General features: G+C 60.7%; 112 protein-coding genes and 19 pseudogenes (2 of these 131 cut by a window edge). 54 read left to right on the plus strand and 77 right to left on the minus strand.

Annotated features, from left to right (window positions below; translation table 11 throughout):
* On the minus strand, positions 1-51 hold the 5' end (the start) of the coding sequence (locus P0D84_RS38815) for a sensor histidine kinase (protein WP_408346998.1). Its footprint begins 1,305 nt before the window's first position; 51 of the gene's 1,356 nt are visible here — the first part of the coding sequence; it begins with the start codon at positions 49-51; the stop codon falls past the left edge of the window.
* Positions 38-721, minus strand: coding sequence for a response regulator transcription factor (locus tag P0D84_RS38820; protein ID WP_408347001.1), 684 nt, complete (start codon positions 719-721; stop codon positions 38-40). Before P0D84_RS38820 ends, P0D84_RS38815 begins: the two co-directional genes overlap by 14 nt.
* 161 nt (positions 722-882) lie before the next feature.
* Between P0D84_RS38820 and P0D84_RS38825 the strand changes: the two genes are divergently transcribed.
* From P0D84_RS38825 to P0D84_RS38840, 4 genes are all read left to right on the plus strand, one after another.
* Positions 883-1,560 carry a response regulator transcription factor gene (locus P0D84_RS38825; protein WP_408347004.1) on the plus strand — a complete coding sequence of 226 codons (678 nt, stop codon included), beginning with the start codon at positions 883-885 and terminating at the stop codon, positions 1,558-1,560.
* 146 nt (positions 1,561-1,706) lie between these two features.
* Complete coding sequence (locus P0D84_RS38830) at positions 1,707-3,188, plus strand: efflux transporter outer membrane subunit (RefSeq protein ID WP_408347007.1); 1,482 nt, start codon at positions 1,707-1,709, stop codon at positions 3,186-3,188.
* On the plus strand, positions 3,185-4,396 hold the full coding sequence (locus tag P0D84_RS38835) for an efflux RND transporter periplasmic adaptor subunit (RefSeq protein WP_408347010.1): 1,212 nt from the start codon (positions 3,185-3,187) through the stop codon (positions 4,394-4,396). Before P0D84_RS38830 ends, P0D84_RS38835 begins: the two co-directional genes overlap by 4 nt.
* On the plus strand, positions 4,393-7,506 hold the full coding sequence (locus tag P0D84_RS38840; protein ID WP_408347013.1) for an efflux RND transporter permease subunit: 3,114 nt from the start codon (positions 4,393-4,395) through the stop codon (positions 7,504-7,506). The genes P0D84_RS38835 and P0D84_RS38840 overlap by 4 nt, the downstream gene beginning before the upstream one ends.
* 197 nt (positions 7,507-7,703) lie before the next feature.
* On the opposite strand, the gene P0D84_RS38845 is transcribed toward P0D84_RS38840, so the two are convergent.
* The 5 genes and pseudogenes from P0D84_RS38845 to P0D84_RS49105 form a co-directional block, all read right to left on the minus strand.
* Positions 7,704-9,274 (minus strand): IS3 family transposase gene (locus P0D84_RS38845; RefSeq protein WP_408349681.1). Its coding sequence is split into 2 segments (ribosomal slippage): positions 7,704-8,794 and positions 8,794-9,274, totalling 1,572 coding nucleotides; the frame shifts between segments, so codons are not numbered across the junction.
* A 130-nt stretch (positions 9,275-9,404) separates the two neighbouring features.
* Positions 9,405-9,605 (minus strand): annotated as a pseudogene (locus P0D84_RS38850) (DDE-type integrase/transposase/recombinase); the annotation flags it as partial.
* 108 nt (positions 9,606-9,713) lie between these two features.
* Positions 9,714-9,836, minus strand: coding sequence for a hypothetical protein (locus P0D84_RS38855; RefSeq protein ID WP_408347016.1), 123 nt, complete (start codon positions 9,834-9,836; stop codon positions 9,714-9,716).
* Positions 9,833-10,339 (minus strand): group II intron maturase-specific domain-containing protein, encoded by a 507-nt coding sequence (locus P0D84_RS38860; protein WP_459252236.1) that lies wholly within the window; start codon positions 10,337-10,339, stop codon positions 9,833-9,835. The genes P0D84_RS38855 and P0D84_RS38860 overlap by 4 nt, the downstream gene beginning before the upstream one ends.
* 39 nt (positions 10,340-10,378) lie before the next feature.
* Positions 10,379-10,642 (minus strand): annotated as a pseudogene (locus P0D84_RS49105) (reverse transcriptase domain-containing protein); the annotation flags it as partial.
* Positions 10,643-10,964: 322 nt separating this feature from the next.
* Between P0D84_RS49105 and P0D84_RS38865 the strand changes: the two are divergent.
* From P0D84_RS38865 to P0D84_RS38885, 5 genes and pseudogenes are all read left to right on the plus strand, one after another.
* Positions 10,965-12,806: a recombinase family protein gene (locus tag P0D84_RS38865; protein WP_408347022.1), complete on the plus strand. Its 1,842-nt coding sequence runs from the start codon at positions 10,965-10,967 to the stop codon at positions 12,804-12,806.
* Positions 12,694-13,599: a group II intron reverse transcriptase gene (locus tag P0D84_RS38870; RefSeq protein WP_408349684.1), complete on the plus strand. Its 906-nt coding sequence runs from the start codon at positions 12,694-12,696 to the stop codon at positions 13,597-13,599. The genes P0D84_RS38865 and P0D84_RS38870 overlap by 113 nt, the downstream gene beginning before the upstream one ends.
* A gap of 114 nt (positions 13,600-13,713) precedes the next feature.
* Positions 13,714-13,893: pseudogene (locus tag P0D84_RS38875) on the plus strand (DDE-type integrase/transposase/recombinase); the annotation flags it as partial.
* A gap of 186 nt (positions 13,894-14,079) precedes the next feature.
* Positions 14,080-14,385, plus strand: a complete 306-nt coding sequence (locus P0D84_RS38880) for an adenine nucleotide alpha hydrolase family protein (RefSeq protein WP_408347024.1) — start codon at positions 14,080-14,082, stop codon at positions 14,383-14,385.
* A gap of 81 nt (positions 14,386-14,466) precedes the next feature.
* The gene (locus P0D84_RS38885) at positions 14,467-15,288 is read left to right on the plus strand and encodes a LysR family transcriptional regulator (RefSeq protein WP_408349687.1); all 822 of its coding nucleotides are present in this window, start codon (positions 14,467-14,469) and stop codon (positions 15,286-15,288) included.
* Positions 15,289-15,311: 23 nt separating this feature from the next.
* On the opposite strand, the gene P0D84_RS38890 is transcribed toward P0D84_RS38885, so the two are convergent.
* The 12 genes and pseudogenes from P0D84_RS38890 to P0D84_RS38950 all read right to left on the minus strand — a co-directional run bounded on the left by P0D84_RS38890 (position 15,312) and on the right by P0D84_RS38950 (position 29,814).
* On the minus strand, positions 15,312-17,072 hold the full coding sequence (locus P0D84_RS38890; protein ID WP_408347027.1) for a ShlB/FhaC/HecB family hemolysin secretion/activation protein: 1,761 nt from the start codon (positions 17,070-17,072) through the stop codon (positions 15,312-15,314).
* 13 nt (positions 17,073-17,085) lie between these two features.
* Positions 17,086-19,506, minus strand: a complete 2,421-nt coding sequence (locus P0D84_RS38895) for a two-partner secretion domain-containing protein (protein WP_408347031.1) — start codon at positions 19,504-19,506, stop codon at positions 17,086-17,088.
* Positions 19,507-20,035: 529 nt separating this feature from the next.
* Entirely contained in the window at positions 20,036-20,788 is a 753-nt protein-coding gene (locus P0D84_RS38900) for an IS6 family transposase (RefSeq protein ID WP_408347034.1), read from the minus strand.
* Positions 20,789-21,074: 286 nt separating this feature from the next.
* The gene (locus P0D84_RS38910) at positions 21,075-21,242 is read right to left on the minus strand and encodes a WbqC family protein (RefSeq protein WP_408347037.1); all 168 of its coding nucleotides are present in this window, start codon (positions 21,240-21,242) and stop codon (positions 21,075-21,077) included.
* Between the two features lie 5 nt (positions 21,243-21,247).
* Entirely contained in the window at positions 21,248-22,393 is a 1,146-nt protein-coding gene (gene vioA / locus P0D84_RS38915) for a dTDP-4-amino-4,6-dideoxy-D-glucose aminotransferase VioA (protein ID WP_408347040.1), read from the minus strand.
* Positions 22,394-22,468: 75 nt separating this feature from the next.
* The gene (locus P0D84_RS38920) at positions 22,469-24,835 is read right to left on the minus strand and encodes a polysaccharide biosynthesis tyrosine autokinase (protein WP_408347043.1); all 2,367 of its coding nucleotides are present in this window, start codon (positions 24,833-24,835) and stop codon (positions 22,469-22,471) included.
* 359 nt (positions 24,836-25,194) lie between these two features.
* On the minus strand, positions 25,195-25,437 hold the full coding sequence (locus tag P0D84_RS38925) for a DUF6429 family protein (protein WP_408347046.1): 243 nt from the start codon (positions 25,435-25,437) through the stop codon (positions 25,195-25,197).
* A 229-nt stretch (positions 25,438-25,666) separates the two neighbouring features.
* A pseudogene (locus tag P0D84_RS38930) lies at positions 25,667-25,780 on the minus strand (DDE-type integrase/transposase/recombinase); the annotation flags it as partial.
* An 8-nt stretch (positions 25,781-25,788) separates the two neighbouring features.
* Positions 25,789-26,271, minus strand: coding sequence for a hypothetical protein (locus P0D84_RS38935; RefSeq protein WP_408347049.1), 483 nt, complete (start codon positions 26,269-26,271; stop codon positions 25,789-25,791).
* Positions 26,272-26,462: 191 nt separating this feature from the next.
* Positions 26,463-27,407: an aldo/keto reductase gene (locus P0D84_RS38940; RefSeq protein WP_408347052.1), complete on the minus strand. Its 945-nt coding sequence runs from the start codon at positions 27,405-27,407 to the stop codon at positions 26,463-26,465.
* 22 nt (positions 27,408-27,429) lie between these two features.
* A complete protein-coding gene (locus P0D84_RS38945; protein ID WP_408347055.1) occupies positions 27,430-28,716 on the minus strand; it encodes an acyltransferase family protein in 1,287 nt (428 codons plus the stop codon).
* Positions 28,717-28,854: 138 nt separating this feature from the next.
* Complete coding sequence (locus P0D84_RS38950) at positions 28,855-29,814, minus strand: hypothetical protein (protein ID WP_408347058.1); 960 nt, start codon at positions 29,812-29,814, stop codon at positions 28,855-28,857.
* A 177-nt stretch (positions 29,815-29,991) separates the two neighbouring features.
* On the opposite strand from P0D84_RS38950, the gene P0D84_RS38955 reads away from it, so the two are divergent.
* Complete coding sequence (locus P0D84_RS38955; RefSeq protein WP_408349651.1) at positions 29,992-30,696, plus strand: IS6 family transposase; 705 nt, start codon at positions 29,992-29,994, stop codon at positions 30,694-30,696.
* Here the strand turns inward: P0D84_RS38955 and P0D84_RS38960 are convergent.
* From P0D84_RS38960 to P0D84_RS38970, 3 genes are read right to left on the minus strand one after another with little or no spacing between them, the layout of a single operon-like run.
* Positions 30,689-30,994: a site-specific integrase gene (locus tag P0D84_RS38960; protein WP_408347061.1), complete on the minus strand. Its 306-nt coding sequence runs from the start codon at positions 30,992-30,994 to the stop codon at positions 30,689-30,691. The genes P0D84_RS38955 and P0D84_RS38960 overlap by 8 nt on opposite strands.
* Positions 30,991-31,935: a tyrosine-type recombinase/integrase gene (locus tag P0D84_RS38965; RefSeq protein ID WP_408347064.1), complete on the minus strand. Its 945-nt coding sequence runs from the start codon at positions 31,933-31,935 to the stop codon at positions 30,991-30,993. The genes P0D84_RS38960 and P0D84_RS38965 overlap by 4 nt, the downstream gene beginning before the upstream one ends.
* On the minus strand, positions 31,932-33,170 hold the full coding sequence (locus P0D84_RS38970; protein ID WP_408347067.1) for a site-specific integrase: 1,239 nt from the start codon (positions 33,168-33,170) through the stop codon (positions 31,932-31,934). The genes P0D84_RS38965 and P0D84_RS38970 overlap by 4 nt, the downstream gene beginning before the upstream one ends.
* A gap of 155 nt (positions 33,171-33,325) precedes the next feature.
* On the opposite strand from P0D84_RS38970, the pseudogene P0D84_RS38975 reads away from it, so the two are divergent.
* The 14 genes and pseudogenes from P0D84_RS38975 to P0D84_RS39040 form a co-directional block, all read left to right on the plus strand.
* A pseudogene (locus P0D84_RS38975) lies at positions 33,326-33,490 on the plus strand (tyrosine-type recombinase/integrase); the annotation flags it as partial.
* 21 nt (positions 33,491-33,511) lie between these two features.
* Positions 33,512-34,682, plus strand: a pseudogene (locus P0D84_RS38980) (IS91 family transposase).
* 417 nt (positions 34,683-35,099) lie between these two features.
* A complete protein-coding gene (locus P0D84_RS38985) occupies positions 35,100-35,558 on the plus strand; it encodes a hypothetical protein (RefSeq protein ID WP_408347070.1) in 459 nt (152 codons plus the stop codon).
* 256 nt (positions 35,559-35,814) lie between these two features.
* Positions 35,815-36,099 (plus strand): type II toxin-antitoxin system Phd/YefM family antitoxin, encoded by a 285-nt coding sequence (locus P0D84_RS38990; protein ID WP_408347073.1) that lies wholly within the window; start codon positions 35,815-35,817, stop codon positions 36,097-36,099.
* Positions 36,099-36,440 (plus strand): type II toxin-antitoxin system RelE/ParE family toxin, encoded by a 342-nt coding sequence (locus P0D84_RS38995; protein ID WP_408347076.1) that lies wholly within the window; start codon positions 36,099-36,101, stop codon positions 36,438-36,440. The genes P0D84_RS38990 and P0D84_RS38995 overlap by 1 nt, the downstream gene beginning before the upstream one ends.
* Before the next feature lie 427 nt (positions 36,441-36,867).
* Positions 36,868-37,892 (plus strand): annotated as a pseudogene (locus P0D84_RS39000) (IS630 family transposase).
* Positions 37,837-38,136 carry a hypothetical protein gene (locus tag P0D84_RS39005; RefSeq protein ID WP_169491107.1) on the plus strand — a complete coding sequence of 100 codons (300 nt, stop codon included), beginning with the start codon at positions 37,837-37,839 and terminating at the stop codon, positions 38,134-38,136. The pseudogene P0D84_RS39000 and the gene P0D84_RS39005 overlap by 56 nt, the downstream one beginning before the upstream one ends.
* 328 nt (positions 38,137-38,464) lie before the next feature.
* Entirely contained in the window at positions 38,465-38,734 is a 270-nt protein-coding gene (locus tag P0D84_RS39010) for a DUF1488 family protein (RefSeq protein ID WP_408347079.1), read from the plus strand.
* A gap of 211 nt (positions 38,735-38,945) precedes the next feature.
* Complete coding sequence (locus P0D84_RS39015; protein WP_408347082.1) at positions 38,946-39,869, plus strand: tyrosine-type recombinase/integrase; 924 nt, start codon at positions 38,946-38,948, stop codon at positions 39,867-39,869.
* An 8-nt stretch (positions 39,870-39,877) separates the two neighbouring features.
* Positions 39,878-41,082, plus strand: a pseudogene (locus tag P0D84_RS39020) (IS91 family transposase).
* Between the two features lie 645 nt (positions 41,083-41,727).
* The gene (locus P0D84_RS39025; RefSeq protein WP_408347085.1) at positions 41,728-41,988 is read left to right on the plus strand and encodes a YlcI/YnfO family protein; all 261 of its coding nucleotides are present in this window, start codon (positions 41,728-41,730) and stop codon (positions 41,986-41,988) included.
* On the plus strand, positions 41,988-42,275 hold the full coding sequence (locus P0D84_RS39030) for a hypothetical protein (protein WP_408347088.1): 288 nt from the start codon (positions 41,988-41,990) through the stop codon (positions 42,273-42,275). The genes P0D84_RS39025 and P0D84_RS39030 overlap by 1 nt, the downstream gene beginning before the upstream one ends.
* 85 nt (positions 42,276-42,360) lie before the next feature.
* Positions 42,361-42,639, plus strand: a complete 279-nt coding sequence (locus tag P0D84_RS39035) for an HU family DNA-binding protein (RefSeq protein WP_408347091.1) — start codon at positions 42,361-42,363, stop codon at positions 42,637-42,639.
* Between the two features lie 498 nt (positions 42,640-43,137).
* Positions 43,138-43,578 (plus strand): SET domain-containing protein, encoded by a 441-nt coding sequence (locus P0D84_RS39040; RefSeq protein WP_408349690.1) that lies wholly within the window; start codon positions 43,138-43,140, stop codon positions 43,576-43,578.
* 61 nt (positions 43,579-43,639) lie between these two features.
* Here P0D84_RS39040 and P0D84_RS39045 read toward each other — a convergent pair whose 3' ends face one another.
* The gene (locus P0D84_RS39045) at positions 43,640-44,329 is read right to left on the minus strand and encodes an IS6 family transposase (RefSeq protein ID WP_408347094.1); all 690 of its coding nucleotides are present in this window, start codon (positions 44,327-44,329) and stop codon (positions 43,640-43,642) included.
* Positions 44,330-45,174: 845 nt separating this feature from the next.
* A pseudogene (locus P0D84_RS39050) lies at positions 45,175-45,252 on the minus strand (IS6 family transposase); the annotation flags it as partial.
* Positions 45,253-45,520: 268 nt separating this feature from the next.
* Between P0D84_RS39050 and P0D84_RS39055 the strand changes: the two are divergent.
* Together P0D84_RS39055 and P0D84_RS39060 are read left to right on the plus strand one after the other, a co-directional pair.
* Positions 45,521-46,255: an IS6 family transposase gene (locus P0D84_RS39055; protein ID WP_179741847.1), complete on the plus strand. Its 735-nt coding sequence runs from the start codon at positions 45,521-45,523 to the stop codon at positions 46,253-46,255.
* Positions 46,256-46,312: 57 nt separating this feature from the next.
* Positions 46,313-47,683: an IS30 family transposase gene (locus P0D84_RS39060; protein ID WP_408344547.1), complete on the plus strand. Its 1,371-nt coding sequence runs from the start codon at positions 46,313-46,315 to the stop codon at positions 47,681-47,683.
* Here the strand turns inward: P0D84_RS39060 and P0D84_RS39065 are convergent.
* The 3 genes and pseudogenes from P0D84_RS39065 to P0D84_RS39075 all read right to left on the minus strand — a co-directional run.
* Positions 47,607-48,290: an IS3 family transposase gene (locus tag P0D84_RS39065; RefSeq protein ID WP_408347098.1), complete on the minus strand. Its 684-nt coding sequence runs from the start codon at positions 48,288-48,290 to the stop codon at positions 47,607-47,609. The genes P0D84_RS39060 and P0D84_RS39065 overlap by 77 nt on opposite strands.
* On the minus strand, positions 48,287-48,601 hold the full coding sequence (locus P0D84_RS39070) for a transposase (protein ID WP_200655180.1): 315 nt from the start codon (positions 48,599-48,601) through the stop codon (positions 48,287-48,289). Before P0D84_RS39070 ends, P0D84_RS39065 begins: the two co-directional genes overlap by 4 nt.
* A 52-nt stretch (positions 48,602-48,653) precedes the next feature.
* Positions 48,654-48,803 (minus strand): annotated as a pseudogene (locus P0D84_RS39075) (ISNCY family transposase); the annotation flags it as partial.
* Between the two features lie 361 nt (positions 48,804-49,164).
* On the opposite strand from P0D84_RS39075, the gene P0D84_RS39080 reads away from it, so the two are divergent.
* The gene (locus tag P0D84_RS39080) at positions 49,165-49,569 is read left to right on the plus strand and encodes an ABC transporter permease (protein WP_408347101.1); all 405 of its coding nucleotides are present in this window, start codon (positions 49,165-49,167) and stop codon (positions 49,567-49,569) included.
* Here P0D84_RS39080 and P0D84_RS39085 read toward each other — a convergent pair.
* The 5 genes from P0D84_RS39085 to P0D84_RS39105 form a co-directional block, all read right to left on the minus strand.
* A complete protein-coding gene (locus tag P0D84_RS39085; protein ID WP_408347104.1) occupies positions 49,490-49,795 on the minus strand; it encodes a hypothetical protein in 306 nt (101 codons plus the stop codon). The two genes, P0D84_RS39080 and P0D84_RS39085, sit on opposite strands and share 80 nt — an antisense overlap.
* A gap of 32 nt (positions 49,796-49,827) precedes the next feature.
* Positions 49,828-50,133: a hypothetical protein gene (locus P0D84_RS39090; protein ID WP_408347107.1), complete on the minus strand. Its 306-nt coding sequence runs from the start codon at positions 50,131-50,133 to the stop codon at positions 49,828-49,830.
* A gap of 272 nt (positions 50,134-50,405) precedes the next feature.
* On the minus strand, positions 50,406-51,539 hold the full coding sequence (locus P0D84_RS39095; protein ID WP_408347110.1) for a response regulator receiver protein: 1,134 nt from the start codon (positions 51,537-51,539) through the stop codon (positions 50,406-50,408).
* Between the two features lie 879 nt (positions 51,540-52,418).
* On the minus strand, positions 52,419-52,913 hold the full coding sequence (locus P0D84_RS39100) for a YciE/YciF ferroxidase family protein (RefSeq protein ID WP_408347113.1): 495 nt from the start codon (positions 52,911-52,913) through the stop codon (positions 52,419-52,421).
* A 1,140-nt stretch (positions 52,914-54,053) separates the two neighbouring features.
* Complete coding sequence (locus P0D84_RS39105) at positions 54,054-54,644, minus strand: hemerythrin domain-containing protein (RefSeq protein WP_408347116.1); 591 nt, start codon at positions 54,642-54,644, stop codon at positions 54,054-54,056.
* A gap of 204 nt (positions 54,645-54,848) precedes the next feature.
* Between P0D84_RS39105 and P0D84_RS39110 the strand changes: the two are divergent.
* The 4 genes and pseudogenes from P0D84_RS39110 to P0D84_RS39125 all read left to right on the plus strand — a co-directional run.
* Positions 54,849-55,079: pseudogene (locus P0D84_RS39110) on the plus strand (manganese catalase family protein); the annotation flags it as partial.
* A 901-nt stretch (positions 55,080-55,980) separates the two neighbouring features.
* A pseudogene (locus P0D84_RS39115) lies at positions 55,981-56,100 on the plus strand (phosphate signaling complex protein PhoU); the annotation flags it as partial.
* Between the two features lie 322 nt (positions 56,101-56,422).
* On the plus strand, positions 56,423-56,917 hold the full coding sequence (locus P0D84_RS39120) for an MgtC/SapB family protein (protein ID WP_408347119.1): 495 nt from the start codon (positions 56,423-56,425) through the stop codon (positions 56,915-56,917).
* 23 nt (positions 56,918-56,940) lie between these two features.
* Positions 56,941-57,069, plus strand: coding sequence for a DUF2934 domain-containing protein (locus P0D84_RS39125; RefSeq protein ID WP_408347122.1), 129 nt, complete (start codon positions 56,941-56,943; stop codon positions 57,067-57,069).
* 118 nt (positions 57,070-57,187) lie between these two features.
* Here the strand turns inward: P0D84_RS39125 and P0D84_RS39130 are convergent, their stop codons facing one another.
* Positions 57,188-57,745 carry a transposase gene (locus P0D84_RS39130; RefSeq protein WP_408347125.1) on the minus strand — a complete coding sequence of 186 codons (558 nt, stop codon included), beginning with the start codon at positions 57,743-57,745 and terminating at the stop codon, positions 57,188-57,190.
* Between the two features lie 119 nt (positions 57,746-57,864).
* Entirely contained in the window at positions 57,865-58,134 is a 270-nt protein-coding gene (locus P0D84_RS39135; RefSeq protein ID WP_408347128.1) for a hypothetical protein, read from the minus strand.
* A 79-nt stretch (positions 58,135-58,213) separates the two neighbouring features.
* Between P0D84_RS39135 and P0D84_RS39140 the strand changes: the two genes are divergently transcribed.
* Both P0D84_RS39140 and P0D84_RS39145 read left to right on the plus strand, forming a co-directional pair.
* Positions 58,214-58,444: a hypothetical protein gene (locus P0D84_RS39140; protein ID WP_408347131.1), complete on the plus strand. Its 231-nt coding sequence runs from the start codon at positions 58,214-58,216 to the stop codon at positions 58,442-58,444.
* A gap of 1,190 nt (positions 58,445-59,634) precedes the next feature.
* Entirely contained in the window at positions 59,635-59,880 is a 246-nt protein-coding gene (locus P0D84_RS39145) for a DUF6723 family protein (protein ID WP_408347134.1), read from the plus strand.
* 733 nt (positions 59,881-60,613) lie between these two features.
* Here the strand turns inward: P0D84_RS39145 and P0D84_RS39150 are convergent.
* Positions 60,614-60,778: a hypothetical protein gene (locus P0D84_RS39150; RefSeq protein ID WP_408347137.1), complete on the minus strand. Its 165-nt coding sequence runs from the start codon at positions 60,776-60,778 to the stop codon at positions 60,614-60,616.
* Positions 60,779-61,230: 452 nt separating this feature from the next.
* Here P0D84_RS39150 and P0D84_RS39155 point away from each other — a divergent pair, with 452 nt between their 5' ends.
* Complete coding sequence (locus tag P0D84_RS39155) at positions 61,231-61,425, plus strand: hypothetical protein (RefSeq protein WP_408347140.1); 195 nt, start codon at positions 61,231-61,233, stop codon at positions 61,423-61,425.
* Between the two features lie 376 nt (positions 61,426-61,801).
* Here P0D84_RS39155 and P0D84_RS39160 read toward each other — a convergent pair whose 3' ends face one another.
* The 9 genes from P0D84_RS39160 to P0D84_RS39200 form a co-directional block, all read right to left on the minus strand.
* Complete coding sequence (locus P0D84_RS39160) at positions 61,802-62,593, minus strand: phytanoyl-CoA dioxygenase family protein (protein ID WP_408347143.1); 792 nt, start codon at positions 62,591-62,593, stop codon at positions 61,802-61,804.
* Between the two features lie 947 nt (positions 62,594-63,540).
* Positions 63,541-63,753 (minus strand): hypothetical protein, encoded by a 213-nt coding sequence (locus P0D84_RS39165; protein ID WP_408347146.1) that lies wholly within the window; start codon positions 63,751-63,753, stop codon positions 63,541-63,543.
* 282 nt (positions 63,754-64,035) lie between these two features.
* Positions 64,036-64,455 carry a hypothetical protein gene (locus tag P0D84_RS39170; protein WP_408347149.1) on the minus strand — a complete coding sequence of 140 codons (420 nt, stop codon included), beginning with the start codon at positions 64,453-64,455 and terminating at the stop codon, positions 64,036-64,038.
* Between the two features lie 37 nt (positions 64,456-64,492).
* Positions 64,493-64,954 (minus strand): DUF2382 domain-containing protein, encoded by a 462-nt coding sequence (locus P0D84_RS39175; protein WP_408347152.1) that lies wholly within the window; start codon positions 64,952-64,954, stop codon positions 64,493-64,495.
* Between the two features lie 62 nt (positions 64,955-65,016).
* Positions 65,017-65,697: a hypothetical protein gene (locus P0D84_RS39180; protein ID WP_408347155.1), complete on the minus strand. Its 681-nt coding sequence runs from the start codon at positions 65,695-65,697 to the stop codon at positions 65,017-65,019.
* Between the two features lie 203 nt (positions 65,698-65,900).
* Positions 65,901-66,146, minus strand: coding sequence for a DUF2934 domain-containing protein (locus P0D84_RS39185; protein WP_408347158.1), 246 nt, complete (start codon positions 66,144-66,146; stop codon positions 65,901-65,903).
* Positions 66,147-66,243: 97 nt separating this feature from the next.
* The gene (locus P0D84_RS39190) at positions 66,244-66,438 is read right to left on the minus strand and encodes a GlsB/YeaQ/YmgE family stress response membrane protein (protein ID WP_408349693.1); all 195 of its coding nucleotides are present in this window, start codon (positions 66,436-66,438) and stop codon (positions 66,244-66,246) included.
* Between the two features lie 39 nt (positions 66,439-66,477).
* On the minus strand, positions 66,478-67,011 hold the full coding sequence (locus P0D84_RS39195; RefSeq protein ID WP_408349696.1) for a DUF4142 domain-containing protein: 534 nt from the start codon (positions 67,009-67,011) through the stop codon (positions 66,478-66,480).
* A 501-nt stretch (positions 67,012-67,512) separates the two neighbouring features.
* Complete coding sequence (locus P0D84_RS39200) at positions 67,513-68,220, minus strand: succinate dehydrogenase/fumarate reductase iron-sulfur subunit (protein ID WP_408347161.1); 708 nt, start codon at positions 68,218-68,220, stop codon at positions 67,513-67,515.
* A gap of 225 nt (positions 68,221-68,445) precedes the next feature.
* On the opposite strand from P0D84_RS39200, the pseudogene P0D84_RS39205 reads away from it, so the two are divergent.
* Positions 68,446-68,705: pseudogene (locus tag P0D84_RS39205) on the plus strand (YciE/YciF ferroxidase family protein); the annotation flags it as partial.
* A gap of 385 nt (positions 68,706-69,090) precedes the next feature.
* On the opposite strand, the gene P0D84_RS39210 reads toward P0D84_RS39205, so the two are convergent.
* Genes P0D84_RS39210 through P0D84_RS39225 form a run of 4 tightly spaced genes read right to left on the minus strand, consistent with a single transcriptional unit; the run spans position 69,091 to position 70,713 of the window.
* On the minus strand, positions 69,091-69,363 hold the full coding sequence (locus P0D84_RS39210; RefSeq protein ID WP_408347164.1) for a hypothetical protein: 273 nt from the start codon (positions 69,361-69,363) through the stop codon (positions 69,091-69,093).
* Entirely contained in the window at positions 69,350-69,859 is a 510-nt protein-coding gene (locus P0D84_RS39215) for a ferritin-like domain-containing protein (RefSeq protein ID WP_408347167.1), read from the minus strand. Before P0D84_RS39215 ends, P0D84_RS39210 begins: the two co-directional genes overlap by 14 nt.
* Positions 69,860-69,869: 10 nt before the next feature.
* Entirely contained in the window at positions 69,870-70,175 is a 306-nt protein-coding gene (locus tag P0D84_RS39220; RefSeq protein ID WP_408347170.1) for a hypothetical protein, read from the minus strand.
* 22 nt (positions 70,176-70,197) lie between these two features.
* Positions 70,198-70,713 carry a CinA family protein gene (locus P0D84_RS39225; RefSeq protein WP_408347173.1) on the minus strand — a complete coding sequence of 172 codons (516 nt, stop codon included), beginning with the start codon at positions 70,711-70,713 and terminating at the stop codon, positions 70,198-70,200.
* Positions 70,714-71,077: 364 nt separating this feature from the next.
* Here P0D84_RS39225 and P0D84_RS39230 point away from each other — a divergent pair, with 364 nt between their 5' ends.
* Together P0D84_RS39230 and P0D84_RS39235 are read left to right on the plus strand one after the other, a co-directional pair.
* Positions 71,078-71,323 carry a hypothetical protein gene (locus tag P0D84_RS39230; RefSeq protein WP_408347176.1) on the plus strand — a complete coding sequence of 82 codons (246 nt, stop codon included), beginning with the start codon at positions 71,078-71,080 and terminating at the stop codon, positions 71,321-71,323.
* Positions 71,324-71,434: 111 nt separating this feature from the next.
* Complete coding sequence (locus P0D84_RS39235; RefSeq protein WP_408347179.1) at positions 71,435-71,605, plus strand: IS3 family transposase; 171 nt, start codon at positions 71,435-71,437, stop codon at positions 71,603-71,605.
* Positions 71,606-71,931: 326 nt separating this feature from the next.
* Here P0D84_RS39235 and P0D84_RS39240 read toward each other — a convergent pair whose 3' ends face one another.
* Positions 71,932-72,222: a hypothetical protein gene (locus tag P0D84_RS39240; protein ID WP_408347182.1), complete on the minus strand. Its 291-nt coding sequence runs from the start codon at positions 72,220-72,222 to the stop codon at positions 71,932-71,934.
* 183 nt (positions 72,223-72,405) lie between these two features.
* On the opposite strand from P0D84_RS39240, the pseudogene P0D84_RS39245 reads away from it, so the two are divergent.
* A pseudogene (locus P0D84_RS39245) lies at positions 72,406-72,517 on the plus strand (DUF892 family protein); the annotation flags it as partial.
* Positions 72,518-73,474: 957 nt separating this feature from the next.
* Here the strand turns inward: P0D84_RS39245 and P0D84_RS39250 are convergent.
* Positions 73,475-73,639, minus strand: coding sequence for a hypothetical protein (locus P0D84_RS39250; protein WP_408347185.1), 165 nt, complete (start codon positions 73,637-73,639; stop codon positions 73,475-73,477).
* Between the two features lie 401 nt (positions 73,640-74,040).
* Between P0D84_RS39250 and P0D84_RS39255 the strand changes: the two genes are divergently transcribed.
* The 9 genes and pseudogenes from P0D84_RS39255 (at position 74,041) to P0D84_RS39295 (ending at position 80,592) form a co-directional block, all read left to right on the plus strand.
* The gene (locus tag P0D84_RS39255) at positions 74,041-74,592 is read left to right on the plus strand and encodes a transposase (RefSeq protein WP_408347188.1); all 552 of its coding nucleotides are present in this window, start codon (positions 74,041-74,043) and stop codon (positions 74,590-74,592) included.
* A complete protein-coding gene (gene tnpB / locus P0D84_RS39260; RefSeq protein ID WP_408347191.1) occupies positions 74,568-74,921 on the plus strand; it encodes an IS66 family insertion sequence element accessory protein TnpB in 354 nt (117 codons plus the stop codon). The genes P0D84_RS39255 and tnpB overlap by 25 nt, the downstream gene beginning before the upstream one ends.
* A gap of 30 nt (positions 74,922-74,951) precedes the next feature.
* A pseudogene (gene tnpC, locus P0D84_RS39265) lies at positions 74,952-76,310 on the plus strand (IS66 family transposase); the annotation flags it as partial.
* A 148-nt stretch (positions 76,311-76,458) separates the two neighbouring features.
* Complete coding sequence (locus tag P0D84_RS39270; protein WP_408346591.1) at positions 76,459-77,706, plus strand: tyrosine-type recombinase/integrase; 1,248 nt, start codon at positions 76,459-76,461, stop codon at positions 77,704-77,706.
* Positions 77,706-78,512, plus strand: a complete 807-nt coding sequence (locus P0D84_RS39275) for a tyrosine-type recombinase/integrase (RefSeq protein WP_408346594.1) — start codon at positions 77,706-77,708, stop codon at positions 78,510-78,512. Before P0D84_RS39270 ends, P0D84_RS39275 begins: the two co-directional genes overlap by 1 nt.
* Before the next feature lie 136 nt (positions 78,513-78,648).
* Entirely contained in the window at positions 78,649-79,644 is a 996-nt protein-coding gene (locus P0D84_RS39280; RefSeq protein WP_408346597.1) for a tyrosine-type recombinase/integrase, read from the plus strand.
* 96 nt (positions 79,645-79,740) lie between these two features.
* Positions 79,741-79,974 (plus strand): annotated as a pseudogene (locus P0D84_RS39285) (transposase domain-containing protein); the annotation flags it as partial.
* Positions 79,975-80,029: 55 nt separating this feature from the next.
* Positions 80,030-80,410, plus strand: a complete 381-nt coding sequence (locus tag P0D84_RS39290) for a response regulator (RefSeq protein ID WP_408347196.1) — start codon at positions 80,030-80,032, stop codon at positions 80,408-80,410.
* Positions 80,407-80,592: a response regulator gene (locus tag P0D84_RS39295; RefSeq protein WP_408347199.1), complete on the plus strand. Its 186-nt coding sequence runs from the start codon at positions 80,407-80,409 to the stop codon at positions 80,590-80,592. The genes P0D84_RS39290 and P0D84_RS39295 overlap by 4 nt, the downstream gene beginning before the upstream one ends.
* A 103-nt stretch (positions 80,593-80,695) precedes the next feature.
* Here P0D84_RS39295 and P0D84_RS39300 read toward each other — a convergent pair whose 3' ends face one another.
* From P0D84_RS39300 to P0D84_RS39310, 3 genes are all read right to left on the minus strand, one after another.
* Positions 80,696-80,863 carry a DUF2934 domain-containing protein gene (locus P0D84_RS39300; RefSeq protein ID WP_408347202.1) on the minus strand — a complete coding sequence of 56 codons (168 nt, stop codon included), beginning with the start codon at positions 80,861-80,863 and terminating at the stop codon, positions 80,696-80,698.
* Between the two features lie 66 nt (positions 80,864-80,929).
* Positions 80,930-81,205, minus strand: coding sequence for a GlsB/YeaQ/YmgE family stress response membrane protein (locus tag P0D84_RS39305; protein ID WP_408347205.1), 276 nt, complete (start codon positions 81,203-81,205; stop codon positions 80,930-80,932).
* Positions 81,206-81,375: 170 nt separating this feature from the next.
* Complete coding sequence (locus tag P0D84_RS39310) at positions 81,376-81,870, minus strand: YciE/YciF ferroxidase family protein (RefSeq protein WP_408347208.1); 495 nt, start codon at positions 81,868-81,870, stop codon at positions 81,376-81,378.
* A 650-nt stretch (positions 81,871-82,520) separates the two neighbouring features.
* Here P0D84_RS39310 and P0D84_RS39315 point away from each other — a divergent pair.
* Complete coding sequence (locus tag P0D84_RS39315) at positions 82,521-82,931, plus strand: phasin family protein (RefSeq protein ID WP_408347211.1); 411 nt, start codon at positions 82,521-82,523, stop codon at positions 82,929-82,931.
* Between the two features lie 1,091 nt (positions 82,932-84,022).
* Positions 84,023-84,133, plus strand: a complete 111-nt coding sequence (locus P0D84_RS39320; protein ID WP_408347214.1) for a DUF2442 domain-containing protein — start codon at positions 84,023-84,025, stop codon at positions 84,131-84,133.
* Between the two features lie 137 nt (positions 84,134-84,270).
* On the opposite strand, the gene P0D84_RS39325 is transcribed toward P0D84_RS39320, so the two are convergent.
* The 9 genes from P0D84_RS39325 to P0D84_RS39365 all read right to left on the minus strand — a co-directional run bounded on the left by P0D84_RS39325 (position 84,271) and on the right by P0D84_RS39365 (position 89,847).
* A complete protein-coding gene (locus P0D84_RS39325; RefSeq protein WP_408347217.1) occupies positions 84,271-84,807 on the minus strand; it encodes a sensor histidine kinase in 537 nt (178 codons plus the stop codon).
* Positions 84,808-85,396: 589 nt separating this feature from the next.
* On the minus strand, positions 85,397-85,774 hold the full coding sequence (locus P0D84_RS39330) for a hypothetical protein (protein WP_408347220.1): 378 nt from the start codon (positions 85,772-85,774) through the stop codon (positions 85,397-85,399).
* A gap of 105 nt (positions 85,775-85,879) precedes the next feature.
* On the minus strand, positions 85,880-86,236 hold the full coding sequence (locus P0D84_RS39335) for a response regulator (RefSeq protein WP_408347223.1): 357 nt from the start codon (positions 86,234-86,236) through the stop codon (positions 85,880-85,882).
* Positions 86,237-86,296: 60 nt separating this feature from the next.
* Positions 86,297-86,698, minus strand: coding sequence for a response regulator (locus tag P0D84_RS39340; RefSeq protein ID WP_408347226.1), 402 nt, complete (start codon positions 86,696-86,698; stop codon positions 86,297-86,299).
* A gap of 15 nt (positions 86,699-86,713) precedes the next feature.
* Positions 86,714-87,439, minus strand: a complete 726-nt coding sequence (locus P0D84_RS39345; RefSeq protein ID WP_408347229.1) for an ATPase domain-containing protein — start codon at positions 87,437-87,439, stop codon at positions 86,714-86,716.
* Positions 87,440-87,524: 85 nt separating this feature from the next.
* Entirely contained in the window at positions 87,525-87,845 is a 321-nt protein-coding gene (locus P0D84_RS39350; protein ID WP_408347232.1) for a hypothetical protein, read from the minus strand.
* A 50-nt stretch (positions 87,846-87,895) separates the two neighbouring features.
* Entirely contained in the window at positions 87,896-88,093 is a 198-nt protein-coding gene (locus tag P0D84_RS39355; RefSeq protein WP_408347235.1) for an ATPase domain-containing protein, read from the minus strand.
* A gap of 498 nt (positions 88,094-88,591) precedes the next feature.
* Entirely contained in the window at positions 88,592-88,774 is a 183-nt protein-coding gene (locus tag P0D84_RS39360; protein ID WP_408347238.1) for a hypothetical protein, read from the minus strand.
* Between the two features lie 491 nt (positions 88,775-89,265).
* Positions 89,266-89,847 carry a hypothetical protein gene (locus P0D84_RS39365; RefSeq protein WP_408347241.1) on the minus strand — a complete coding sequence of 194 codons (582 nt, stop codon included), beginning with the start codon at positions 89,845-89,847 and terminating at the stop codon, positions 89,266-89,268.
* 363 nt (positions 89,848-90,210) lie between these two features.
* Between P0D84_RS39365 and P0D84_RS39370 the strand changes: the two are divergent.
* Positions 90,211-90,782, plus strand: a pseudogene (locus P0D84_RS39370) (chemotaxis protein CheB).
* Positions 90,783-92,156: 1,374 nt separating this feature from the next.
* On the opposite strand, the gene treA reads toward P0D84_RS39370, so the two are convergent.
* The 3 genes from treA to P0D84_RS39385 form a co-directional block, all read right to left on the minus strand.
* A complete protein-coding gene (gene treA, locus P0D84_RS39375) occupies positions 92,157-93,833 on the minus strand; it encodes an alpha,alpha-trehalase TreA (protein WP_408347243.1) in 1,677 nt (558 codons plus the stop codon).
* 554 nt (positions 93,834-94,387) lie between these two features.
* Positions 94,388-94,756, minus strand: a complete 369-nt coding sequence (locus P0D84_RS39380; protein ID WP_408347246.1) for a BON domain-containing protein — start codon at positions 94,754-94,756, stop codon at positions 94,388-94,390.
* A gap of 462 nt (positions 94,757-95,218) precedes the next feature.
* On the minus strand, positions 95,219-95,428 hold the full coding sequence (locus tag P0D84_RS39385) for a hypothetical protein (RefSeq protein WP_408347249.1): 210 nt from the start codon (positions 95,426-95,428) through the stop codon (positions 95,219-95,221).
* A gap of 793 nt (positions 95,429-96,221) precedes the next feature.
* On the opposite strand from P0D84_RS39385, the gene P0D84_RS39390 reads away from it, so the two are divergent.
* Positions 96,222-97,661, plus strand: coding sequence for an IS1182 family transposase (locus P0D84_RS39390; RefSeq protein ID WP_408347252.1), 1,440 nt, complete (start codon positions 96,222-96,224; stop codon positions 97,659-97,661).
* A 178-nt stretch (positions 97,662-97,839) separates the two neighbouring features.
* Here the strand turns inward: P0D84_RS39390 and P0D84_RS39395 are convergent, their stop codons facing one another.
* Positions 97,840-98,055, minus strand: coding sequence for a hypothetical protein (locus tag P0D84_RS39395; protein ID WP_408347255.1), 216 nt, complete (start codon positions 98,053-98,055; stop codon positions 97,840-97,842).
* A gap of 420 nt (positions 98,056-98,475) precedes the next feature.
* Between P0D84_RS39395 and P0D84_RS39400 the strand changes: the two genes are divergently transcribed.
* Complete coding sequence (locus P0D84_RS39400; RefSeq protein WP_408347258.1) at positions 98,476-99,696, plus strand: SMP-30/gluconolactonase/LRE family protein; 1,221 nt, start codon at positions 98,476-98,478, stop codon at positions 99,694-99,696.
* A gap of 662 nt (positions 99,697-100,358) precedes the next feature.
* Here P0D84_RS39400 and P0D84_RS39405 read toward each other — a convergent pair.
* From P0D84_RS39405 to P0D84_RS39420, 4 genes and pseudogenes are all read right to left on the minus strand, one after another.
* Positions 100,359-100,782: pseudogene (locus P0D84_RS39405) on the minus strand (YciE/YciF ferroxidase family protein); the annotation flags it as partial.
* Entirely contained in the window at positions 100,763-100,993 is a 231-nt protein-coding gene (locus tag P0D84_RS39410; RefSeq protein WP_408347262.1) for a diguanylate cyclase domain-containing protein, read from the minus strand. The pseudogene P0D84_RS39405 and the gene P0D84_RS39410, both read right to left, overlap by 20 nt.
* An 82-nt stretch (positions 100,994-101,075) precedes the next feature.
* On the minus strand, positions 101,076-101,375 hold the full coding sequence (locus tag P0D84_RS39415) for a hypothetical protein (RefSeq protein WP_169491107.1): 300 nt from the start codon (positions 101,373-101,375) through the stop codon (positions 101,076-101,078).
* A gap of 12 nt (positions 101,376-101,387) precedes the next feature.
* Positions 101,388-102,470 (minus strand): IS630 family transposase, encoded by a 1,083-nt coding sequence (locus P0D84_RS39420; RefSeq protein WP_408347265.1) that lies wholly within the window; start codon positions 102,468-102,470, stop codon positions 101,388-101,390.
* A gap of 395 nt (positions 102,471-102,865) precedes the next feature.
* Between P0D84_RS39420 and P0D84_RS39425 the strand changes: the two genes are divergently transcribed.
* Positions 102,866-103,054, plus strand: a complete 189-nt coding sequence (locus P0D84_RS39425) for a hypothetical protein (RefSeq protein WP_408347268.1) — start codon at positions 102,866-102,868, stop codon at positions 103,052-103,054.
* 350 nt (positions 103,055-103,404) lie between these two features.
* On the opposite strand, the gene P0D84_RS39430 is transcribed toward P0D84_RS39425, so the two are convergent.
* The 3 genes from P0D84_RS39430 to P0D84_RS39440 form a co-directional block, all read right to left on the minus strand.
* A complete protein-coding gene (locus P0D84_RS39430; protein ID WP_408347271.1) occupies positions 103,405-103,713 on the minus strand; it encodes a hypothetical protein in 309 nt (102 codons plus the stop codon).
* A 1,254-nt stretch (positions 103,714-104,967) separates the two neighbouring features.
* The gene (locus P0D84_RS39435) at positions 104,968-106,263 is read right to left on the minus strand and encodes an NRAMP family divalent metal transporter (protein WP_408347274.1); all 1,296 of its coding nucleotides are present in this window, start codon (positions 106,261-106,263) and stop codon (positions 104,968-104,970) included.
* Positions 106,264-106,399: 136 nt separating this feature from the next.
* The gene (locus tag P0D84_RS39440) at positions 106,400-106,708 is read right to left on the minus strand and encodes a hypothetical protein (RefSeq protein ID WP_408347278.1); all 309 of its coding nucleotides are present in this window, start codon (positions 106,706-106,708) and stop codon (positions 106,400-106,402) included.
* Between the two features lie 430 nt (positions 106,709-107,138).
* Here P0D84_RS39440 and P0D84_RS39445 point away from each other — a divergent pair.
* Positions 107,139-108,877: pseudogene (locus tag P0D84_RS39445) on the plus strand (RecQ family ATP-dependent DNA helicase).
* 60 nt (positions 108,878-108,937) lie between these two features.
* On the opposite strand, the gene P0D84_RS39450 reads toward P0D84_RS39445, so the two are convergent.
* From P0D84_RS39450 to P0D84_RS39465, 4 genes are all read right to left on the minus strand, one after another.
* Positions 108,938-109,093 carry a hypothetical protein gene (locus P0D84_RS39450; protein WP_408347281.1) on the minus strand — a complete coding sequence of 52 codons (156 nt, stop codon included), beginning with the start codon at positions 109,091-109,093 and terminating at the stop codon, positions 108,938-108,940.
* Between the two features lie 434 nt (positions 109,094-109,527).
* The gene (locus tag P0D84_RS39455; RefSeq protein WP_408347284.1) at positions 109,528-110,457 is read right to left on the minus strand and encodes a glycosyltransferase family 2 protein; all 930 of its coding nucleotides are present in this window, start codon (positions 110,455-110,457) and stop codon (positions 109,528-109,530) included.
* A gap of 220 nt (positions 110,458-110,677) precedes the next feature.
* On the minus strand, positions 110,678-111,697 hold the full coding sequence (locus tag P0D84_RS39460; protein WP_408347287.1) for a UDP-glucuronic acid decarboxylase family protein: 1,020 nt from the start codon (positions 111,695-111,697) through the stop codon (positions 110,678-110,680).
* 38 nt (positions 111,698-111,735) lie between these two features.
* On the minus strand, positions 111,736-112,123 hold the 3' end of the coding sequence (locus tag P0D84_RS39465; protein WP_408347291.1) for a glycosyltransferase family 4 protein. 569 nt of this gene lie beyond the right edge of the window; the window shows 388 of its 957 coding nt (coding positions 570-957); its start codon lies off the right edge, out of view; its stop codon occupies positions 111,736-111,738.

Here is a 112,123-nt window from a genome sequence, read left to right on the forward strand (position 1 = left end):
TAGCGTGGCGAGGCGAAAACCAGTGGTGCGGTGCAGTTCAGTCAGGCGCATGGAGCATGTACCCCGAACCGCGCACGGTATCGATCATCGGAGCCGTCCCGTCCGGGTCCAGCTTCCTTCTCAGGCGGCTGATGTGCACGTCGATCACATTAGTTCGCTCGTCCAGCCGGTAATCCCATACCGCTTCGAACAGCATCGTGCGGCTCACCACCTGGCCCTCATGCTGCATGAGGTATTCGAGCAACCGGTATTCGCGTGGCAAGAGCGGCACCGAACGGCCGGCGCAGCTCACTTCACGCTTGGGCGGGTCGAGACGCAACGGGCCGACCTGGTATTCCTGCACACCGGGCGCGGCTTCGCGCCGTCGCATCAGCGCGTCGAGCCGCGCGGTCAGTTCGATGAATTCGAACGGCTTCGTCAGATAATCGTCGCCGCCGGCGCGCAAACCGCGTACGCGCTCGTCGACCGCGGACAGGGCGCTCAGAATCAGCACCGGCGTGAGCACGCCGGCGCTGCGCAACGCGGCCAGCATGCCGAGCCCTTCGAGGCCGCCTGGCAACATGCGGTCGAGCACGATGGCGTCGTAACTGTTGGCGACCGCGAGCATCAAACCGTCGCGGCCCGTGCTCGCGGCCTGCACCTTGCAGCCGTGATCGGTGAGCGCTTCAACGATCTCCGCGAGGGTTTGCCCGTCGTCTTCGACGACCAATACGTTCGACATGCGTTTTTCCAGAAATAAGCGGGCGGCGAGCTCAGTGCGAGCCTGCCATATACACTACGCTCGTACCTACGATGCACCAAAGTATGCCGCGCGAAACTGCACAGGCGTTTCGCGCCAACATTAAAAAATTTTAATGTAAGCCTTTATCAACCTTTTAGCGCATGCGAATCCTGCTGGTCGAAGACGATACGCGCGCCAGCCAGTTCCTGGCGCGCGGCTTGAGGGAAAGCGGTCTGATTGTCGACACCGTGGGCGACGGCGCGACCGGGCTTGCCTACGCGCGCGAGGGCATTTACGACGTGATTGTGACCGACCGGCTCCTGCCGGCGCTCGACGGCGTCGCTCTCGTGCAACAATTGCGCGCCGGCCGGGATACCACACCGGTCCTGATGCTGTCCGCGGTCGGCGGCCTGAACGAGCGCGTGGAGGGCATCCGCGCCGGTTGCGACGACTATCTTGTGAAGCCGTATGCCTTCGTCGAAGTGCTGGCGAGAATCGAGGCGCTCGCGCGGCGCGCGGATCGCAGCCGGATGAGCGAGCGGCTCGAATGCGCGGATCTGGTGCTCGATACCCGGTCGCGAACCGCGACGCGCGGCGGCCGCGATCTGCGCCTGCAGCATCGCGAGTTTCTGTTGCTCGAATGCCTGGCGCGCCGCGAAGGCCAGGTCGTGACGCGCAGCATGCTGCTCGAGGCGGCGTGGAACTACGATTTCGAACCGCGCGGCAATATCATCGATATGCACGTGCATCGGCTGCGCGCGAAGGTGGATCGCGATTTTCCCGTAGCGCTGATTCATACGGTGGTGGGTGCGGGTTATGTGCTGAACCCGGCGCCTTAGGCACCTTTGGGCGACGTTGACGCCTCGCGCAGGCCGCTCCGTCCGCATGTTGCTCTGCATTAAATTTTTTTAATTATCGGGCGAAAGCGCCGACAGGCCCCGCTGACTAATCTGGCGACATTCCCATGTTGCCGGAGCGTTCTCCAATGTCAGGGCTGCCCCGTTCGGCGCCGTTCTCGCGCGTCGTCAGTCCTCGTGCGCCTCATTTGATGGTGCGCGCCGCCGTATGCGGCACAGTCTGCGCGCTGGGCGTCGTGGCTCTGGCCGGGTGCTCGCTCGTGCCGGCCTATCAGCGGCCAGGTGCGCCGCTCGCGCAGCACTTTGACGGCGCGGCGAGTGCGCCGCTCGCCGATACCGTTCCGGTCAGAAGCGGCTGGTGGCGCGAATATCACGACCCCGCGCTCGATGCGCTGATCGATCGCAGTCTGAGTAACAACTTCACGCTGGCTTCGGCGATTGCGAGCGTCGAACAGGCGCGCGGCAACGCCGAGAAAGCCGGCGCGCCGCAGTATCCGTCGCTATCGGTCGGCGCTACCTTCGACCGCGCTCACCAGGGGCGCGGCTCGACCACCAAAACCCAGAGCCTGTTTGCCGAAGCTGGTTACGAAGTCGACTTCTGGGGCTTTAACGCCGCCAACGCCGGCGCGGCAGACCTGCTCGCGCGCGCGTCCGGGTTCGATCGCGATACGGTGGCGTTGACGCTGACTGCATCGGTGGCGGACATCTATTTCCAGGTGCAGAGCCTGCGCCGCCGTCTGGCGATCGCGCGGTCCATCTCCGACGATGCCGCGCACATTCTGCAATTGTTGCTCGCGCAACAGGAGGCGGGCGTCGCGACCGAGCTGCAGGTGCAGCAGCAGCGCAATGCGCTCGCCACCTTCCAGGCGGCGGTGCCGGCGTTGCAACAGCAGCTGGACACCAACATCCATGCGCTCGCCGTGCTGGTAGGCACCGCGCCCGAGCAGTTCACGGTCAACGACACCGCGCTCGCCGGCATCGCCATTCCGCAACCGCGTCCGGATCTGCCGGCCAGCCTGCTGGAAACGCGCCCCGATATCCGCTCGAAGGAAGCGCAGTTGCAGTCGGCTAATGAGAGCGTCGGCGCGGCGCGCGCGGCCTTCCTGCCGAACATCGTGCTGACCGCCGACGGCGGCCTCAGCAGCAAGTCCCTTTCGCATTTCCTGTCGAGTCCGTTTGCGAGCCTCGCCACCTCGCTGGCCGCGCCGCTGTTCGACGGCGGCGCACTGCATGGCCAGTTGCACGCAAGCCAGGCCGCCGAAGCAAAGGGCGTTGCCGATTACCGGCAGGCCGTCGTGACTGCGCTGCAGGACGTCGAGGATTCGCTCTCGGCGGCGCAACAGCAGCAACTCGCGGAAGCCGCCGACCAGACCGCCGCCGACGCCGCCCGCAAGGCCGCCACGCTCGCGCAAGCCCAGTACAAGCTCGGCACCGTCGACTTTCTGACCGTACTCGACGCCCAACGCACGCTCTATCAAGCCAAAGACACGCTGGTGCAGGCGCGGCTCGCGCGTCTGCAAGCCTCGGTGAGCCTGTTTCGCGCGTTCGGCGGCGGCTTCGGCGTGACCGATAGCACCACCGCTTCCTCTTCCATGCCTTCCCGCTCATGAAATCTACCGACCTTCGGAACCACGAGGCGCCCCGCGCGCGCGGCCGTGCGCCTTTAGTCCTGGCGCTCGTCGTCTTTGGGGTGATCCTCGTGGCGTGGTTCTGGCCAAGGCATCCGGCCGTCAAGGCGGCGGCTGCCGTGCCGGTCAACGCCGGCCATCCGGTGATCCGCGACTTTCCGATTCGCGTGGCCGCAGTGGGTACGGTACAGGCGCTCAACACCGTGGACGTCAAAGTGCGTGTGGACGGCCAGTTGCAGCGCGTGGCCTTCAGTGAAGGGCAGGACGTGAAAGCCGGACAGTTGCTCGCACAGCTGGATCAGGGACCGCTCACCGCGCAATTGCATCAAGCGGAAGCGGCGAAACGCAAGGACCAGGCATCGCTCGATAACGCGAGGCTCGATCTCACGCGTTACTCGAAGCTGGTCGGCATCGGTGCCGCGACCACCCAGGCCGTGGACACCGCGAAGGCACAAGTCGAAGCACTCGCCGCAACTGTCGCGGCAGACGCAGCGCTGGTGCAGAGCGACCGCCTGCAACTGAGCTTCACCACGCTCTTCGCGCCGTTCACCGGCCGCGTGGGCGCGCGTGAGGCCGACATCGGCGCGATCGTGCATCCCACCGACACGACCGGCATCGTCACCGTCACGCAGATGGAGCCGATCACCGTGCTGTTCGCCGTGCCGCAAGACGTGCTGCCCGACTTGCTGGCGAATCAGGCGGCGGCGCCTTTGGCGGTGAATGTCACCACGCGTTCCGGCAGCACGGCGCTCGCCGACGGCACCCTCGTGTTCATCGACAGTACGGTCGACCCGACCACCGGTCAGATCAAACTCAAGGCCTCGTTCACCAACAAGGACCGCAAGCTGTGGCCGGGCGAACTGGTGAATGCGCGCGTGCTGTTGCGCACCGATACGCAGCGGCTCGCCGTGCCGAGCCGCGCGGTGGTGAACACGCAGAACGGCACGCAGCTATATGTGATCAACGCGAACGGCACGGCGCAGATGCGTCCGGTGCAAACCGGCGTGACGGTCGACGGAATGACGGAGATACGCAGTGGCATCGCGCTCGGGGATCGGGTCGTGTTCGATGGACAAAGCCGCTTGAATCCAGGCGTGCGCGTGGCGGCGACCACGGTGCCGACGGTGGCCCAGGCACCGGCCAACGCAAACCCGGCGGACAGCCAGACTAATCAGGACAATCCGTCATGAGCCTGATGGAACTGTTCATCAAGCGGCGCATTGCGACCAGCTTTCTTGCCATCGCGGTGCTGCTGGCCGGCGCGGTGGCGTATTTTCTGCTGCCGGTCGCGCCCTTGCCACAAGTCGACTTTCCGACTATCCAGATCGTGGCGAAATTGCCGGGCGCGAGCGCGGAGACCATGGCGACTTCGGTGGCGACGCCACTCGAGCGGCAACTCTCGTTGACTGCGGGCATCACGCAGATGACGTCGTCGAGCTCGCTGGGAACCACCAACATCGCCGTGCAGTTCGATCTGACGCGCGAGATCAACGGCGCGGCGCAGGACGTGCAGACAGCAATCAACGCGGCCGGCGGTACCCTGCCGAAGAACCTGCCGAACCCGCCGACCTATGAAAAGGTCAATCCGGCCGACTTCACCTTGCTGTCACTGGCGCTGACGTCGCCGTCGCTCACGCTCACGCAACTCGACAGCTACGCCGAGGACTATCTGGCGCAGCAGATTTCGCAGATGCCAGGCGTGGGTCTCGTCGATTTCCACGGCCAGCAGCGGCCTGCCGTGCGTATTCAGCTCGATCCCGACAAGCTTACCGCCCGCGGCCTCACGCTCGAAGACGTGCGCTCGATCGTCGGCTTGCAGACCGTGAACGCGCCGAAGGGCAGCCTGAACGGGCCGGATCGCTCGGTGATTTTCAATGCGACCGATCAGATCACGACCGCCTCGCAGTATCGCGATCTCGTGGTCGCGTACAAAAATGGCGCACCGATTCGCGTATCGGATCTCGGCACCGTTCTTAACGCCGCTGAGGACAACCAGCAGGCTGCATGGCTTCAGCACGAGCGCGCGATCATCCTCGATATTCACAAGCAGCCGGGCTACAACGTCGTGCAGACGATCGCCAACATCAAGGCGAAGCTACCCGTGCTCGAAGCGTCGCTGCCCGCGGCCGCGCATCTGCATGTGGTGGGCGATCGCACGCAGACCATCAATGCGTCGGTGCATGACGTGCAATTCACGCTGATGCTGACAATCGCGCTCGTCGTGATGGTCATCTTCTCGTTTCTGCGCAACGTGTGGGCGACGTTCATTCCGAGCCTGACGATTCCTTTGTCGCTGGTCGCGACGTTCGGCGTGATGTATCTGCTCGGCTATAGCCTCGACAATCTCTCGCTGATGGGGCTGACCATCGCGGTGGGTTTCGTGGTGGACGATGCCATCGTCGTGATCGAAAACGTGATGCGGCATATCGAGGAAGGCGTGCCGCGCATGAAAGCCGCGCTGCTCGGCGCGATGGAAGTGCGCTTCACTATTATCTCGATGACGATCTCGCTGATTGCCGTGTTCATTCCGATCCTGTTGATGGGCGGCATTGTCGGACGCCTGTTCCGCGAATTCGCGGTGACGGTGAGCGCGGCGATCCTGATGTCGGCGCTGGTCTCGCTGACCGTCACGCCGATGCTATGCGGCTGGCTGATCCGCTTGCCTGAGCCGGATGAAGCAGGGCGCATGCGCAAGCTCGAAGCCTGGCTCGAAACAGGCTTCGTCGCGGTGGAGCGGCGTTACGAGCGCGGTCTCGATTGGGTGTTGAATCGCCCGAAACTGATGCTTGGCGTGACGATCGCGACGATCGTCGCGACGGGCGCGCTGTTTGTCGAGATCCCGAAGGGCTTCTTCCCGCAGGAAGACTCCGGTTTGATCATGGGTGTCGCACAGGCTGCACCGGATATTTCCCCGCGCGCGATGTCATTGAAAATGCAGCAGCTGGGCAATATCATCGAAGCCGATCCCGCCGTCGATAACATCTACTACTGGATGGGTGCGAATCCGACCGTGAGCCAGGGCCACGTGATGATCAACCTGAAGGCGTTCGGGCAGCGCAAGGACAGCGCCGCGCAGGTGCTCAATCGACTGAAGCTGCAGGTGGCGAAGGTGATGGGCCTTTCACTGTCGATGCAGGTCCGCCAGGATATTCAGGTAGGTGGCCGCATCAGCGCCGCGCAGTATCAGTACACGCTGCAAGGCCCGGATATCAACGAACTGAATCATTGGGCAGGCGTGCTGACCGACAAGCTGTCGAAGCTGCCGCAACTCGCCGACGTCACCTCCGACCAGCAAGCTGCCGCTACCAGCGCGACGCTCGTGATCGACCGCAGTACCGCCTCGCGCTTCGGCATTACCGCGCAAGCGATTGACGACACGCTCTACGACGCGTTCGGCCAACGGCAGATCGCCACGCTGTTCACGCAGCTGAACCAGTACCACGTCGTCGAGGAAGTCGATCCGGGCTTCCAGTTGACCACCGACGCGCTCGCGCATCTCTACGTGCGTTCGCCGCTGACGAATGAACTGGTGCCGCTCAACACGCTCGCGAAGATCAAAAACAACGTGTCGCCGATTTCGGTGAATCACCAGGGGTTGTTCCCGGCTGTGACGATCTCGTTCAATCTGGCGCCGGGGCAATCCCTCGGCAATGCCGTGACGGCGATTCACCAGGCCGAAGTCGCGGCAGGCAAACCCGACAGCTTGACGGGGTCGTTCCAGGGCACAGCGCAGGCGTTCCAGGCGGCGCTTTCCAGCGAACCGTATCTGATCGCGGCGGCGCTCGTCGTGGTGTATCTGATTCTCGGCATTCTGTATGAGAGCGCGATTCATCCGCTCACCATCATTTCGACGCTGCCCTCGGCAGGGGTGGGCGCATTGCTTGCGTTGATGCTGTGCGGCCAGGATCTCTCGATCATGGGGATGATCGGCATCATCCTGCTTATCGGTATCGTCAAGAAAAACGCCATCATGATGATCGACTTCGCGCTCGTGGCCGAGCGTGAGCAAGGCTTATCGCCGCGCGAAGCAATCCGTCAGGCGTGTGTACTGCGCTTCCGGCCGATCATGATGACGACGCTCGCCGCGCTGTTCGGCGCGCTGCCGCTCGCGCTTGGGTCTGGCGCGGGCGCGGAATTGCGTGTCCCGCTCGGCATCGCGATTGTCGGCGGCCTGATCCTTTCGCAGATGCTGACGCTCTTCACGACGCCGGTCGTGCACCTGTGGTTCGACCGTCTTTCACATTGGCTGGCGAAACGGCGCGCGAAAGGCAGCATGCTCGAGCGTGAATCGGTAGGTTGAGCGCCGGCGGCGCGCAAACTGCCGGTGCATAACTGCCGGCGCGTTCGCCATGCCCGCGTGTCATGGCGGCCCGTATTCCAATTCTGTGGGACCGCGGCCGATCCGGCGCGGCGGTCCCTACTCCAGGTTGAACCTCCTGAGTGCGTTAATGCACTTTCGGCCGTTGTCAAAGTAGTTGTCGCCTCGACAATTAAATTTCAGGCGGCTTTTCGCTCCTGGTAGCGGGGTTGTGGAATGACGCCATCGTCGTCGGCCCGATCCGGATTCAGATGCACGGCATGTATGCGCTTCCAGTTGCGGGCGGGGCCTTTCCAACGCAGCGGATTACGCTGCCGCGCAGTCTCGTAGAGCGCTGCACGTCGATCCAGGATGTCCTGATCGAGATTGGCATGACGCTGGGCTGGCGTCACGAACCGGATCGCGCTGTGACGATGTTCGTGGTTGTACCAGCGCACCAACCCGGCAACCCAGGTCCGCGCGGCGAACAGGGTATCGAACGCCTCCAGCGGATAAGCGGGTCGGTACTTCAGCGTTTTGAACAGCGATTCCGAATAGGGATTGTCGTTGCTCACGCCCGGACGACTCAATGACGGCATAACGCCCAGCGCCTGCAAGGTGGCCAGCATCGTGGCCCCCTTCATCGGACCACCGTTATCGGAATGCAGAATGACCTGGTTGGGCTGTATTGCTTCACGCGCACAGGGATCCTTGAGTACCTCGCTGGCCTGGGCGCTGCTCTCTTCGGCATAGACCTGCCAGCCGACGATCATGCGGCTAAACACGTCCATAAACAGATACAGATAGAAATACTGCCCACGAACCGCCGCCGGCAGGTAAGTGATATCCCAGCTGTAGAGCTGGTTCGGCGCGTCGGCACAGACCGCGCGTGGCTTGCTGCGCACGGTCGTCGGGCGTTCACTACGCCGGTGTGCGAGTTGCTTCTCCTCGCGCAGTACCCTGTAGAAGGTCGATTCCGAGGCGATGTAGCGTTGCTGGTCAGCCAGGCGTGGAACGATCTGGCTCGGCGGCAGTTGACCGAATTCGGCTGAGTTCGCGACAGCCAGCAATTCGGCACGTTCGGCAGCGCTCAGCTTGTGAGGCGGCTCAAAGCAGCGTAACGAGCGCCCATCCACCGCGTCAGGCTCTGCGCCCTGCCAGCGCTGTACCGTCCGGGCGCTCAGCCCCAGCACCTCACACGCGCGTGCCTGGCGAGCACCGCCCATGGTCGCCTCGCTGATCAAACCAATCAATGTTTTGCGCTCTTCGAGGGCCGTCATTCGGCCTCGTCCCCGAACAGCGCACGATACTTTTTTTGCAGCACCAGCAGCGCCGCGGCTTCAGCCAGCGCTTTCTCCTTGCGGTTCAATTCGCGCTGCAGTTGCATATTGGCGTGCTTCAGTTCACGGACTGCCTGGGCGCTCTCGCGCCGGCTTCCTGTCCCGCCGGCGGCGCAGAAGTCCGCGCGCCATTGATCGAGATGATGGACAAACAGGCCCCGTTCACGACACCACGCGTTCAGGGCCTCCTCGACCAGCCCATGGCTCTGCTGCAAGGCCAGCAGGCGCTCTTCCAACGACCAGTCTTCCGGACGTTTTGCGTGTTCGGATCCATCGCCCCGGGTCGATGCAGCGGCACCTTTCATCCAGTTCTTCAAGGTCATTACGTTCATGTTCAATTCATCGGCCACGGATCCGATGGTGCGACTTCCGCGGTGAAAGACCTTCAATAGCGCCTGCTCTTTAAACTCGACAGAATACGTTTGTTTCAACTTCAACTTGCACCTCTGATCTCTTTAAATCAAGAAAATTCAGAGGCGACATCTATTGTGACGCAGGGGGCTTTGGGGTTCTGGTGCAAATAGGTAAGCCGGTTGAGAAGTTTCCTATAGGCAGGATACCTTATCGAGTGGACGGGACAGCATTCCACACGGCGGGCGCAGCGGCATCCTTGAGGCCAAGCTTCGCGAGATCGAACTGGCCCTTGCGAATTCGATGGGTCAGCTCGATGCCTGAAATCGTGGTCGCGGCGCTCCTGAACCGTTTGAAACCGGGCATCACATTCGTTCTGGATTTGATGTGGCGATGGTCCTGGTCGGGTAGCAGCAGCGCATTGCTGCGCTGCTGCCCCCTAAGAACCGTACGTGCGCCTTTAGGAGCATACGGCTCAAGCCTCTGCAAAGGCATCTGTCGACACCCGGTAGTACAACTTCATTTTCCGGCGTACTGCGGATTTCTACGGCAATTGAGATGGTTAACCTGCAGGTTGCTTGCTGCATCCGTGCCGCCGTCAGTTTGCTTCACAATATGCGTAACATCCCAGCGGGTGTTCATTGATCTTGCCTTACCCAGACACGGTACAGCTTACGGCGACCGCGCGTCGAGTTCAGCATCTTCTGGCCCCATCGGGATTCGAAGTATGGTGCCCATTGCGGATCGTGCTGATTTGCGCCCGCTCGGATCTTGATGTGCCGTTTTATCGGCGTGGCCGATTCCTTCAGCAAGGTGACCTCTCTTGTCGTGCCATCCTCTTTTTTTTCTGTGGCGGCAAATACCCAGTCCCGTAGACCTTTGGCCCTGAAGTATTTGCTTTTTATCCATCGGGCGCCTTTTTTAGGGTGCCTTCTGGCCGCCCATCGCCATAGCATTGACCAGACCTCGTGATCAACCCGATCGAAGGCTTTCTTGGCGACGACATGGCTATGGTAATTCGCCCATCCTCGTAAAACAGGATTGAGCAGCTTTACCAGGTTCGCCTGTTTAGCCGTCTTGTTGGCCTTGATGATTTCACGAATTTTGTCAAGATGTGCCTTGACGTTCGCTTTCGACGGCTTCATCAGTAGCTTGCCGTTGTACTTGCGAATGCTCCATCCGAGGAAATCAAACCCATCCTTGATGTGCGTTATCCTGGTCTTTTCTGGTGATAGGACCAGCCCGCGTTCCGCCAGGAATTCAGCTACTGCCGGCCTGACTTCATGTTCCAGCCACTCCTTCGAGTGGCCGGTAATAATGAAGTCGTCCGCGTAACGCACCATGTTCATTTTCAGTCCTCTCTGCTTCGCTCGCGGGAATTTTTCCGCTAGCATCGCTTCGAGGCCATCGAGCGTCATGTTGGCTGCCACCGGGGAATTAGCTCTGCCAACAACATAGCAAACTCGCGGGTAAAATGGGGCCTGCGCATTTCAAGGGAGTGTCTGGCGCCGTGGTCCAGAGGATGGCCTGACGTCGATGCGGTTCTCGTCCTTGAGACCCTCGCTCCCGCCGACAGGGAGGCGCGACAATGACCCGAGGACGACGTAAGAACTGGCGTGTCCGTCTTGCCTTTGAACCGAACCGGTATGCCGGCGAACAGCTGCAGAAGGCGTACGAGCAGCTCAGTCCGATAGATTCACGCGCTACGGCACAGCCATCCGCTGTTCGGCCCGTGGCGACACGGCGAGCGGCTATCAAGCGAGGTAAGCGATGAGCAACGCTGCAATGGTCGCGCTCTACGCGCGGGTATCCTCCGAACAACAGACCAAACGCGGCACCATTGAAAGCCAGATTGCCGCGCTGAGGGAGCGCATTACCGCTGACGATGCGCATCTTGTCGACGACATGTGCTTCATAGACGCCGGGATAAGCGGTGCGACGCTGATCAGACCGCAGCTAGAGCGACTCAGGGACCGTGCCGCACTCGGGCTGGTTGATCGGCTGTACATCCTGTCTCCCGACCGGCTGGCGCGAAAGTATGCACACCAGGCATTGCTGATGGAGGAGTTCTCTGCGTGTGGCGTGCAGGTGGTGTTTCTCAATCATGAGATTGGCGCGACACCGGAAGAGTCGCTGCTGTTGCAGATGCAGGGCATGATTTCGGAGTACGAACGGGCAAAGATCACCGAGCGTAATCGACGCGGTAAGCTTCATAGCGCAAAGCGCGGAAGCGTGAATGTGCTATCGACGGCTCCCTATGGTTACCGTTATATCCGCAAGCAGCTCGATGGGACACCGGCCCAGTACGTGATTGAACTACCGCAAGCGGCGACGGTAAAGACTATCTTCCAGTGGATCGGGATGGACCGGCTGAGCATAGGCGAAGTGGTTCGTCGTCTTGCCGAGGCGGGCACGGTGACGGCATCCGGCAAGCTGTACTGGGACCGTAGTGTGGTATGGGGAATATTGCGTAATCCCGCTTACATGGGGCGGGCCGCGTTCGGTAAAACCCAGTCTCGTGATCGCCTGCCGCATGTCCGCGTGCGCACCCAACGCCACAGCGCCGATGTGCCAAGGAGGGCATACTCGACAACATCCACGGACCCGCAGCAGTGGATCGAAATCCCGGTGCCGGCGATTGTTAGCGAAGCGATGTTCCATTCAGTCCAGGAGCAGCTTGCCGAGAATCGCAAGCTGGCGCGCCAACGCCGCCAGAACGCGCCGATCTACCTGCTTCAGGGGCTGACTGTTTGTGGGCAATGCCGTTACGCGTACTACGGCAAGAAAGTCAGCAAGGCGGCGGCCAAGGGGCATCAGCGAGATTATGCTTATTACCGCTGTGTCGGAACCGATGCCTATCGCTTCGGTGGTCAACGCATCTGCGACAACCTGCAAGTGCGAACGGATCGTCTCGATGACCTCGTATGGCAGCAGGTCGCGGATCTGTTGAGGCATCCGAGTCGACTGAAGAAGGAATATGAACGACGACTGGATGCGATGGAGCGCAATGAGAATAGTGGCTTCGATACGGCCAGCCTGGAAAGGCAAAGGCTTCAGTTGGAGAAAGGCAAGTCCCGGCTCATCGACAGCTATGCCGACGGTATCATCGACAGGACGGACTTCGAGCCGAAGATACAGCAGTTGAAGAACCGGCTAGAGCAGGTCGATCAGCAGATCCAGGAATCCCGGCAGCACGGGGTGGCTCAAAGTGAACTGTTTCTGGTCATCAACCGGCTGGAGGAATTTGCAAGTGCCGTTACGGACAAACTCGCTACGATCGATCTCGAAACGAAGCGCAAGATCGTACTGGCTCTGGTCAAGCGTGTCGAAATCCACAAGGATGAAATCCTCGTCGTATTCCGGATCGATCCGCAGCCCGGAGGTCTCCTCGCAGGCGAGAATTCGAATGATTCAGACGATGGAGTGAAAAGTATGCAACATTGTAGGCGGCGTAATTTCCCCGGTGGCAGCCAACATGACGCTCGATGGCCTCGAAGCGATGCTAGCGGAAAAATTCCCGCGAGCGAAGCAGAGAGGACTGAAAATGAACATGGTGCGTTACGCGGACGACTTCATTATTACCGGCCACTCGAAGGAGTGGCTGGAACATGAAGTCAGGCCGGCAGTAGCTGAATTCCTGGCGGAACGCGGGCTGGTCCTATCACCAGAAAAGACCAGGATAACGCACATCAAGGATGGGTTTGATTTCCTCGGATGGAGCATTCGCAAGTACAACGGCAAGCTACTGATGAAGCCGTCGAAAGCGAACGTCAAGGCACATCTTGACAAAATTCGTGAAATCATCAAGGCCAACAAGACGGCTAAACAGGCGAACCTGGTAAAGCTGCTCAATCCTGTTTTACGAGGATGGGCGAATTACCATAGCCATGTCGTCGCCAAGAAAGCCTTCGATCGGGTTGATCACGAGGTCTGGTCAATGCTATGGCGATGGGCGGCCAGAAGGCACCCTAAAAAAGGCGCCCGATGGATAAAAAGCAAATACTTCAGGGCCAAAGGTCTACGGGACTGGGTATTTGCCGCCACAGAAAAAAAAGAGGATGGCACGACAAGAGAGGTCACCTTGCTGAAGGAATCGGCCACGCCGATAAAACGGCACATCAAGATCCGAGCGGGCGCAAATCCGCACGATCCGCAATGGGCACCATACTTCGAATCCCGATGGGGCCAGAAGATGCTGAACTCGACGCGCGGTCGCCGTAAGCTGTACCGTGTCTGGGTAAGGCAAGATGGCATGTGTTCCAACTGTCAGCAGCCCATCACAATGAACACCCGCTGGGATGTTACGCATATTGTGAAGCAAACTGACGGCGGCACGGATGCAGCAAGCAACCTCCAGGTTAACCATCTCAATTGCCGTAGAAATCCGCAGTACGCCGGAAAATGAAGTTTTACTGCCGGGTGTCGACAGATGCCTTTGCAGAGGCTTGAGCCGTATGCGCCTAAAGGCGCACGTACGGTTCTTAGGGGGCAGCAGCGCAGCAATGCGCTGCTGCTACCCGACCAGGACCATCGTGCCATCAAGCGCATCATCAACCCCATGATGGGCTTCAAGGATTTCCGGTGCGCCCGCATCATTCTGTCAGGCATCGAAGTGATGAACATGATCAGAAAAGGGCAAATGAAGGACGCCACCATCACGCAAACAGCGGCTGCTCAGTTCTATTCTCTGCTGGTGTAAGGAATCCTTACCACAGAAGAAATTTTCGCCTTGTCGGCCTTATCGCGACACAACCGCTTGTTCAACGACTCCAGTCCGCTGCCGAATGGATGAAACATATCCAGACGGTGGCGGAAGCCTGACTCAAGTCTTCACCCCCTACGGGAGCCACTCCCGCAGGGGAGTGCTCCGTCCAAAGGAGCAACTATGTTCGACGACATTCTCGAAAAAATGGAGACAGCGATTGCTGTCCTCGTCGGTCTCATTCACGCGGTGCACCCGCTCTGCGGCACCGCCAGCGGCAAGGATTCGACCTGCGCCACCATCCTGATGCTCGAGGCAGTCCGTCGCGTCGCTGCAACGGGCCATACGCAGGCATCGCACTTTGTCTCGTCGGCCAACACGACTATCGAAAACGTGAGTCTCGCGCGACACATTGAAACGATGCTAGGTCGGTACGGGCGTTCATGGACTAGCTCCTTTGCGGCCACTATGCCCGATGTCGCCGATTGAGAAAATCGCGTAATATTTATCGAATCTATCTACTTTTCTGATATCGGCCAATTGAAAGGTCTCGACCTGGACGTCATGACCATGATCGTCGCCGTCGCCGACACCGGCAATATCAGCCGGGCGGCGGAAGTCGTGCATCGTTCGCAATCGGCGGTGAGCATGCAGATCAAGACGCTCGAAACCGCGCTCGGCAAGCGGCTTTTCTTGCGCAAGCCGAGAAGCGTGGTCCCGACGCAGGACGGCGAAGTGCTGCTGACCTACGCTCGCCGCATGCTCGCATTGCGCGACGAGGCGTGGGCGGCGGTGGTTCGGCCGGACGTGACCGGGCGCGTGAGCATCGGCGTGCCGGACGATTACGCGTCGTCGCTGCTGCGGCCGATCCTCAAGAAGTTTTCCGCGACCTATCCGAAGGTGAAGATTCAGGTCGTCGGTCTGCCGAGCGTCGCGCTTGCGCCGATGGTGAAGGATGGTTCGGTCGATCTCGTGTGCGCGACGCGAGTCAAGGGCCTGTCAGGCGAGTTCATCCGTCTCGAGCCAATGGAATGGGCAGCGGCACCGAGCGCCGATGAAATATGGCGCGAACGGCCGTTGCCGATCGCGGTGTTCCTGCCGGGCAGCGTCGCGCGGGAGAACGCCATTCGCAGCCTGGAGCGCGCGAAGATTCCCTACCCCACCTCGTATGAAAGTCCAAGTCTGCTGGGCCTGCTGTCGATGGCCGAAGCGGGGCTGGCCATCGTGCCGCTCGCGCGATGCGCGGTGCCGGCACACTTCACGCTCCTTGGCCGCGCGCACGGATTGCCCGAGATCCCTGCGCTGGAAATGGTGCTGGCGCGCAGCACGGCTTCGAAGCGTCCGCCGTGCGATTTTCTGGCGGAGAAGATTGTCTCCGAGTTGCGGCGCTAATGAGCCGCCGACGGACGAGCATCCTAACTGCCGATCACGATAAACACCTCGCACAGCGGCGCCTTCGATCCATTCGGCACGACGCTTTTTAACGGCCAACCGATCGTGCCATGCAGAGTCACGTAGCGGCCGAACTGCATCCGCAGGCCCGCTCCGGCACTTGCCAGCGACACGCTGTTTGCTTCAAGCGTCTGCACACTGCGATTCCACACGTGTCCGGCATCGAAGAACACGAACGGCTGCAATGCCGCGCTGCCCAGTGTCAGCGGTGGCGCGCTGAGCTCGGTCTGCAGGTTCCATCCCCGGTCGCCCTGCGCCACGTAGGGATCGTAACCGCGCACGCTGGCGTCGCCGCCGAGGCTGAATTCCTCGCTCGGCAGCAGCGTGTTGGCGGTCCATTGGAACTGCCCGTGCGCGGTCACGCCGAAGCCGGCGTAAAGCGGCTGGTCGCGTTGTGCCGACAATTGCAGATAGCCGTATCGCGGTGTGGCGCCGGCGCGTGCGGTGTCGTAGGCTTCGTCGTTGCTGGAGGAGTCGAGACGGCCCGGGCTGAAGAACACCGTGGCCGTCGCATGCGTCTGGCCGAGGCTGTCGCTATGCACGGCGTCGTAGCTGAGCATCAGTTGGTGCACATGCGTGTTGGTGCCGAAAACCTGGAAGCCGCCGAACTCGAGGTTGTTGTTCGAGCGCTTGAAGTCGTAGCCGGCCTGCAATTGCTGCTGCCAGTCCGCTAGCGTCGGCAAGCGATGGTCATAGCGAAAACTCCACTGACTGCTCAACCCCGTCTGTCCGAAACTCTCCGGCAAACGCGGCGTGGCGCGCGCGAACAGCCCGAAGATCTCGATGCGGTCGAGCCAGGACAGCGGCGCCACATAGTTGAATGCGTGCGCGATGTAGCGCGCGTGGTTCGGCCGGCCCGGTATATCCGGATTGCCCGTGAACAGGTCGTTGCTCGCGGTCGCCTGATAGCCGATGCGCTGGTCCAGTCCGAACAGATTGCCGTAATCGAAGCCGGCCACGAACCGGTCGCGGCCCAGTTGCGGGACGCCGTCGTTGTTGTAGCCGGCATACACGCGCAGCGGCAATCGGTCCTCGGTTTGCAGGACGACGTCGGTCGTGCCGGTCGCGGCGCCAGGCGCATAGATCACGTCAACGCGCCGGTATGGATTGGCGTTCAGCAGCGCCATGCCCGCCTGCACGTCGTCCTCGTGCACCGGTTCACCGGGTATGAGCGGCATCTCGGCGGTCAGCAGTTTCGATTTGAAATAGCGGTTGCCGCGCGCCACGACCTGGCCGACGCGAAAAGTCGCCACGACGATTCGCACCACGCCGTCGCTGACGTCCTGCTCGGGCACGTAGACATCGACGAGGGGCTGGCCCGCGTCGCGGTAACGCTGGACCACGGCGCGGCGGATTTGCGCGAGGCGGTCGAACGTCAGCGGGCGGCCCAGGTCCGCATCGAAGCTTTGCAGGAAGGCCGGCGCGAGCAGCGGCAAGTCGAGCGCGACGATAGCCTGGCGGGCCGCGGGCGCAGCGGTGTTGTCCGCCGCCTCGAACTGCAGCCCGCGCAAGGTGGCGACGGCAATGTCTTGCGACGAGTCGGCCTGCTCCGGCGGCAAGACCGGCGCCGCGGGCTTTGCCGTGGATGGCGGCGCGATCGGCGCGACATCGCGGTAGGCCTGCGCCTCAGCGCGGGTGCAGACGCCGGCGAGGGCCGTTGCGATGGCCACGTGCAGCGCGACGACTGTGCCACGGCAATTGCGCTCCGGCGCCGAACCCCGCATGCCGCGTGGTCCGTTACTGCGTCAATTGCCAGCGCAGTACCGGATAGACCGCACCGGACGGTATCGCCCACGCGCCGGCGGCACTGAAGTTCCACGACGAATCGTAGCTCGACGCCATGCCCATCTGCGAGGTCGTCAGTCCGTTGGAATCAGGTGGCGCTTTGCCCGTGCCAATGTATACGGCATGAGGCCGCCCGCTGACCTGCGCGTTCCAGTAGACGTTGTTGGCGATCGTGCCGTCGTTCGCGGCGACGACGCCGGCGTACTCGGCCAACGGCGGTCCGCCGCCCACTGGCTCCGCGGCGAACGATTGCTTGATCACACCGGTTTTGGTGTTCTCGAAGACGAGCCCGGCGGCGCCAAGCAGCGAGGTTGCGCTCCCCGTCGCGTACGACTCGCTGATCGTCCCGCTGTTCACCCCGACCAGACCGCCGGCTTGAGCATGGCTGCCGCCGCCCACGGCACCGGTGGCGTAGGATTGCGTGATAGTGCCCGCATTCAGGCCGACCAGCCCGCCCAGGACGGTCTGAGACCCCACGCCGGCGCTGCTCCACGAGCGTTCGACGGTGCCGTAGTTCTGCCCGACGAGGCCGCCGACGTATCCGGAAACCGAGAGATTTCGCACGTCGCCGCTCGAGTACGCATACGTGATGAGCCCGTAGTTGACGCCGGCAAGCGCGCCGAAGATGCCGAATGGGTTGCCCACTTCCGCATTGGTCACGCCCACGTTGCGCACCACGCTGGCCGGGCCCGTCACGCCGAACAGCCCTAACGGTGTGTCGACCGTGTACGTCGCGGTGCTGACCGACAGATTGGCGATCGTGTGTCCCATGCCATCGAACTGCCCGGTGAAGGGTGTCGCGCTCGACGCGCCGATCGGCGTGAACGGCGAATTGAACGTGGATTTTGCGTCGATATCGGTGCCGAGCGCGTAATTGCCGGCGAGATCTTGCGCTACGTTCTTCAGGTCCTTGAGGTTGTTGACCAGCTTGTAGGCCGTGACTTGCGTGACAAGCCCGCTGAATGCCGCCGGCTTCCAGGCCGCGTTCGCGAGGATCGTGCCGGGCGTATAGCTGCCGTTCATGTCATACAGCATGCTGACGGTGCCCTTGCTCGCCGACCAGTCGATCGTGCCGCGATTGGCCACGTTGCCGCCGTTGTCGATGGCATTCGCATCCGCGCGCAGCGTGAGGGCGCCGGTGCCGCTGTTCTTGAGCGTCACGCTCGGCGCAATCGTCACGCTGTGCGCGGCGGCCAGTGTCAACGACGCGCCGCCGCTCCATTGCACGTTCGAACTCACCTGCAGGTTGCCGCTTTGACCGTTGGCGCCCGTCGCCTGGACATCGACCGACGTGCCGCTGCCAAGGGTGCTCGCGAGCGTCGCCGCGCTGGACGCATCGAGCGTAAAGGTCGGTGAGCCGAGTTTCCAGAGACCCGCACTCACGGTCGCGCCGGCGATGTCGAGCGCGTTGCCGGTGGTTTCGACGGTGCCGCCGCTGCCGTTGGCGTTGACCGCCGAGATCGCCTCATGCGCATGCACGGTGCCCTGGGCCGCCACGAGCCAGACATGTCCGTCGCGCAACGCAGTGCCGCTCGCGCGGATCGCCGCATGATTGCCGGCGAGCGCGAAAACGTTTCCATCGGCTGCCTGCAGGCTCACCTGCGCGGCGCGGATCGCGCCCTCGTTGAGCACGGCGCCGTGCGAGCCAGTCTGCACGAACACTTGTTGTCCCGCGGACGAATCGTTGAGCAAGACCTGTTGACCCGCCGCGAGTTCGACCGTGCCTCGCGGTGCATCGATGCTGCCGCTGTTGCTGACACTCTGGCGTGACACGAGGAACACGTCGCCGCCGCTCGAACCGATCTGGCCAAGATTGACGACGGTGCCATTGCCGCCGCCGGAGAGTGTCAGCGGTCCGCCCTGCATGAACGCCTTGTTGTTCACATCCAGGCTCGACGCGACGAAGCGCCCACCGGTGGACACCACGCCGCTGGGACCGACGAGCACGCCTTGCGGGTTGACCAGATACACGCTGCCGGTGGCCATCAGGCGGCCCATGATCACCGACGGATCGCCGCCCGTCACGCGATTGAGCGTCGCGCCGCTACCATTGTTGAAGGTGACGCTGCGTCCGGCGTCGATCGAAAAGCTGCGCCAGTCGATCACGCCGCGCGTGCTGGTCTGGTTGATGGTCAGCGCCTGGCCGCCGCCGCTGATCGAGCCGCTGCCCGCCACGAACTGTCCAGTTTGCGGCAGTGGCGCCGCGTGCGCAGCACCCGCATGTAGCAACGCGAGTGAGACGGCGAGTGCGATTGCGCGTGGGGTCGCGGCGGGCATCGCGCGGCACGCGTCATTGGCGGAATGGGGTGAGGACGAATGGGTGCGGTCGAACGGCTTCGACCAGTCCACGGACAAACTTTGTGACGAGATCACGTTTTCCTCCACGATGGGTAGAAGCCGTTGCTGCCGTCAAACATTGGATGTCGTAGCCGCTGGGAAGTACCGCGAAGCGCCGCACGGTCCATCGGGACGTGCAATCGTAGCAGCGGCACATTTCTGCGCTGTGTACGCTAACGTACGATCAATCGATTTTTACGCAAATTGCAATTTGTGGAGCGAAGGTGCGCCGTCCTTGTCGCGCGAGATCAGCGGCCGATTTCAGCCGCACAGCGGCTTTGAGCGTCACTCGCGCGCGCAACAGCTTCGCCGAGAAACTTTGCAGCGCTTGTTTAAGTTTCTTGGCTAAGGCACGCGTCGGTGACAAAAGAAAAGCTGCACAAATCCCGCGGTATGGGAGAGGCGGACAGTGCCGTCCCTGGCAAGAGGGCCGGCACATCTGCGCGATCAGCTCGGATCAGCGTACTTCAGCGTCCAGCCCAACGTGCGATTGCTGCGTGCCGTCGGTACTGTCACATTGTTGATGGTCGAGCGAGCGAAGACGTGGAACATCAGTATTCCTGATTTATGCGGAGAGGCGATCCAGCATTGAGTTGCCGGTCACGGGTTCCCACGCTTCAAAAGCCTGCGTGCGCGCCTGCCGCTTGTCTTGTGCGTTCGCGTTGTAGCGGCAGTGCATGAACAGGTTTGCCACCTGGTCGTGGACCGACGTGAATCGCTGCAGGTGGCGCGCTGATTTGAAGCGGCGCATCACCTTCTCGCGCACCCGCGTTGGCTGGTGCGAGTTCTCCGCCCGATTGTTCAGTCCTTTGTGCTGCCGGTGTTCCACGTTCAGCCCAAGGTCCCTGTTTGCCGCGGCGTAACTCTTGAGCTTGTCGGTGATCAACACACGGGGAGCGCGACCATGCTTCTTGAGCAGCTTGCGCATGAGCCGCCTGGCCGCGTGCCTGTCGCGCCGGCTCTGCACCAGTACGTCGAGCACCGCACCGTACTGGTCTACCGCGCGCCACAGCCAGTGCTTCTTGCCGTTGATCGTCACGACCACCTCATCGAGGTGCCACTTATCGCCTCGGGCCAGCGCGGTAGAGCGGATGCGCCGGGCGATACCCAGGCCGAACTTCACCGACCAGCGGCGCACCGTTTCGTAGGTAAGGTCAATGCCGCGAGCTGCCAGCAACTCCTCAACCATACGCAGGCTCAACGGAAAACGGTAGTACAGCCATACCGCGTAACTGATCACGTCGGGCGGAAATCGGTAGCCGGCATAGGAGATAGCATCGTTGGCAGGTGCGCTGTGTTGGAGAGCAGTTCGTTTCATACCCACAATTGTCGCTGCATTTCCGGCAACATCCCAGCAACGTGACAGCGCCCCCATGACCATCGGAGCAGAACTTGAGGCGCAAATTCTGCGCTATTACCACGTCGAGAAGTGGCGTGCCGGCACCATCGCGCGCCAAGTGCATGTTCACCACGGAACGGCGTGTCACCCAAAAACAGCGCTTTTCGAACCACGCCGCGAATGAATGACATCCGGACCGCCGACGAAGACCGTTCGTCAGCGTCCGGACGCACTTTTCGCACGCCTGTTTGCTAGTCGGCCGGCCCTATTTCAGAAGTGCGACTAAAATGTCGACCGCGCGCATTTGTTGTGTCCCTGTCACATTCTTGATGAAGTTCACGTCGTCGTAAAAGACGGACCTGTCGACGGCTGCCACCAGTTGGAAACATCGGACGTACGGAAACAGGTAGGGCTGCGTGATCGCGAGCTTCATGACGTTCAGGTATCCGCGATGACCCCGATGATGCGATCGAGCATGCCGTCCGTCAGTGCCGGGAAAATCGGCAGGCACAATATCTGTTGCGAAGCGGCGTGCGCGACCGGCAGGTTTTCGGGGTGCGCGGAAGGCAGGCCGCGGTAGATCGGAAACTCCGAGATCAACGGATAGAAATAGCGGCGCGCGTAAATGTCCTCGTCGCGGAACTTCTGATAAAGCGCGTCGCGGCTCATCGGGTAGTCCGGGCCAACGAGAATCGGGAAGTACGAGTGGTTGGCCACTTTCGCGCCCGCTTTCGGCACGCAGGTAATACCGCGCACGTCGTGCAGCCGTTCGCGGTAGATCGCGTCGATCCGCGCGCGCCGTGCCAGCGCTTCATCGATGTGCCGCAGTTGAAGCAACCCGAATGCTGCGTTGATCTCGCTCACCTTGCCGTTGATGCCGGACGCAACCACGGTCACTTCATCGACGAAACCGAAGTTCTTCAGATGGTCGATGCGCTGTTTCGTCTTGGCGTCCCGACAGATGATCGCGCCGCCTTCGAACGTGTTGAAGACTTTGGTCGCGTGGAAGCTCAGGACCGCGAGGTCGCCGTGCTCGAGCACGCTTCCGGTTTCGGTCTGCACGCCGAAAGCATGGGCCGCGTCGTAGATCACCTTCAGATTGTAGTTGTCGGCGATCTTCTGGATCGCTTCGACGTCGCACGGCTTGCCGTAGCAATGCACCGGCATGATGGCGGTGGTCTGCGGCGTGATCGCTGCCTCGATCTTGGCGGGGTCGAGATTCAGCGTGTGCGGATCGACGTCGACGAATACCGGCTTGATGCCGTTCCAGACCAGGGAGTGCGCGGTGGCAACGAACGAATAAGGCGTTGTGATCACCTCGCCGGTGATGCGCAGCGCCTGCAGCGCGGTGAGCAAGGCCAGCGTGCCGTTGGTGAACAGCGCAAGGTGCTTGACGCCGAGATACTTGCACAGCGCCGCTTCAAACTGTTGATGAAACGGACCGCCGTTGGTCAGCACCTTACTGTCCCAGATCTGTTGAAGATAGGGAATGAATTCTTCGAGCGGCGGGAGATGCGGCTGGGTAACGTGGATACGCTCCTCGATCGGTGACTCGATAGCGCGAAGCAGCACAGTAGCGTTCATTTGTTTTCCTCTGTTTTGGACAGGTGTTTCAGGGAGCAAGCTGCGCGAACGCGCTTGCCGTAGAGCTCAGCAGCGTCACACTTCATTCGTCTCGTCGAGCGTGCGCGTGTACTGCGCGGCCTGCTCATAGCTTCTCCAGTTGCTGGCCCGCTTGGGTATCGCGTTGAACACCGATCCCAGAAGTCGTCCTCCGGCGCGCCGCAGCTTCTTGACTGTTTCGGAGATCTCGTCTTCGCTTTGCATGCCGGAGCGAAGCACGAGGACGGTCGCGCCCGCGTGGGGTGCCATGATCGCGGCGTCGGTTACCACCAGGAACGGCGGCGTGTCGACCAGTACAAGGTCGAACTGCTCGCTTAACTGATCAACGACCTGCTTGAAGTCGTGCATCATCAGCAGCTCTGACGGATTGGCCGGATAGGTACCGCACGAAATAAAGGAGAGGCCGCGAACACCAACGGACCGAACGGCGTCAGCGCTGCGGAGCTTGCCCTGGAGGACCTCGGACAGGCCGCCGCGATTGGATTGCTTGAAGAAGGAAGCGAGATTGCCGCGGCGCATGTCGGCATCGATGAGCAGGATGCGCAAGCCGACTTCCGTGAGAAGTATGGAAAGATTGGTCGCGACGAAACTCTTGCCGGTGGACGGGCTCGGACCCGTCAACATGACAATGTTGTTTTTCTTGTTCAGACGATCGCGACACACGTGCGTGCGTACCTCGCGAAGCGCCTCGACTGACGGCTCATGCGGCAGTCGGCTGGCGAGAATCCGCGCGGCCGCCTCGCGTGCTAATCCAGCGCCGAAAGCGGGCCTCGACTGCTGTGAATCAAGCGGGTCCAACGTCAGCGCATTAGGATCGGGCAAGCCCGGTAGGCTGTCGTCACGCCCGGATAGCGATTCCTGCGAGGGCTGCACCGATGTCTCGTTCTCCAGTTGAGCCTGTTGCCGGCTGAACAGCACTTCGCCGAGGACTGGCACGTCCAGCCGCCGTTCGACAAACAGCGGGTCGGTGACGCCGGTCGTCGCATAGCGCCGTAGCACGATGAAGAATGCGCCGATGAAAAAGCCCAGCCCGCAACCCGCAACGATCACCAACGGGCGGTTCGGCTTGACCGGTCGATATGGCTGCAACGCTGCGTCGACAACGTGTGCACCACCGGTCGCACTTGCGCGGCGAACGGAAAGCTCCGCCGATTTGTTGACCATACCCAGATAGATGGTTTCCGCCACCTTCACGTCGCGGGTCAACTCAGCGTTGCGCCGTTCAGAGGTCGGCATGCTGGTGAAGCGCGCGTCGAAAGCACGTCTTGCCTCGGCCAACTGGGCGAGTTGCGTGTCGATCGTCCTGACCTGCGGGCTGTTGGGCGTGAAGAGCGACGACGCTTGCGTGCGTTGCAATTGCAAGTTCGAGGTGCGCTGCTGAAGCTCGATGCTTCCCTGCAGATAGGATTGCGCTTCAGTCGTCGGGCGCATGGTCTCGGTCGACGATTGATAGTCGCTCAACGCCTGTTCGGCACGCTTGAGATCCTTGTCTAGCTGCGGTAACTTGCCTTCGATGAAATTGAGTGTCTTCTCATCGTTAGACTGGCGGCTGGAAACGGACGATGCAATGTATTGCTGAGCCACCGCATTGGCGACGTCCGGGGGCAGCAACCGGTCTTCCGAGGCGAAGGAAATCTGTACGATTCCCGTGTCCTTGGTTACTTCGGCGATCTTGAGTTGACGGCGCAACATATCGATTGCATCCATCATATTGCGATGGGTGATCGTGAACTGGGTGCCGGGCCTCGCGATGAGTTCCTTGACCGTGATCGATAGCCCATCCGGCGTGGTCGCGGGCTTGCCTGTCTCGCCACGCATCAGGAGATCTCCGTTGGGCGCGCGAAGTTCGTACTGTCCGTTGTCGAGAGCAGTCAGTTCGAGAGGTTTTTCCTCTAGACCTGGCGGCACCTCGAGCGAAGGAATCTGGATCTTCTCGCCACCCCAGGCGAACGAGCTGAGTCCCAACCACGGCTTCGACGGGTGGTCGGGATAGGCAAACTGTTCTGCCAAATGTCCGAGGATAGGGAACGCATGCGGCACGACCTCGACATCGAACTGAAATCGGCGAATCACCGGCTCCAGCACGGAGCGGCTTTGCATGACGGAGATTTCCGCGGCGGTCGCTTGCAAGCCCGGTTGCTGTTGCGCCGTGCCGTCCTGGCGGGAAATGCCTAGCGCATTCGGGTCGGGCGGTGCGGACGGGTCGACACGCACGATGACGTCGGCAGTGTACGTCGGTGCCGTGAGGAAGGCGTACGCGGTCGCAAGCGTAGTCGCTATGGCGATGAATGCCAGCAGCGTCCAGATATGGTCTCGCAACAGGTGAAGCATGTCACGCAACGAAAAGTTGCCATCTTCGTTGCCTGCGCGAGACGATCCGGAATTGAGAATATGCGTGTTCAAAGGCGCCATCTCCTGGATTCGGGGGTAACAAGCTTTCCGATGGTTCGACAAGCTTCGCCGCGTCGATCATTGGATACCGGCCCTGGGACTTGCCTGGGGTCGAAATCGATACATTCACATTGGTTCGGCGACTCGCCGGCTCGGAATTGATGTCGTTGCCTGGTCCGCCACTCGCCGATTCGTCGCAGCCGCGTCCATCGACGCACCTCTGGGCAAGGGTGATATCAATACCGCCTTTGCCACTTCGGAGTCTGTGGCTTAGCGCACGTTGGGCTGCGCTGGTTCAGTTACTCATTAGTCAGGAAGTTTGCAGACAAATAGTCTAGGCTTCTAGTGTCGTGAGTTAGAAGTTCGTTGAATCAATTCCCTGTTCCTTCCGGAATGACAAAGTACTGATTAAAAAGTCGCTCGGACTCGCGCAGTCCTTCTTCCGTAAAGATCACGGACTTCGTCTTGTTGACCGGGTCTTCGATGAAGCCTCGTTCATGGAGTCGGTTCAGCACATCCCAGTCGAAGCCTTTCCATGCCCGGTATCGGTCATGCAGGGTCAGGTAGAGAAGCGCCAGGGAAACTTCATCAATTGCGTCGGTATTGATATTCATGATGCTGCTGCCGCAGCCTTCCGGACCCGCACACAAAAGCGTTCTAGGCTGGCCCGGATCTCATCCGCCGACTTGTTCCAGACAAACGGTTTGGGGTTCGCGTTATGGTTCTGGTGCAGCCGGTGAAGCCGAGACGTATCCAATACATAAGGATGCCGTATTTATTGAATAGGACAGCATTCCAGACGGCGGGTGCAGTAGTATCCTTGAGTTCGAGAGTGCGGAGATTGAACTGACCCTTGCGGATGCGGTGCATCAACTCGATGCCTGAAATCGTGGTCTTCGCACACCTGAATCGTTTGAATCCGAGCATCACGTTCGTTCTGGACTTGATGTTTCGATGAGGTACTGTCACAGGCGCGGCATCCTCCGCACCTCGTAGCGGCCGCGCGGCGCCCCGATCCACCATGCATCGTCTGGACCGGGCTTATGCGGCACATACATCATGCCAATCTGACCTTTGTCGCGCAGGAAGCCCCAGGACTTGGCGCGCTCGGCGCGGTGGATGAAGAGCGTCCATACACTGTTGACGCCGCGATCGAGCGGCAGCACAACGTGATGGAAGCTGTCACCGACGAGGAAGTTAAACCACCGAACGCGCTCGGTGCCGTAGCTGTTGATCTCCCAATACCAGCCAGCGAGGATGATCGAAAGTGCCCAGCGCCACGGGTGGGAGTGCAGTCCGCAATCAGGGTCACTCGCCATAAACCGATGCAGGTAGAAGCGGGTGCCAAACACGGTGAAGAGGTAATAGCGCTCAAGGTACAACTGGCCGTTGTCGTGAATGATCTTGCACGGCAGCCGGCCGGACAACCAGAACAGGAATCCTCGCATTAGTTGTTCTCCTGCTGTCATAATTCCCGTCAGCGTTGCCGCGCCAACGTGGATGAGGCGGATGGCACGTCGTGTGTGGCACCTTATACGACCAGTGCGGGCCGCCGCGCCGGTCGACTGTTGCAGCGGCGCCGACGCGTGGACGCCGGGGGCAGCGCGTGGATGCGACCGCTGCCGCTCTTGCGCAGCCTTCAATACGCACTGGCGTCAGTCAGCCTTGTGATGTCATCGGTGCTGAGATTCAGGCGCGTCGCCGCGCACAACGATTCAAGTTGCCTGACTGACGTCGCACTGGCGAGCGGCGCGGTGATGGTCGGCTGCGCGATCAGCCAGGCGAGCGCGACCGCTGCTGGCTTCTCATTATGCTGTTCGCCAACCTCGTCAAGGGCTGCCAGAATTCGCTTGCCACGCGGGTTGAAATACGTGCCAAGACGCGAGCCGCGCGGAGACTGGTTCAGATCTGCCTCTGACCGGTATTTGCCAGTCAGAAAGCCGCTCGCAAGGCTGTAATACGTGACGACCCCAAGGCCGAGCTCTTGCACAGTCGGCTGCAGTTTCTGCTCGTAGTCTGCGCGGGCGTACAGGTTGTACTCCGGTTGCAGGACTTCATATCCAGGCAGGCGATGCTGTTGTGCGACGCGCGCCGCCTGGACGAGGCGTTCAGCCGAATGGTTCGACGCACCGATGACACGCACCATGCCGGCCTTGATCAGATCCTGATAGGCGCCTAGCGTCTCTTCAAGCGGCGTGCCAAGGTCGTCCTTGTGCGAAAAATAGACGTCTACGCGGTCCGTCTGCAGGCGCCTTAGCGAATCCTCTACGGCCGCGCGGACGTTGGTGGCACTTAAACCCTCGCGTCCCTTGAGCATGCCGATTTTCGTTGCAACCACAACCTTGTCGCGTTTGCCGCTTTGCTTGAACCATTTGCCGATAATCGTCTCTGATTCGCCGCCGGTGTGGCCGGGTGCCCATGCCGAATAAACGTCCGCCGTATCGATGAAGTCCAAACCCGCATCGGTCAACGCGTCGAGCAACGAGAACGAAGTCGCTTCGTCCGCGGTCCAGCCAAACACGTTGCCGCCAAATCCAAGCGGCACAATCTGTATGTCCGAATGGCCGAGATTGCGTTTCTGCATGGTCTTTCTCGCAGTTATTAGATTAGCGCCGCTGGTTGACGACGTCTGGGCTATCGGCAACGCTGCCGGTTAAGGAGGACTCGAAGAGAGGCTCTCCTTGTTTCACCGGGGCAAAAGCGGAGAGCCACATCCGCGCCAACGTATTGCCAAGCTTCACGGACGGCTCTATAACCCACTCGTTAAAGAGCCAGGCGAGGGCGATTGAAACGAATGGAACCAGAATGAGGATCACCGCGTGCGGCAGGATCCCGTGCAGGGCGACAACACTTACCAGCAGCAGGGGCAGGTGTATGAGATACAACGCGTAAGATATTTTCCCGAGCCAGCGCAGTGGTTGTAAAGAAAGCACGCGCTCGATCCGTCCGGGCGACAACGCGGCGATCAGTACAATCGAGGCGCCGATGCCGACGACAAGTGCCTGGACCAGATTCATCCGCGTCCAGTGTGTCATCATGATACCGAGCCCGGTGGCAAGCAGCCCCGCACGCGCCGGGCCGCGAAGTGCGGTCATCCAGCGGCGCAGCGGGGTGAGGTTGAGCGCGATGACGATGCCGAGTACAAAGAATGTGGCGTAGTAGGCAATGAACCCTACGTTGGCAAGCACGCCGCTGCCTGGGTTCGCTCCGGCCGGCGCGAAACTGCCATATTCGAGCCTTCGGGCGACCGCGAAAATCCCCACGAGGACCGTCATAACGACTGCCGCGCCGCGCAGGCGCCAACGCACGATGGGCCACACGAGGAGCGGAAAGATGACCGACACGCGCAGCTCCCAGATCAGCGAATGAACCGCCCCGTTGATAAAATTGTAGGCGCCGCCCATCACGGCAGCGTCGAGCAGCACAACGCCCGTAATGTTGTTCGACCAGCCCCATTGGCTGAACCAGCGGCTCATCCCCGCAATGTTCATTGATGACGAGCAGGCCGCCGCTAGTGCCGAAGCGATCGCCATCGTGACCAGATAGGGCAGGTAGATACGGCATATCCGCTTGATCGCGAACGTGTCGTAGCGCGGTGGGCGACCCTGGATCCACGGCAAGGCCAACACAAGGCCGCTCAGAACGTAGAAGAGTGTGACGGCTTCAAAACCAGCCCACAGCACACGGCCGGGCGTGTCGAACATGATGGTCTGGAACACACCCGAAGCGGATGTGCGCCAGGTCGAGAAAAAGTAGTCGCTGAATGCCGGCAGCGTCAGCAGGCAGTGGTGGATCACCACAATCAGCGCGGCAACTCCGCGCACAGAATCCAGGACACAGAGCCGTTGAGGTGTGCTGTCCCGGTCCGCCTCGATGTTGCCATTTTTGCGCATCACGCGTCCTGAATTGCAAGGCAGTGCGCGACGGCATGAGTAGCTCGACGCGGTTGACTCTGCCGTGTTGGGGAAAAAAGACAAACGGGGAAGGCGGCTGTGGCAGATCGCCGCCGCGCCCTGCTCGCCATCGGTATATCAAGTGGCTCCTCCGGCATATGAGCGCGCCGTTTCCGGCAACTTCGAGCAGCGCTCGTCACGCGCCGCTGCGACGTCCTCCTCCGCCGACGCCGGCACCAGCGCTTCCAACACGCCGTTCAACACCTCGGCGCCGATGGCATGGTGGAAGATCCACACACCATAAATGCGTCCGTGGAACGCTGCCTCGCTTCCAATCTGCTCGTCGGGCCGGAAGCCGGAGCCGAGGCCGAACGAGAACAGCCCGCGCACTACGTCGCCGTTCATGTCGAACGGGCGGCCGAACGTATCGGACACGAGCCCCCCCTGACCTGACTGCAAGGCGATCGCGTTGCCGCAGTGGTCGACCAGTGCCGGCAAATTCGGGCCATACCCCGCCCCATGGATCACGGCGATCGAATTACGTAGACAGTACCTGGCGCGCGTGCGGGCCGCGTCCCCCGATCCGGTCTCGATCAGTTCAACGTGGGGTTTTGCGCCGGGCACGTGTCCCGCAGCCATGATCGAACGCGCGACGTCGAATGCTCGGTAGCGCAGGCCGCTCGAACGATTCACACGCTTCGTAACCGGACAGATGTCGTTCGCTTCGTCGACCGCATAGCCATTGGCATGCGCTTCTTCTACCGTTTCGAAGAAGAGCCGGATCGGTGAACGGTGAATCACGGCGATTTCGTCCAGGCCGACGCAGCCGAGTTCCACCGCGAGACGGTCGACGACCGAAAACGCGCTGTGCGAACCGCCGATGATCGTAATCCGATTCGTACGCCGCGTTTCGCCGTGTGCGAAACAAGGTGCGAACCTCGCCAGCAGCGTTGGGGTCGTCAGTGTCAGCAGATCGTCCGAAGCATACGTCTTGACGTCGATGCCCGGCGACGGAAGCCCAAGTCCGCGACATAGTCCTTCGATCTCGTCCGCGCGTTGCGCGCCACCGAGATTCATCACGATGGTGTCGCTCGACACGGTGTTCTGGATCGCTCGGTCGCTAACGTCACGGTAAACGATGTCGAATCGGCCGCCTTCACGACGCCGGATCGTCTCAACTTCACAACCGCGCAGCACGGTCACGTCGTAGTGGGGGTTCTGTCGCAGTAAGCCGATCTGCTATGGTGATCGGTCACGAGACGAGCGATGTATCGAATGATTAAGACCCCGAACGCAGCGGTGAGCAAGGCGCTCAAACGGCTGCACTACCCGCTGGACATAATGCTGACATGCGTACGTTGGTACGTCGCCTACCCGTTGAGTCTGCGTCATCTGGAAGAAATGATGTCCGAGCGGGCAGTGTCGGTCGACCATTCGACGGTGCACCGGTGGGCTATCAAGCTGCTGCCTGCGCTCGGGAAGGCATTCGGACCGCGCAAGCAAAAGGTCGGTCGAAGTTGGCGAATGGATGAGACCTACATCAAGGTCAAGGGCGAATGGAAGTACTTGTATCGGGCCGTCGATAAGGCCGGCGACACGGTTGACTTCCTGTTCCGCGCCAAGCGGGACAAGGGCGCCGCCCGGCGCTATTTTGAAAAGGCGATCGCTGGGAACGGCGTACCGGAGATGGTGACGATCGACAAGAGTGGGGCGAATCTTGCAGGGCTAAATGCGATCAATGTTGATCGCGAAATGCCGATCAAAATTCGACAATCGAAGTATCTGAACAACGTGGTCGAGCAGGACCATCGAGCGATCAAACGCATCGCACGACCAATGCTAGGATTCAAGAGCTTTCGTTGCGCCCGCGTCATTTTAGGTGGTATCGAACTCATGCATATGATAGCGAAAGGGCAGATGAAGAGTGACGGTGGACGGCATCGTTCAGTCGCCGAACAGTTCTACGATCTTGCTAAATAAGCATTCCTATCGGTTCCGTCCCGACTCTTCCTAATTTCCTTACTGCGACAGAACCGCGAATGCTTACGCCCTTGTGTTTCTCCAGGTCGTCCAGAAACGCGACGATCAAAGGGGCATCGATTTCCTCAAAATTCAGGCGTGACGGTAGTTTATGCAAACGCTGCTGTACGAACTTCAGAAATTGACGGAAGGTATCGCGATAGGAACTGATTGTGTGAGGACTCGCCTGGCGCTGCTGCATCAGTCGCTGTGTAAAGAAACGCTCGAGCAACGGAGCGAAGCTGGCGGGGGTGGTCATGGCCGCTTCTCCCAGCGCTGCTCGAGCCGGCGCATGGCCTCGTGCATGAGTTCCGGTGAGCCGCTTAGATACCACTGCGTATCGGCGACATTGACGTGGCCGAGGTAGGCTGACAGGATCGGGAGGCGACGCTCTGGATCCTGTTCAGACCGGTACCAGTGGACAAGTGTGTTCGTCGCAAAGGTGTGCCTCATATCGTGCAGGCGTGGTCCCTGATGGTCGGAAGCACCACGCAGGCCGACCTGTCGCGACAGCGCATAGAAAGTCCGATGTACCTCTGCGCCATCCAGACGATTGCCCCGGTTGGAAACGAACAGATAGGAAGACACTGGCCGACCGGCCCAATGACGATTACGTCGCTCGATGTAGTCGGCAAGCACTTCGCGAGTCGAGTCATGCAAAGGCATGAGGCGGGACTTACCGAATTTGGTGCCACGGATTGTAAGCACCCCAGTGGTGAGATCCACATCCCGAACCTCAAGATTGCGGGCTTCCCCGAGCCGCATACCTGACACACTTAGCAACCCAAACAGGCAATAGAACGTCCTGGGCCGCAGTGCACTGCGCTCATATCGACATCGCATTTGAAGGGTGGCCCGCAGTAAGTTTCGAATCTCATCGTCCGAATACAGGTACGGTCGAACCCGTTTCGGTTGGAACGGCAGCAGCCCTTGCGCTGGAATCTGGGTGCGCGAATCGGTGGCGCTGCGATGACGTGCGAACTCGCGTACGAAGCTGAGTCGTTTCGCCCAGTGTGCAGGTTGGACGCCGAGTGGTTGTTGCGCCCAGGCGAGAGCCAATGCCTGCGTGATGTAGGGGGCGCGATGCTGCTCCATGAACGTGACGAAATCGAGTAACGACTTGCCCGCATCATGCAGCTTGAATCCCAAACTGCGTCGAAGATTGATATACGCAGCAACAGCCTGCCGGAGCGAGTTCATTGCACACCTCCCGGCCATGGCACAGCCAGCGTGCGCAACGCCTTGATGTCAACCTTGGTGTAGATCGTCGTGGTCTGCGGGTGTTGATGCCCCAGCAACTCTCCTATCTCACCGAGCGAGGCACCATGGCACAGCATCTCAGTCGCCAATCCGTGACGAAACTGGTGGGCCCCCATAGTTGGGGCGTCGATGCCAGCACGCTGGAGGGCATGCCGCACAACCGAACTAACTGCACTTGGCCCGCTAAACCCTGTGATCGGGGCTCGGGCGCGCAGAAACACACGACGACATGTGCTACGCGGTCGCCCACGAATCAGGTATGTAGCGATCGCTTTGCCGACGTCGACGGGCAATGGCAACTCGTTGCGCTGCCCGCTCTTACCTCGCACGTTCAAACGTCCCGCGCTCCAGTCGATATCATCCAGTTCAAGTGCTGCTACTTCCCCGGAGCGGACCCCCAATCGAGCAAGCAAAAGCAAAATGGCATAGTCGCGACGACCGGTTCCGCTTCGTCGATCGATGCTGGCTAACAACTGCCGTGTTTGATCTGGGGTAATCCCACGTGGTATTGACGGCATCGACCAGTTGGCCACGACTGGAACTGCGGCGGACAAATCCAGGGTAATGTCCCCGCGATAGCGCGCATAGCGTAGGAAGGATCGCAGCGCGGCGGTCAGAAGCTTCGCACGCTTCGGCTGCAAACGCGGCGCCTGACGTTGTACAAATCTCACGACATCGCCAGCACAGAGGCGAGAGAGTGTGACGCGTCCTTTACCGAAACAGTCTTCAAGGAAACCGCGGACGAACGGCACGTAGTTGACGATCGTCGCTGTGGCCAAGGCACGCGCTTCGCGTAAGTACGCCACGTATGCCTGTACGCAGCACTCAGTAGGCAGCAGTCGGGTCAGTCGTACCCGCTCCGCAGGAGTCAGTTGCTCCTGGCGCAGAAAATCAATGAGGTGTCTGAGCGCAGCCTGGTCCCCCCGGCGGGGTTGAACATGTCGCGCACGATATCGTAAATACCGTATCGCGTGATCAGCGCAGATGCTGCGCACTCCGAGACCCGTCTGTTCAAGCCAACGGCTAAACCCCGCTGCGATCCGTACTTGCTGCTTCAGCGATCCTGCGCTGTATCCCTGCTCACTGAGCGATCTCGCAAATGATGCGATATAGGCAGCAAGCGGCCCTTCAGGCGGTCGCGACAGCACAACCTGATCATGGACGACGTACTTCACGATGAGCTCCTTCCCGACATGCGGGGGCTGGTGGAAGGAGTCAAGACTATCTCCAGTCGATCGCTTGAATCGCCCGTGAAATCCGCGCTATCTCCGGATTACCCGACATAGTCGGGAACGGCACATAGTGACGCCTATCTACCCGGCGACATAGGCGCCACAGCTTTGCGACGCATCTCCTCGAACAGAAGGTGGATATCCGCGTGATCCAGGTTCTGCTCGGCCACGCCAAGCTTGAGAACACCGCACTTTATGTGCAGGTGGCCACCGACCTGCTGCATGAAGTCACCAGTCCACTGGACCGCCTGCCACCTGGATAAGCCCATACCCTGCAGCATCTCATGCTGGAGGTTGCGGACATCTTCCGCAGCCACGGGCCGGCGTGGCGAGCCACGACACGCCTGAGTCTGGGGCAGCTGAAGGTCATGTCAGCCATCGAACGGTGCCGCACGGCGGCACTGGGCGGACATGTCTTGCGCTGTTCAGGCTGCGCAAAGGCGGAGGTGTCCTTCAACTCGTGCCGGGACCGGCATTGCCCGAAGTGCCAGGCCAGCGCCGCACACCGCTGGCTGAACGCACGCCAGGCCGATCTGCTACCCATCGAGTACTTCCACGTCGTCTTCACGCTTCCCGCACCCATCAGTGCGATCGCCTGGTACAACAAACGGATCATCTACGGCCTGCTGCTCGACATCGCCGCTGACACGCTGCGCACGATCGCCGGGGATCCCAGGCATCTCGGGCGCCCAGATTGGCGCCACGCTCGTACTGCACACCTGGGGCTCGGCGCTCACGCATCACCCGCATGTGCACGGCATCGTACCCGGTGGCGGGCTGTCGCCTGACGGTGAGCGCTGGATCGCCTGCCGGCCCGGCTTCTTCCTGCCCGTGCGTGTCCTGTCACGCCTGTTCCGGCGCCGCTTCCTCGAGGCACTCCAGTCGGCTCACCACCGTGGCGACCTGCAGTTCTTCGGCGAGTACACCGGGCTCGCTGATCCCGCCACCTTTGCCCGGTGGCTTGCGCCGCTACGTACCTGCGAATGGGTGGTCTACGCCAAGCGCCCGTTCGCCGGACCGGAAGCGGTGCTCGAGTACCTCTCACGCTACACGCACCGCGTCGCCATCTCCAACCGGCGCCTCGTCGCCTTCGATGAGCGCGGCGTGACGTTCCGCTGGAAGGACTACCGTGCAAAGGGACGCACCCGCTACAAGACCATGACCCTCGAAACCGGCGAATTCATGCGCCGCTTCCTGCTCCATGTGCTGCCCGGTGGCTTCCATCGCATCCGTCACTACGGACTGCTCGCCAACCCGGTGCGCCGCGCCAGTCTCGCGAAGGTGCGGGACCTCCTGCACGTCGCACCGGAGGTCAGCCCGCCACCCGATGACACCGTCATCCAGACCCGGCCCGTCTTCATCTGCCGGCACTGCGGCGCACCGATGATCGTCATCGACATCCTCGCGCGCAGCGCCCCGATCCGCGCACCGCCGATGTACCGGAGTCAGACATGAGCGCAACAGTTGCTCGATCTGCCTGTCGAACGTCGGCTCTGCGGCAACGCGGCCCACGAGCGGACGTTTGCGCGTGTCGCTTCGCGCAGTCCCTCGCACGTCCGCTTCGCCACCACAATTGCGCCACTGCGCCGCTTCATCACTGCGTCAGCGTGCATCAAGCATCCCGCCTGGCCGCGCCGCATCCGGCACCGCTGGGCATCCTGCCCGATCAATCGCCATAGCCGCGAAGCTCCAACCGCATCGGGGCACTCCGCGGTTTCCTCCATCGAGGCTTATTCGACGCCTGCCAACACGCGCACAGACCCCGTCACATTCCTGTGGCCGATGGCAGGCATCGAATAACCCTTAACGACTACGGACAATCGCGGACAGGGTTCGCTATAATTTCTCGCTTCTCCAGCCATAACGTCAAAAATGTCCTTCAGGCAAAGCAAGTCTCGCGGTGGCCAAGCCCGCAAGCCTCTCACGAAAACGCTTCTGTTGCCGATGGACCGGTCCTCTGCCAGTAAACGTTCGCTATCGTGTCATCTTGCACTGGCTGCTTGTCGTGACGGCCATGGCAATAGCCACCTGATCAACGAGCTCATGCATGCGGTGTACCTGAGCTGGTACCTGCAGCGCGCCGGTTATGGAAATCTGCCGCCCGAGCAGTTCAAGATCGCCGAATATGCCGCTGAGAACACGCTGGCGCACGCGCATGAGACCGGTAAATGGCGAATTGCGTCTGATGTCATCAGTGATTTCGAAACGCTGCTTTCGCTCTATGACGCCCAGCTCGCAAGCGCGCGACTGCATGAGGTCCTGGAAGCCGAGCGACAGCTGAGGTGTTTTCTGACGGGGAATAGCGACTCTCCGATTTCGATGTCGCCTTAGTCGAGGCTCTGGTGAGTCGCTTTCTCTGCGGAAATATAGATGGGAATACTAAATTTGACATTTCAGAATGGCCTCGACAGTGAACGTCTTAGTTCAAATCGTCAGCTTTCGGTTGCAACCCGCTTGTCTGTAGGGGACTCGGGCAAATGAGCTCCCAGGGACGGATCGCGAGCGGCGCAGCCTGATTCAGGACTTTGCATAAGACTGAATTTAGTCTATATTCGGTCTTAATGACGCGACGAATGGAGGATCAGACATGCGCCTGGCAGACCACGTAAAGCCAATCAGCTACCTGAAAAGCGACGCAGCGCAGATCGTCAAAGATTTGACGGCTTCTGGCGAGCCGCTGCTCATCACGCAGAACGGCGAAGCGAAGCTCGTCGTTCAGGACGTGCAAAGCTATGAGGACACCCAGCAAACGCTGGCGCTGCTCAAAATTCTGGCCTTGGGCCAGAAGGACATCGAGCAGGGTAAATTCAAGGATGCCGACGAATTTCTCGCCGAACTCGACGACCTTGATCGGAAGGAGAAGATCGGCTAATGGTGCAGACGAAGTTCAAGCTCGTGATTCTCGAAGAGGCGCAAGAGGATACAAAAGATTTGCGTCGCTACATCCTCAAGAGCTTCAGTGCTGAGACGTGGAAGCAAACGTCCACACAATTGGCCGTCACGTTTGGAAATATCAGGCAGTTCCCGCAAAGCGGTTACGTTCCGGCGGAGCTTTCAGATTTCGGCGGTCTGAACTTCCGGGAAGCGTTAAGCGGCCAGAACCGGGTTATATATGAGGTGCGCGACGGCACAATTTACATTCACGTCGTCACTGATACGCGCCGCGATTTGCGCACGCTTCTTCAGAAGCGACTGTTGCGCTCACGCCAGTAAGGAATGACCCTCCGCACGGCCTGTCTTCAACGGATTACGCCTAAATGCTGGTGATCGTCCGTCTGTGGCGCGGCGAAGTGAAGTTCCGGATGTCCTCTCGTCGCTGGATGCAGTCGCGTCAAAGCGGATCGCACCTGCTTGACCGCTGCAAGCGAGCCGTCGCAGATCTGAGATGCGTGAACTGCCACCCCATAATTCTGAACTCCCCACGCTAGCATGAGCTGTATCGGTGATTGAGTATTGGGACTAGTACAACATCCCGCAATTACTTTTAATAATTGATTGCATGGTTTATCCTGGCGGTATGAGTCGAGGACGCCATGCAACGCCAGTGAAGCTGGCCAGGAAGGAAAGACAGGAGCTGCAGTCGCTGATCCGACGCACGACGGCTGCACAGCGCGATGTGACACGGTCACGCATCGCGTTAATGGCTCACGAGGGTTACACGAGTGCGGCGATCTCACAGGAACTGGGCGTGTCCGTGCAGACCGTCAGCCAGTGGCGCCAGCGCATTGCGCGGCAACGCGCGCAGGGGATTCGGGAGGCAGAGCGCAGTGGTCGTCCGCCGCGCATCACGCAGGAGACTCGGCTGCAGCTGATCGCACTGGCGTGTGAAGTGCAGGAAGCGCAAGGTCGGGCCACGCCGACGCTCGATGAGATTGTGACGCGTGCAGTCGAGCGAGGGATCGTCGAACAGATCAGTCGCAGCCATGTGCAGCGCATCCTGCAGGCTGGCGACGTTCGCCCGCATCGGGTGCAACAGTGGCTGCATAGTCCGGATCCGGCCTTTCGCGAGAAGGTCAACGTGATCTGCAAGCTGTACCGCAAGGCGCCGAAGAATGCGGTGGTACTGAGTATTGACGAGAAGACCGGCATCCAGGCCATCGAGCGCAAGCAGGGCGCGCCCCGTCAGCCGGACGGTTGCGCCGCCGGGAATTTGAATATATCCGTCATGGTACGCAGTCGCTGATTGCCGCGCTGGATGTTCATACCGGACGGGTACTGGGAAGCTGCCGCGACCGGCGTACCCAGGAAGACCTTGTGACTTTCATGGACAGTGTGGCAGCCGCGTATCCGGGCAAGCAGGTGCATGTGATCTGGGATAATCTGAACACGCATCGCGCCCAGGCCGTGTGGCAGGCATTCAATGCGCGGCACGATGGACGGTTTCATTTCCATTTCACCCCTTTGCACGCGAGCTGGGTGAACCAGATCGAACTGTGGTTTGGGCTCTATACGCGCCGTGTGCTACGTCACGCCAGCCACACCAGCACGGCGCATCTTCGCGAGCGTACAGAGCAGTTCATCCGGCGAGCGCAACCAGACGGCACGTCCCTTCAGATGGACTTTCCGCGGCTACCCGTTGCAAACTGGCGCATCCTGAACCGGAGCGGTCATGCCTGCCTTACCCGCGAAACATCATGCAAGCGAACTGCAGCGTCAGCTGCGTGAATTGTTGGGCCACGACCAGGTGGTCACGCAGGCTTACGGGCGTCATCTGCTGATCAAGCGCCTGGACAATCAGGAGTCGACCGTTGTGGCACGCCTGAGTGAACTCGGCCGCAATCTTTATGGTGCGGCCTTTCGTAGCCATAGCGGGCGATGGGAACCTCTGCCTGGCTCAGGTTCGCTCGCCGAAATGGCCCAACTGGTTGTCACGCTCCTGCAGCCTTATTTGCAGCCAGACAATTATTAAAGCTATTTGCGGGATGTTGTACTAGGTGTTCCGTTCTGTTTGCACGGGTACTCCTGTAAAAGCTCACCACTCGCGAGAGCTAACTCAGGAATTTGCAACTAACCGTCTGTCTAAACTGCACACACTACCGGACAAAACCCGTCTGGCAGCGAGAGGGGGGAATTTGAAGTTCGAAGTAAAGCCTCATGGTGACCAGGGATCACGGACGCCGGGTACCGGCTGAATCGTTATGCCGTTGGCGATCGCGCTGCCTGTAACTCTGGTAGATTTATCGCAGCGCGGCGCAGTGCAAATACAAAGACCGCGAATGATATCGTCGAGGTACGTCATGGAAGTTCTTGATCGCGCGCCCGCCGTCTCGCCGGACGGACGCGCCGTGGTTTTCATGCTGTCAATCCGCGGGCGCGAGGTCGAAGGCGCAATTGCGCGTGACGCACTCGAAGAGCATTTCTGGCTGCCGCGTAGCGCCGACGCGACGCGCATGCTCAAAACATTTGAAAGCGGCCGCAACCGCATCGTCGCGGTCGCACAAAGAAAGTTACTTGCGCGGCCAGATGAGCGACTGTCGCTGACGGTCAACGACTTCGTGGCCCGTTAAAGGGGCCGCTGGCCGGCGGTGATTTTCGGGTCGAAGATAGCGTTGAACTGGCATTAAAAAGCACGAGCGTGCTTTTGGTGATAATCTTAATGCACTAAACCGCTGACGCGGTAGGGGTGGAGAGCGAGCGCCTATAACTGACGTTCATCAGAGATGGTAATCAGGCGCTGGATCATCAGCGAGGAGAAGCGGACGTTTCCAGGAGCAATATATGGATGCCCACCCGGGCTTCATCATTGCTTCCAGGAGGTGCGCCATGACGCCATTGCGTCAACGTATGTTACACGACATGCAGATCCGTAATCTCGCCGAAAATACTCAGCGATCCTATCTTATTCAGGTTTCAAGCTTCGCCCGGCACTTCCGCCGTTCGCCCGAGTTACTGGGTCCCGAGGAGATACGGGCCTGGCTCATCTATCTTCGGGAAGAGCGCAAGCTAGCGCCCGCCAGTCTCCACCCAACGATCGGTGCACTGCGCTTCCTCTACCGCGTGACGCTTAAACGCGACTGGAGCGACGAGGACTTTCCATTGCCGAAGAAGCCGCTAAGACTCCCCGTCATCCTGAGCCTCGATGAGGTAGCAACCTTTTTCGACGCAATTCCCAGCCTGAAGTACCGTGCCATTCTGATGACCGCATATGCCGCCGGTCTTCGAATTTCAGAAGTGGCGCACCTGAAGACCACCGATATCGACAGCCAGCGCATGGTCATCCGCGTGAACCAGGGGAAGAACCGTAGGGATCGCTTCGTGATGCTCTCACCACGGCTGCTCGAGATCCTGCGAACGTACTGGCTCAATGCTCACCCTCGCGACTGGCTTTTTCCCGGCGACGTCCCCGGACACCCGATTACCACTGCCGCGATCTGGCAGGCATGCAACAGGGCACGACAGCGCAGCGGCATCCAGAAGCCGATTACGCCGCATGTGCTGAGGCACGCGTTCGCCACTCATCTGCTCGAAGCCGGTACTGATGTGCGCAAGATCCAACTGCTCATGGGCCACAGGTCCCTTGCCACCACTTCGCGGTACCTGACGGTGGCCACGAGCGCCGTGTGCTCCACCACCAGCCCCTTCGACCTGCTTCCGCACCCCGCACCCATTCCGTCTGCGCCCGCTGTGCCAGAGGACGTCTGAACCCAGTCATGCGGCCGGCGATCGAAGTGGCAGACATCTTCCGCCGCTGCGGACCTCAGTATCGGCAAACCCATGCCGAGGGGCTCAGTCGTGTCCAGCGTCGCGTGATGAGCGCCATCGAACTGTGCCGCACCGCCGCGCTCGGCGCCCATCTCGAGCAGTGCAATACGTGCTCATATCAGCGCATCACCTACAACTCGTGCCGGCATCGCGCCTGCCCGAAGTGCCAGTCGCTCGCCCGCGCGCAATGGCTCGAACGTCGGCGCGCGGAACTCCTCTCATCGGTCGAGTACTTCCATGTCGTCTTCACGCTTCCCGAATCCATCGCCGCGCTCGCCTTGCAGAACAAGAAGACGCTCTACGATCTGCTGTTTCGCGCCAGCGCCGAGACGCTGCGCACGATCGCCGCCGATCCGAATCACCTGGGTGCCGAGATCGGCTTCATCACAATCCTGCATACGTGGGGCAGAATCTGCTGCATCATCCCCATGTGCATTGCGTTGTGCCAGGCGGGGGCATCGCGCCGGACGCCGAGCGCTGGATCGCCTGCCGTCCTGGCTTCTTCCTGCCCGTGCGGGTGCTCTCACGGCTCTTTCGCCGATTGTTTCTCGAACAGCTGCGCCGCGCGTTTGACGCCGGCGCGCTGCACTTCCGTGGCCAGCTTGAGCCGTTGCGTGACCCGCGAGCGTTCGCCGCCTGGCTCGCGCCCGCTGCTCACGCGGACTGGGTCGTCTACGCGAAACCACCGTTTGGTGGCGCCGAACACGTGCTCGACTACCTGGGCCGCTACACCCATCGCGTCGCCATCTCCAATAACCGGCTGCTTGCCTTCGACGAGCGCACCGTGCAGTTCCGCTGGAAGGACTACCGGCACGAGGCCAGGCAAAGGACCATGACGCTCACGGCCGATGAGTTCATTCGCCGCTTCCTGCTGCATGTGCTGCCCGAGGGCTTCAAGCGCATCCGCAGCTACGGATGGATGGCCAACTGCCACCGCTCTGACAGGCTCGCTACCTGCCGGCAACTGCTCGGCGTCGAGGCTCCCGCCGCTGCGTCAACCGAGCCCGGCGAAGACTACCGTGACCGCTACCAGCGACTGACCGGCAAGTCGCTGCGCGACTGCCCCGTGTGCGGCACGGGCCGCATGCTCCGCATTGAAAGTATGCCCGGTAGCCTCCCACGAGCCCCCCCAGGTTCCGTCCATGCGCACTAGTTGCCAATGCACCTGTTTCTGGACACGTTTGCCTATCCCGACGAGGCAAGCGCGGCTGCACTCGTACCTTCGATTCGTCGCAGCACCCGAATGGCACAAAAGTCAAAGCCTTGGTCCGCGGCTCACTACATTCGTGCGTCTCTCGCCACGCAGGCGTCACGCGATGGTGTCGAGCACAGGTGCGATAACCCACCACGAGCCTCGCAAATTACCGCGGCAGTCAATCACTGCCCATAGCGGTCACCGCCTGCGGAGCGGTTTAGCGCAAACGGTTTTTTCGTTACCGACCGCGGAGTGATCTCGATCGGCCTGGTGATGCGCCTGTAGCCGCGATCGCTAACGAAAAAACGCTCTGCATTATCTGAATGGCGCGGTTTTGATACACGTTTTTTGCAAGCTCAGTTTCCGGAGTAGCGCGCGGCGCCCGTATGCGGGAAAGGGATTTCGCGTTGACACAACGTCGTCAGCCCTGCGGGTAGCGCCCAGCAACCGGATGGAAATCGCAGCATGGATCACGTTCGCCCATCGACGCGCTGCCTTTGCCGGGCAGCCAACTGCGCTGCCCGGCGCCGCTCCGTCCGGTTGTGGTAAAACAGCGTGCCAATGCGCCGGTGTGTGGCGCACAGATGCAATCAGGAGCAGAGGTTGAGAAGGAAGTCAGAGAACAGGTCGCGGGTCATCGCGGTACGCGTCGAGCCGGCAATTGAACAGCGATTGAGACTGCTGGCGGAAGTCACAGGGCGTAGCCAGTCGTTTTTTCTCAAGCAGCTGATCGAGAAGGGCATCGACGCAATGGAAGACGCTTGGCTGCCCCAGCAAGTGGTCGCCCAAGTCCGCAGCGGGGCACTGCCGGCGCAGCAGCATGGCACGACCTTGGATCTGTTCGGCGATCAGATTTGCGAGTAGTGAGCAGGGTCGCAGAACGTACCCGCAAGTATCGTCGCTTTGGCGGACGGCAACAGGGTGCACTCGCCGACTTCGTTTCAACAGCCTTCAACCAGCGCAATGACGCACAGACCCACCGCACCGGCACGCCGGTGTGTCTGCGGCGCGGTCGGCGGCCGCCTGCCTATCAGATCCATCCCGCGGATACGGCCGGTCGACAGCAGAGTAGTCCCGGTGCGCAGACCCGGCTTCATGGCGGCGTCCTGTGGCGGCCACGCCTCGACGTGCGCGCCTGGTCTGTGTCGTGAACCGGGTGCGACGGCGCGCCGGCTGCGCAAGGGCGCGCGGATCGGGTAAGGTGGCGGCATTCACAACCATAGCGAGGAACACGCAATGAACAAGCAGGAACTGGTCGACGCAGTGGCCGCGAAGACGGGCGGCAGCAAGGCGGCAACCGGCGAGGCGATCGATGCGGTGATCGCGGCGATCACCGGCGAAGTGACGAAAGGCGGCACGGTGCAGCTGGTCGGGTTCGGTTCGTTTTCGACGGGCGCGCGCGCCGCGCGGGTCGGCCGCAATCCGGCGACCGGCGCCGAGATCCAGATCCCTGCTGCGAGGACGGTAAAGTTCACGGCGGGCAAGGCGTTCAAGGATGCCGTGAACGGCGCCTGAGACCAGACGCAAGCCGTCGGCCAGATTTCTGCCGATGGCGCGGCTGTCGGCAGGGCAGCCGCTACCGGTGCTGGCGGCAGCAACGGCACGGAGTGATCGGGCAGGGCCAGGACCTGGAACTCGGGACGATCGCGGATCCGGCGGGAAGCCTTGTGTCCACCGACCGGTGCGCTGTGGCGCTACCGGACGCGCATCGTGCGCGTTATCGCAGAAGCGCGTGGGCAGCGCGCGATGATCGAATCGCTCGATACCACGGGCAGGATCTTTGTCAGCACTGGGAAGTGGAACAGGCTGTGCGAGCTCGGCGCCCAGCTGTTCTAGTTGGGCACCTTCTCCGGTCGGTCGCGCTGCCAACCTCAGGCTGGTTGCGACAACCTGAACTTCCAGCTGCATTCCACTACCGGAGCCGCCACCCTGACGCAAGTAACGCATCACGTCGGTGTGGATGTGAATTTATGCCTTTTGTATACTGGCGCGCATATCAGTCGAGGTAACAGCATGAGGCGTGTGATCGTCCGGCGATCGTCAGTTCACGGCAAGGGCGTGTTCGCAGTGAGGCCGCTTGCAGCTGGCGAGCGCGTGCTCGAGTACAAAGGTGAAATCACCGCGTGGCGAGATGCCGTTCGCCGGCACCGGCGTGAAGGCGTCGAGGGACACACGTTCCTGTTTGGTCTGTCGGACGGGCGCGTCATCGACGGCAGCCGCGGTGGCAACAGCGCACGATGGCTTAACCACGCATGCGCGCCCAACTGCGAGACGATCGAAGACGCTGGCCGCATCTTCATCCACACGCTCCGGCCTATCGAGGCCGGTGAAGAACTGTTTATTGAATATTTGCTGGCCACTGACGATCCTCTGGATGAAGACGTTCGGGCGCAGTACGCGTGTCGGTGCGCCGCGGCGGACTGTCGTCACTCGATGCTGGCCGACGCAGCGTGAACAGGGGTTGTGTCGCGATAAGGTTGGCAAGGCAAAAAAGTTCCGCGATGACAAGGAATCCTTATGCCACCAACGAATAGAATTGATCGGCAGCGGTTCGAGTAACGTCGTCGTCCTTCATCTGACCTTTCCTGATCATATGCATCGTCTCAATGCCTGACAGGATGATGCGAGCACACCGGAAATCCTTGAAGCCCATCATTGGCGTGATTCGGCGTTTGATGGCCCGATGGTCCTGTTCGACGATGTTGTTCAAATGCTTGACCTGCCGGACCTTGATGGGCGTTTTCCGTTCAGCGTTGATGGCCTGAAGGGCGGCCAGATTGGCACCGCTTTTATCCATGGTCACGGTCTCACGCGCGCCGTTCCGATCGATGGCTTTCTCGAAGTAGCGGCGCGCGGCAGCCTTGTCGCGATGCGCCCGCAACAGGAAATCCACCGTATTACCGGCCTTGTCCACTGCGCGATACAAGTACTTCCACTGGCCACGCACCTTAACGTAGGTTTCATCCATCCTCCCGCTCTTGCCGGCCGGGCGTTTGTACCTGCGAAAGGCCTTCTCGAACAACGGAACCAGTTTGATCACCCAGCGATGCACGCTGGAATGGTCAACCTCAAAGCCGCGCTCAGCCATCATCTCTTCGAGATTGCGAAGGCTCAACGAGTAGGCCACATACCACCGCACACATAGCAGGATCAAGAGGGTAGCCGCGGCCCCTCTCAGGAACGCGGCCCCCGAAGAACGCAGCATGCGACTTTCACCGCACTGCGCGCGCGCACAGCGTTAAGCGTCACGAAGACGCTGGTTGCCAAGCACGTCCGACAACCTTCGCACGCGTCGCATCGTCGATTCACTTCGTTACCGAAGCAAAGGGCGCTGAACCGTAGAAATACCGGTCTCTCACAAGCTGCCCTTCATCGAATCCCAGATGAGGGCCTGCGACAACTGCACCACACGGAAGTCTGCACTCTTTCGAGTCAGGGCAAATCTTGAACCCCTATGCGACCTATTACCGGCCACCGTTCGCTTTTTCCGCGTTCTCATATCCACTTGCCCAACAGCTTCCCTTGCAGGTCACCTGCCTGCGCCAATCTTCTGGCGCAGGCGGACAGTTGGACTTACCACGTTCCCGTCCTCGCCGACCCGAATGTTCCCGGGCCTGTCCGTTTAGCGCCTGTCTTTCCCCCGGCAGCACTTGTGACGACGTGCTTCGTTGGATGACCGAAGCAACCGGCTACACGCCTTTTTGGCAGGGCCTGACAGCCGCTTTGGCCCAGCTATCCTCACGAGGTTTATCAACAGTTCACCTATGTTGCGCATGCGGAACTTGCCTTGCACCTCACACCGCACGGCGGCTGGCAGTGCCAATTCCTTCCCCGTCGCCGGGGTGAACCTTCTGTCGACAGGCACGTTGTCTCCAGAGCTTCACACCCAACCGTTACCGGCTGCGCATGTCTGGATAGGCAACTGCTGGTCGTACAGCAGGTCGCAGCACTGCGATCGTTTCGGATCGCCGCGTACGACAAGACCAGAACGAGCTTTACCGCCAACTACCTGCCGCTTGACGCGCGGCTGACGGCGACACGTGTCGCACCGTCCAGCGGATAGTGCAGGCGCTTGAGTACCTTCGCTACGCCGGCAGGCAGGGCTTTTCTCGCAGTCGCCTTCTTCATATCACGCTTCACTTCAGGAAAATGTGCGCCTAAATTTTACTCCTGCATCCTTAGCGCGACACAACCCGATGCGGCACAACATGCGGCGCGCGTTTAATACAGTTACCTTTCAGCAAGCAGATTTCGTCAGCGGGTGGCTCTGGTCCGTAGGTAATTTCGATGGGTTGCCGGCGATTCTGCGGGAAGGTACCGTGGTGTGTGCGGCGCTGTCTGGCAATGGTGGAGTAGGCGTTGTCAGGTTGTTGGGGTCGTCGCGTAAGATGGCGCGATGAAGAAATCAAAATCGCTGTATCACGGTCACCGTTTCCCCGCTGGTGTTATCAGTTGCGCCGTGCGTTGGTATTTTCGCTTCCAGTTGAGCTTGCGCGACATTGAGGAGTTGCTCTTCGAGCGCGGCGTGGTCGTGACGTACGAGACGATCCGATGCTGGTGCGACAAATTCGGTGCAGGCTTTGCTCACCGCGTGAAAGCGGCCCGACGCAAGACAGGCAGCACCTGGCATCTCGACGAGATGTTTGTGACGCTGCGCGGGGAGCCTTACTTGCTTTGGCGCGCGGTTGATGAACATGGCGCCGAGCTCGACATCCTGTTGCAGAAGCGACGCGACAAGGCCGCCGCCAAACGCTTCTTCAAGCACCTGCTTCGTTCGTGTCCGGTGCCACGCAAAATCGTCACCGACCAGCTGCGCAGCTACCCGGCCGCGAAGGCGGACATCCGCGAACTGGCCAACGTCAAGCATGTGTTCGTTAAGGCCGCCGCCCGGTTAAACAACCGAGCCGAGAACAGTCATCAGCCCACGCGCGAACGTGAGCGTCGCATGCGGGGCTTTCGTGAGCGCAAACGCACGCAGGCATTTCTATCGAGCTTTGGTCCGATCCGGCAGCACTTCGCGCTCAAGCGACATCTGCTGCGTGCTTCGCTGTACCGCAAACAACTCAGCGAACGCTTTGCCGCGTGGCATCGATTCACTGAGCTCACCCAAAATCCGTCGACTGGTTTCTGAGCGATTGCCAGTTATCCTGAAGTCCGCCTGAATACGGAAAGTTGACAAAGCCGTTAAATGGGACGACCACGAGGTTGGGCTGCGCAACAGACGGGGCGGGCATCGATGTCTTCACCGGGCAGGCCAGGTGTCAATCAGTTAGAGACGAAACAAGCATTCTGGAACTGCATTGCCGAGGGAATGGAGAGTGATGCCGCCGCGTTGGCGTGCGGCGTGTCGCAGCCCTTGGGCCCGCGATGGTTTCGCCAGGCTGGAGGCATGCCGCCGATAGATTTGGCGCCGCGCTCGGGTCGCTATTTATCGTTCTCGGAGCGTGAGGAGCTTGCCTTGCTTCGGGCGCAGGACTGCGGGGTTTGCGAGATCGCACGGCGGCTTGGTCGTTCGCCCTCGACCATCTCACGCGAACTGTGCCGCAATGCCGCGACCCGTGGCGGTACGCTGACCTATCGGGCGACGGTCGCGCAGTGGAAAGCCGAGCGAGCGGCAAGGCGGCCCAAGACCAGCAAGCTCGCCGAGAACGAGCGATTACGGGCTTATGTGCAGGACCGACTGGCGAATGCGGTTACCGATGAGAAGGGCCGGCCGATACCGGGACCCAACGTACCGTGGAAGGGAAGACGGCATGGTCGTCGGGCCGACCGGCGTTGGGGCACTTGCTGGAGTCCGGAGCAGATCAGCCGCCGGTTGCGACTTGATTTCCCCGATGATGAGTCTATGCAGATCTCACACGAAGCCATCTATCAAGCACTCTACATTCAGGGCCGTGGTGCATTGCGACGCGAACTCTCTGCGTGTCTGCGTACCGGCCGGGCACTGCGCGTGCCACGGGCCAGAACGCAGCAGCGAGGAAAAAGCTTCATCACCTCCGAGGTGCTGATCAGTGAGCGCCCGGCCGAGGTTGCCGACCGTGCTGTACCTGGGCATTGGGAAGGAGATCTGATCATCGGCCTGAACAGCTCTGCAATTGGCACTTTGGTTGAACGTACGACCCGATTCACAATGCTGCTGCACCTACCGCCCATGCCGGGCCACAATTCTGGCGCTCGGGTGAAGAACGGGCCGGCGTTAGCTGGCCACGGCGCCGAGGCTGTTCGCAATGCCATTGCCGCGAAGATCGCGATGCTGCCCGAGCATTTACGCAAGTCGCTAACTTGGGATCAGGGCGCGGAAATGGCCCAGCATGCGCAGCTACAAATCGACACGGGTTTGGCAATCTACTTCTGCGATCCGCGAAGCCCGTGGCAGCGTGGAACTGACGAAAACACCAACGGCCTGTTGCGACAGTACTTCCCCAAAGGCACCGACATCAGTCGATATTCTGAACGCGAACTCGATGCGGTCGCCAACACACTCAACGCCCGACCGCGCAAAGCCCTTCAGTGGAAGACGCCCGCTGAAGCGCTTGAAGAGTTACTATCCACAGCTTAAAAAACAAGTGTTGCAACGACTCCTTGAACCTAAGTTGACACCCCTGGTCCGAATGATGGATCACGCCCGCGGGCCGCCGCTGCAACAATGCCATGTCCAGTGCGCGCAGCATCAGTTCGGTGTACAGATGGTTCGACATTGCCCAGCCCACGATACGCCGGCTGAATACATCAAGCACTACGGCCAGATACAGAAACCCTTCGCCGGTCGGAACGTAGGTGGCATCAGCCACCCACAGCACGTTCGGCGCGGCGGCGCTGAAGTGGCGGCGCACCAGATCGGGCGCGCGCCGCGCTCCCGCGCGCTGGTGTGTGGTGAGCTTCCAGCGCCGGCGGCTGGCCCCGCACAGACCATCCAGACGCATCAGACGCGCCACCCGTTTGCGCCCCACGTGCACTCCATCACGCCGGAGCTGCACATGAATACGTGGCGCCCCGTATGTGCCACGCGAGCTTGCATGCAGGGTGCGGATGCGCGCCAGCAGCTGCGCGTCACTGCGTGCATGCGCCGATGGCTCTCTTGCCAGCCACCCGTAATAGCCGCTCGTGGAGACCCTGAGCAGCCGCGCCATTGTGGCGATGGGCCAACGGGCCCGGTTCGCTCTCATGAATCCGTATCCTTCGGCGATACGGCTCCCGTCTCCCGGGCAAACCAGGCCGCTGCGTGAGAGAGGATGTCTCTTTCCATCTTCAGTTGCCGATTCTCGCGACGCAGCCGCGAAAGCTCCTGCCGCTCGGCGGTGGTCAGCCCGTCATGGCGCACGCCCGCATCGCGACCGGCCTGTGCCACCCAGTTGTAGATGGTCTGCGCGGTCGGCTCGAACTCCTTTTCCAGTTCCTCCGGCGTGCGCCCGGCCTTCACCAGCTCAACCATCTGCGCCCGGAATTCCGCCGGGTACGGGGTACGATGCTTGCCCATTTCGGCACCTCCTCTTCAAAAGGATAGGCGTCCGTTTTTGCGGGTCAACTTCATACACCAGCAGCGTGCAGGCCGGCGCACGGTCCTCGAACCAGCGGTGATCGCTGCCATCGATCTGCACCAGTTCGCCGAAACATGCGCGCCGGGCGCGCGGCTGGTAGACCTTCGGTGGGCGCTGCCGGCGCGGCACCCAGAGACCCGCGTCCATCGATCCCGCACTGTGCGCGCTGTGGCGCTAGGGCTGGTCGTGCCGATCCTGCTGCTGGCGCTGTGGTGGATGTTGGTCGATTGGTCCGGGCATCACGCTGATTCCTTCGCCGACAGACGTCGCGATCATGATGTGGGATTTCACGCTTGGCGGCGTTTATGACGATGCCTTCAGCGCCACCCTACTGGTGCATCTCTGGCCTCCACGCGCAGGGTGTTCATGGGCTTCGGGCTGGCAGCGTTGGCCGGCGTGCCATTGGGCTTACTGCTCGGGCGTTCGCGCCTGCTGCGAATGCTGCTGGATCCGTTGCTGTCGCTGCTGCGACCGATTCCGGTCACCGCCGCTGCCGCTGGCCATGATCTTCTTTGGCCTCGGCTCCAGTTCGGCAGTTTTCCTGGTTCTCCTTGGTGCGTTCTATCCGATCATGCTCAACACCGTATTTGGCGTGCGTTCGGTCGCTGCCCGATTGTTCGACGTCGCCGCCATGCTCGGCTGTACCGGCACGGCGCAGTTCCGTTCTGTGACCTTGCGTGGCGCGTCGCCGAGTATTTTCAATGGCTTGCGACTCGGCTTGTCGTTTGGCTGGCTCCTCATCGCGTTGGGCGAAATGACCGGCGTCCAACTTGGGCTCGGCGCCGTCATCATGGTCGCACGCACCCTGTCGCGTACCGATCTGGTCATCAGACCGGCGCGAGGTCGTCCATGCACTTTTCGATACTTCCGCCGGGGACATCCGTGTCGATCCCATCAGGACCATTGATGTGCGCAACGACCCGTATGCCTGGGCCGAGAAATCGTTTGCCACCGAGGGTAAAAATGGACCAGCACACTTCCCCCGCGCGGATCGCTTTTACCACGTCGCCGACCTCAACGATCCTGGTCGGAGACAGCCAGTCATGAGTCTTAGGATCGATGGGGGCCCAGCGAACATGCGTGATGTGGCCAGCGGGATCAATGCGTATGCCGTCGATGCCAAACGTAGTCATTCGGGTCTCCGTCGTCCTGCCGGGTTATCGAATCAGCGCGGAATATGAAATTCGCTTGCCCGTATCCTGGACGGAACGCACACCACGGAATCGGTGTATGTATGCGCCCGGTTTTCGCCGAATCTCGAAGCCACTTGCTCGGAAAGAAAGTCGAATTGCTCTGGAAAACTTGCAAAGGACTGCTCCGGATGCTCCAGCGATGAAACCGTCCATGACACCCGGTATCGACGCGCGATGCCGCCCATCACGGCTGCCCGTGCTGGAGTGGCGTGAACTTCGATGCAGTAGCCGCGATACGGCGCATAAGACTGGCTAGACATGGCTTCCTTCGACGACAACGTCTACGCTAGCGACTAATACCCGCATCACATGTGCCTGGGGAAGTAGACCAGGGCAAGTGCTTACCATCGAAAACGTACCCGAAACGTTCACGTCCAGAAGCCGGTCGGCCGGGAACGTTCGCGCGAGGTACTTAACGATTCGATCTCAGGGACCGCCTCGCGATCCCTCGACATGTTCGCCATCACCACGACCCGCGGATGCGTAGACTTCGCGGCTCCGGGCGCTTCTGCCGGATCGGCCGCGCACATCACTGTCATGCCGCGCGACGTCAGCATGGACGCGAGCCGCGAGAGCGTCTTCGGCTCGCTGTCGACCAGCAGCACGGCGAGCCGGGTTTCTGCCCGGCGGAGCGCGCGGGACACACTGGCGCGCTGGCGCGACGCATTCCACTTTCGTCGCAACAGGCGTTTCGTCGGCGTCGCAATGCAGGCAAGAGATGGGCGCTGACTATCTGCCTCCAGATACGGTCCGGTTTGAAACTAGCCATCCGGGCCTGCCGCTCGAGCATTCTTTTTCGACCCGGCAGGTGGAGCAGAGAACAGTGTCTGAACCACCGAAGATCCCTGTGGGTATTTCCGGACCAGTGGCGACCGACCAACTGATATGCCCCAACGTCGATGATCTGATGTCCGTTGTCGGCCAGAAGGTTAAGCGCGGCGGAAATAAATGCTTCGTCGCCGTTGTGATTGAGCCTGTGCATTGCGAGGGTATAACGTTCAAAGCACTCGCGCGCACGAGGCATCAGCACCTGGATGAAGCCTGCTGAAACAAGAAGGCACTCGCCCCCAAACCACCGCGGGTTGTTCAGGCGCTTTCCGGCCACGATTTCGAGATCGCCCACGACGCGCGCCGCTCCATACGCGAAGAACTCCTGGTCGGAGATGTCGAAGGCCCCCACACCGCTGCGGTAGCAGCGCCGCAATACGTCCTGATCAAGCTGTCGCAACGCGACCATATCCGTGTCGAGAAGCAGAACCAGCGTCCCCGCGCCCACGGATTTGCCGATCTGTTCCAGAAGATCGAGCTTGAAGTGGGCCGCATAGAAGCGGGTCGTTCTGGGCAGCGTCAATGATGGTGTCAGGTCGCGCAATTCCGGGCGCACCGACGCATCGACGCTGGCGAGATAGCGCTGTATTTCGCGGCGTGCGTTCGTGAAAATGGTGAGCGTGGGCATCCCGGCAGCGAGCAGGCTCCGGTTTAACGTTATCGCCTGTTCGACGTAGCAGAAAGGGTCAACACGGGTACAGTTAGGGCTTCCCTTGCCTTGCGTATCGATATACACGAGTGCACATGGCAGCACGTTAATCCGCAGCAGGTCGTTCACATTCGCACAGAGAGCCGGGCTGCCGCCGATGCATGTGTGGAACCATGCTCTCCAGTCGTAGCGTTCTGCCTGAGCCATGCATTTCCCCTGTTGTCGCGCAAGTTGAGCGATGCATTCCCCTACGCTTTCTCAAGCAACGTGGTCGGTGCGGTGAAGTTTGTGACATCCACCTCGTGCGGCAAACGCTAAAAGCTAGCGTTTGCCAGACTATAAAACGCCTTGGGTCCGACAGCTTTTGCACGCGCTTCGAGACAGCCCGTTCAGGGACCGCGTGATGGCCCGGTTTGTCCGGATCGAGCCACTTCTGACTCCAGGCACATTTGCAGAACCTTGACCAGGTCAGGCTCGTTGTGGACCAGCAATATCCTGCTCATCGCGCAGACCGCTTGGTTATCGCACCTGCGCATGCGGTATGCCTGGCAGCGCGCCGGATAGCGAGCATCCGCGAACGGCTCCCCGTCGTTGGCCGTTCAGGGCAGGTTGCCGAACATGGTCTCGGCAACGAGGAACTCGCGGCAGGTCAGAGAACATCTGGAGTCCAGAGGCTCCCTCCGGTGCGCAGCTGTGATCAGCCCGCGCGCGTGAGATTCCTTCGTCCTCTCTCAGTTCGGGGGTGCAATGGTCGACGAAGACGCGCCCGGACAAGGCTCTGCGCCGAAATATAGACGAGCCTCCAGCCACGTGCGCAACGAACGGCAATAGTTCCAATGGAAGATCCATTTGACATCCGGGAGAGAGGAGGACGCTTGAGCACCAGCTCCACGGCTGGTTACGGACACGTGGCGCTTGTCCGTGCGGTGCAACTTCCCACTACCCTTGAGCGTCTCTTCCGGAAGGCGGTTATCGTTTGGCCTCAGCCAGGCTGAGGGCGCCTGTCGCCGGCGCGAACAGGGCGCTGTTCTCAGCCTGACAGGGTACCGGCGGTGCCGGTCCGCAGCTGGCGAAAGCAGAGCGGGACTACTGGCGGAGAGATTCTGCTGCCGATTTCTCCTCGGCAATCAGGGACAGCTTCTGGTCCGTGGCCTTCTCTTCTTCCAACGTATCGGCCAGGAGTTTGGCAGCAGTCGTTTCACCCAGCTGTTTCGTCAATGCTATCAACGAGCCATATGCAGCGATTTCGTAGTGCTCGACCTTTTGGGCCGCGGCGATAAGTGCGGTGTCGAGGACGGGACCCTTTTCAATCTCGTCAATCTGCTCCTGGCCTTCCGCGATCAGGCCTTCCATGGCAACGCACTTGATGCGCTTGAGCTTTATCCCGCTGGCGTCGACGACCTGGTCAAGTCTTTCAATCTGACCTTGCGTTTCCTCCAGGTGCGTTTCAAATGCCGACCGGAGACCCGGATTGGTCGACGCGCGTGCCATCCTGGGCAGCGACTTCGTCATCTGCCTTTCGGCGCTGTAAATGTCGGACAGCGAATGAATATACAGATCCTTCAGCGTCTTCGTAGTCATGGCTACTCCATCGAGTCAGTTTCGGAAACTCACCTACCGGCGAGTGCGGTGTGACGGTCAGGGCCGCAAACCACATGCCCGTGTTTTCCGCCAAAAACGTCGCTCACTCGATTCGCCGCATCCGATAAGAAACGTCGCTTGCCGCAGTTCTGTTGATGGAGCCGTAGCCGCGAGCTTCAGCAGGTTTGCAGCATCACTTCGCTTCCTGTACGTTTGCGCGGAGCTGGACCCTGTCGCCGTTTGCGCCGCTCCGCGTCTCCCGGGAACGTCCGTTGCGGCGACATAGCGCGGGCAAAGCTTCGGAATTTAGTTGCCGGGACCGCGTCTGAACTGCCTTACCTCTGGGAGACGCAATCGTGCAAATTCTTGACGCTCAAACCGGCCTGCCTCGCGTGTCATGGGGGGCCATTTTCGCGGGCGTAATAACGCACAGCCGATCACGGCGAACGACGTGAGTTCGCTACGGCAGAAGCTGCACAAATAGCACCGCGTCCCGCTAGGGATCGTCGCCCTGTAAAGGGCTGTGGAACGTCGCCTGCTTTTGCCTACCTGAAAGGGACCTCGGGCAGACGTGCGCTCGGCCGTTCTTGCTCCCTTTTGAAGCATTCGATATGAGCAGGCAGGCCGTCTGGTTCCTGCTGTTGGCGCATTGCTCCCCTTTCTCGCACCGGCGCGCGGGCCGACCATGCGTTTGCCGCTAGCCGGTGCGATGATCTCTCTCGTCGTGGGCGTGGTCAAGGGAACGCCGCCACGGCGTGGGGACGCTCGACCTAACGCGCGACGCGCACCGTATGCGGATGCTCACGGAAATCGGACTCGTCGTGTCGCTGTTCGCCATCCGCATGCACCTGCGGGCGCCCCAGCGAGACCGGCTGTCGATGCCCCATCTGCGCCTCTGCGGTCCATGACGCGTTTCAGCATTGCGCCGATGGGCGGCTTTGATGCTCGTCGAGGGCCGCGCGCTCGGCACGGCGCCCTTGCTCGGGGCCACGCCCGCAGCAGCCGACCCCCGTCGTTGCGAGCGAATTGCGCGTCAAGGGGCAGGTGACAACAAACCGGTGCGCTTCGCGCTGTCCGCGGAGCAGCCCTCAACGACACTCCGGCCGGGCACCAGTTGGTCCCATCCAGCCCAAGGCCGGCTCAGTAAGTATCGTCCCGCAGTCTTCGCGACTTTGGCAGGCAATGCGTGATGCCGAGTACAGCGAGCGAGGCAATCAGAAAGGTCGCCACCGGAAACGTGCCCGCCGTATTGACGGCAATTTCGCGCGGTCGCTCGCCGAGCAGCTGAAGCCGGCGATGTGTCATCCTGGCGCCCAGAGAGCGGAGGTCACTGGCGAGCGCCCGCTCGGCGGCCGGCAGCAACACCGTCTCTTCGTCTGCCACATGATGCGTCACCTCCCGTATCAGTTGATGGAACAGCCCATCGTAAGCGGCATTCTCCGGCCCCAGCGTGCGCAGGCTGCCGATCGTAGCCCGCATTTCGGTATGCTCGGGACGGCTCTTGCTGAGCGTTGGGTCGTCGGTCAGTACTGTGGCCAACGCCGGGTAGAAGATCTCTTCCTCGAGTTGCGCGTGGATCTCGAGAGCGGCACAGGTCGAATTAACGATGGCGCGCTTGCGCCACCCGGGGCTGTCGGCGTGATAGCGATGGAACGCTGCGAGCACATGCATATGATCCAGCCGGATCATTGAGGTAATGGTCGGAGACATCGAGGAAGCGGTGTCAGGCATGACAGTTCTCCAGAGTGCCCTGTGTGATGACGGCGCCGGACGATCAGGGTGCAGGCGGACCCGGGAAGGCCGAGTTGTAGCGATCGTCATGTTGCGCGGTGGCTTTGCCCGTGCAATCGCTTCGCCCCTATGGGGTCGATGTTGTCGGAGGAGCAAGCCGGATACCTGCCTGTCGGTGCCACTTGGACGTTGAGAATTGCTTGTGCAGCGTGTCGCTATTTCAGTCAGGCGGTGGGCGGGGAAGACCCAGGCGGGCGCGACATGCAGTTCGACATTGCGACGGAAGAGATGCGCCATCTCGAGATCATCGGGTCTATCGTCGCGATGCTCAACAAGGGGGCGAGGGGCCAGCTCGCGGAAGGCGTCGAACAGGAAGCCGAGCTTTACCGTTCGCTGACTGTAGGCGGCAACGATTCGCACCCCACGGCGCTGCTGAAGCGTTGAGGTCAATGCACACTATGGACGGCGTCGAATTCTGTCGTCACCTCAAGCGCGAAACGCCTCCTTGCGCATCTGACGCGACAGTATCGGACTCGCCTCTCGTGTACGCGAGACTTTGACGGGTCGAGCGCGACGAAGTCCTGCCTGGCCGACGATGTAGCACCTATATGGAGTTCTCTCTCTTTTCGTATGCCGCCGGAAGGCGGCGTCCTCAGGAAAACGGCGGACTGAGCTGACGATCCGGTCGCCACGAAGCATGAACCACAGTCCAACGAAAACGAGCGCCGGATACAACAGTGCAAGACGCACAAAGGACAGTACGTCGTCAGTGTCCATTTGTTCCTCCATACCTTATCCGAAAATTGCCTGGACTGACTTACCGTTCAGGTGAGTCAGTTTCGCAATCTTCAGGACGCGCGGGATTCGGGGTGAACGTGACATAGGTGATGACAGGGCATGAGCCGCCGTGGTGAGAGAGAATGCCGACGGCATAGCGGTCTCCCGTGCACCTTCGCAGCAACCCGTGTCACCAAAGCTTCTTCGGCACGCGCCCGCGCGGCCGCCTGCCGGACCTCGATAAGCGTGTCGACCTGCCTCCCTCGGACAGTTTCTGTCTGCGCGTCTGCCGGTAAACAGCACCGTGAACGATAGCGTCAGCCTTCCGGATGGGTCAGTACTCCGGGTGCGGTCACCTGCCACCATTTTCTGCCCAAGTCCATATTTGGAAATGCTTGACACCTGGGACACGTCCCATGCACTGATTCAGGAGTGCTCTGTGTCTCCACTTCTCCACTCGCGAACACATCCCTTTCAATCGTCGCCTTTCTCTGCGTGATGGTGAATCCGATGATGGGCGGTTGATAATGGTGTCGCACAGGCGCGTGCCTGTCGTCGCGTTGCGAAGGCCATCGAATATATCGGCGACCATGCGACCAACTTCGCCGAGTGCGTTGTCTACGTTGGTAAGAGTACCGATGTTCGCCATATATCCTGCGACCAGCTGGAGCGCGCTGCCTCTGACGTTGGGACCCGGGAAGGAGGGGCGACGTCCGCCAGCGTGGCGATTGTTGAAATACAGGGAATGCCGTGTAGAAACGGCAGGTGAGACGCCGCGTCACGCAGGGGGATTTCTTGTTCGAGTGGGTGCCCGAACATGAAAGCTGGCTGGCACCGAGGGCTGACAGCAAGCGAGCACTATGGAGCCGGGAGCGGTCTTGCTCCGCATTTGCTACCGGCTTCAGGGCCCCTGGAGACGTAGTGGTCGGCAGTCAGGGAACCATTCCGTGATGGTGAACTCGCTGTAGACTGCCTACGTAGGCTGCAGAAGGGTAACGGTCATGCTGGCTGGGTCAGTTTTCCGTGAAGTATTGTTGCGAATGGTCGTCGCAGTGCTTGTTGGCTGCGTCGTGGGCGTGGACCGCAATCTCCGCGGCAAACCCACCGGCGTGAAAACCTTGGGTCTGGTTGCGCTCGGCGCTTGCCTTGTAACCATGGCAGGCGCAGGGGTTGCCGTAAGCGGAGTGGGGATTGATGCGAATGCCTCTCGCGCCATCCAGGGCATCATTACTGGGATTGGATTCCTCGGTGCCGGCGTTATCGTTCATAACGGCGGCGAAGAGAAAATTCGTGGGCTTACGACCGCGGCGTCCATATGGGTAACAGCGGCGCTGGGCATCGTCTGCGGTATAGGTGCATGGTCTATTGCGCTCACAGCCACCGTGCTTCTGGTCCTGCTGCTGATCCTTGGTCGTCCGGTCGAGCGTGCGCTGCACCGGCGCTGGTTGAAACTGCCACAACAAGACCGCGATATCATTACGAGGCACGAGGAATAGGGGCCGGGCGCATCCGCCGCCGGTTGGAACTGGTCCGCGCGAAGCCGTATGCGCTCTGGGAGGCTGACGGCAGCATGGAGGGTTGCGCCGATGAGTACTGGCAGAAGGCTCGCCGCCTTGTCGAGGAAGAGCGCGGGCGCCGACAGTGCTGATGCGGCGCAGGATGCAGCGTAACCCGACGATGCGCCGGCGTGAACTACATTTGTCCCGTTTCGGCGCGGTCAGTGGGCGAGGTTCCAGTGGTTAAGCAGGCCGTAGGAACCGGTCAAATCAAGGCAGTGGACAGGAACGCCTGGATCGCGAGGCGCTCAGTCTGGGCAGCGCATCACGTAACAGCGGCGATTCGTTGCGGTTGCCCGGGGCAGAAACGAATGGTGCGATCACGTTGCAGCGGCGATCGCAGAAGGCGACCACCTTGTCGCCTTTCAGGTGTTTGTGTCCGCTGTACCCCAGGTTGTCGCCGCCCTTCTTCGCGGCAGTGGTCGTGCCGTCGCCGTGAATGACCGTGAGGTCCAGGAGCTGGTCCTGATGAAGCCTGAGCACCGAGCCTGCGAAAATCGCGTCGATGCAGCCATCGGCTTGCCTTCGCCGCAACGCCCGATAGATGCGCGTGAAGTGGATTTCAGGACGACCTTCGTCATTCTTTTCGATCGGCAGCACCTTCCACTGACAGCCCATGTACAGCAGCTGAAGGATGTAGTTGAAAATCTTGTGCAACGTCAGCGTCGGTGCCGGTCCGCGCCCGCACCGGCGGAAATTTCCTGATCGGTTCTTGCTGGTCGGCCTGAGCCAGTCGTTGTTCGGCTCAGTGCCGACAGAAGCGGTCATTCTGCGAGAGCGTGCCCCAAGGCAATCGCATAAGCATAGCGGCTACCTTCGAATGAGTGTATGTGGCAGATGCCGCCATGCTTTCCAAAGAAATACCGTCCGGGGCCAGGACGTGCCGCCTATGCGCTCGTCGACAGCAGGCCCGTCGTCTGACCGCTGGCCACCATCATCTGGGCGAGGGCATCCTGCGCGCTCTGCAGCTGAGTCGCGATCTGGCTGACCTCGGTGGTATTCGAACTCTGCGCCGCCGCGCTCAACGCGCTTTGCGCACTTTGCAACTGGGCCTTGATCGCGTTGATCTGGGCGGCGTTAGCGCCGCCCGCCGCGCTGCCGGTGCTGGACGAGACCTGCGCCAGCTGGGCTTCAAGCGACATCACCAGTGCATTCATCTCGTCGAGTTCGGTCGTCGAGGAACTGCCGGAAGACGCTGATGCACCACCCCCGCCGCCTGCGCCGCGCGAACCCGAAGTGGAGGGGGAGGGTGTCGAGCCGGACGAAGCTCCGCCCGTCGCTCCGCTCGACGACGTCGACGTACCGCCGGTCGCCCCTCCGGTCGAGGCGGGCGTGCCGGCGGCCACTGTGCTCGTCGCGGACGATGCGCCGGTGCTGCCGGCCTGCGAAGCGGACGACCCGCCAGTACCCCAGGCGGTCTCGGTCGCCGCGGCAGCAGTGAAGGACGTTGCGGCGGTTGCTGACTGAATCTGCATGGAATCGCTCGGTTGACTCGAAACGGTACATGGCGGTTTTGGCGCTGCCAGGCAATCGCCACAGGCTATCTTCTCGATAACGGCAGGCCGAATGGTTTCTGGCGCCGATTTTTCCAATATTTCGTACGGAATTGTGCGCGGGACCACTGCCAAGGCCACGACGCCGAGCCGCCGCGGCCGGCCTTGCTTGCGATCGCGGTGCCGGCTTTCCGCATGTCAATACCCAAAACACTGCGTAGCTCGACGCAGCAAGCGCGCACTGGCAGCGACCGAGCACAGCTCAGCCCCGTGCCTAAAGCTGCGCGCGATGCTATCGACGATTTGAATGGCCGTTTACGGTGCGTCTGAGCGACCGCTCCGCGTCCACGTCGGAAGTTCGGCATGAGACCGATGGACCGGGTCAAGCAGGACGTCCGGTCGCGTCCATGACGCGCAAACCACGGGAGCCGTCGGCGAACGTCAGACATCCAACGCGAAGACGACGGTCTGCGGCAACAGCGTCCGCGAGGACGTCCCCCGTTCATGGCTCAAATGCAGCGTGCCTTCCTGCAGGAGTGCCAGCGCTGACGGGTCTTCTGGGTGCGCACGGTTACGGTCCGCCGGTTCAGGAGCGTCGCGGCAATTTCGGCGTCGAACATGTTTTTTCCTCAGCGGGCAGATAAGGATGTCGGCCCGACGCATCTAGAAGTGCGTGTCTTGGCCGCCTTGAAACGCGCGATCGCGCTTGCGTTTCGACGCTCTGTTCGTTCGATGCGCCTGGTCTAACACACCGTAGGTCGAATGGACCGCTCGCTGAATATTGGATGCCTGTTCGCCCTTTGGTCCCTTTGACCGCGAAGCTTACCGTTGCCTCTCCCGAAGAGACCCGAATGTGGTCTGATTTGGCAGCAGGCGATCCACAGCTCCCCTACTTTTTACGACGAGTCGTGGATCAATCAGGCGCAATGCAGTTTTACCTCGAACCCGCCACAACTATTGTCGTTGACGGGGGGACGCTTGCGCCTGGAGCGTCGCATTGCGCGCGCAATTGCCTTGCGCGCAGGAACGGCTGTTGCTCGATTCGGTGCACGCGCGGTCCTTCCGCTCGCATTTTTCTAAGCCCGGCGGCCGGCGTCTGGTAACTGCGTCGGTCGCATCGCGCTGGATCACATAGAAGTTTTTAGCGCGGAGAAGAAATCTGAAATGGCACGACACAAGGCTGACGTGGCCGACGACGAATTCGAGATCTACGCGAGCTACCGCAGCAGGGCCGACGGCCGATATATCGGCGCGCTGAAGGTGATCCGCAAAGCCGATCGCAGACTCCTGTTTCCGTTCGACGGTGCGCCCGAGATCGGCCCCTGCGATCGCCCGGATGAAGCGCGCCGCGCCGCGATCGAGTACGGACGCGCCATCGTCGCAGCAGATCGGGCTTCGCCGGAAAGCTAACGCGTCGCGCCCCCCGACGCTCGTTCGTCTGTGACACGTCAGCCTTTCCACGGCGGTGTGCGAGCGGAGGACGCACGCTTGTCCGGCCAGGCGCGCCGCGACGCTATCGCAGCCGACCTGGGTCCAGGCCGGCAGCATGATCACTACGCTCCGACGCGACTGCCGCCCTATCCGTCTGTATACCGAGATAACACCGAGATAAAACCTTCACTATTGCGCTTACAAAACTGTCAATCCGCGTTCGGGCGGCTGCGAGCCGTCTGCTGGCGTCGGGTCGACGCCATACGATCAGAAGCCGAAATTGCCGCAAGATCGACACGATGGACTCCTGTGGCCAGATCCATTCCGGTTGAACGCGTTGCCGAGCGCTGGCGTGAGTGACGCGTCGTCGAGTGACAGAATGGGAAACCGCGATGACTCTAGATGCTGAGGCGCTCGCGCGTACGTTGCCGGTGGCATGACGGGTTTGCGCGTAACTGCAGTGACGCACTGCGTGAGTCCACATCGTCGGATCAGGATCCAGAACTTTCCGTTTTTGCGTGCGAACCTGAAGGGGCTTCAGGAGCCGCCTATGCGCAAGCGCTGATCAACGCCGGGTTAGTGTGGACTTCCGGACTTTCGTTGGGATTACTCATGAATTTTTCTGCATGGGCGCGGTGCTCGATGAAGCCCAGCGGGCAGATAATCAGGCTGCTGCTGATCTGAAAAGGGCGTTTACAAGCCGATAACTTCCTCACTGCAGCCAGAGGCAAATAGCGATCGCACTACCGCCTGCATTCACTGCGCGTTGCAGGAAGGCGCCGACCTCCTCGGTCAGGCCGGACTCGGTTTCGTAGAAATGGACGAAATGGTCGCAGTTGTCGCGCAATTCAAGGGAAAGGTCGTTGGTTGGGAGCATGGTCGACTGCCGGGGAGAACTTCACGAAGGATCAAGCCGTGACTGCAATGACGATAGTCGAGACCACCAGCGGTCGACGTCAGTCGTGCTCCGGCGAACGTTTCGCGCTTCGGCGTGAACCGGTCGGCGGCGACACGAAGCATTATCCACCACCGCCGCCCCGGCCGCGGCGGCCGTGCCGTCGGCGTCAGCTCCGTGAATCTGCCCAAATGCAAACCTAGCGCAGCGCAAGTCTCCGGAATGAGCCCGCTCCCGCGTCCGCCCCCGCCGTTCGCGTTCAGAAGCCCGGGTGGCTCTGGGTGCGTGCCGGTCGTGGTCGGGCTAGACGTTATGCGCTGGCATCCCCGCCTGCCTAGCCATGTCGCGTGTGCGGCAAGGGACGAACAGCAGCTGACATCGGGAGGCCTGGATATTGCTGTGTAATCGTGCAGTTCTTGCAAAGGGAGGACGTCATGTTCAGGGTACTCAGCATCGTGGCCCTCGCATTCAGTGTCGCGGGCTGCGTCGCTGCGCAGCCGCCGGCTTACGGGACCGGTGACGAACCGGCATACTATGCGCCGCGCACCAGTCTGGGAATCGGGATTGGAGGGGGCAGTTTCGGCGGCGGCGGTGTCGGCGGCGGAGTAGGGGTCGGCGTCGGGTTCTAGAGACCTGGCGATACAACAGGGGTGGCTGCGCAGCCGCCTGCCGGTCCACCCGGTGCGGGAATTCGACCGGCCTTCGCCATATGCGACAAAGCATGGTGAGCTTGTGCGGGAAGCAGGCAATCCGCTCCTTCCAGGGGCCCCCCGTCTCCCCCCGGATGGTGTGCTTGCCAGGTTGGCACACATGCGCGTGCCGGCAAGAGGCCGGGTACCCCTTGCAGTCACGGTTCTCCGTCAGATACCGACAGCATCTGCTCCCCGGCCAATGGTGGGTGGGCGCCCGAACGCAGGCCGGCATGGCGCTCTGGACTTCGCTGGATACCGGCCGAGTCCGGCGGAGCGTAGCCAGCGCGAAGCGGCGGGCTCGCCAGTGCATCGCTCAGTAAGCAAACTTGAGATAGGTTTCGCCGCTGTCCATTGCACCTGCGTCATCGACCTGCGGCATATGACGCAGCAGACGCTTCGCACGAGCGCCCAGGTTCTGATACACGTCGCGGGGCACATCGACGTGCACTTCGGGCCGGAAATACCAGCTTCGGCTATAGCCGATCACGGCCATTGGCCGAGGAAGCGCCGTCCGGTTGGGCGTGCCGCGATGCAAGGCCCTGACGTCCCGGATCATCACGTCGCCCAGTTCCATTTCTACCGGTTGCAGCGGCCGGGCGCCGGACCGGTATGCGATCAACGCTTCATCCGCCCGCATTCTATGCGTGCCGAGCGTGGTTTCGAACGGACCGTTCCCGAGCGTTACGTCGCACAGAGGAAAGTCGACCGCGAGCTGGAAAGAGGGCGTCTCGTCCAAACCATCGAACAGCGCAGGCGTGTCGCGGTGCACGTCCTGGTATGTTGACCCCTTCAGGGGTGTATCTGTTGCCAACTGGCACATGACCGGATCATCGCCGGCGACCCGTTCGACGATCGCCAGAATATCGGGATCGCAAAAAATCGCCTCGTCGGCGAACACGCCTGCAAAGGGCAGAGTGATGTAATGCCGGTTCTCTCCCCGCACCGCTGTCGCATTTCTTGCCAGCCGCTGGGCAAGCAGTCCGTCAAATGCCGCTCGACAGCGTGACAGCGTTTCCTTCGGGAAATGCTGCTTTAACACTACGATGCCATCACGCCCGAAGCTCTGCGCATATGCGTCGTGCTCATCATCTGAATAACGGACCATCTGTTCTCCTCAAGCCATACCCGGGCACTTCAAGCGGCGCGCAGTGCGGCGGTTCGTCAACCGGACGGGATCGACGCCACAGGTGCCACGTCTGCTTTCGATGAACACTACCCGCGCGTGCGCCGACGCTTCTTGTCTGACGCTGTGCTGATTCCATGATAGCGACCGTATCTCGTGCTCGCAATTTCCGCGGGGAACGGCCATTTTCTGGGACAAAGCGTGAAAACGCTGTGCGGAATCCTTGACGTCTGCCTGGCGACTCTGCGACCGGAGCTCTTCGTGGCAGAGGGGCCTTGGCGGGGCGTAGGCGCCGAGATAGTTCGGACATCCATTCGCATCGCGAAGGCCGTCTGTCCGTCGTTCATGTTTCGCCGCGGGATCTTGCGGAAAGGCGCTGTCCTGGCAGCCGTGTGTCCCGGCAGCGCCGCCTGCCGGAGCGCCGCTGCTACTTTCATCGTAAATGCGAAGCGCTATGGATTGCCGCAAGTGTGCGCCTACCGGTCCAATGCAGATTCTCATATGGCCCTGAGCATGACATCCCGGGCGGTGCGGCCAAGCCACGCAGTAATTCCTGAACGGGTGGCAATTCCTATCGCCTGACGTGGGCCGAGTACGATCGCGCCGGCGCACAGGGCAAGCACCAGCGCGACCCGCGGCGCACCAGCCAACGAAGCGACAATGGTGGATGCGGCATGTTCTCGTGAATTTCCGCGTGCGGCCCGAATCGATGAAGGGGTGCGGTTCGCTGCGAGCAGGGCCCCACGCGATGCAGACATGCGCAGCAAAATGGCCGTCTCAGTTTCACTGGCAGATTCGCGGCTCATTTCAGTGCCTCCCTGAGTGTGTCAAGATCGTCAAGGATTTCTCTTCGCAGAACCTGAAGCGAATGGCCTGGTTTCTGGGAACGAAAGACTGTCCGCAGATCGCCGCAAAAAGAACCGGCGCGGTCACCCGAGCGCGCCGGAGAAATGCTTCGGCCACCTTCCGAGGGTAGGGCCGAAACCCACACCTAATAAATCAGCGTAGAGTTGCTGTGCCTTGTCGTTCAGTTCCCTGGCCGTGCCGCTACCATGCGCACCGGCGTCCGGAAGCTCATCTCCGGCGTCCCGCTGTGCGTCGCCGCCGTCTTCTGGTCGAGTTCCTTCCTTCGTCGTTTCCATTGTCTGCTCCTCTGTAGTCCAGAATTTGTCCTGCGGATGTCGAGAGCGACCCTTTCCTTAACCGTTGACCTGGCTGTCGCGCGCCTGCCAACGGTTACGCAAAACTCAGGCCATTCGGGATTAACTGAAGGCGTCGCGAGACCCGTTCAGGGTTTCGCGTAACTGGACGCAGCCGGAAAGAGAAACCTGCGATTGGCTTGCCCGTCAGGCCTGAAGAAGTTTCGGCAGACGCCGATAATGCGGGAGCAGTGCATGGACCGCGGCGCAAATCGGCACCGTCTCTCAGGCGTTCATCGCCGCGCGCACGGCGTCAATACGGGCGTCATCGATCACCTCCACGCTGAGCAGCGCGTGGCCGCGGCGAACGGATTCGCGATAGTGGCCGACTTCTTCCGGTGCGTCGTCATTTCCAAAGAGGTTTTTGAAGAAATGGGCAATGCCGCCTTCATGCTTCGGGGCTTCCCCAGTGTCGGCGGCAACCGTGCGGGCGGTCGCAGGGTTGCGCAACGTATCGCGCGAGATGTCTGATCCGCTGCGGTCATCCTGCGCGTGGACGTGCATATCGGCGCGCGCAATGCCGTCCTGCGCAAGACGGTCTGACGCGCGTTGCGCGTCAGAAATGGAATCAAACAGGCCAACAATAGTCTGGGACATAACTCTTCTCCAAAAAGTGATGAGGGCGCAGAGCGCCGGGGCCGGCATGAACTTCTACCCGCGCAACGGCCGTTCCCGCGAATTATTAGTCGGCGCCATCCTCGCGCTGCCATTCCCCGTCCGCGCCGTGGCGACGCTCGACCACCAGTTCCTCGGTGTGGAGCAGGATGTTCCGGGAGGTCTGATCGACAATCTCCGTAGTGGTCACGCGAACCTCTTCCTTCAGCGTCAGCTGCATTCTGATCACCGGCACATACTCGTACACCGGAATGATGAGCGTGTCCCCCTCCTGCCGCGGAGCATCCCTGCGCTCGACGGCCCGACCAACAGGTATCCGCTCGACGGTAACTTTCTCGCTTCGCAACGAAACGGCCACGGGGTGCATATCTTCATGGACGACTGTACGAACCCGTACCGCGCCGGTTTCGATCGATTTCACGCCGACCTCAAGCTCTTCCCTAACGGCGGCCACCCGCAGTTCCTCGTCCGCGCGAATGTCAGGCGCCTCGCCTCCGACAACCGGCTTGTTCTCGGTATCACGTTCCATGGTGCTTCTCCCGTTGAAAAAGCCGGGGCAGGGCCCCGGCTCATAACGCGCGCTGGCTCGGGCTAAAGAGGGCGGCCCGGTCTCACAACGCGGCTTCGAGCGGACGCGGCATCGCCTTCCACACCCGCACCGCCCGCGTCTTCAAACGGCGGCTGATGACGGAATCCCGCGCCTCCGGAGACGGCGGCAATAATGGCGCCAACCACAAGTGCAGCGAACGAAAACCAGCTCGCACGCGCGTCCTGCTGGGCTTCGGGGCTGGACGCCGCGGATGCGGCTGAAGCGACGGCTGCCTGGACCTGCTGCTTCGCCGAATTCATGAGGTCGCCGGCGCTGCCGTTCTGATTGGCGGCCATGGCGCTCACCTTCGCGCCGGTCGACGCCACACTGCCTGCTGCGCTGACCGCGCCGGCAAGCAGGGAGGACATCCCGTACACGACCAGCAGGGTCATCACCGCCCACGATAGCAACCCGTGCAGCCAGCCAAGGACCGGCGCACACCGGCCAGCGAAGTAAGAGCCAACAAAGACAGCCAGCACGGTAGTAACGATGACCCATACGCCAGAGCCGAACCCGAACCCGTGCAGAGGATTGGGCTGCGATAACGGAGACAGCAGCGAGGCGCCGATCGCGGTGCCGAGCACGCTCATGATGAGATAGACGATCGACGACAGAATCACGCCGGCGATGACGGAGCCCCAGCAGAGGCGCGGCAGCCCATCCTGGGTGGTAAGTAGTTTCATGGCGTTTTTCCCTGATCAGGCTGAGGGCACCGTCGGAGGCGGATTATCCAGAACGGCGTGTGCGGTGAAAGCGCAAGTGCCATGCCACAATGGTGCATAGACCGCATTCCGGCGCAGGAAGAGCCTTTGCCGTGCCGGGCGGCGGGCGTCTGAGTTCCCGGATTCGAACCGCCGGCACCTGTGAGGCGGGCTTCTCACGCGGTTTACGTCTGCGATTGGCCCGGATTGTCATTGGCTGGTCGCGCGCTCGATCCCGCCTCCGGTGCATCGACGAAATCGTCTGAGTCGTTCATGCTGTCGGCTTTGGAGGGACCTCTGTCCGGGCACAGTTGCAACCGGGCCTGCTGCCAGAATTCATCCGCACGACCGTCGGGACATCCCGCCGTCTCCCACAGGCGATATGCCAGCGCGCGAAGTTCCTCTTCTGTCACTTGCGTTTCCATGTTCATCCTCACAAAGTTTTCCAACGGAACGCGCCAGTCCCTAAGACCGGGAGCCTTTCATCAGCAGTGCGAAGACTGCCCGTCGTCCTTCGGTAGCTCCTAGCTAGGAGCGCCCCCGATTAAAGAGTCGCGCGATCAGAAGGAGTATCACGGCGCCTACATGTGCGGCGAGCAGGGAGCCGATGATGCCGCTACCGGGATGAAGCCCGAAAAGTCCGCCAGCCAGCCTCCGACAGATTCGCCGATAAGGGCGCCTGCATTGCGGCCGGTTACCTGCCAGAAAATTACGGCATGTGATACAGGTTCAATTCAGTTATCCCTGGTAAGTGAACGGTCGTTATTGGGAGACGCCTTTCTTCGCGGCTACTTGCTGCGCCATCTGGTAGTGTTCCTTGATGGTCGGTAGCGCTTTCTGCGCTGCCTTGTTCAGGTCCGCGTTCTGTCCATCGGCGGCTTCCTTTTCGAACGCAGCGATCGCCTGCTTGCGACCTTCCAGGCCGACCTTCGAGATGTAGGCCTTGTCGAAATCCGCGCTCTTGAGCGGCTTCAGTGAGTCAAGTAGGACGGTGTCCGAGTTGTCTTTGGGGACCTCGACGCCGTGCGGTGCTGCCATTTTCAACTGCAAGGTAAGCTTCGTATGGTCGAGCATCATGTGGTGCGCGAACGACTTCACATCCTGGTCGCTCGAATTGCTTGTGGCGAGTCGGGAGACATCGATCTCGGTCGATGACGACATTGATGCGGCCTGCACAAAGTCCTTGTCAACAGAAGACAGGGAATTGGCCACGGTCGTTGATGCGGCCTGTGTCTGCGCAATTGCAGCGCCCTGAACGATGCAGGCGCCGGCGCAGAGGGTGCCAATCGTGGCCATTCGTTGCACGTTAAAGTTCATTGTTTTCTCCTGAGTTGGAATGAGTTTTTTCTGCCCACGCGCCTTCCAGTCGCGGCCGGCGATCGCTGCGCGCAGCCCACGTGCCCGCGGCCGCGGATCCAGGCCCAGGATTACCCCAGGCAGCACTGGCGGCCACGGACATTGTTCTGTTGGAAGTGTGATTTTTCCAACCCTGTACGTCCACCCAGTGAATCAACGGTGCAGCGCCGCACCAGCATCCGGCGACACTTGCGACGTTGGGGGCGCAAGCGCGAACATTCGAGTGTTTCTTTTCCGGCATGCAGGCGCCAGCAGTGCCTGACGCGGCCAGGTCAAGGTTGACATTGCGTCATGCCAACTGTTGATGACGACGCGGCGATGCTGAACGGCGCGGACTATTTTTCCGGATAGCGGCGCCGCACCGGGTTGTGAATGTCGCCTTATGCAGGCGCCACCCCTGCAGGTATGCCGCCGGCGTTATCGGGCGCCTTTGCCGCGAATTTATACCGTGCGCTGCGTGAGCATCGACCGGATCTCGCTTATCGCCTTGGCGGGGTTCAGCCCCTTCGGACAGACGTCAACGCAGTTCATGATTGTCCGGCAGCGGAAGAGCCGGTAGGGATCTTCCAGATTGTCCAGGCGAGCGGAGGTCGCGTCGTCGCGCGAATCGACGATGAAGCGATAGGCCTGCAGCAGCCCGGCGGGACCAACGAACTTGTCCGGGTTCCACCAGTACGATGGGCATGCGGTGGAACAGCAGGCGCATAGAATGCACTCGTACAGGCCGTCAAGCTGATCGCGCTCGGCCGGCGTCTGCAGCCGTTCACGTTCGGGCGCAGGGCTGTCGTTGAGGAGATACGGTCGCACGGAATGGTACTGTCTGAAGAAGCTTGTCATGTCGACGATGAGGTCGCGGATGACTGGCAGACCCGGCAGCGGGCGAAGCACGATCCGTTGTGGCAGTTCCTTCAGGTTAGCGACGCAGGCCAGGCCGTTCCTGCCGTTGATGTTCATCGCATCGGAGCCGCAGATCCCCTCGCGGCACGACCGGCGGTACGACAACGAATTATCAATTCCCTTGAGACGTTCCAGCACATCGAGGAGCATCCGGTCGCCCGGGCCTGGCTCGATCGTGAAATGCTGGGACCATGGATGCGCGTCCACATCGGGATCGTACCGGTAGATGTCGATTTCGCGCGTATCAGTCATGACGTATCCGGGCAAGACGAAGGTATGGCTTGCGAGCAGGATGCCGACGCGTCCCTTTTCGGGGAAGGCAGCAGATGACGCCCCGCAACGCTGAAAAGGCGTGCATGTGCCATGCCCGCCGGCTCACCGGTAAATCCCTGGTAACGCGTCGCCCGAACAGGGGAATGGCCGCTGCACGGGCACACCCCTTGCGCGGAAAAGGGTTCTTCCCAAAGGAGCCTCAAAATGTCACAGCGTAAAACAGTTGACGATCTGTTCGTTCACATGCTTTCCGACACCTAGAGCGCGGAGAAACTGTTGAGGAAAGCTCTGGCGACCCTTTCCCGCGCGCGTCGACCCGGCGCTCAGTGACGCTTTCAGGACGCTCCTTGAAGAAACACACGGCCAGGTGCAAAGAATCGATCAGGTCGTGGGAGCTTCCGGCATCCGCCTTAAAACGGATGAAGTGTGTCGCCATGGAGGGTCTCATCGAGGAAGGGCAGGAGCGTCACGGCAGCTGAGGTAAAACATTCCGCGGGTCGGGTCTGGCAAGGCCCGGGCTGGCGTCGACCCAGATACGTGCCCAGGCTGCCGACTTCATGAAGCGGACTACGGGCCTTGCGCACGTTCGACGATGGCTGCAAGAGATTCGTGCGGCAATACGTCGTACGGCGGGAGCAAAGACAGGATGGCAGGAGTTGGGGGAACGGCGCGTCGGCGGCTCCAGCGCGTCGGCTTAACGCGCCTCGTGGCGTGGCGGCCCGCTGATGGCGGGCCGTTCTTTTTGGGTGCTGAGCCCGGCGTGCAAGACGACGTTCCGGCCTGGCTTTGGACGGACCGATGACGCGCGGAGGGCTTTCGTGCGGCTCTACTGCTGTCTGCGAGGATCGGTCAGGGCGCGCCGCCGAAGCACCTCTCCACCCTTACTTCGTCTACGCCCTCAATCGAGGCGAGGCGGTAAGCCAGACGCGAGACCGCGCGAGCGGACGGCGCGGACAGCCTGATGCGTTGCGACCGGTCGCCAGGACAACGCACCTCGATAACGGATACACCTTTACTGGTGCAGATCGCGGTCTCTACTTCGACGATGCCCGCCGGCGTCAGCGAGACCAGCGTCAGCCAGACGATGATCGGCGCATCCCCGAGGTCGCTAACGTTTTGCATCGTCGCGACCATCTGCGGACCTCGACATATAGGCAGCTACGATGTCCGGAAGGTGATCGAGCAGCCATCGTCCCATCTCGAGCTCCTGGGGCAGGATCTGCTCGCAGCACTGCACGGTTTCCGCGTCGCCGACAGCACGCGCAGCGGCGATAAGCGCCGAATACGAAGCGAGCTCCGTCTGCTCGAAGACATAACCACTCATTGCTTCCCTGACGACCTCCTCAGTCATCGTCATGCCGCCGACGGCCTGCCCGAACGCCGCAATGCGGCCGGTGCGATCCTTCATCGCGGAAGGGCTGCTTCCCAGGCGGTCCAGGCATCCTTCGAGCAGGGCCTGTTGGCACAGCGTTTCCTCAAGGTGCTGGTCAATGCGTTGCCGCAGTTCCGGGTGGTGTTCGAGACGAGAGGACTGTGCCTTAAACATGCTCTCGGCCTGCTTTTCCATCGCGTACGCATCGCGCAACCAGTCGACCAGATGTTCGTTGGGCTTTGTCATGTGCTGCCTCTCACAACCGCGGTAAGGTGCGGCCGGCGTCGCTCTGGATCGGATGCCAGCGCTGCAAGGATTCGCGCAACCGCTGTTCCCGCAACGTTTCAGCGACGGCCCGCGCCTTCCAATTCAGGGTCGGAATTTCCCGGTCGATCATGGACGTATCGGCGCCGCCACCTGCGCGTGACAGCCGCACCGCATCGCATCCTTGACGTAGAGAAGTCAGAGTTTCGCCGGGACGAATGAGTTCGAGTGCCTGCACAGGCAATGTCATAGCCGCCTCCATGGTGGACTCTCTGTCGCCAGGCGCGGTGTTGAACACGCAGGCTTGTATCTCGGACCTGTTATGGGGTGCGCTGCGCTGCGGCGACGCTCGCGTTGAAGTAATGTTCAATGCGCGACAGGGCATAAATTGCTGCCGCCGAACGGATGTCCTTTCTGCTTCCGGAGAATTTCCGTGTCTCGGCGAACGTCAGTATTTCGCTTTGCCTCGTGCGGAAAGACCATGCAAAGCATTGCGTGCCCGGCGGCGGCCCACCTTCCGCTCCTCCGTCCGCCAGCCCCGTGTTCGACACGACAATATCGGCACAGCACCCTTCCTGTCTGAGCGCGCCTTCGGCCATTTCACGGGCGACTGCCTCGCTGGTAAGCCCAAACTGTTCCATTGTCGACTGCTTCACGCCTAGAAAGCCAGCCTTGCCGGAAGGGGAGTAACTCACAAACCCGACGTCGAGACACGCGCCGCTTCCCGGCACGCTTGCAAGATAAGATGCAATCTGACCCGCGGTACAGGACTCCGCTGTCGCGAGTTTGAGACCTCGGGATGACAGGAACGACACGACCTGCATGGGAATATTCATGACCGCTCCGGGTGGTTTGTCGACAGGCTGTTTCACCACACTTGAGCAAGGAGCGGTCCGGTCCGCGACTGCTGGACCCGCTTCGCTACAGCGCCGCTAACGCCAGGCCCGACCGGCGCGCGCCGCGGCCAGGCCCATCACGGACATGTCGCAACAGCACGGTGACGGCTCGGGGCACATGCTGGGGAGTGGACCGCGTTCTTTGTAGAACTAACGGGTAAGCCTTGCAATATGGACGCAGGGCCAGCGGCATGTCCCACGGACTCGAGCCTAAGGCAGCCAGTTATCCGTTGCCAGCGACGTAGTAGGCAGCGCCAGATGGCGCGTTCGGACGATGAGCGGCTTCCCTACGAGACGACCCGCCATGCCGGCGACCAGGCTGTCGTCACCGCTGTGTGTGTTCAGTACGTCGAAGTGGCGCGTCGAGCACTGGCCGGTTGTCAGCATCCACCGCGTATCGGCGCCCCCCACGCGTGCGCGCGCGATGGACCGTGAAGCCTTCGCCTTGCGAGCGGACGCCGAGTCTGCCGGTAGCACGGCAGACCAGTTCGACGCGATGACCGAGCGCACAATCGGGCTACTTCGCTCGGAGTCCGGCGCGTCGTGCTGACTGCTCCCTCGTACAATCGGCGCAGCCGCCCGGCGCCGGATGCCTCTCGCTAATGGTTTTGCGGTAACTCTGCTACACAAAGCAACTCGGATCGGCCGCGACGCGGAGTGCGTGTATGCAGAGCACTACGCCACGCGCGAACAGTCCCGGTTGTCCATCACGGAGTACCTCGCGTACTACACCACTGAACGCCTGCATTCGTCGTTGGAATACGTGAGCCCGAGTGAATTCGAGCGGCGCTGGCGCGCCGGGAATCAACGCAACGAGGAACCCGCGTCATAATGAGCGTTGAGTTACCCACCGCCGGCCGACGTCGTGGTCGTGACAGGCGACCCGCCGACCGGCCGTGGATAACTCCCGAAAGCCAGTTTATGGCGTCCACAGAATGGGTACCGCTCCACCGTGACCGTCGGAAAAGATGCGAGGAAGGGGTTCGGCGTTCATGCGACGGGACTGCCCGGCGAAATTCCGGAAAGGAATTCTCGCGCAGGGCTATGTCCTTAGCGCTCAACGGTAGGCGGCGAACCGGGTTGAGGCAAGCGGGAACGTATTTTCCAGTGCGTCGCAAGCCATCTGGGAAAAGGGCTTGCTACTCATAGGCAAGCCCCCTAACTGCGATTATTCAATGCATCGCCCTGCGGTGCTTCCTCGTCCGGGGGGGTGTCGCCTGGCGAAGGCTCTGCCGGCGTTTCTTCATCGGGGATGTCCTCGTCCGGCTCGGTACCGGGAACATCGCTTTCCGCCTCACTCTGGTCAGTCGCTTCGTCGTCCGACCCAATCCGGGTTACCCCTCCCGTCGACGGCGGGTCGCTTGCGGGAAAAGTGTCTTCGACGGCGTCGTCGACACTCGTTTCCGATTTGTCGTCCGGAGCGCGTTGCTCTGTCGGTTGATTTGCCATGGTGAACTCCTTAACGGTGTATCGGGACCGCAGCAAGCCACGTTCCGCGCCGCGTGCGCACAGGTGTGCAATCGTCGACGGCAGGACACGTACTCGATAGGAGGTCCGCCAGAGGCTCCCGAAGGCGTCCTATACACCTGTCTCAATGCGCCGCCTGAGCGTAGACGGCTCCTGCCAGTTGTTGCGGCGCTTATCGCAGCGGCCCAAGAAAGTGGAGCACTACGAAATCGCCGCATATGGCTCCCTGATAGCACTGGCTAAACAGTTGGGTGAAACAGAGTCTGTCAGACTTCTGGGCGATGCCTCCATTGACACCGCCGGGTCGGGACACGCCGGGCATACCGGTTGCGCCTTGGAGTTGTCCTGCGCCACGACTGGGTCTGGTTGCCGGCGATGTCAATTCATCACATCAGGGAGACAATCATGAAAGCAATAAGGAAAGCTGCCGTTTGTTCTGCTGTACTTCTCGCTTTGTCTAGTGCAACGTTTGCACAGGGCGCGGGAGGTGGCGGCGGTGGAGGAGCCGGTGCCGGTGCCGGCGGCAGCAGCGGCGGACAAGGGGGCGCCGGTATGAGTATGCCCAACGCTGGCGGGACGACCGGCATGACTTCCAACTCGAAGGGCTCAAGTACGACGAAGGCGCCGACCCGCATGCCGCAGAATGACCCGCATGCTAAAGGCGCATCAGATACGGCTGCATCGGGCGCGCAATGACGGCAGCTTCGCTTACTGAGGAAGGGACCCAAGCTCGATTTGCCGATGCATGCTAACGCTGGAATGTCCGGTTCGATAGGGAGCTAAGGGTATGGTTGAGAATTCACACACGCCGGTGAAATCGTCAGACGCTCCACATGAAATTTCGAAATCGAACCCCGGCACATCGGCTAGCGATGCGCCAAACGCTTCATAGGATGTTCGACCGCCGGTCAAGATGGACCGCGAACGGTTACCATCGCATTTGCTCATCTGCCGATAGTCATGCTGTCAGCCATGCCCGAACCCCGCGACGGTCCGCCCTGCTGGTCGGCGTTTTTTCGCAAGCCCGCGGACCTCGTCATGCTACTGCGCACGGTCGACACGTTTGTAGCTCAGCGCCTGGCGGCGGTCTCTGCGCAGCCTGGCGCCGAGGACCGGGCGGCTTTCCGGTGATGGCCTGTCAACCCGCGCTGCTGGCCGTAGCGCTCTCCGTTGGTCCCGGAATTGCGAGCGCGCCGCTCGAGGCCAGGGCCGGCCGGCGCTCTCCAATTATTCCTCAACCGCTGCCACCTGAACCCGGATTGGTGGCCGACGCCGGCATCGCGGCGCCGGACTTCTTATGCATCTTCTTGTGCGAAGTAGTCCCAGAGGAGGTCATGCTATTCGCCCCCGACGCACCCGACACCGTGTCAGTCGAACCACCTGCGTTCGGTTTGCTCATTCCCGTGCCTCCTTGCCCCCCGGCGGCCCCGCCACCCGCACCTTGTGCGTAGACACTCCCAGATATACCGACAAATAGTGCTGCAATCAAAAGTCCTTTCGTCACTCTCATGGCAAGTCTCCTCAAGACCGAAGCGTTCGCTGGCACCGGAAGGTGCGAGCCCGCGTCCTGATTCGCGCAATTCCCATGCCTCGTGAACGCCGCCGTCGCACATGCAGCGCTTACATGATGTGCTCCTGCGGTTTCTGGCTGCTAAGGACTGGATGCTCGTGTAGTAGCTCTCCCAAAGAAACGAACAGGGTTCAAGTGTTTGCTTCAATGTATGCGGTCCATCTATAACGTCTGGCAGTGATTGCCAGGAGCGAGGAGCATAGGTGTCCACCAATTCGAGGTGGACACCTATGGCTGACAAAGACTCAGAGTTAAGAGTAGTTCGACAGAGCCGTGATGGTCGGCGTCGCTACGACGAGACAGGTAAGCGTGCTCTGGTCGAGGCGGCACTGCAGCCCGGCGTTTCCGTTGCCCGCATGGCGCAGGAGCACGGGATAAATGCCAATCTGCTGCGCAAATGGATCACGAAATACCTGTTGGACCGGGAGAAAGGCATTGCGCCAGGACCGCAGGAGCTTGCCGCTGATCAGCACGAGCCCCCGCCTGCGGAAGAAGTGATCGACGGCGCGGCCATTGACCTTCGCGGTCCGCGCAAGGCGGCGGCCCCCACAAGTACGTCATCTGCATTCGTCTCAGTCGTTTCGGCGCCGCCGGCGTTGCCCCCCGAAGGAAGTGCCTCGGTAAGAACGTCTTTACCCTCGTCGCTGTCAATGACGCTCGCCTTGCACGTGCGTCTGTCGAACGGCGTCGAGTTCGACATCGAGGACGTGACCATCGACGAACTGGCTACTGTGATTCAGATGCTTGGGAGAATGCCGTGTTCCGGTTCGACGAGAATCTGAAGGTGTACCTGCACCGCGATGCCGTCGATTTCCGGTACGGCATGAACAGCCTGTCGATTCTCGTCGAGCAGTCGATGCGCCTGAACCCGATGGACTCCTCGCTTTATGTGTTTGGAAACCGTCGCCGCGACCGGATCAAGATCCTGGGCTGGGATGGCAGCGGCTTCTGGCTCCTGACGAAACGCCTCGAGAACGATAGATTCATATGGCCCGACCGGAAGACTGAGGTCGTGACGATGACACCTGATCTGTTACATGCGCTGCTCGACGGCGATGACATCAGCGCAATCCAGCGACATCCGAAGCGCGAGTATCTACGCGTCAGCTGAACGCGTCATCGGCGTGCCGGTCTAATCCGCATGCCGGTCCAGGTCACGATCACCGCCGACGAATTGAAAGAGCTGCTCGCTGAGCGCGATGCGGCCCGCGCGTTGCGCGAAGAACAAGAGGCCTTGCGCGGCGCCCTGCGGCTCGTGACAGCGGAACGTGATCTCGCCGAGGAACGGCTGCGTGCTTACCGTCGTGAACTGTTCGGTGCGAAAAGCGAAGCACGGGGCTCGGATCAACCCGGGTTATTCAACGAAGCCGAAGCACTCGGCGCGAACAGCGCGCCCGCCCAGGAAGACACACCGGAAACGAAGGTTGCCGCGCACGCGCGCAAGAAGCGTGGTCACCGCAAGCCGCTCGATCCCGACCTGCCGCGCGAGGTCGTGCGCCACGAACTGCCAGAAGCCGAACGCTTCTGCACTAACGACGGTCACGCACTTGTCGAGATCGGCGTTGAAACCAGCGAGCAGCTCGACGTGATTCCGGAACAGCTCCGGGTCATCCGGCACCAGCGCATCAAATATGCTTGTCCCTGCTGCGATCTCGGCATCAAGGTCACGCCGGCTCCGCTGCGCATCATTCCGCGTGGACTCCTTACCGAATCGGCGCTCGCGTGGATCGCCACCGGCAAGTACCAGTTCGGAATGCCCCTGTACCGTCAGGCAGGCCTGCTGCGGCGCTTCGGTGGCGATATCTCGTCCAATACAATCGCCGCGAGCATGGTTCGTGTCGGCGTCGCGACCCAACCGGTGATCAACCTGATGCGCGATGCACTGCTCGATGCGGATCTCATCTACTGCGACGAGACGACGTTCCAGGTGCTGAAGGAGAAGGGGCGCAAGCCTCAAACGAAGAGCTATCTCTGGTCGCAGATGACGGATTCGGGAAATCCGGTCCGCTGTTTCACATATACGCCAGGACGCGGCGCGCAGCTGGCCGACAAACTGTTCACGGGCATCCGCCGGGGCGCGGTCTTGATGACCGATGGCTACGAGCCCTATAACGGTATCGCCGAGCGATACCAGCTCGTGCATCTTGGATGCTGGGTTCATTGCCGACGTTACTTCGTCAAGGCGGAGGAAAATGTGCCGAAAGCAGCGCGCTCGCCCGATCTGCTCGCGACGCGCTTCATCAAGCTGATCGGGAAGTTGTTCGCCGCCGAGGCCCGCAGTACCACATGGGTGGCCGAGCGACGGCAACGATTGCGACGGCGGTACAGTACACGAGTGCTCGATACCATTCACAATCTGATGGCCGGGCAATCGCCCGGTGTTGTGCCCAACAACCTGCTCGGCAAGGCGCTGACCTACCTGCGCGCACAGTGGCCGAAGCTGATCCGTTACGTTGAGAATGGCGCGTGGCCGATCAGTAACAACCCCTGTCATGCCGCTAGCGGCATGACAGGGATAATGCCGCCGGTCGAATTATGCCGCGCTGGAAGCACCCAAACCACGTCGTGTGCGCTCGGACCGAGCATTGACGCGGCATAATTCTTGGGCTCTCCTTTAACTGGCTTGACGCCAGAGAAGGAGGTGCATCATGTCCGTAGATACCCACCCACCGGCCGCCGGAGTTCCGACGGCTCATACGTTCGACGAATTTGTCGAACGCTATCTCAATTACCTTCGTTCGGTTGACTACGCTCCGTCCACGCTTCGTAAGAAACGGCGAGTGATTGCCGCGTTCGCGCAATGGATTCGGTCCGAGAAGCCCGTGATGACTGTTCTCAAAGACCAAGACATCGAAGTGTTCTCGTCATGCTTGTACCGCGCCGGACCCTACAGGCTGTCGTTCGTACGGCGCACTTTGACGCATCTGTTCAGGTATCTTCGCACGCAAACTGAGTTTGCGACGCCGACCATATCAGCGAACGTTGATTCTCGCGCCGACGAACTGTTGCGAGCCTACACTCAATTTCTGCGCTCTGATCGTGGATTGACCGAATGTTCGGTTCGTGTCTATTCGCCCTTTGTCCGGGCATTTCTCTCCGAGCGAGCAGTTGGAATCAATGTCGATGCGGCGGACTGGTTCAGTGCAGCTGCAATCCGAAGTTTCCTTCTGGACCACGCCAGAAACCACTCAAGCGAGTATTCGCGCCTGCTCGCTATAGCACTCCGATCGTTTTGCCGATTTCTTTTCATTCACGGTCACATAGAACGTGATCTCTCAGTTTGCGTTCCTACCGTACGTCGCTGGCGCCACGCAGAGATTCCCGCGTTTCTTACGCCTGAACAGGTCGAGCGAATGCTGGCGACCACCGATCGGCCTACGTCAAGTGGGCGCCGCAATCGCGCAATCCTGCTTTTACTTGCACGGCTTGGCTTGCGTCCCGGGGAAGTTGCGGCACTTGAGCTTGACGATCTCCATTGGCGAACCGGTGAGATCACAATACACGGCAAAGGACGGGCTGTGCAATGTTTGCCCCTACTTCCCGATGTTGGCGAAGCGCTGGCGGCATACCTTCGTGAGGATCGCGGCATCTGTCGATCGCGACGCGTTTTTCTACGAGAGAAAGCTCCGTGTGGTGAACTGGCCGGGCCGGGGGCCATCGGCCAGATCGTATGTCAGGCGCTTGCGCGTGCGGGAATCGAGAGAACAAGTCGCGGAGCGGCCCATTTGCTGCGGCACAGCCTCGCGACACAAATGATCCGTCATGGGGCATCACTCTCGCAAATCGCCGAGGTGTTGCGACATCGCACGGAGAACACCACCGCGATCTATACGAAGGTTTCTTGCGAGGCACTACGTGCCGTGGCGAAGCCTTGGCCTGTCCCGGGAGACATGTGATGACCACTCTTCGTGAATCACTGAAGCAATACATTGATCTGCGCCGTGCGTTTGGAACCAAGTATCAGGAGCCCGCACAAACGCTCGGATATTTCGTCGACTTCATGGAGCGTAAGGGAGCGCGACTCATCACCACAAAGCTGGCCATGCAGTGGGCCATGCAACCTCAGGGTGTACAACATGCCACATGGGCACGACGACTTACGATGGTAAGGCGATTCGCATGCTGGCTCAGCGCTAGCGAACCACTTACGCAGGTGCCACCTCCACGTCTTATCGCCGGAAGAAGACGTCGCAAACTGCCGTACATATTCTCGGACGACGAGATAACCCGCCTCATGAGTGCGGCAGCGGAACTGTCTTCGCCGTCGGGACTGCGTGCGGCGACGTACACGACGCTCATTGGGCTGTATGCGGCAACGGGGCTGCGCCCCGGCGAAGCGTGGGCTCTCGACCGGTCGGATGTAGATTTGCGCAGCGGCATCCTCACGATCCGGCAAAGCAAATTCGGCAAGTCGCGCTTGGTCCCGGTCTCCGAATCCACGCGACTGGCGCTTGAGCGATATCAACAGCGAAGGATTGAATGCGCTCCGCAATTGCGCAGCGAAGCCTTCTTCCTATCGGAGCGCGGAAGGCGACTTAATGCAACATCCGTTCGCCGTACCTTCGCGAAGGTTTCTCGTACTGTCGGCTTGCGTGTCGACGTTGGGAATGGGCGCGTCGGCCACGGTCCCAGATTGCAGGATATCCGTCACAGCTTCGCCACACGAACGCTCATCGATTGGTACCGAGGTGTTTGGACGTAGGCCTGGAACTGCCGAAGTTGGCCACTTACCTTGGTCACGTAGACGTGGGGCACACCTACTGGTACGTCGAAGGAGTTCCGGAACTGCTTGGCCTGGCCGCCGAGCGGCTAGGCTCTCATGTGTCGAGAGGCCGGGTATGAATACGCCAACGTTGGCCCCGCTACTTCAACGGTTCTTTACCGATCGGCTATTAGGCCAGCTGGGCGCGAGCCCACACACAGTCGCGAGTTACCGCGATACATTTCGCCTACTGCTTCTGTTCGCTTCAGAGCAGTTCAAGCGAGCGCCTTCCTCATTGCTGGCGGAGAACCTTGATGTCCGCTTCCTCTCGAGGTTTCTCGATCATCTCGAGCGTGACCGAGGCAATACTCCGCGTACGCGCAATACGCGTCTTTCCGCGCTTCATGCCTTCTTTCAATACGTGGCATTAAATGAGCCGGCGCTCGCATTACACTGCCAGCGAGTCCTCGCGATGCCGGCAAAGCGTTGTGAACATCACCCCGTCGAGTTCCTCAAGGATGACGAGGTCAGTGCGCTTATAGCGTCACCTGACGTTCGCACCTGGATCGGTCGGCGCGATCGGGCCTTACTGCTGCTTGCTGTCCAGACCGGCCTTCGCAACAGCGAAATCACGTCGCTGCGAAACCGGGACCTGCAATTGGGAGTCGGCGCCCATGTTCGCTGCATGGGAAAGGGTCGCAAGGCACGCTGTACGCCTTTGCGTCCAGACGTCGTCGCGATTCTCAAGGAATGGTTCGAGGAACAACACGGTGCGCCTGATGATCCGCTGTTTCCCGCTCTGACCGGCAATCGCCTCAGCGCCGACGCTCTCCAAAGGCTCGTTGCGCGTCATGTCGCGACCGCAGAGCAGATCTGTCCTTCGCTGAAGCTCAAGAACGTCACGCCACACACGCTACGCCACGCCGCTGCAATGACATTGTTAAGACGAGGTGTGGACTTGAGTGTCATCGCACTTTGGCTCGGCCACGAATCTACCGAGTCAACACAGATTTACCTGCACGCTGACATGGAACTCAAGGAACGTGCTCTGTCTCATGTGTCGCGATCCGGGCAAGTCCCCGGTCGATATCAGCCGCCGGACTCATTGCTTGCATTCCTCGAGGGGCTTTGATTATGCCGCTCGTCAAGCGTTCGATCCGAGCGCCGCCGGCATCTGCAGTGAGGCAATCCAGTGCGCGCGGCATAATTCCACCGGCGGCATTACCCCTGCGAAAACGCGATTCGCCCCTTCTGCGTAGGGCGCCGCTCATGGTTGTTCTCAGACACCGTCGATGGCGCGAATGCTAGCGCCAATCTCTATGCATTGGTCGAAACCTGCAAGGCCAATCGAATCGACCCGTATCGCTACCTCACCTGGCTGTTCCAGCGGTTGCCTCTGGCAAAGACGGTCGATGACTACGACGCGCTGCTTCCCTGGAAGCTGCCGGCCAATCTCCGCTGATCGCGTTCCTACCACGCTTCACGCGCTCCACCACCTGAATTGAGCGGCGTCGCTGATGGACCGCATACGCTTCAATCATCGAATCGATGACGGAGACCAAACCTTCTCGAATCACGACAGCGTCAGCACTCCACCGCATGTGGCGGGTCCAAGCAAACCGAGGAATGGCGACGTGAAACCAAGGATCTTTCCATTCGCGTTTCCTGTCAGGCGTGCGAATATAAGCAAACTCGAACTCATTGGGTCCATTGCCATGACTTTTCGCAAGAAGGTATTGCTTGTCGATGACGAGCTTGACGCCGTAGAGGCCATGTCATTGCTACTTGAGCTGGAAGGTTACGATGTGCGCGTTGCTGGCAGCGGTGCGAACGCCCTAAGAGCCGCCGAGACGTTCTTGTCAGATGTGGCGCTCATGACGAAAGGATGCCGCAAATGAGCGGGGGCGAGCTTGCGGGAGTCCTTCGCGGAAATTCCGCGCTAAGTCGAATGAGGATGGTTGCGTTGAGCGGCTTTGGTCAAGAGGCCGATGTTCAAAGGTCAAAAAATGCAGGCTTTGATTTGCATCTGACCAAGCCGGTTTCTGTCGATGAGATTATCAGGGCAATTGAGAAGAGGTAGGCTGCCGGTTCATGCGAGCTGGGGCGTTTCGGCCCCGGCAGGCGAGCGTCAGCGAATGGGGCCGCGAACACTCGCGCTGAACCATCGACAGGAGATTTATTACTCAAGTCGGGCTGTCGTCTGAGTTCGGCTCCGCCGTCGAACCGGCCACGCCTAGCTGCTGTCTCGCCTTCTCCCAATATTCTTCGGAACGCCCGTCCGGACTTCCATCCTTCTCCCAAAGATAGAACGCGAGCGTACGAATCTGGTCCTGGGTAACTGGCATATCCATTTCAAACTCCAGAAAAACAGTCAAGTGATCATGGCTTTGCCGCTACGGGTCAATCAAGTACCTGCGTCACAGTGAACGCGCGCGACCGCCACTGAAGAGGCGCAGGATAGCAAGCAGGATGACGGCACCGATTAGAGCTGTAATCAGCGTCGCGATGATGCCGCCGCCCAGGTGCAATCCGAGAACTCCACCGAGCCATCCTCCAATGAATGCGCCAACAATCCCCACGAGGATGTCGACAAGAATGCCGAAGCCGCCACCATCGACAATGCGACCAGCCAACGCGCCGGCGATGCCGCCAATAATTAGCCAGAAAATGATTCCATGCGAGACCGGGTCCATTCAGTTCTCCTGGAGCCGCCACGCCGGCGGCCAACAAGAGCTCGGTTTTGAGACTGTTGATTGCACCGTCGATACCCGCTGCGTCGCAGTGCAATCAACAGATGTCGTGGTAGATAAGAATCAGGTGGACTCTGACAACGGCGGCGCTGGCCGCCGGGCGACGAGTCGGCTTACTTGCCTAAGGCCTCTGCCGCCACCTTTTCCTCAGCGAGCAGAGAAAGCTTGTCATCGGTAGCTTTTTCTTCCTTCAGCGTTTCGGCCAGCAGCTTGACAGCAGCCGTTTCACCGAGCTGTTTGGCCAGCGCTATCAACGAGCCGTACGATGCAATTTCGTAGTGCTCCACTTTCTGTGCTGCTGCGATGAGGGCCGTGTCGAGAACCGGGCCTTTCTCGATTTCGTCTATCTGCTCCTGGCCTTCTTCGACCAGACCTTCCATGGCAACGCACTTGATGCGCTTGAGTTTGATTCCGCTGGCTTCGACGACCTGGTCAATTCTTTCAATCTGGCCTTGCGTTTCTTCCAGGTGCGTCTCGAATGCCGACCGGAGGTCAGGACTGGTTGCCGCCCGCGCCATCTTGGGAAGTGACTTCGTCATCTGCTTTTCGGCACTATAAATGTCGGATAGGGAATGAATGAACAAATCCTTCAGGGTCTTGGTAGCCATAGTTCCTCCTTCAGTCGGTTGGGCCCCGCAGCTTCCAGAAAGCGCGGCGTACCGGACTCCGCGCAACCAGCATGCCACGGTGACCGGACGATAACTCCGCGGTTGAACGCTCGCGCACTTGCTGCGGACCAGACGGGCCCGCGGCAGTCTTGGCCGGAGTACCAAGGGAGTAGCTCTGGAGCCGCGGGACCCCTACTCGGGCGGAGAGGCGGCGTCCGCACGCCGTTTTCGCATTTCCGAAGGCGAAAGTCGATTTCTTTAAAAATCGGGAACCGGCAAAAACCGGGACATAAGTCAAACGCCAAACTTTGCCCCCACTCGGGAACGCCGCATGCGCAGTCAGCAGCGCAGTGCTTTTCATAGCGTGCGGCCTGAGCTGCACATTCGCCGGAGCAGTTTGCTGCGAGACCCGGGACGCCCGACAGGGTGCGCCTGCCCCGATGCAGCGCGCCGCTGTTCGGGCTTCAAAACCAGCCCGATTAGCAGTATCGAAGTAAAAGCGCTAGCAGTAGCAATCAAGGTAGTCGGCAGCTCAATGCAGGCGACGGCGAGACCTGTTCGATCTTCAGCGCAGTGCGAGTGGCGCGAACAGGTCGTCCCCAGCATGCGGTACCACAAAGCTGTGTGCGCCTCACCACAACGGAGCCCTTATGTACCCCGAGACCATGAACCCGTTCTCCCCGCGTCAACCTGAAACGGCCGTCGAAGCAGCTTTTGCCTGCACTAACGAGGTGTTTGCCGGAATTGAGAGGGTTGTCCAATTGAACGTCCAGACTGTCAAAACCTCACTGTCCGAGCAGCAGGCGTTGGGCGACGCGGCGCTTTCTGCCCAATCCGTCAGCGAAGTAATCGATCTTCAGTCACAGCAGTTCCAGGCCGCGCTCACGAAGACCTTTGCATACTGGCGGCATGTGGAAGACATCGCTGTTCGCACGCGAAATGAGCTCTTCTCGGCGATGCAGGAGCACTTCGGAAGTTCGCTTCAGACGTTCGCGGAGATATTCGACGTCGCGTCGTCCGGCGGATTCGTCGCTCACGAGCGGATCGCCACGCGCCGCTGAGCACGCGGCGCGGGCCTCTTTCCGGACGTTCGAGCGAGTCGAGGTCAGGGCGAGCATCCTGGCAGGAGTGCGGGGCGCGGGTCCCCGCGATTGCGGTTCGCCAGCAATCTGCATACCCCTACCAAACGCGTCTCGGCGCCTGCGTGAGACGCATGCGCATCGGCGCCTCGTGAGGCGGCGCATGGAGGTCGATCCTGGCCGCTACCCATGAACGTGCCTGCATTCTGGAGTACTAAATGAGCCACGCACGTTTACCAGCCTAGTGCCACCTTCATCGGGCAAAACCTGTCACTTCGTTGCGTTGCGATGACGGTCTCCCAACAATAGGTCGCCCGGTACTCGGGGCGGCAAAAAAGCCGGGGGGCGCGGCACCTCTCCGACGGGATTACGCGAGCAGTGCACGAAGGTCTTTATCGGTCCGTGTGTCGTGCGTCGGCATTGCACTCGTGCTTCTTCGTCTGCGAAAGAAAAGCGGACCGCTATGCCCGCGGTAGCGGGTCGATCAGTGGTGCCGATTCCTGACTGTTTCTTGTGCGCCAATCGCCGTCCGGCGCCGGCTGGGCTCTTCGTGCGCCACGCGCACATCCTTTACCGATATCGGTCACGCATTTGTCTGTTTGCGCACACATTCGTCTGACAGGATGTTCGGCTCCGGGTAAAAAGCCGGCTGGTTGCCTGTGTTTGGCCACGAGTCCGCGCGAACGGCCTTCTATCCGAACTGCAACACCTGTCGCATTTGGTTGAACGGGCGGCACCGCATCGAAGCTGGCAATCGACAGACGCCTGCGATGAGTTATGCACAGACTTGTGAACAGATTTTGTGGATAACTCGTGTGTCCCGCAACGCATGTGGATAAGTCCTATCTCACAAGTTGCACGCCGCTGGGCCATCGATAGCTTGAGCTTTCAGGGTGGATTGTCGAATCGCATTCGCCTTGAATGCCGCTGGGGGCAACCTATCCTTGTGATGATTCCGTTTTAAGGAGACGACCATGGATCGAGCTGCAGTGGACGTGGCATTTTGACACCAGGCACATGTTTCTGGACATGTCCGACGGTCCACTGTTCAATTTCCATCGGACTGGTTTCCTGTGCTACAGGCAGCCACGGCGGCCGAGCGCAAACACTTTGCCATCCCCCTGGACCATGAGCAGATATTCTGGCCTGAAACAGATGAAGACGTGACGTTCCAACTTTATTAGTCGTAAAGTCGACATCTTTAATTCGTTCTACGACTACCGCGCAGCGTTCACAGAGCGTCCCATTTATCTGTCCGCGGAGGACACCTGACCGGCACTGTCGAATGTTGCGATCCAGATAGCGGATGCGTAATCCGCGATCATTCCCGATGGGAACCGGCCGGGGCGCGCGCAAGCGGAAGCGTGCCCGTGAACGTTGCGCCGAAGCCGCGACCTTCGCTAGCCACCGCGATGGTTCCTCGGTGTGAAGTCACAATATGTCTTGCCAGCCACAGTCCGAGGCCGAGGCCGCCAACACGGCCGCTCGATTGAGGCGCAATCTGCAGGAAGCGGTCAAACACGAGTGGCAACGCGGCAGGAGCGATCCCGCGCCCCGTATCAGCTATGGTCACTTCGGCATGACCGTCCACCGCTTTCACCGATATATCGATGCTGCCGGTTTCGGTGAATTTGACGGCGTTGGTCAGAAGGTTCCATATGACCTGTTTCATCCGGCTCTCGTCAGCCATTACGACGCAGGGCGAGATTTTGAGGGCATGCAACTGCAAGCTCTTGTGCTCGGCGAGCTTGCGCACGTCCGCTACCATTGCAGCGAGAGCACCCAGATCGACGGGCTGGAGGGTCACTGAAAGTTTGCCGGTAGCAATCGCGCCGCTGTCGAGGAGGTCGTCGACCATATGTGTCAACTGTCTGCTGTTGCGGCGGATGGCTTCGCCTGCCCGCGCCACGTCTGACGGGCCCGCGGCGGAGCTGGAGCACTTCCGCCCATGAAACAACCGCGCGGAGGGGCGAACGAAGCTCGTGGCTCACCGATGCAATGAACTCGTCCATCGTGCGCGTCAGCGCTTCGCTGTGCTCGCGCGCTGAGCGCTCTAAGTTTGCGAGCGTATCAAGCTCACGTTCCTTGTGCGATGTGACATCGAGCGTGAAACCGATCACGGATCGCATCGTCCCATCCTCGCTGAACTGACTTACGCCACGGACGAGCACCCAGCGTTGTCCGTTTGGCGACGTCACATTCTGCTCCGCTTCGAACGGTCGTCCACTCTCCAGCGCTCGCCAGTTCGTGACGGCTTCCACCGGCCCCCCTCGCATCTAACGCATTCTGTCGCGGCATCCATCTCCCAGGCGCCGACACCTGTAAGTGCAAGCGCCTGCTCAAGCTGAGTTGCGTGACTATCAGATCAGTTCTCTGCCTGAACCATGGGTGCCCGCTGCCACCCGGCATCTGAGCGGACTCCCGCGTTTTCGCGGTCCTCGTTGACCTCAGGCGCGCGCCGCGACGTCGTCATAGCGCAAGGTGATCAGGGCCGGCTCGCAGACCACCCCGGGAATGAACGAAGCATATATCTGCCATTCGCGCCGTTGCCAGAAACCATGGTCGTGCGTATCTGCCTTTACGTCCAGCTCGACCACGGGTGATTGGCCGCTCTGCCCGACGCGCAGATTGCCTGCGATCGAGTGGATGAACTGTTTGTGCCGCTGGTCGAGTTGAAACGGATGTCCGGCGCGTGCACCCGATATGGTTGGACTGCTGCCGAACCGGGCAAGCCACGCTGTGTTTGCCGCGACCGGCGCAAGGTTGCTGCCGAGCACGAGGTACGGCTCGGCAAGGCGCTCGAACAAGGCGGCCACTGCGATCATCGGTCTCTCCATGCCGGACCCGGCGCAAATCCGACTGCCCCGCGCGACATCTGACGGGCACGCTGCTCAGATTGCGGTTGCTGCCGGGTGGGGTGCATTTTCCCTTCAACCCTGTATCAGATTTTCAATCGTTGCGAGGAAAGCTTCCATCCGTGCCGGCTTTCTGAGAACGGAGTCCCACAATCTATGGCCCGCGACCGTGCCAATGTGCGCCGAGGTATGTAAAAGGATTGGAATGTCCGCCCACGCCGGGTTCTCGCGGACCGTTCGACAAAGATCCTCTTCGTTCATGCCGGGCATCATCAGATCCGTGATGAGAAGATCGGGTGCGCGACGCGTGATAAGCTCAAGCGCTTCCCGCCCATCGCGTGCCCGCTCCACGTCGTAACCGACGTGCTCAAGCGCGAAACTCCACGCTTCGAGCAACTCGGGTTCGTCATCAACAAGAAGAATACGCGTCATGGACAGCCTGAAACCAATGCGTTAGACCGACCGAAAAACACCACGACGCAGGTGAGTGAGCTACTCCCCTGAGCTGGGACCATTGGCATCGGCTGCGTCATTGCAATGGCCCGCATGCTGCGCAAGGAGGCCAACCAGACGGGCCGGAGCGTAGGGCTTCCGGAGGATCGCAGCGAAGAGGGGCCGTTCGCGTTGCGTTACAGGCTCGGGCACCGCGCTGCACAGGATGATTGGCAGATGGCGGAACTCATCTCTCTCTCGCAGGGTTTGAGCAAGCTCCAGGCCCGACATCACGGGCATCATGAGATCGGTGATGACAAGCGCTGGTCGCACGCGGTCTACAACGTCCGGAGCCTCCCTGCCGTTGGAGACGGCATGGACTGCATATCCTTCGCGTTCCAGCAGGAAGGTCAGGAAGTCAGTAACGAGCGACTCGTCGTCAACCACAATCAGGGGACCCATGCGCCTGGCCCGCGCTTACCGGCCGTCCGCCTTGCGACCGGTCACCGTGCCGATAGCCGCACCTGGCACGGTGCCGGTCACGTGTAAGCCGACACCGGAACCGGCGATTGCAACCTCCGCGACCGACGTATCGAACACGCTGTCCCGAACCTTCACGGCGGAAAGGGACCGCCGAAGGACGCCGTCCACCATTGCGTGCTGCATGCCAATCACGTTGTCAATCTGACTCAGGATTTCGGGCGACGGATTTGTGACCCAGGGGCCGGACAATTCCTTGACTTCCCAGGTGCAGACCGTCGTTACTCCCAGGGAGCGAAGCTCATTGGTAAGCGCGGCAAAAAACTCGACCATACGATGCGGTTCAACCGTGGCGCGCTCGAAGCCCGCTAGACCATCGATGAACAGCCTTTCAGCATTCGTTGAGCGGACTGCTTTCAGCAGATCGTAGGCGAGCTTGTCGAGCAGGTTCTCCGTGAGGGGACGCCATAGTACTGTCAATGCCTTCGACCCGACGAGTGCCGGCAGGTCGATATCGAGCGCGGCAGCCTTCGCGGCCAGGCGCTCCGGCGTTTCGTAGAAGCCAAAATGTACGGCAGGACGCTCCGGCGTCGCGAGCCGCAGAAAGCCGATCCCGAAAGTCGTCTTCCCACTGCCCGCAGGGCCGACGACCGCCGTTACCGAGCTTCCCGGGATGCCCCCATGCAGACGCTCGTCGAGCCCATCGGTACCGGTGCTGCGCATGTCCGTGCCTGGTCGATCCGTTCCGGACGGATTGGCGAGGGCTGCCTCCAGCCGGGGGTACACGTCAATGCCGCGGCTACTGATTTCAAAAAAGGTGCATTCCGCCCAGTGCGCGGCTGCCGCGCGATTTTGCCACCCGTAGGCGCCGTACGGTGCGCGAGGCAAATAGGCTTTCCTCCAGTTGAAGCACTCCGTCAACCATCGTGTGTTCCGGACTGGACTCGTCGATGCGTGCGCTCGTCAGGAACAGCATGGTGCAGCCGGTGAATGCGGCGTGGCCCTGCAGCTCTGCGACGAAGGTTTTGACGTCGAGGTTGGTCTGACCGGTTTCGCGTGCGTCAAGCAGCCCGTCCAGCACAAGCATGCTGGCGTTCAGGCGCGCGAGCTCGCCGCGTAGCATCGCCACGAGGGCAGGGAGGCCCTCATCTCGCAGGATACGGAAAAGGCTGACATAGGTCAGTTCATGTCCAACCCGTGATGCATCGTAGAACTCGAGCGTCGAAACGACTGGAACAGCCGGTCGTGCGACTCAGCAAGCAGTGTCACGTAAAGGACCTTGCGTCCCTCCCTCGCCTGCGCGAAGGCGATCTGATTTGCGAGGATCGTCTTGCCCGCTCCCCGTCGGCCCTGGAAGATGTACGACGATCCTGCCACCAGCCCGCCACGTAGATCTCGTCAAGTCCGGGAACGTCGCTTGATAGCCGCGTAAGCGTCTTGTCCATGGGTGAATCCGTGAAGAGGACAGGTTACGCCGACCGGCGAGTGAGTATTGCACCGATGAACCGGCGTCCGGCGGCTCGGCTGTGCCGACCGCCTTCCGAATCCGGAAGTTTACCCGCATCCCCCGCCGCAAAGCTTGGCGGATGCAAACATTGCTGGCTGCAAGTGCCTCGCCAATACTGCTGCTGGCTTCGAAAGTCTGACCACCGGCAGCACTGGTCCGGATGTGCGGTTCGCCGTGTGACGAACCGCTGCCGGCGGTCCACCGGGGAGTGCCGCCGGGCCGGAAGCCCTCATCCAGATGTGTCGCTGGAGCCGGTGTCGTGGCCAGACATGGTTTGTATCCTGAATTCGCTCGTCGCACCAGCCTGATTACCGGCACGCGTCGCCGTCAGCGCGAACAAGCCACCACCCGCAGCGATGGCCTTGTCGCTACGGTTGGGTAGTATCCTTGCTCGAACTGGCGGAACCCTCTTTGTCGGGCTCATTTCGCTGGTCTTTCCCTGAACTGCTTTTGGCGACGCCCAGCTCGTCCAGTTTGTCATCGATCTTTTTCGAATCGCCGCTCTTGAGCCGTTCTTGCGCAACCTTGTCGTCCTCTTCTTTCGTCATCATGGCACCTCAAAAAATGATAATTTGGAGCGCGCAAGTCCCGTTCCCGCGCGACCGATGCGGGACTTTCCGGTGTGTGAGATATCCCGTTTGAGAATCAGCGGACGAATGAAATGAAGCGTCTTGAGCGCGACCAAGGTTGACAGAACCGAGATATATGGGAATGGCGCAGTTCGCTTACTGCTCGTGTCGCCACTGACGTATGGACAGCTCGATCGAAGCCTCGACGGCCTCCTTTGCGCAATCACGGCTTCGCCTGCGGGAACAGCCGTTGCGCGACCGGTCGGGCACTGTCCGTTGTCGGCGCAGGTAACAGCACTGTATCCAGACCGACGTGCAGTTGGCGGTCACGGCCGCGTCCAGTCAAATTGTCCCGGAGATATGTCATGAGTGATCGCCGAACCATGGACATCTACAGGTACGACCCGGCTCAAGGGAAGCCAGTCTCGCTTTGGCAGAATGGCGCAAAACGCGACACCTAACTCTCCCGGTGACTACTTGCTCGTTCCGGGCGTGACGGATATCGCAACCGCTTCGCTATGCACAATCTCAACCTGATCACCCTGGCGAATGTTCTTCAGCTGCTCCGGGTCCACCAACATATCCATCGTGCCCTGCGGCCCCTTTATTGTGACGTGTGTCCCCTTTGCATCAACGGCAACGACATCGCCCACTACCGTCACCTCACGACTGATTGCGCCGCCCGGTTCGGTCCCGGACGCGGCCGGATGCACGATCTGCCGCTCCGTGGCAGACCGCGGGCCGCTTGTTTTTCTGAGACTCAGAGACCTCGCCTCCCGGTACTCGGTGGTGACCACATCGCCCACCTTGAGCTGATCAAAATTGCGCACTTCCTCGCCCGCCTCAAGTTTTTCGACGCGGCCGTTCTTGTCCTTGAGCGTGACGGTCCGGGTAGCGGGATCAATGGCGACGACCGTGGCAATGACCGTTGCCGTTCCTGTCACGGTGGTCTTGTCTGTTCCTTTTGTGATCTCCACAGACGTCTGTGGCTGGGCAAATGCCGGGCCGGTCATCATGACGACGGCGGCCGCCACAAGGAAATACTGGATCTTCATTGCCGTGCTCCTTGCATGGATGCTCGCTCACCATTACTGGGGAAACATAGCCAGATGTAAGCCTGAGCCATGGAGACCCCTAACCCCATCCATCCGGCGCGAGTGCCGTGGAACAAAGGCGAGTTATCTGCACAGAAGCCGCCGCTGAAGCTGCCGGAAATCTGGGACAGTCGGTCAACCGCGTAACATGTATGGCAGAGGTAACGGCACAAGCTGACGCTCACATAACGCCCCTATCTGCGCTGGAATGCTCACTGGACGACATTTCGACGAGCGTCTGCGCGGACCGGCGATCACACTCCGAACACTCATGCAGACAGGCTTGGCAAGCTGGATATCGTGGACGTCGGTTTGGAGGAGCAAATGGGAAAGCGCCACATTATTGCCATCGGAGGATCGCTGGGCGGGCTTGACGCATTGCGCCGGCTGGTCTGCACGTTGCCTGCGGACTTTCCTGCGGCGTTTCTGGGTGTTCTGCATACCGGGCCAACAAGTCCTCGACTGCTTGCCCAGATTGTCGGATCGTCGACGTCCTTGAAGGTGGCCTACGCTGAAAACGACGAGGTTCAGGCGGGGCAACTCCTTCTAGCTCCTCCTGACTGTCATATGACGGTTCGGCCACCGGGCATAGTAAGTCTGGATCATAGTCCAAAAATTCGTCACGCACGGCCGGCGGTGGACCGGTTGTTCGAGTCCGTCGCTCAACCTACGGAGCTCGCGCAGTCGGAATAGTGTTGTCTGGTGGGGATCATGACGGCACAGACGGGATCGAGGCAATCAAACCTGCGGGCGGCCTGGCTATCGTTCAAGACCCACGCGATGCGTACGATCCTCAGATGCCATTCAACGCCGATCGAGACGATCATCCCAATTTCATTACACCAGTCGATGAGATCGGGCCGCTGCTCAAAAGGTTGGTCCTGGGTGACAGCTGACGCGACACCTCACGGAACAAGCTCTGACCAGCTCCTGGATGCGGGAAGGCCACGGACATACAGCGTCAAACCCGCAAGCGGCGAGGTCGACGACATCGGTTTCAGCTGCTAGAGGCACAAGCGCAACCGTTCTGGCCTGCGGGGCTGCCGCACGCGCGCCTAACGTTAGCAGGAGACTTTCAGAAAGTCGGTGGGGAACCGCGATCACGGCAACGCTCGGTTCGAACGTCTGGATGAAAGGAATGGATGGGAACGGCTCCGAGACAGCAAGGGCAGGCACGTTGTTGACCTTCAATAGGATCGCGATCGACTCTGCCACAGTAATGTCACTGTGTACTACGAGCGCACGAAGCGGGGCAGCCGAAGCCGGAGAGGCAGACGCCCGGTCCCTTGCACGCGGTGCAGATCCCAAGGCTGTTGCGCGCAACTCCAGCAGAGTGCTTCGCCATACGACGTACGCAGTCTCATAGGCCAAAATGGCTGTGTCCGATGCCTTGCCACCAAACTGAGGTGCTGCTGCTTCTGCCATCATCCGGCAAAAGGCGTCTTCCAGCCTGGCAAGCACAAGTTCAACGCGCTCGGCCAAAGCGGGCGGCACTTGCATGAGCGCATCGGTCATAAGTAGAAAGTCATCCCCGGGACGTGCCATTTAGTGTAGTGAATTTTCCGATGCTTTCCTATCAAGTGTCACCTTGGGCCGCGTGCCAGCGCGGACGGAGCCGCTCTGTTGCGCGAAATGCTGACTACCCGCTTACAGAAGGTATAACCGGTGGGTTCAGCGAGGACAAGCGGGCGCTATGCCAGGCGGGGCGGGCGTCGCCACCATATACTCCCTCGTCGGCGTCAACGGGCAACGAATGGACGATCAGCAGAGGCAGCATTACCGGAAACAGGCGAACGACGTGATACGCCTGACGTTATCCCGCATCGGGGAGGCGCGGCAACGGGTGAAGCATCTGCAAATTGGGAGCGGAGACCATGCCGGGTGCGAACTGACAGTGACTTAACTGAAACATAGCTTGGCAGCCATGCTTGCGCTTCGGAAGTCCGCTGGTAAATAGGTGCGATAACGCATATCCACGACCGTCAATGCGCGGGACTGCGGTTCCAATCCTTTGAGCCTCATGTGCTTGGCATTCGGAGGTGTCGCGAATGTCTCGTTTAGGCCGTCTCGGACACATACGATGGAGAGGCATGTTCGACCATTACGGGGTCGACATGCGACGTTGCCTGCGCCGGGTCAGGGCAATCAAGCGTTTTGTACGCCTTTCAGCAAGCCTTTGCCCCGCGTTGTGCAAACCGTACCCTTCTGTTTCAGGAACGGCGGCGCACACCTCAGCTGCTAACCGTGCGCGCCCCTTCCCGTACCGGACACTACTCGCCCGGGCTATACAGATCGAGCAGCTTGAGCGTCACGCCGTTGGTCCACCCGAAGCCGTCCTGCAACGGATATTCGCCTCCGCCTCCGCCGCCGGTTCCCGCGCCTTCTACCACGTACTTCTCGACCAGCTTCTTATCGGACGCATAGACGCCCTTTACGTCCGTCAGAAACCGCGTGCCGACCTGCTGCGCGAGCGCATCCTGCCCGTAACGCGTCAGACCTTCGATCGCGATCCAGTGCAGCGGCGCCCAGCCATTCGGCGCGTCCCATTGCTGTGTCGTGTTGTACGTGGTCGTCACGAGCCCTCCCGGCTGCAGAAGCGTCGATTGCACCTGGTGAGCCGTCTTCTGCGCGCGTTCCGGCCATGCTGCACCTACGAACAGCGGATACAGCATCGCCGCCGTCTTGTTGTCCCGCGGCTTCCCGAGCTTCCAGTCATAGTCCCCGTAATAGCCGTTAGCATTCCACAGGTACCGGTTGATGCCCACCGCACGTTTGACCGCGCGCTCGGCGAACTCGCCCACACAGCGGAAATCGTGGGTCTCGCCACAGCCTTGCGCAATGGTCGTTTCCGAGTGGAACAGGAGGCTGTTCAGATCGACGGGGATGATCGACGTGGTGCGGACCGTCGCGAGCGTCATGTTGTCGCCGAACCAGCGTGAGCTGAAATCCCAACCGCTTTCGGCTGTCGCGCGCAGCTCACGATAAACCTCGCCTGGAGTTCGGCCTGTGGCCTGCTGCGCAGTCTGCACGTCCTCCAGGTACGACTCGTCACGCGGTGTATCGAGCTCATCCCAATAGCGGTTGAGCACCGTATGGTCCGGCATCACCACGACGTTGCGAGTCGCGTCGCCCGGCCGGGTCGAGCCCGCTCCCTGCATCCAGTATGCGTACTCCTTGCGCAGGGCCGGCAGATATTTCTGATACACCTTGCCGCCTTCGACCTTCGCCGCGAGCGTCACCATGTACGAGAAAAACGGCGGCTGCGAACGGTCCAGGTAATACGTACGATTGCCGTTCGGAATGTGGCCGAATGTATCGATCTCGTACGCAAAGTTGTCGAGCATATCGTCGACGAGATCCTCTCGGCCGGATTCCTGGAGCCCAAGCATCGTGAAATAGGTGTCCCAGTAGTAGCCCTCGCGGAAGCGTCCGCCTGGCACGACATAGGGTTTCGGCAATGGAATCAGCGAACTGTTCGCCGGCGCGCTCGCCGTGGTCCGAGTGAGCGCGGGCCACAGCCAGTTGATATGCTCGCGCAGCGTCTGATTCGGGGGCGGTGTGATAACCGGCTCGCTGGGCGGTGTGAAGTACTGGTTGACAAAGCTTGCCAGCGAAAAACCGGGGTTGTTCTTTTGCTGTTCATACAGCTGGACGATCGCGGCAGGGTCCGCGTTCGGAGTTGCATCGACGAATGTCTTCTGATCCGGATAGATCTGTCCGATCTGGACCGCTATGAATAGATCGCCGTACAGCTTGTCCGGAGGCGGTGGAAGCGCGCCACCGACCTGGGTGTCTGCGAAGCAGACCTTAGAAAGACAGGTGAGGACAACGAATCCCGAAACGGCCGCCGCCTGCTTCGCGCTTCGTTGTCGAGACGTGCCGGCTGCAGGGCGTGATGAAGTCAGGGCGATGGCAATGTTGCAGCGAACTTTCGACGTAACAATCATGTCTCCTCCGAAGGAATGGACAACAGGATTGGTCTCCGGCGCACGCCCTCATTTTTCTAACGATGTTGGGCGAGAGCAGCATGGCATAGAATCGGGCACGGTTCAAATCCTCGCGGACGCGATGAAGCAGGCGACCTGGCGCCGAGCCCGTGACAGCATGTCGGTAGACGCCCCTCGTGAACCTCCGGTGCCAGAACAGTTGAATGGCGGCTGTGGGTTGCAATGGACCGATCGGCGACAGACGGTAGGCGGCCGATGCTGTTGAAAAAGTCGGTGACTGTCGTTTTACCCGGTTTTCATGGGTCGCTGTACCCTTAGCCGGTGCTCGCGAGCGGTTTGTGGGGCGATCTGAGAGGTCGAATTTTTCGCTTGCGGTGTTAGGGCGACGCGCTACGACTTTTTCAACAGCATCGGCCAACTACAGCCATTCAGCCGCGCTGTCACGCGAACCTTCGAAAGTCGGCTTCACTCAGGTATCCGACCTTCCCTGACGATCATGTTTTTCGCGTCATCGGCGATTCCTGGCAGGCGCGAGCCGCCCCGATCAAGAGGGATTACTGACCCACTTCTTTAAGTGTCAGAGAATTCTTCACGGACGTAACGCCGGGCACACCCTTTGCTATCTCGCCGGCCTTTTCGATCTGCGTCGAGTCAGTGACGGATCCTGCGAGCGCCACTGCGCCGCCTTTTGCAATTACGTTGAGCCGGGAAGTGGTGACGCCTCCCTTCGAGAGCGCGACAAGCACTTTCTTGCCGAGTGCGCGATTCGCCTGTCTGGTGGCTTTCGCGCTTCCTCCGCCTGCCGGCGCCATACTGGACTGAGTCGACGGCGCAGCGGATTCGCTAGTCTGCGACCACGCATTGACGGATACCACGACGATCAATGCGCCGCCCATCAGCTTGAATGTCCTGATTGCTTTCATTTCTCGCTCCTGTTAAGCCACGATAGATCCCACAGAGATCGCTGGTCTGAGCCTGACAACCAACCTGAAACCGATGATCATGCTAGTCGGGTCATCGACCATTGCGGACGACGCGACGAGGTCGCGCGCATACCGGAGCGATACTCTGACCGCCGGCGCGAGACGCTCAGCGCAGTGTTGCGCCATTCGCAGCCGCGGATTCAACGTCATGACGCGCTTGACGGCTTCCCTGACCTGCTCCATGTCTCGACGCTCCGTACTCGAATTGTCGTTGCGGCGCAGCCATGTGAAAATACCCACGTTCGCGCCCCTGCAACTTCCGTCATTCGGAGATCTTCGTCCTCTGCTGCGACTATCCGGCACTGGCCGCATCATCTGTCGCGCGCAACGCAGCGTTGGCCATGACCAGCAGCCCAGCATCGTGATCGCGCAGCGCCGAATCGATTGTGTCGAAAGCGGTCTTCAATTCCTTGCGCGCCGGCTTCGTTGCCTGCCGCTTTCAGAAATGAATTCAGCCTCCCTTTTCAGTCGCTTGACCAGCTTCGCCCCGCACCGGCTATCGAGCGTGCCTTCACGGACGAACGAGTTGATTTGCATTGTCAGTGCCACCAGCGTCGCTTCGGTCGTTTCATTTGAGCCGCCGATATCGTCGGACAGGGATTCCTTGCTCATCAGAGTTCTCCCGGCTTTTGCCCGTCGAATCAAACAGGCTGGAAGCGATCACACAAACTTTTAATCAAAAAATAGTTACAAAAGTCTGTCCCGGCGCGGAAAGGCGTGGCCTGCGCGAAGGCGATATTACGTACCTTACATAAGCTTAGCAGCCGGCGCCGCAGAAAGGCTCCGCTTTCGCCAAATGGCCATCTCGGCCATAGCGGATGCGAATGGGAAGACGAAGGACAGAGAAGCGCCCGTTATGGATGCTCCCGGTTGCGGATTGCGGTCACAGTGCTTTTGGCACTTGTGTGGCTGGAAGCGAACCTGGACGCTCCCCTTTGCAATGAGCCGGGGGCCACCACGCTCATTCCGCCGAATGCAATGATTGCCATGGTCAGGCGCGCCGCGGCTCGTACGCCCGCAAGAGCAGAACGGTTGCACTTATAGTAGGACACGCTCGTGCCTAAAGGCAGGCCGGGGGACGTCGCATGCCCAGGCCTTCCGGCTAAAGTCGGCGGCGCGAAACGGCCATTCGCGCTGTACAAAGCGAAATCATTGCGAACGTCCCAAAACGCTGCCGGATCGTTGACCAGCCTACGCGACGGAGACAACGAACGTGGTACGCTGGAAGCGGTCGCGTACAGGTGACGAAGGGCCCTATGTCCGTAGAGGGGCGCGTGCCGCCGATCACAAAGGGGCGCGGTTCAGATTGCGAATGCATTTTGCGCTGTGGCAGCACGCGGCCCGGCCTGTGTGAAAACGTGCTGATCGCCTAAACTGAAGCAACGCATTCAGATCGGGTGGGCATATGAAGCGATTCGTCGAAGGCGAAGACCGAAGACAAGCCGTCTTGCTACCCGAGTATCTCGACGACTATGTCGCCGACGACAACCCGGTCCGTGTAGTGGATGTCTTCGTCGACGAACTTGATCTGCGTGATCTCGGCTTTGACGGAACTGCGCCAGCTACAACAGGGCGGCCTTCTTATCATCCATCCGTTCTGCTTAAGATATATATCTACGGCTATCTCAATCGCATTCAGTCGAGCCGGCGCCTGGAGCGCGAGACTCAACGCAATATCGAGCTCATGTGGCTCACGGGCCGCCTTTCACCGGATTTCAAGACCATTGCCGACTTTCGCCGTGACAACGGCAAAGCGATTCGCAATGTATGCCGGCAATTCATCGTGTTGTGCCGTAACCTGGACCTGTTCTCAAAGTCGATTGTGGCCATTGACGGCAGCAAGTTCAAAGCCGTCAACAATCGTGATCGCAACTTCACGAGTGGTAAGGTCCGGGCACGCATGCAGCAGATTGATGAGAGCATCGCGCGTTACCTTGCGGCGATGGAGACCTCGGACCGGACGCAATCCGATGTCGCCGAGGCGAAGACGAGCCGCATCAGCGACAAGATCAAGAAGCTCAGGCAGCAGATGCAAGACCTCAAGGCAATGGAGCAGCGACTGCGCGACTCACCCGATGGACAGGTCTCGCTGACTGATCCGGACGCGCGTTCCATGGCCGCCAGCGGTCGGGGAACAGGGATGGTTGGCTACAACGTTCAGACGGCCGTTGATGCCACGTCGCATCTGATCGTGGCACACGAGGTCACCAATCTTGGCAATGATTGTAACCAGCTGACGAACATGGCCGGGCAGGCGCGAGCGGCTACTGGCATCGAAAATCTGACCGTTGTTGCTGACCGGGGGTACTTCAAGGGCGAGGAAATCCTGCAATGCGATGAGGCGGGTATTACGGCATTCGTTCCCAAACCACTGACGTCGGGCAGTAAAGCAGATGGGTACTTCGGCAAGCAGGACTTTGTCTACGTTGCCGAAGATGATGAGTACCGTTGCCCAGCGCAACAGCGGCTCACCTGGCGTTTCACAAACATCGAGCACGGTATGACGCTGCATTGCTACTCGAGTTCGGCTTGTGCTACCTGCGCAATCAGAAAGCAATGCACATCCGGGAAGCAGGCCCGCCGGATAAAGCGCTGGGAGCATGAGGGCGTAGTCGAAGCAATGCAGCAGCGACTCCATCAGAAGCCGGAAATGATGCGCATACGCCGTCAGACCGTGGAGCATCCGTTTGGTACGCTCAAGTTCTGGATGGGCGCGACGCACTTCCTGATGAAGACACGCGAGCATGTCAGCACCGAGATGAGTCTGCATGTGCTCGCATACAACCTCAAGCGTGTCATGGCGATCTTAGGCACTGCGGCGTTAATGCAAAAGATGAGGGCCTGAAGAGAGGCCTTACATCAAACCGGCTGCACTGCGGCGAACCGGAGCGCTTCTGGAACTCGTCGATGAATCTTCGCATTCTGACCAGCCCGAAGGTCCTCCAACCATACAGCGGGCTAAAACAGCCGCCAATGGCCGTGATCGAAGGTACGAACTCGTCGAGCCACATCGGTTCGCGTTTTTACACAACCTGGGCCATCTTCGGGCATTCACCCACGCCGTCGCGCAGACATTCGAACGTCGGCTCCGCACCAGATGCCGTTGAAAAAGCTTGACGGACTACCTCAGGGCGTGAAACCGGCGTTCGCCAGCGCTTTGTAGGCCGCTCCGAGAGGTCGATTTTCTCACCGGCGATTTGAAAAAACAGAGCAGCGACTTTTTCAACAGCATCGGCCATGAAGGGTCATTCGGCAGTGCCATTGATCCGCCATTCCGGCGTCGGCTTTGCTCGATAAGCCGCCACGGAGGCCCGCTGGCCACCAGCGGTTCTGCTCCCCAGAAGACATTTCGCCGATAAGAGGGACAGGCCATGCGTACGACATTCACTACCGCCACTTTCGCCAGCCACCACACGCTCAATAGGGCGCAAACCATCACGAGAAAATTCGGCCTGGCTGCCACCGGTACCCTTTCGATCCTGTTCGTTGCGCGGCGGAGGGGCAGGCGCATCTCCACTGCCGGCCGCCGCCGCAACACGTCTTCCGCTATCACACCACTTGGCGACTGACCGCCAGTTTCATACGCTAGAGGTGCGCCTTTCGTTGTTCGACTTCTTGGGCTTTCCACGCGACACGCTTTTTTCAAAAGGAGAATAGTGATGGCAAACGCGACCAAGTGGGCCACGGTTCTAAGCCACTGCATTGCCGGGTCAGGTCAAAAAACAGCAAGTCGCGTTTCTTGTTGGCGCTGCCTTCGCGTTTGGCTCAGGGTCCTCTGCGCCCTTCTGCTGGCGGGCAACCTCGCCCAGGCTGCTACTATCCATGGCGGCGATATCCTGGTTGTCGACGCTCGTGCGAGCAAGCTGTTTCTTGTAGATCCCAGGACTGGCGCCCGCACTGTCATCAGTGACTTTCTGGATCCGTCACAAGGGCCCGTGGACAGATCGTTTCTCGCGGGCGTCGCCATAGGACGGGGGCAGATATTCGTCACCGCTGCCACCGTCGGCATTTACGCGGTTGATCCACGTACCGGTAACCGAACCCTTGTGAGCGACTTTACTAGCGGAGCATTTCGTGGAGACGTCTTTGGCTCGGCAGTGGATGCGTCCGGACGTCTCATGACAAACTGGGCGCAACCGCAATACGGTGGCGCTCCGAGGTCAATTGTTCGCATAGATCCACTGACGGGCACCCGCGTTGTGGTCAGCGATCTCACGAACACAGCCCAAGGCGACGTGTTCAATTGTTGTGTCGCGTACTTTACCGACCTCGCGCTCGAGAAAACCGGGGCGATCGTCGCAAGCGTTACGTGGTTCATCCCCGTCGGCCCGAGCCGGGACGTAGGAGACATGTACCGGGTCGATCCGCTTAGGGGTCAACGATCGCTGCTCAGCGATTTCACCAACCCGGCACAGGGTGCCACCGACCTGGTACCCTCAACCGGCATTGCCATCGAAACCTCCGGGCAGATCCTGGTCAATTCGCACGGGTCGGCAATTGCGCCCGTCCCCAAAAATCTACTGCTGCGAATTGATCCCAATACCGGGAACCGTGCTGTGGTCAGCGATTTCGACAATGTTGCGCAAGGACCGCTGGGGTGGCGCCTTTCCGGCATCGCCCTGGAGCAGCGGGGGGCGGGTGGAATAATTGTGGGCGCCGGTAACCCAGCGAATCGGGCCGCCGAGCCAACCGTGCTCTTCCGGATTGACCGGCAGACCGGGCAACGGACTTTGCTTAGTAATTCGAGCGATCCGAAACAGGGACCTCCGTTCGTATGGATCTTTGAGATTGCGGTTGTGCCGGAAAACGCCAACGATGCGGGCTTTGTTGCCGCACCGCCAATAAATTCGTTCGCGAGTCCGTTCGGACCAGTCAAATGAAATGCAGCGCAGTCACTCGAAATTCGTCGAGGCCTCAGGTGTTCCTGGGAGCGTTGAGATTGAAGAAGATGCCCACGTCGCTGGCCTTGGGTGGCCGCGGGCATGGATTGATAGCCACGGTAGTGACGTCACCTTTGCCGCGGACAGCAGTTTCAGGGGCAATGGAATCGGCGGTAAGTGCGCCGGCATCCGACTCTGGAGGCGGCGGTCTCCAACGCAGTGGTCCTGCTGTGCTCGCCCAGCCCGTGGAGAGAGCTGAAGGGCAAGGCAGTAAATTGCCCGATACGGATAATACGGCCGCGTCGAAGGCGAAGCCTGCGCCAGCTGTGATGAAAGACTTTCTTGCAGACACGCAAGACGCCGTCGTTACGAGGTATCGTGTCGTATCGGAACCGACCGACGACTTTGTTCACGACAGCCCTCGGAAGGCGATAGCGTTTGCGGTGCTGGGCGGCGTGATTGTCGGGATGCTGGGCGCCCGCTGACGATGTGACTGTCGGGGCGGCCCTCAAAAGAAACAAACGGTGTTGGCCGGTTGTGGAGTGCGTCCGGTCAGACGGGCACACTCCTGTTCGCAGACTTACACAGTGCCAGCCGCGCCGGGGCGCCGCTGGCGAAAGCCGCACGGCACTAACGGCCGAGAGCCTCGGCCGCCAATTCTCCTCGGCAATCAGGGACAGTCTCTGGGCGGTGGCCTTTTCTTCTTCCAACGTAGCGGCCAAAAGTTTGACAGACTCTGTTTCGCCCAACTGTTTCGCCAGCGCTATCAACGAGCCATATCCTGCAATTTCGTAGTGTTCCACTTTCTGCGCCGCTGCGATAAGCGCCGTGTCCAGCAGTGGGCTCATTTCATCTCGTCGATCTGCTCCTGACCTTCCTCGTTAGGACCCTCCATGGCAAGCATCTGATGCGCTTGAGCTTGATTCCAGTAGCCTCGACGACCCGGTCAATTCTCTCGATCTGACCACGCGCTTCCTCCAGATGCATCTCGAATGCCGACCTGAGGCCCCGATTGGTCGACGCCCGTGCCATCCTGGGCAGCGACTTCGTCATCTGCTTTTCCGCGCTATAAATATCCGACAGCATAGCTCTTGTATGCGTCGATATCGACCATGACAATCCCGAGGCGACTGCGGCCGTCTTTCGAGAACTCCGGCTGCGATTGAAGTGCCAGTTCGCGGTCGAAGTACCGGCGGTTAAAAACGCCGGTCAGTCCGTCCCGGAACGCAAACCCATGCAATTGACTTCGCTCATCTGCGAGGCGTTGCTCTGCCGAGAAGTGTCGCTTGTCGGCCAACCTCGTCTCCACGATGCGCCCGGTTTTCAAATCCCCCTCACGATATTCCTGTCGGAACTAGTACAAGATCCCTCAAATAGCTTTAATAATTGTCTGGCTGCAAATAAGGTTGCAGGAGCGTGACAACCAGTTGAGCCATTTCGGCGAGCGAACCTGAGCCAGGCAGAGGTTCCCATCGCCCGCTATGGCTACGAAAGGCCGCACCATAAAGATTGCGGCCGAGTTCACTCAGGCGTGCCACAACGGTCGACTCCTGATTGTCCAGGCGCTTGATCAGCAGATGACGCCCGTAAGCCTGCGTGACCACCTGGTCGTGGCCCAACAATTCGCGCAGCTGACGCTGCAGTTCGCTTGCATGATGTTTCGCGGGTAAGGCAGGCATGACCGCTCCGGTTCAGGATGCGCCAGTTTGCAACGGGTAGCCGCGGAAAGTCCATCTGAAGGGACGTGCCGTCTGGTTGCGCTCGCGGATGAACTGCTCTGTACGCTCGCGAAGATGCGCCGTGCTGGTGTGGCTGGCGTGACGTAGCACACGGCGCGTATAGAGCCCAAACCACAGTTCGATCTGGTTCACCCAGCTCGCGTGCAAAGGGGTGAAATGGAAATGAAACCGTCCATCGTGCCGCGCATTGAATGCCTGCCACACGGCCTGGGCGCGATGCGTGTTCAGATTATCCCAGATCACATGCACCTGCTTGCCCGGATACGCGGCTGCCACACTGTCCATGAAAGTCACCAGGTCGTCTTGGGTACGCCGGTCGCGGCAGCTTCCCAGTACCCGTCCGGTATGAACATCCAGCGCGGCAATCAGCGACTGCGTACCGTGACGGATATATTCAAATTCCCGGCGGCGCAACCGTCCGGCTGCCGGGGCGCGCCCTGGATGCTTGCGCTCGATGGCCTGGATGCCGGTCTTCTCGTCAATACTCAGTACCACCGCATTCTTCGGCGCCTTGCGGTACAGCTTGCAGATCACGTTGACCTTCTCGCGAAACGCCGGATCCGGACTATGCAGCCACTGCTGCACCCGATGCGGGCGAACGTCGCCAGCCTGCAGGATGCGCTGCACATGGCTGCGACTGATTTGTTCGACGATCCCTCGCTCGACTGCACGCGTCACAATCTCATCGAGCGTCGGCGTGGCCCGACCTTGCGCTTCCTGCACTTCACACGCCAGTGCGATCAGCTGCAGCCGCGTCTCCTGCGTGATGCGCGGCGGACGACCACTGCGCTCTGCCTCCCGAATCCCCTGCGCGCCTTGCCGCGCAATGCGCTGGCGCCACTGGCTGACGGTCTGCACGGACACGCCCAGTTCCTGTGAGATCGCCGCGCTCGTGTAGCCCTCGTGAGCCATTAACGCGATGCGTGACCGTGTCACATCGCGCTGTGCAGCCGTCGTGCGTCGGATCAGCGACTGCAGCTCCTGTCTTTCCTTCCTGGCCAGCTTCACTGGCGTTGCATGGCGTCCTCGACTCATACCGCCAGGATAAACCATGCAATCAATTATTAAAAGTAATTGCGGGATGTTGTACTAGGCGCCCACCGGAATATCCTGTAATCTTCGGTTACGTTAGAAATGTTGCGTAACAATTCGATTCCAGTGACATCGAATCTTGAGAGTAGTCGCATGGTCTGTCCGAAGACGAGCATTCGCGATGGGGTTCGCCGTGATCGGTCAGGAGTACGGTGTATTGAACGGACAATTCGAGTTGCGAATGAGAGGCCCGATATTCGGATTGACTAGATGACCTACCGACGGCGCTATCACATTCTCAATGACAGGGTCCTTCGAGAGGAAATGCGCATCCATGGGCGCTACGACCGGAAGGGAAGATTGAAGAGGGGATCGCGGACTAGGAGACTCCTCTCCAAATGTCCGATGTGCGCCCGAGTGCTGCCATCTGCATCCCGATCGCCTCGGACCAGCATCTTGAAATGCTTCATCGCCGTTTTCCGGATTACAACCCGGTCGCGCCGTCCAATGCGGACGCGCTGGTGCTGGCAGGCGACATAGCAAACAGTTCGGCCGCCATCGACCTGTTTGGGCACTGGCAGGTATGAGTGGGATCTTGGGGAGACTCGACGGCGACGGGATCATAGTCTCCCGCGTTCGCCCGGCGCGCCGTGCTGGCAGCCGACACCACGACGCGTCGGCGGCCAGCGAGAAATCGGGCGAGCGCCTGTACGTGGACTTACCCGCGATAAAGCGTTGCGCGCGGGCTTCAAAACACACAGAGTGTCCAAAGGACGTGCGGCAGTCCTGCCATGACCGCCACGGCGCATCACGGGCCAATTTGCAGCGCGACGGGTTCTGAACGGGCCAACGAATAGCTGGGGCCGTGACACCAGTCGCCGCGGTTCGAATGTCTGACCTATTCCAACTGTCCTGGCCGCCCAGCCCTACATGCAACTCACATAGACCTGAGAATGGCTTTCCGGACGGTGCCACCTAGCCACGCGGTGATCCCCGAACGGCTGGCAATAACGATCGTCCGGCGAGGTCCGAGGACGATGGCGCCCACGCACAACGCCAGCAGCAGCGTGACGCGCGGCGCGTCGGCCAGCGAAGCGATCAGGCCGACCGCAGGAGACCGCGTCTGTCCGTGAACGGCCGGGACCGACGGTGGCGTGCTATTCGCCGCCAGCAACGCTATGCGTGATTCCGCCATGCGCAGCAGGATGGCGGTCTCGGCTCCCCTATTGGTCGGTACGCGGTTCATTTTAGCGCCTCCTTCAACGTGTCGAGATCGCTCCGGAGCTCCCTCTGCAGAAGATGAAGCGAACGTCCCGGTTTCTGGGAACGAATGAAGAGCAGAGAGACAACGGAAACAACCAGCCACATCGCGGCAACACCCCAGACCACCGGAAGGAAGACCGTAAATTGAATTTCATCAAACTCGGAGGGCGCAATACGTGAGTAGGCGTTTTCTCTCGCTGAGATCCCGTCTTTTATCCCGCCTCGGTGATCGTCAGATCCCTCAGTGTGGATTCGGCGAATTCCGTCCGCCTTCATGGAAGAAGGCTTCGGCGCGTGAGCAGAGATTCGTCGAGTCAACGCGCTCGGACACCGGCGGGGTGCGTGCACCTGAGGACGGACACGAAACTGAAAGTTCTCTCCAAAAGCTTCGCAGTTGCAGCACTGTTGTTGATTTTTGCGGGGACCGGATCCGCGCCGAATTCAGGCGCGGCCCGCGAGACTGGAGTGGGTGGTGTAGGGATGGCCCGCGCCGGGGCGGGGATGCGAGACGCCAACGTCGCTGAGACGTCTCCAGGTGGCGATCGACCGCGCATGCCTGGCGCAATCCGCGCGCCTCACTCTGCGTCGGCGGCCTTCGGACGACGCGAGACGGCGCCGGATAACCACGGTGCGAGCGCGCCGGCTGCTGATCAGGGGGTGACGCGCGGAGGACCTGAGAATCCAAGCGGACTGAAGAAGCCCGATTGACTCGCCAGTGTGTCAGGAACGGCTCTGGGCTCCGATCGTGAAGCGATTGACGCGCAGTTCAGGAGAAGATGAGAAACGGTCAGTGGACGCCTCCAATCATGCGCGCATGCTTGCCGGTTGGAGAGCAGTCCGTCTGCCAGACGACAGGCCGCTATCCATCTGACGGCGCCCGGGTTGAGGCCGTACACTTGCCGACAGGAAGCACAGCATCAGAACTCGGAAAGACCGACAGGAGGTGAATGGAAATGGAGCTGAAGCCTTTAACCTGCAGCTAAGGCAGTGCCGTACTTGTCCCATTCGCCCTGATGATCCGCGAACAACCATTGATTTTTCGATCTTGGCAATTCATCGCTTCTGCTTCCGCGGTCGACCGTCCCCGACACAGGCCCGTGTCGGGCGTCCTCTTCCTTGACAGCGGTCGCGAGCCTGGCGCTTCAGGACCGATTCCATTAGGACCGGACATTGGATGGGCAAATCAGGTATGCCATGTAAATCCAAAGTGGTTCGCGCGCCCGCACTGCACACGCACTCAAGGAGCGAGCATGAACCAGAACATGGCGAGCGTGGCAGCGCCCATTGCAATCGTCGCGGCCCACCCGGTGATGCGAAGGTGCACTGGAATCATGAAGCTGCCCATGATCTTCGGATTCACCGCCATGAACATGATCAGTCCCATGATCGGGACGGAAACCACGCCGTTGATCACGGCGCTCCAGTAAAGCGCCTTAATGGGATCGATCCGTGTAAAGCCGATCACGAGACCGACTAGCGTCGACAGGGCGATGATGCCGTAGAAACGTTTTGCCAGTTGCGGTTTCAGGGCGAGGCTGTTCCGCCAGTTGAACGTACCGGCCATCGCGTAGGCTGCTGATCCCGCGAGCACTGGCAACGCGAGCAGGCCCGTGCCGATGATCCCCAGACTGAAAAGAGTGAACGCGAAGTTTCCAGCGATGGGTTTCAGGGCAACAGCGGCCTGTGAGGACGTCTGTATGTCAGTCACGCCGTGCGCGTTCAAGGTCGCGGCAGTCGTCAGGATAATGAAAAAAGCCACCGCGTTCGAGAATCCCATCCCGATCCAGGTGTCCATCCGGATGCGGCGCAGGTTAGCCTGGCCCTGCCCAGGTGCGTTTTTGAGTGCGCGCTGGCCCGTTTCGGCGCGCATCTCTTCCACCTCCTGTGAAGCCTGCCAGAAGAACAGGTACGGACTGATGGTGGTGCCCAATACAGCGACGACTGTCGTGAGGTAGTCGCTTTTCCAGGACAGGTGCGGAATGAAGGTACGGACCAGCACGGTCTGCCATGGGACCTGGACGACAAACACCGTGGCCACGTAGGCGAACAGCGCGAGCGTCAGCCACTTCAGTACGCGTACGTAACTGCGATAGGGAATGAAGAGCTGCAACAGCACGGATATCAGTGCAAGTGCAACGGTGTAAAGACGTGCTGGGCCGCCGATTACCAGGTTGACCGCCGCGCCCATTGCCGTGGGGTCGGCCGCGATGTTGATCGTATTGGCGACCAGCAGCAGGACCACAGAGCCGTAGAGTAGCCATGCGGAATAGTGCCGCCTGATGTTTGTTGCAAGGCCGTGACCGCTGACGCGCCCCAGTCGCGCGCTGACTATCTGGATGGCGACCATCAGCGGATAGGTGATGATGATGGTCCACAGCATGTTGAAGCCGAACTGCGCACCCGCCTGCGAATAGGTCGCGATACCACTGGGATCGTCGTCCGCGGCGCCGGGAACCAGGCCCGGGCCGAGCTTTTCCAGCCACGACTGAACCTCGGGATCCGGCTTGTCGGACGGGTTGATGTCGATGTCCATCACGGTGCCTGTGAGAAGCGTGCGTGGAACATGGCGCGAGCGGAGACGGTCTGTTCCATGAACCTTTGAACTGGAAGCAGTCGCATGTCGCGCGGCACCGCCGGAAGCCACCAACCGGACGTGCGATGCACGCCTGTCAGCAACCGACGCTGAGCATGGGCTCCGTCGATCCTGAATCCTCTTTTGGCCGGAGCGCTTCGCCCGACCCGTGCAACTCACTGCGTCCGACGACATCGTCCGGATCCAGGCTTCGACCGCACGCCGGGCAACCGGGCTTCAGTTTTGCGAACGGTCCGTCTCCGCCGTCGTACGTCCCAGAAGGGGTCAGGTTACGCAGCCCCGTCCGATGCCGGCGGTCGGAAAGATCGCCGATGTCCAGGCTTTCGATGAGGGCTCCGCGATGTCCGCATGGCCATTCGACGTAAGTGAAAATGCGGGTTTTCATGATGGCCTCCTACCGGTCAACAGCAGCGCAGCATGAATCGGTCCAAGAAGCTATTCATGGGTCCGCGGGGCGGGGAACACTCATGCCCCGGCTCCCCGCTTCGCTTGACTGCAAATGCCCGTTGCAGTTTCAGGCTCCGTATGTCTGCGCTGCCTGGCAGCAATCGTGTGGACATCCACTGCGTTCGTCTGCAGTGCATCTTTTCCGTGGAGTGCATGGGTTGGCTGTGCACCCGTCAATACGCAACACGAACCGATGACCGGCGCGATCGCGGCCTATCGCGCATTCGACCGGCAAACCTTTGGACCAAGGTCAAGCTACGAGCCGTAGACGACTCCCGGCACGACGGTTGCTGACTGTCAGATCACCACTGTCAAAAGAAAAGATTGCGCATGAGTTTCCCCGCTTTTCCCGGCCGGTATCTGACTTCATGACACTCGACCAGCGTCTTCGAAGCATGCGCAAGACCATGCGCGACATGTTCGGCATCTCCCGGCTGCGTGCCGCCCAGGAAGATATAATTCGCAGCGAGCTGGAACGGAGCGATACGCTGGCCACGATGCCGACAGGCGCCGGGAAGTCGCTGTGCTATCAACTGCCCGCGCTGCATCTGGACGGCATGACGCTGGTCGTGTCGCCGCTCATCGCGCTGATGAAGGATCAGACGGACACACCACTTGCGACCGGCATCGACTGCACGCTGGTCAACAGCACGCTGCGAAGGCGTGCGGAACGCGAGGCGCCGGACGTATCGCGGCAGGCGAGAGCGGCATTGTGTTCGTGACGCCGGAGCGCCTCGCGCAACCGGCGTTCATCGACATATTGCGTTCCCATACTGAGCACCGCGTCGGACTCGTGGTCGTCGATGAAGCGCATTGCTTGTCGCGATGCGGTCACGACTTCCGGCCGGCCTTCCTCGAACGCGGTAACGGCGCTTGGCCATCCGTCGGTGCTCGCGTTGACCGCAACGGCGACAGCCGCGGTGCTGGACGACATCGTTCGCTCACTTGGCTTTCGCGAGCCGCGCGTCGTTCGCACCGGCACGTTGCGTGAAAACCTGCGCTACCGGGTCGTGCAGGTCAGTACGGCCGACGGCAAAGACGGCGCGACGCGGGCCGTGGAAGCGAAGCGTGAACAACTGCGCGAGCTGATCGCATCGTTGTCCGGCAACGGTAGCGGACTTCGACCGCATCTACGGCTGGCTCGTCGAGGCGGGCGAATCGGTTTCGCGTTATCACGGCTGCCTCGCCGACAATGTGCGCAAAGCGGCGCAGGAGCAGTTCATGTCCGGTGCGACGCGCGTGATGGTCGCCACCAACGCATTCGGCATGGGCATCGACAAAGCGGACATCCGCTCCGTGATTCACTATCAGATGCCTGGCAGCCTCGATGCCTATTACCAGGAGACAGGCCGTGCAGGGCGCGACGGCAAACCGGCCGACTGCGTGTTGTTGTTTGATCTGAACGACCGGCGCATCCAGCATTTTTTTCTGGCGGGCCGCTACCCGAGCCCGGAACTTGCGCAACGCGTGTACGACGCGCTGGCGGCGCATCGCGAGGAGAACGCGAAGGGCGCAACCCTCGCTACGCTCAAGCGCGACATGGCCGAGGTCGGTGCCGGCAAGCTGGAGGTTCTGTTGAACATGTTGGTGGAGGCGCATCGCCGGCCGTGACCGGCAGCGCCGCTACCGGTTGCTCACGCAGGCAGCGTCCAGCGATGCTGCCGCTGAAACGGCGCGCGAGTCAGTAGCGAAAGGCGCAAAACAATTCGAGCAGATGAGCGTGCACGACAAGGAGACCTTGCAAAAGATGATTGACTACGCGCAGACCAGTCAGTGCCGCTGGCGCGCGATTCTCGATTACTACGGTGATACGCCGCAAATGGAGCGCTGCGGCGTGTGCGACAACTGTCTGAATCCGCCGCAGATCGACGTGCGTTCCGGCGCGGATGTCGTCGTCCTCGACACCTTGTTGCCCGCGCAACCGCGCACAAGCGAACCGCACGGGTCGCGTGACTGGGCACCCGGCGATCCGGTTCGCGTACCGCGTTACGGCGCCGGTGAAGTTGCGCTGGCGAGCGGTGAACAGGTGGTGGTGCAGTTTCCCGACGGCCGCACGCGAACCTTGATGCCGAGCTGTGTGCAAGCGGCGCGACGACGCCCGGAATAGCGCCTGGCAAAGCGTTGCCGCTGGCTTCGATGCGGCGCGAAAACAAAGGGCAGTCCGCGGTCAATCGTTGGCCACGAGGCGTACGGTTGCCAGCCGAGCAGTTGGCGCGCACGCGTGATATCCGGCTGGCTGTGGGTCGTCGGTCGGCAATGGGCGCAATTCAGGCAGCGAGGTGGAAGCCGCGATCGCCACGATGCGCCGGGCAATCGCGAGCATCGTCACCTCGTATGGCTTGCCTGGATTGACCGGACCACCGTCGAGTTGACAATCATTGAAGGGCTTCCTGGCCGTCGGAGAAGGGGCGACCGGGGTCTACAGTTGAGAGGCAAACGATCGACTGACCCGTTCAGGAGGCTCAACCGAGGTATGCCGGCCATGATCTGTACTCGAATATCGCCGTGGTGGCCGTAATCAACGAGCGGGGACCGGGTACGGTACTGCAAGCGGCTGACAATGATCTCAGACTGGCTCTGGCAGCGTTCGCGCCTTATCGGCTGAGCGGGAGGGAGTGCTGGTGGACGGCTGATGATCGATGCCCCGAAACCCGTCACGGTTGGGGGCGCCGTCCATCGCAATGACGCTGGGGGCGGATCGCATGACCATCGTCATATCCGTCGACGAGCCAAACGGCTACGACCAAACCCGGTACGTCAGCTCGTCGCGCGCCGGTCGACTTCCTTTCGACCTTGTTCGGCAACATGCACCTGCCGACGCATTGCAAGTACGGAAGGCGGGACTACCCGGCGACGGGCCAGCGCCCACGGGAGCGCGCGCATCATGGCGAGCACATCACGCACGAAAGCGCCTTCGTGCCACAGAACGGCGAAGGCTCGCCCGGTCGCGCAGCATGCGTCGCGCAGTGGCAGACGCAGCCAGGAAATCCATGCTGCATTGCGTGCCAGCAGCCGTCGTCTCAAACGGCTGTCCTGCGTCCGCGACGGATGATGATGCACCACCATCGAGTCCACATAAACGATTGCGCCGCCGGAAGTGAGTACGTCGAGCGCAACCAGTTCTTCTTCCCCGCCAATGAAAAGGCGCGGCTGGTAACCGCCGACCGCGCGAAACACATCGGTCCGGAAAACGCAGGCACCCGCCAGGTAGCCTGTCAGCGACGGGCCGGGCAAATCATGGCTCTCCAGTGGGCTGTTGCGCATACGAACACACGTCTCGTCCAGTTCCAGCGACTTGCCCACCAACACGCGGGCGCTCAGCACGGCGGCACGCGGTGTCGCGTCGAACACACGAACCGCCCGCGCCAGGGAGCCGGGCTCCCACCACATATCGTCGTCACAGAAGGCGACGTAGTCGGTCGTTACGCGCGCGACGGCCCGGTTGCGGCCAGCGGCGCCGAGATTTGACAGGCACTGCACGACGCGCACACCCGGCGTGCCTGCCTCGATCAGCGCGACGGTTCGGTCGCTCGAAGCGTTATCGGCGACGATGATCTCGGGCTGCTCCGGCAACGCAACCAGGCGCGAGAGGGTGCACATGACTTCCTTCGCCCGGTTATGCGTCAGGACGACTACCGAGATGCGCTGCGCGACCGACCGGTCCCGGGAATTGGCATCCATTTTCATTGCAAGCCTCGCGGTTTGTCGCTTGACAGAAATCACTCGCCCGTCGGTGTCCGTTGCGGAGTCGACCCAGACGCCACTACTCGACGGGATCGCCGTGGCAGGGGCTGCCGTCCATTGCCTTTTTCCGTCTCGCCTTGCCGAGATCATCACGAAGGCCTCGGGCGTGCGCGGGCCTTGCCAGTTTCAGGCACTGCCGCATCAGACGGCCGCACACGCACCTTCATGTCGAGCTATGTGCGAGTGGCGCGGCGAAGCCGCCCGGCATAGCGCCACACAGAGCCTCGCTGCTGGCCGCGATCCGTGCGCGGAAATAACGGGCGGTGGCGGCCAGACCGTCGTCCAGCGATATCTGCGGTTGCCAGCCAAACAGCTCTCGGGCACGCGTGATATCCGGCTGACGATGCCAGGGGTCGTCGGTCGGCAAGGGGCGCAACTCCAGAGGTGACGTGGAAGCGGTGATCGCCACGATACGGCGGGCCATCTCGCGCATCGTCACCTCGTGGGGATTGCCGAGATTCACCGGGCCCGCCGGATTGTCGTCGGTGTTCATCAAACGGATGAACGCATCGATCATGTCGTCCACGTAGCAGAACGAGCGCGTTTGCGAGCCATCGCCGTAGAGCGTGATCGGCTCGCCCTGCAGCGCCTGCATCATGAAGTTCGATACGACGCGGCCATCGGCGGGATGCATGCGCGGCCCATACGTGTTGAAAATGCGGGCAATCCGGATCGACAGCCCATGTTGGCGCCGGTAATCCGTGAAGAGCGTCTCGGCGCAGCGCTTGCCTTCGTCGTAGCATGAACGCGGGCCGGTGGGATTCACATGTCCCCAGTAGTCTTCGGTCTGCGGATGCACGAGCGCATCGCCATACACTTCGCTTGTCGACGCCTGGAAGATCTTTGCCTTCACGCGTTTGGCCAGTCCGAGCATATTGATCGCACCGTGCACGCTGGTCTTGGTGGTCTGCACGGGATCGTACTGGTAATGGATGGGAGAAGCGGGGCAGGCGAGGTTGTAGATTTCAGCCACTTCCACGTAGAGCGGAAAGGTGACGTCGTGGCGCAGCAGTTCAAAGTTGGCGCAATCGAGCAGATGCGCGATGTTGTCCTTGGTGCCGGTGTAGAAGTTATCGACGCACAGCACGTCGTGCCCTTGTGCGACGAGCCGCTCGCATAGATGCGAGCCGAGAAATCCAGCGCCGCCGGTAACCAGAATCCGCTTGCGGGTGAGTTCTTTCATGGTGCATCGTCCTTCGGTGGAGTGCGGCGGGTGCTGGGTCAGGCAGCGACGTGCTGCAGCGTGTCATGCCAGTCCTGGGCGAAACGGTCGATATGGAAGCGCTCGAGCGCGGTGCGTCGCGCGCCTTCGCCGAGACGCCGCGCTTCGCCGGGATCGCGCAGTAGCGCCCGCATGGCTTCCACTAACACGTTCACATCCGTGTGGATGAAACCGTTTTCGCCGTTGCGGATCACGGTGGCCAGTTCGGTGGTTGCTAGACCCACGATCGGCATACCGATCGTCATGGCCTCTACGACTGCCAACCCGAGGCTGGTCCAGCGAATCGGATTGAAGAAGAAGCGATAGCGCGCACTGAAAGCGGCCAGATCGAGATTGCCGATTTCGCCAATACCACCCAGGCGCTCCGCTTCCATGCCGACGAGATCG

Origin of the sequence: Paraburkholderia sp. RL17-337-BIB-A, from assembly GCF_046025895.1 — a bacterium.
GTDB lineage: Bacteria > Pseudomonadota > Gammaproteobacteria > Burkholderiales > Burkholderiaceae > Paraburkholderia > Paraburkholderia fungorum_C.

Bases quoted from the DNA above. Each gene is read 5' to 3' on its own strand.
- P0D84_RS38925 (WP_408347046.1), bottom strand. From the start codon at position 25,437: ATGAATATCAATACCGACGCAATTGATGAAGTTTCCCTGGCGCTTCTC.
- P0D84_RS38900 (WP_408347034.1), bottom strand. From the start codon at position 20,788: ATGAAACGAACTGCTCTCCAACACAGCGCACCTGCCAACGATGCTATC.
- P0D84_RS39175 (WP_408347152.1), bottom strand. From the start codon at position 64,954: ATGGAACGTGATACCGAGAACAAGCCGGTTGTCGGAGGCGAGGCGCCT.
- P0D84_RS39165 (WP_408347146.1), bottom strand. From the start codon at position 63,753: ATGGAAACGACGAAGGAAGGAACTCGACCAGAAGACGGCGGCGACGCA.
- P0D84_RS39005 (WP_169491107.1), top strand. From the start codon at position 37,837: ATGCCTGCCTTACCCGCGAAACATCATGCAAGCGAACTGCAGCGTCAG.
- P0D84_RS39415 (WP_169491107.1), bottom strand. From the start codon at position 101,375: ATGCCTGCCTTACCCGCGAAACATCATGCAAGCGAACTGCAGCGTCAG.
- P0D84_RS38870 (WP_408349684.1), top strand. From the start codon at position 12,694: ATGCTAGCGGAAAAATTCCCGCGAGCGAAGCAGAGAGGACTGAAAATG.
- P0D84_RS39460 (WP_408347287.1), bottom strand. From the start codon at position 111,697: ATGAAAGAACTCACCCGCAAGCGGATTCTGGTTACCGGCGGCGCTGGA.
- P0D84_RS38995 (WP_408347076.1), top strand. From the start codon at position 36,099: ATGGTGCAGACGAAGTTCAAGCTCGTGATTCTCGAAGAGGCGCAAGAG.
- P0D84_RS39200 (WP_408347161.1), bottom strand. From the start codon at position 68,220: ATGACTGATACGCGCGAAATCGACATCTACCGGTACGATCCCGATGTG.
- P0D84_RS39330 (WP_408347220.1), bottom strand. From the start codon at position 85,774: ATGATCGCAGTGGCCGCCTTGTTCGAGCGCCTTGCCGAGCCGTACCTC.
- P0D84_RS39105 (WP_408347116.1), bottom strand. From the start codon at position 54,644: ATGCCTGACACCGCTTCCTCGATGTCTCCGACCATTACCTCAATGATC.
- P0D84_RS39055 (WP_179741847.1), top strand. From the start codon at position 45,521: ATGAAGAAATCAAAATCGCTGTATCACGGTCACCGTTTCCCCGCTGGT.
- P0D84_RS39270 (WP_408346591.1), top strand. From the start codon at position 76,459: ATGTCCGTAGATACCCACCCACCGGCCGCCGGAGTTCCGACGGCTCAT.
- P0D84_RS39170 (WP_408347149.1), bottom strand. From the start codon at position 64,455: ATGCCGGCCCCGGCGCTCTGCGCCCTCATCACTTTTTGGAGAAGAGTT.
- P0D84_RS39095 (WP_408347110.1), bottom strand. From the start codon at position 51,539: ATGGCTCAGGCAGAACGCTACGACTGGAGAGCATGGTTCCACACATGC.
- P0D84_RS39280 (WP_408346597.1), top strand. From the start codon at position 78,649: ATGAATACGCCAACGTTGGCCCCGCTACTTCAACGGTTCTTTACCGAT.
- P0D84_RS39335 (WP_408347223.1), bottom strand. From the start codon at position 86,236: ATGACGCGTATTCTTCTTGTTGATGACGAACCCGAGTTGCTCGAAGCG.
- treA (WP_408347243.1), bottom strand. From the start codon at position 93,833: ATGATTGTTACGTCGAAAGTTCGCTGCAACATTGCCATCGCCCTGACT.
- P0D84_RS39360 (WP_408347238.1), bottom strand. From the start codon at position 88,774: ATGATGACGAAAGAAGAGGACGACAAGGTTGCGCAAGAACGGCTCAAG.
- P0D84_RS39015 (WP_408347082.1), top strand. From the start codon at position 38,946: ATGGATGCCCACCCGGGCTTCATCATTGCTTCCAGGAGGTGCGCCATG.
- P0D84_RS39400 (WP_408347258.1), top strand. From the start codon at position 98,476: ATGGCAAACGCGACCAAGTGGGCCACGGTTCTAAGCCACTGCATTGCC.
- P0D84_RS39300 (WP_408347202.1), bottom strand. From the start codon at position 80,863: ATGGATATGCCAGTTACCCAGGACCAGATTCGTACGCTCGCGTTCTAT.
- P0D84_RS38825 (WP_408347004.1), top strand. From the start codon at position 883: ATGCGAATCCTGCTGGTCGAAGACGATACGCGCGCCAGCCAGTTCCTG.
- P0D84_RS38855 (WP_408347016.1), bottom strand. From the start codon at position 9,836: ATGAACACCCGCTGGGATGTTACGCATATTGTGAAGCAAACTGACGGC.
- P0D84_RS39135 (WP_408347128.1), bottom strand. From the start codon at position 58,134: ATGAATGCACTGGTGATGTCGCTTGAAGCCCAGCTGGCGCAGGTCTCG.
- P0D84_RS39325 (WP_408347217.1), bottom strand. From the start codon at position 84,807: ATGGTCGACGACCTCCTCGACAGCGGCGCGATTGCTACCGGCAAACTT.
- P0D84_RS39080 (WP_408347101.1), top strand. From the start codon at position 49,165: ATGATCTTCTTTGGCCTCGGCTCCAGTTCGGCAGTTTTCCTGGTTCTC.
- P0D84_RS39225 (WP_408347173.1), bottom strand. From the start codon at position 70,713: ATGAATATTCCCATGCAGGTCGTGTCGTTCCTGTCATCCCGAGGTCTC.
- P0D84_RS39390 (WP_408347252.1), top strand. From the start codon at position 96,222: ATGAAGCGATTCGTCGAAGGCGAAGACCGAAGACAAGCCGTCTTGCTA.
- P0D84_RS38945 (WP_408347055.1), bottom strand. From the start codon at position 28,716: ATGCGCAAAAATGGCAACATCGAGGCGGACCGGGACAGCACACCTCAA.
- P0D84_RS38965 (WP_408347064.1), bottom strand. From the start codon at position 31,935: ATGAACTCGCTCCGGCAGGCTGTTGCTGCGTATATCAATCTTCGACGC.
- P0D84_RS39430 (WP_408347271.1), bottom strand. From the start codon at position 103,713: ATGAACCGCGTACCGACCAATAGGGGAGCCGAGACCGCCATCCTGCTG.
- P0D84_RS38990 (WP_408347073.1), top strand. From the start codon at position 35,815: ATGCGCCTGGCAGACCACGTAAAGCCAATCAGCTACCTGAAAAGCGAC.
- P0D84_RS39310 (WP_408347208.1), bottom strand. From the start codon at position 81,870: ATGGCTACCAAGACCCTGAAGGATTTGTTCATTCATTCCCTATCCGAC.
- P0D84_RS38910 (WP_408347037.1), bottom strand. From the start codon at position 21,242: ATGAAGCTCGCGATCACGCAGCCCTACCTGTTTCCGTACGTCCGATGT.
- P0D84_RS39215 (WP_408347167.1), bottom strand. From the start codon at position 69,859: ATGACAAAGCCCAACGAACATCTGGTCGACTGGTTGCGCGATGCGTAC.
- vioA (WP_408347040.1), bottom strand. From the start codon at position 22,393: ATGAACGCTACTGTGCTGCTTCGCGCTATCGAGTCACCGATCGAGGAG.
- P0D84_RS38880 (WP_408347024.1), top strand. From the start codon at position 14,080: ATGTTCGACGACATTCTCGAAAAAATGGAGACAGCGATTGCTGTCCTC.
- P0D84_RS39290 (WP_408347196.1), top strand. From the start codon at position 80,030: ATGGACCGCATACGCTTCAATCATCGAATCGATGACGGAGACCAAACC.
- P0D84_RS39385 (WP_408347249.1), bottom strand. From the start codon at position 95,428: ATGAGCAAGGAATCCCTGTCCGACGATATCGGCGGCTCAAATGAAACG.
- P0D84_RS39010 (WP_408347079.1), top strand. From the start codon at position 38,465: ATGGAAGTTCTTGATCGCGCGCCCGCCGTCTCGCCGGACGGACGCGCC.
- P0D84_RS39195 (WP_408349696.1), bottom strand. From the start codon at position 67,011: ATGGCCACGATTGGCACCCTCTGCGCCGGCGCCTGCATCGTTCAGGGC.
- P0D84_RS39315 (WP_408347211.1), top strand. From the start codon at position 82,521: ATGTACCCCGAGACCATGAACCCGTTCTCCCCGCGTCAACCTGAAACG.
- P0D84_RS38820 (WP_408347001.1), bottom strand. From the start codon at position 721: ATGTCGAACGTATTGGTCGTCGAAGACGACGGGCAAACCCTCGCGGAG.
- P0D84_RS39045 (WP_408347094.1), bottom strand. From the start codon at position 44,329: ATGCTGCGTTCTTCGGGGGCCGCGTTCCTGAGAGGGGCCGCGGCTACC.
- P0D84_RS39180 (WP_408347155.1), bottom strand. From the start codon at position 65,697: ATGAAACTACTTACCACCCAGGATGGGCTGCCGCGCCTCTGCTGGGGC.
- P0D84_RS39210 (WP_408347164.1), bottom strand. From the start codon at position 69,363: ATGCAAAACGTTAGCGACCTCGGGGATGCGCCGATCATCGTCTGGCTG.
- P0D84_RS39305 (WP_408347205.1), bottom strand. From the start codon at position 81,205: ATGGACCCGGTCTCGCATGGAATCATTTTCTGGCTAATTATTGGCGGC.
- P0D84_RS39145 (WP_408347134.1), top strand. From the start codon at position 59,635: ATGGCACGACACAAGGCTGACGTGGCCGACGACGAATTCGAGATCTAC.
- P0D84_RS39440 (WP_408347278.1), bottom strand. From the start codon at position 106,708: ATGAAAACCCGCATTTTCACTTACGTCGAATGGCCATGCGGACATCGC.
- P0D84_RS39065 (WP_408347098.1), bottom strand. From the start codon at position 48,290: ATGAGAGCGAACCGGGCCCGTTGGCCCATCGCCACAATGGCGCGGCTG.
- P0D84_RS39130 (WP_408347125.1), bottom strand. From the start codon at position 57,745: ATGACCGCTTCTGTCGGCACTGAGCCGAACAACGACTGGCTCAGGCCG.
- P0D84_RS39255 (WP_408347188.1), top strand. From the start codon at position 74,041: ATGGCTGACAAAGACTCAGAGTTAAGAGTAGTTCGACAGAGCCGTGAT.
- P0D84_RS39230 (WP_408347176.1), top strand. From the start codon at position 71,078: ATGCCGGCGACCAGGCTGTCGTCACCGCTGTGTGTGTTCAGTACGTCG.
- P0D84_RS39295 (WP_408347199.1), top strand. From the start codon at position 80,407: ATGAGCGGGGGCGAGCTTGCGGGAGTCCTTCGCGGAAATTCCGCGCTA.
- P0D84_RS39240 (WP_408347182.1), bottom strand. From the start codon at position 72,222: ATGGCAAATCAACCGACAGAGCAACGCGCTCCGGACGACAAATCGGAA.
- P0D84_RS38885 (WP_408349687.1), top strand. From the start codon at position 14,467: ATGATCGTCGCCGTCGCCGACACCGGCAATATCAGCCGGGCGGCGGAA.
- P0D84_RS39040 (WP_408349690.1), top strand. From the start codon at position 43,138: ATGAGGCGTGTGATCGTCCGGCGATCGTCAGTTCACGGCAAGGGCGTG.
- P0D84_RS39365 (WP_408347241.1), bottom strand. From the start codon at position 89,847: ATGAAGATCCAGTATTTCCTTGTGGCGGCCGCCGTCGTCATGATGACC.
- P0D84_RS39455 (WP_408347284.1), bottom strand. From the start codon at position 110,457: ATGAAAATGGATGCCAATTCCCGGGACCGGTCGGTCGCGCAGCGCATC.
- P0D84_RS39275 (WP_408346594.1), top strand. From the start codon at position 77,706: ATGACCACTCTTCGTGAATCACTGAAGCAATACATTGATCTGCGCCGT.
- P0D84_RS38960 (WP_408347061.1), bottom strand. From the start codon at position 30,994: ATGACCACCCCCGCCAGCTTCGCTCCGTTGCTCGAGCGTTTCTTTACA.
- P0D84_RS39450 (WP_408347281.1), bottom strand. From the start codon at position 109,093: ATGCTCGCGATTGCCCGGCGCATCGTGGCGATCGCGGCTTCCACCTCG.
- P0D84_RS39380 (WP_408347246.1), bottom strand. From the start codon at position 94,756: ATGAAAGCAATCAGGACATTCAAGCTGATGGGCGGCGCATTGATCGTC.
- P0D84_RS39150 (WP_408347137.1), bottom strand. From the start codon at position 60,778: ATGCTCCCAACCAACGACCTTTCCCTTGAATTGCGCGACAACTGCGAC.
- P0D84_RS39155 (WP_408347140.1), top strand. From the start codon at position 61,231: ATGTTCAGGGTACTCAGCATCGTGGCCCTCGCATTCAGTGTCGCGGGC.
- P0D84_RS39035 (WP_408347091.1), top strand. From the start codon at position 42,361: ATGAACAAGCAGGAACTGGTCGACGCAGTGGCCGCGAAGACGGGCGGC.
- P0D84_RS38840 (WP_408347013.1), top strand. From the start codon at position 4,393: ATGAGCCTGATGGAACTGTTCATCAAGCGGCGCATTGCGACCAGCTTT.
- P0D84_RS39100 (WP_408347113.1), bottom strand. From the start codon at position 52,913: ATGACTACGAAGACGCTGAAGGATCTGTATATTCATTCGCTGTCCGAC.
- P0D84_RS39435 (WP_408347274.1), bottom strand. From the start codon at position 106,263: ATGGACATCGACATCAACCCGTCCGACAAGCCGGATCCCGAGGTTCAG.
- P0D84_RS39060 (WP_408344547.1), top strand. From the start codon at position 46,313: ATGGGACGACCACGAGGTTGGGCTGCGCAACAGACGGGGCGGGCATCG.
- P0D84_RS39345 (WP_408347229.1), bottom strand. From the start codon at position 87,439: ATGCGCAGCACCGGTACCGATGGGCTCGACGAGCGTCTGCATGGGGGC.
- P0D84_RS38955 (WP_408349651.1), top strand. From the start codon at position 29,992: ATGATTAAGACCCCGAACGCAGCGGTGAGCAAGGCGCTCAAACGGCTG.
- P0D84_RS39185 (WP_408347158.1), bottom strand. From the start codon at position 66,146: ATGAACATGGAAACGCAAGTGACAGAAGAGGAACTTCGCGCGCTGGCA.
- P0D84_RS38935 (WP_408347049.1), bottom strand. From the start codon at position 26,271: ATGCGAGGATTCCTGTTCTGGTTGTCCGGCCGGCTGCCGTGCAAGATC.
- P0D84_RS39070 (WP_200655180.1), bottom strand. From the start codon at position 48,601: ATGGGCAAGCATCGTACCCCGTACCCGGCGGAATTCCGGGCGCAGATG.
- P0D84_RS39425 (WP_408347268.1), top strand. From the start codon at position 102,866: ATGTCCGATGTGCGCCCGAGTGCTGCCATCTGCATCCCGATCGCCTCG.
- P0D84_RS39085 (WP_408347104.1), bottom strand. From the start codon at position 49,795: ATGACTACGTTTGGCATCGACGGCATACGCATTGATCCCGCTGGCCAC.
- P0D84_RS38835 (WP_408347010.1), top strand. From the start codon at position 3,185: ATGAAATCTACCGACCTTCGGAACCACGAGGCGCCCCGCGCGCGCGGC.
- P0D84_RS38830 (WP_408347007.1), top strand. From the start codon at position 1,707: ATGTCAGGGCTGCCCCGTTCGGCGCCGTTCTCGCGCGTCGTCAGTCCT.
- P0D84_RS38985 (WP_408347070.1), top strand. From the start codon at position 35,100: ATGTCCTTCAGGCAAAGCAAGTCTCGCGGTGGCCAAGCCCGCAAGCCT.
- P0D84_RS39250 (WP_408347185.1), bottom strand. From the start codon at position 73,639: ATGAGCAAACCGAACGCAGGTGGTTCGACTGACACGGTGTCGGGTGCG.
- P0D84_RS39120 (WP_408347119.1), top strand. From the start codon at position 56,423: ATGCTGGCTGGGTCAGTTTTCCGTGAAGTATTGTTGCGAATGGTCGTC.
- P0D84_RS39420 (WP_408347265.1), bottom strand. From the start codon at position 102,470: ATGAGTCGAGGACGCCATGCAACGCCAGTGAAGCTGGCCAGGAAGGAA.
- P0D84_RS38940 (WP_408347052.1), bottom strand. From the start codon at position 27,407: ATGCAGAAACGCAATCTCGGCCATTCGGACATACAGATTGTGCCGCTT.
- P0D84_RS39160 (WP_408347143.1), bottom strand. From the start codon at position 62,593: ATGGTCCGTTATTCAGATGATGAGCACGACGCATATGCGCAGAGCTTC.
- P0D84_RS39340 (WP_408347226.1), bottom strand. From the start codon at position 86,698: ATGGGTCCCCTGATTGTGGTTGACGACGAGTCGCTCGTTACTGACTTC.
- P0D84_RS39395 (WP_408347255.1), bottom strand. From the start codon at position 98,055: ATGGCCGATGCTGTTGAAAAAGTCGCTGCTCTGTTTTTTCAAATCGCC.
- P0D84_RS38865 (WP_408347022.1), top strand. From the start codon at position 10,965: ATGAGCAACGCTGCAATGGTCGCGCTCTACGCGCGGGTATCCTCCGAA.
- P0D84_RS38890 (WP_408347027.1), bottom strand. From the start codon at position 17,072: ATGCGGGGTTCGGCGCCGGAGCGCAATTGCCGTGGCACAGTCGTCGCG.
- P0D84_RS38860 (WP_459252236.1), bottom strand. From the start codon at position 10,339: ATGAAGCCGTCGAAAGCGAACGTCAAGGCACATCTTGACAAAATTCGT.